Below are 112,048 nucleotides of genomic sequence, written 5' to 3'. Positions count from 1 at the left end.
GGTGAGGCTGCCGGTGTCGTATTGCGTGAGGAAATTCCTCAGATCATCTTCGGTGATATCAGTATAAACTGCCAATTTAAAATCTCTTGATGAAGGATGGAATAAGAATCTGGGGGAATGGCAGATGCAAGGTGAGAACCGCTCACCTCGTCGTCACCCTGTTCTAGGCACCGGCGGCGGTCTTCGGCGGCAGCGCATTGCTGGCATTGCCATTAACGAAAGCCATGTCGTCAGTCGTCAGCTCGATGCTGCGCAGCTCGCGGTTGACGAGGAAATGTTCCGTTTCCTCAACCGTCACGGCAAGATCGAGCGTGGTGTCGAAGCGCGCCTTGAAGGCCTCGATGATTTCATCGACGATAACCTCAGGTGCGGATGCGCCAGCCGAAAGACCAACAGTGCGGATATCGCCGATCGTGTCCCAGTCGATTTCCGCCGCCCGCTGCACCAGCACGGAGTGCTTTGCCCCGGCCCGCAGCGCCACTTCCACCAGCCGCTTGGAGTTGGAGGAATTGGGTGCACCGACAACGATGAACAGGTCGCAGCCGGGTGCCGCCTGTTTCACTGCATCCTGGCGGTTGGTGGTTGCGTAACAGATGCTATCGGCGGCGGGCGCCTGAATGGCAGGGAAACGTTCCTGCAAACGGGCAATGACGCCGGCGGTATCATCCACCGACAACGTCGTCTGGGTGACGAAACCAAGATTTTCGCGGTCCACGGGTTCATATGTGCCAGCGTCTTCCACCGTTTCGACCAGCGAGACCGTACCTTCGGGAAGCTGGCCCATGGTGCCGATGACCTCGGGGTGACCCGCATGGCCGATCAGCACCACATGGCGGCCAAGGCGCTGGTGGCGCATGGCCTGCTTGTGAACCTTGGAGACCAGCGGGCATGTGGCGTCGAGATAAAACAGGTTGCGCGCCTGCGCATCTTCAGGCACGGATTTCGGCACCCCATGGGCGGAAAACACCACCGGCTGTTCGCGATGTTCGGCAGGGATTTCATGCAGTTCCTCGACGAAAACCGCACCCTTGGCTTCCAGCCCTTCCACCACATAACGGTTATGCACGATTTCGTGGCGGACATAGACCGGCGCACCATAGGCCTTCAGCGCCAGCACGACGATCTGGATCGCCCTGTCCACGCCCGCGCAAAAGCCGCGCGGTCCGCACAGCCTTATCGTCAAAGGGGGTTTGGAAACGGCGATGTTCATTCGTGCTCCTTGGCCTGCTTCTTGGCGTGCTCCATGCCTTGCCCGATAGCCTGCCCCTTGCCGGGCGGGGCGCGCGTTATTCGTCGCGCGCCTTATGGTTCCGGAAATAGGCAAAACCAACGACGATGACAAGGGCCAGCGCCAAGCCATACCACGTTATCGCATATTGCAGGTGATTGTTGGGCAAATCTATCAGCGTCACTCCGCCCTGCGGCCAGCCGCCGGGGTTCGGTGTATTGTCGGCATCCACGAAAAGGTTGACCAGCCGATTGGAGGGGATATCGACGCTCGAGGCCATCACCGCCAGATCCTTCCAGTAGAAGATGTTCTTGGCGATGTCATTATCCGGCAGCAGTGAAGAGGGCTTTGCGACAAGCGGTGCGCGTGCCAGCCCTGTTATTGCGATCTCGCCGGTTACCTGTCCTTCGGTCCGTTTGGCCTGTTCCTTCATCTCGAAGGGCGCGAAGCCGCGATTGACGAAAAGGATGCGGCCATCGGCAAGCGTGAGCGGCGTATAGATGTAATAACCGGTTCGGCCCTGATGCGTGGCGAAGAAATGGCGCTCGCGGGCGTGATCGAAAGTGCCTGACAGCCTGACCTTGCGATATTCGATATCGCCGCCGCTTTTCGCCATTGCTTCGATATCGGCAAGCGGAACCGGGCTCGCGCTCAGCCGCTCCTCGATATCGGCCATCAGCGCCTCTTTCCAGTAAAGCCGCTTCACCTGCCAGGTACCGAGACCGAGAAGAATGGCTAGCGCCAGCAGCACCAGCGGCGCGGCGAACCAGACCCGTCTTTCCGCCGCCTTCATGTGGGAAACCTCATTCACGATCAAGCCTGCCTTCGCTCGCATTGTTGCGATATTGCAGCGCAATCATGATCCCCTTCAGCTTGCGCAGCAGCACGAGCGAGACAATCACCGTAAACGGCAACCAGAGCATGACATGCACCCAGACGGGTGGCGCAAAACGCTGGTCGAACCAGAGCGCCAGCCCGACAACCAGAAAACCGACGATCAGCATGACGAAGACCGCCGGACCATCACCCGCATCGGCAAAACCATAGTCCAGCCCGCAGGCGCTGCAGGCCGGTTTCGGCGTCAGGAAACCGTCAAACAGCCGGCCGTTACCGCAACGCGGGCAGCAGCCTTTCAAGCCCACCTTGATGGGATCAACAGGCGCGAAATTGCCGTTTGATGGTTCGGACATGATGACCTCCCGCGAAGTTGCCTAACCCCTCCTCCGTCATCCTCGGGCTTGACCCGGGGACCCACGATTTCAGCGGGCTATGGATCCTCGGGTCAAGCCCGAGGATGACGTCAAATCTCTTGGAAGCTTGCCTCAAAACCCGGGCACTTGTTTGTTGCTCGACGGCGCCGCGACTTTCTTCTCCCCGCCGGGGAGAAGGTGGCCCGAAGGGTCGGATGAGGGGGCAAGCTCTCCGGATATCTCCACCCCCGCCCCCTCATCCCGCTGCCGCGGACTTCTCCCCGGCGGGGAGAAGAAACAAGTGGGACCCATCCCCTCACACGCAATGCCTTGCTCCGGGCGAGGCCCTATCCGGCGTCGTTTACCCGTGAACCGGCGCGCCCCAGCCACCCCAGATGTAGATGGCGAAGAACAGGAACAGCCAGACGACGTCAACGAAGTGCCAGTACCAGGCAGCCGCCTCGAAGCCGAAATGCTGCTTGGGCGTGAAACCGCCGGCAATGGCGCGGAACAGGCAGACCAGAAGGAAGACCGTGCCGACAAAGACGTGGAAACCGTGGAAACCGGTGGCCATGAAGAAGGTCGCGCCATAGATCGAGTTCTTGAAATCGAACGGCGCGTGAATGTATTCGTAAACCTGCACGGTGGAGAACAACACGCCGAGCGCCACGGTGAGCGCGAGGCCGCTGATCAGGCCCTTGCGGTCATTATGCAGCAGCGCATGGTGCGCCCAGGTGACGCATGTGCCCGACAGAAGCAGGATGACGGTGTTGTAGAGCGGCAGATGCCAGGGATCGATGACCTCGATGCCCTTGGGCGGCCATTGACCGCCGGTATATTCAAGGCGGGACGCCTGAATGGCTTCGTGCGGGAACAGGCTCGCATCGAAATAGGCCCAGAACCACGCGACGAAGAACATCACTTCCGAAGCGATGAACATGATCATGCCGTAACGCAGATGCAGCGACACGACGCGGGTATGGCTGCCCTCATTGGCTTCCTTGATCGTATCCGCCCACCACGCATACATGGTGTAAAGCACGATGACGAGGCCGATATAGAAAAGCCAGGGGTTGGCGAGTTCCGCACCGAACAGCTTGAAGGAGCCACCCGACAGGTAGCGCATGTAACAGACGCCACCAAAGGTCAGGATGAAGGCGCCGATCGAGGCCAGAAGCGGCCAGGGGCTTGGGTCTATGATGTGGTAATCGTGGTTCTTCTGATGCGTATCTGCCATTGCGACAATCCCCTGGTATCTCTTCCCTGATCCGGCCTCAAGAAGGCCAGATCACCTCTCACAATTTGCTTTCGCCAGATTCAGTCTTTACCGGCAAGGACGCAACCGGTTTTTCGGTTTTGGCCGGATAAAACGTATAGGACAGCGTCAAAGTATGAATGCTCTTGGTTTCGCGCGCCGTGGCGATGTCAGGATCGACGAAAAAGACCACCGGCATTTCCAGTGTTTCGCCCGGCTGCAGCGTCGTTTCGGTGAAGCAGAAACACTCCACCTTGTTGAAATAGGCGCCCGCCTCCATCGGCGTGACATTGAAGACCGCCGTTCCCGTGGTCGCCACGGGTGAGCGGTTCGTCGCCTTGAAGGTGACCTGCACCGTTTCGCCGATCTTCGGCGTGACCTTCCTGTCGACCGGCTGGAAATCCCAATTAAGGCCGTTCGACGTGTTGGCGTCGAAGGTGACGTTGATGGTCTTGTCGAGGATGACGTCGGAATATTGCTCGACGCGCTGGGTCGTGCCGTTATAGCCGGTGACGCGGCAGAACAGCGTATAAAGGGGCACGGCGGCATAGGCCATGCCGATCATGCCGCAGAAAAACACGAGACAGAGTACGAGAATGGAGCGGTTGCTCACACGCTGCTTACCGGTCTCCGCCGTCTGCGCTTCCATATTTGCCATGTTCTCCTCCTCCTCTCCTCCAGTCAGATCGTCAATGTGAGCCGATCTTGATGATGGTGATGATGTAGAACAGCACCACCAGACCGGCGAGCAGGACGCCGAGCGCGATATTGCGCCCACGTCTCGATTTTTTCTGCGCCGCGCTCAGTTCCACCGTTTCCATCACAGAACTCCCGAAATCACGGCCTTCAGGGCCGGAGCGAAATGATCGGCCAGAAGGCCGGAAAAGATGGCGAAGAGGTAAAGCACCGAATAGGCGAACATCTTCTTGGCGGGCAGCATCTTCTCGTCACCCTCAGGCATGCGCCGGACATCGAGCGAACAGTAGATGAAGATCGCACTCAGCACGGCCGCGAAAATGCCGTAACCGCCGCTCGCCAGACCCGTGAAATACGGCGCGACGGCCGCGGCCGCCGTCAGCACGGCGTAAACGATCATCTGGTTCTTGGTGGAGCGTTCGCCGGCCACATTCGGCATCATCGGAATGCCGACGGAGCCGTAATCACGCATCTTGAACAGCGCCAGCGCCCAGAAATGCGCCGGCGTCCATAAAAAGATGATGAGGAACAGGATGATACTATCAAGCGAAACGCCGCCGGTGACACAGGCCCAGCCGAGCATGGGCGGGAAAGCGCCGGCAGCACCGCCGATGACGATGTTCTGCGGCGTCGAGCGCTTCAGCCACATCGTATAAACGACGGCGTAAAAAAAGATGGTGAAGGCGAGCAGACCGGCGGAGAACCAGTTGACCGCAAGGCCGAGGATGACCACCGAAAAGGCCGACAGCGTCAGCCCGAAGGCCAAGGCCTCACGCGGTGCGATACGGCCCGAAGGGATCGGCCGCTTTGCGGTGCGGCTCATCACGGCGTCGATATCGGCATCGTACCACATGTTGAGCGCGCCGGACGCGCCGGCGCCGACGGCGATGCAGAGAATGGCGATGAGCCCAAGCACCGGGTTGATTTCACCCGGCGCCAGCACGAGGCCCGCAAAGGCCGTGAAGACGACGAGCGACATGACGCGCGGTTTCAGCAATTCGAAATAATCGCGCGCGCCGGCTTCCGAGAGTTCGGAGCTTTCAACACCCAGCATGTCGCGATTGTCGATAACGGTCATTTCCTGTCCTGTTTTCCTTCAGATGCCACTTGCCGCGACATCCCTTGCACCGGCCCGAAAACGAATGTGATTTCCGGCATGCGCGATGCGTCAATTCATTGGGTCCGAACGTTTCGGCATGGGCCGCATCGGCCAAAACCGATGTCATTCGCCCGGCCTGTCGCCGCGCCCCCCCCGCCACTCGTCTGCGCCTGCTCATTCATAAAGGCCAAACTTGGCATTTATCACATCCGGGCATGTATCATGTCGGACGACAAGCTTCGCTTGGACAAAATGTCACGCAGCGGCGGACCTCCCGCCTTTGGAAACGGCACGGGCGCAACCACGCCGTCCCCTTTTTTCAGCAACCGGAATGCGCGAGCAGCGCCCGCGCTTTCCGGTCCGGCATTCAGCGAATGCGCGGAAGCTGTTCCCACTGGTGGTAAGGCGGCGGTGAAGACAGCTGCCATTCGAGCGTCGTTGCACCCTCACCCCAGGGATTGTTGCCGGCGATCCGCTTCTTGGCGAAGGCTTCCCAGACGCCGAAGAGGAAGATGCCAACAGCAACGGCCGAGATATAGGAGCCGTAAGAAGACACCAGGTTCCAGCCGGCATAGGCATCGGGATAATCGATGTAGCGGCGCGGCATGCCGGCGAGGCCGAGGAAGTGCTGCGGGAAGAAAATCAGGTTCACGCCGACGAACATGACCCAGAAATGCAGCTTGCCGATGAACTCGCTATACATGTAGCCGGTGATCTTCGGGAACCAGTAATACCAGCCGGCAAAGATCGCGAAGACCGCGCCGAGCGACAGCACGTAGTGGAAGTGGGCCACCACGTAATAGGTGTCATGCAGCGAGCGGTCGAGACCGGCATTGGCGAGCTGCACGCCGGTAACGCCACCGACCGTGAACAGGAAGATGAAGCCGATCGCCCAGATCATCGGTGTCGAGAAGGTCAGCGAACCGCCCCACATGGTCGCGATCCACGAGAAGATCTTGATACCTGTCGGCACCGCGATGACCATGGTGGCGAACACGAAATAACGCTGTGCTTCGAGCGACAGGCCGACCGTATACATGTGGTGCGCCCAGACGATGAAGCCGACCGCGCCGATGGCGACCATGGCATAGGCCATGCCGAGATAACCGAAGACCGGCTTCTTGGAGAAGGTGGAAATGATGTGGCTGATGATGCCGAAGCCGGGCAGGATCAGGATGTACACTTCCGGATGGCCGAAGAACCAGAACAGGTGCTGGTAGAGGATCGGATCACCGCCGCCTTCCGGCGAGAAGAACGCCGTGCCGAAGTTACGGTCGGTCAGAAGCATGGTGATGCCACCCGCCAGAACCGGCAGCGACAGCAGGAGCAGGAATGCGGTGACGAGAACCGACCAGGCAAACAGCGGCATCTTGTGCAGCGTCATGCCCGGGGCGCGCATGTTGAGAATGGTGGTGATGAAGTTGATGGCGCCAAGGATGGAGGACGCGCCGGCGACGTGCAGCGAGAAGATCGCCAGATCCACCGCCGGTCCCGGCATGCCGCTGGTCGATAGCGGCGGATACATGGTCCAGCCGCCGCCCACACCATAAGCACCCGCCGGACCTTCGACGAAGAGCGACAGGAGCAGCAGGATGAAGGCCGGAACGATCAGCCAGAAGGAAATATTGTTGAGGCGCGGGAAAGCCATGTCAGGAGCGCCGATCATGATCGGGATCATCCAGTTGGCAAAACCGCCGATCATCGCAGGCATGACCATGAAGAAGATCATGATGAGCGCATGCGCCGTGGTGAACACGTTGAACATGTGCTTGCCGCCGTCGATGGCGGCGTCGCCCTCGAAGCCGTAAACCATGGAAGCCAGACCGTGGAAGATCTGGATGCCCGGCTCCTGCAGCTCCATGCGCATGACGACCGAAAGCCCGCCGCCGATGATACCAGCCATGATCGCGAAGATCAGGTAGAGCGTGCCGATGTCCTTATGGTTGGTGGACAGGAACCAGCGGGCGAAAAAGCCCGGCTTATGGGAATGATCATGCGAATGATCGTCATGCGCATGCGCGTCTTGACCATGCGAGTGATGATCGTCGTGTGCGGAAGGTCCAGCCATTGTCGTCACTCCAGTCGTCAGTTGGTTTCGTTGGCGGCAACGTCGACCGTGCGCGGAGCGCCGTCGACGGAGGCCATCAGCGCCCGGTTCGCGCCGTTCAGATCTGAAGCGGCGGCGGCGTGCCAGGCGTTGTACTGCTGTTCGGAAACCACCCGAATGGCGATGGGCATGAAGGCGTGGTCCTTGCCGCAAAGCTCGGAACACTGGCCGTAATAAAGGCCTTCCTTCTCCGGCTTGAACCATGTTTCGTTGAGGCGACCCGGAACGGCATCGATCTTGACGCCGAAAGCGGGCATGGCGAAGGCGTGGATGACATCGGTCGGAGCCGCCGTCACCAGAAGGCGAACGGTCTTGCCGACCGGAACGACCATTTCATTGTCTACCGCGAGAAGACGCGGATAGCGGGCCTTGTCCTCCTTGCCCGCAGCAGCGCGATCCTGCTCCTTCAGCAGATAGCTGTCGAAGGAGAGCGGCTCGGCGCCCTCGGCGGCGGCATATTCATAGCTCCACAGCCATTGCGTGGCGGTCGCCTTCAGCGTCAGGTCCGGGTTTTCCGGCTGGGTCAGCTGCGCGTTCAGAAGATTGAACGAAGGGAAAGCAAGGAACAGGAGAATGAGCACCGGCGCCAGCGTCCAAACCACCTCGATCGCCGTGTTATGGCTGGTCTTGGACGCTACCGGATTTTTCGCGGCGCGGAATTTCAGGGCAACGATGATGAGCAGCGCAAGAACGAAAAGCGTAACCGGAACAATGAACCAAAGCGTATATTGTTCGAACCAGCGTATTTCGTGCATGATCGGCGTGGCGGCCTCCTGCATGCCCATTTGCCAATGCACCGGCTGATCGGCGTGGGCGCCGACAGCCGTGAGCAGACAGGTCATCCCCGCCAATGCTGCGTAAATCCTATTCCTCACGGTACCCTCTCCCTCACGCGTCTGATCTAGATCAATCACAGACGCAGAATCCATGCTAATGGTACTAACTTCAAACCACAGTTTGTCCTCTGCCGCAATATGCGTCGGGACACGGATGTCAGCCAATTTTGCCATTGGTCAATTGGCGGTCGACTTTCCCGCACTCCGCACCCGAATGGATAGGCCGCGACCGCTTTCAAACAGTCAAAATGCGGCACAGGCCCTTCTTTCAGAGGGTTTTGCGGCCTGCCAGCGCGGGCCGGACGCGGCGTGGCGGACGGAGAAATTACGGACATAAACAAAGCAGAAAGGTCCTATTTCCGCCCAACTCCGCTGGAATTGAGGTTCCAAGGCTTTTTTTTCCGGATTATGGCGTCAAAATAGCCGCACTGATTCGAATCCCAGAGGTATCCATGCGTCTTTCCCCGCTCGCGCGCACTTTTCTTGCCGCCGCCGGTCTTGCCATCATCGCCCCCGCCGCTGCGGCGCTGGCGCAACAGCAGCCGCCCGGCACGCCGAAGTCGACGCATGGCGCATGGTCTGTCATCTGCGACAAACCGGCGGGTGCGTCGGAAGAACAATGCGCCCTGATGCAGAACGTGATTGCCGACGACCGCCCGGAAGTGGGGCTTTCGGTGGTGGTGCTGAAGACCGCCGACCGCAAGTCGCGCATCCTGCGTATCCTCGCGCCGCTCGGCGTTCTCCTGAAGGACGGCATGGAGCTTTATATCGACAACAATAATATCGGCCGCGCCTATTTCACCCGCTGCTTCTCCGAAGGCTGCTATGTGGAAGTGGATATTGACGATGAGCTGCTGAAGGTTCTGCGCGCCGGCAAGGCCGCCGTTTTTGCGCTGCGTGAATCCGTCGATCAGGACCGTGTCGGCATTCCGATCGAGCTGACCGGCTTTGCCGAAGGCTACGACGCGCTGCCGTAACGCCTCGTCGTCAACGGGCAGCCTTGCGTCTGCCCGCTCCAGTGCCTAAATCGGTCATTGAACGATAATGACTGGAGCCTCCCATGACCGACGATCTTGTAAAACTCTTCGATTGCGATGAAACGCAATTGCGCAAGCTCGTCGGAGAGGCGCTTGCCGGCGCTGACGATGGCGAGCTGTTCATCGAACATGCCCAGGCCGAATCGCTAACCTTCGACAATGGCCGGCTCAAGGGCGGCTCCTTCAACACCGATCAGGGTTTTGGCCTGCGCGCCGTTGCCGGCGAGACGGTGGGTTACGCCCATGCCGGCGAGCTTTCGCAAGGTGCGCTGAAGCGCGCTTCGGATGCAGTCGGCGCTGTCACCCGCGGTTATTCCGGCTCCTATGCCGCCGCGCCCCAGCGCACCAACAAGAAACTTTACGGCGACGAAAACCCGATCGGCAGCCCGAGCTTTGAAGAGAAGGTGAAACTTCTCACCGATATCGACGCCTATCTGCGCGACAAGGACGAAAACGTCCGGCAGGTGACGGCGACGATTTCCGCCAGCTGGCAGGTGGTGGACATACTGCGCGCCGATGGTCATCGCGTCAGCGACATCAGGCCCATGACCCGCATCAACATTTCCGTGGTGGCGGGTGACGGCGACCGGCAGGAAAGCGGCTCCTACGGCATCGGCGGCCGCGTCGGTTTTGGCGATTTCATTACCACGGAAAGCTGGCAGCGCGGTGCGGATGAAGCGTTGCGCCAGGCGCTCGTCAACCTGACCGCCATCGATGCACCGGCCGGCACCATGGATGTGGTGCTCGGCTCCGGCTGGCCGGGCGTGATGCTGCATGAGGCGGTCGGTCACGGTCTGGAAGGCGATTTCAACCGCAAGAAGACATCGGCCTTTGCCGGCCTGATGGGCGAGATGGTGGCCGCCCCCGGCGTGACTGTCGTGGATGACGGCACCATCGACAGCCGTCGCGGCTCACTCACCATCGACGACGAGGGTACGCCTTCCGCTTATAATGTGCTGATCGAGAACGGCAGGCTGGTGGGCTATATGCAGGACCGCCAGAATGCCCGGCTGATGGGCGCAAAGGCCACCGGTAATGGTCGCCGGCAGGGTTATTCGCATGTGCCGATGCCACGCATGACCAATACCTACATGCTATCAGGCGACAAGACGCCCGAGGAGATCATCTCCTCCGTCAGACAAGGCATCTATGCCGTTTCCTTCGGTGGCGGACAGGTGGATATCACCTCAGGCAAATTCGTGTTCGGCTGCACCGAGGCCTACCTCATCGAAAACGGCAGGATCGGCGCGCCGGTAAAGGGCGCCATGCTGATCGGCAACGGACCGGACGCGATGAAGCGCGTATCGATGATCGGCAATGATTCCAAACTCGATACGGGCATCGGTAATTGCGGCAAGGCCGGGCAATGGGTGCCGGTCGGTGTTGGGCAGCCGCATCTGCGCATGGACCAGATCACCGTGGGCGGTACGAAAGCGTAAGGAATTCGGAGTTTGGATCACTACGGTCTGTCCCAAATTCCGTCATACCGGCCCTGAGCCGGTATCCAGCCAACGCGCGTCTGCGCGGCGAGAAGAGTCTTGTCAGCCCAGGGACTTGGGCTAGCTGGATGCCGGATCCAGTCTGGCATGACGGCAGAGAGAGTTGCGGTCACGCGAAACGTTGAGCCTGCCGCATCAATCCCAGCCCATAACATCGCACATGGCTGCCATGATGAGGTTTCCTCTGGCACCTCGCCGAGAAGACGATAAGATCACCCTCACGGCAGGCCCTCCTCCAAACGCCGGGCCTGCGCGGCATAAGGAGACCATGACCATCATACGCAATGCCCTCGTCCCGGAACTTGCCGTCACGGATTGGCTGAAAAGCCGCGCCTTTTATTGCGACCTGATCGGTTTTCATGTGGTTTATGAGCGCCCCGAAGAGGGCTTCGCCTATCTTGCGCTCGATGAGGCACAGGTCATGATCGACCAGATCGGCGCGACCCGGACCTTCGTGGCTGACAATGCCGCGCTTGAGTTTCCGCTGGGCCGCGGCATGAACCTGCAACTCGCCGTCCCTTCCCTGCAACCCATTCTCACGCGGCTGGAACGCTCTTCGATCGACCTCGTTCTGGCGCCGGAAGAGAAGTGGTACAGGCGCGGGACGGTCGAGGTTGGCAACCGGCAATTCATCGTCGCCGATCCGGACGGTTATCTGATCCGCCCATTCGAGAGCTTGGGCGAGCGCCCCTTCCGGTTCGGTTGAGCCCATGCTGCCCTTTCGCCCGCATGCTGTTGTTTTCGACATGGACGGATTGCTGATTGAAAGCGAGGTGCTTTATCGCGATTCATTTCTGGCGGCTTCTGCGGAAGGCGGCCATGGAATGCAGGTCGAGACCTATCAGAAGGTCTGCGGCAGTCCGTGGGATGTCATAACCGGCACCATCTTTGCCGACTATGGCGCGGATTTTCCCATAGACGCTTTTCGCGACGCATGGCTCCGGCATCTCGGTGTGATGATGGCGGAGGGTGTGGCGCTGAAACCCGGCGTCGCCGAAATCCTCGATCTCCTCGACCGGCTGGATATCCGCCGCGCCATCGCGACATCTTCGCAGCACACATCGGTCACCCGCCACCTCGGCCCTTACGACCTTCTCAGGCGCTTCGACACCATCGTGGCGCGCGGCGATTATACCGAACCGAAACCCGCGCCCATGCCCTATCTCACTGCCGCAAAGCGCCTCGGCCTCGATCCTGGCCGCTGCCTTGCACTGGAAGATTCCTATTCCGGCGTCCGCTCGGCCTCTTCGGCTGGCATGATGACAATCATGGTACCGGATGTCGCGCCGCCGACCGAGGAAATGCGGGAGAAGTGCGTTGCCGTCATGGGTGATTTGCATGCGGTGGCTAGTCTGTTGCTGCAGGTCGCGTAAGGCAAGGAAACGCAGGGAGAACCCGGTAAAACGCTCCCTGTCACGCCACTATATGATATCGTCTATGCCGACCCGCTGAAGCCGCTTACGACTCTCCGTCGACACCAGCCTTACTTCCGGATTCTCCTCCACCGCTCGTCCGTACCAATATTTGGCGGCGTGCAGATCCCCAAGCTTTTCGTAGCACTCGCCGAGCTTTTCTCCCAAATAACCAGCATCCAGAGACGGATCTCCATCGGCCATAAATAAATATATTTTTATGGCGTCTGCGATGTTACCGGAACCGAACAACTCTTTTGCACGCTGCTCTAGACGGTTAAAATCGAACATCGGCATTTCCCCGTACTACTTCATCCATCAGATGAAATTGGCCATTGTTTTTTTGATACATGATTTTCATGTACGCGTTTTATAGAGCAAGCAGCGCTGGAGAGAAAAACCCAATCATGCTCGCCTCGGCTGCCATCCTCGCAACGGTCATATTACTCGCTCTCGCAGGGTTTCAGTTGGCGCTTGTGGCTGGTGTACCTCTCGGGCATTTCGCGTGGGGCGGCCAGCAGAGGGTGTTGCCGGTCATCCTGCGGATATCCAGCTTGTTCGCCATCTTGATGTATGCGCTTATCGCGTCGATTTTGCTGCAAAAGGCGGCTCTTTTCTCCTTTTGGCCTGAATCATGGATTGGCATCGGCATCTGGATCATGACGGGATATCTAGCGCTTGGCATACCGCTAAACGCCATGTCCCGCAGCCGTCCCGAACAGCTGGTGATGACGCCAGCGACTACCATTCTTACAATTCTGTTTTTGATCGTCGCGCTGTCGTAATCGCAGTGACCTCACGCAGCAGTCAGCCCATCGACCTGAAACGCCACTTACGCTCGATCGCTCCTTCAATATCGAGACCGTTATAATGGGCCAGCAACAGCACATGGCCGAGGAGATCGGCTGTTTCGTCGGCCAGATCCCCCTTCATCTCCTCTTTGCTCCTGCCCTTGATGCGCGCCCGCCCTGTCAGCCGGTTCCAGGCCTGCGTCACCTCGCCAACCTCTTCCTGAAGCTTCAGCATGTACCAGTCCGGGTCGCGGAATATTCCGTTTTCAGCGGCATATTTTTGCGAGGCCTCTTCAAACCGGCGCATCATGTCAGCAAGCATTTGTTCATCCTTTGTTCGTGCGTTACAACTCTAACCACGATTCTCCGGCCGCGTCGATCCGAAAGGATGTTTCGCGACCTTGAACGGAAATATCCGCGACAGATGCCCGCCATCGCGATAGGAACAGTCATTCGAAACAGTGCCGTCACCCATGCCTTATCTCGATTTTTTCTCATCGCTCATCACCGCCCATAGCCCGACGCTGCTGGCGATGTTTGCGGGCGCGGCTTTTCTTGCCGGTCTTGCCCGTGGCTTTTCCGGCTTCGGCGCGGCACTCATCTTCATTCCGCTTGCCAGCGCCATCGTCGGGCCACGCATCGCGTCAGCGGTTCTGCTGGTGGTGGACGGCGTCTTGACGCTCGGCATGATACCGCCTGCCTTTCGCATGGCGGACCGGCGCGAGGTCTTCACCATGGCGGCAGGCGCACTTGTCGGCGTCCCGCTTGGAACCCTGCTGCTTTCCCATGGCGATCCGCTGACCCTGCGCTGGATCATCTCCACCGTGGTCGTCGTGCTGTTATTGTTTCTGCTTTCCGGCTGGCGTTACAGCGGACGGCCAAAGACGCCTCTGACCCTGTTTACCGGGTTTCTGGCCGGGCTGTTTTCCGGCGCTGCGCAATTGGGCGGGCCGCCCGTGGTCGCCTATTGGCTTGGCGGGGCGCTTAAAGGTGCCTTCGTGCGCGCCAATGTCATTCTTTATTTCGCGGTTTCGACCGTGATTTCCACGGCAAGCTATTTTTTCGGTGGTCTTTTCACCGCCGATGTCTTCGTCTTTTTCCTGCTGGCCCTGCCGTTTTACGGGGCGGGCCTTTACGTCGGCGCGCGCCTGCACGGATTTGCCGATGAAGCGGCGTTCCGGCGCATCTGCTACGGCCTTATCGCCATTTCCGCCGTCATCGGCCTGCCGCTGTTCGATTCGCTGTTGAAATAGGCAGGCCGCACCGGCCTGCCTTTGCCGTCTTCAAGGATACATACGAACCTTGGACCACGGCGCATCCGGCGTCTCGCGGCGGAATTCGACGCGGTCGTGCAGGCGGAATTTGCGGTCGTGCCAGAATTCGATGCTGACCGGGCGAATGCGGAAACCGGACCAGTGGGCCGGGCGCGGAATATCGCCGATGGCATATTTCGCGGTATATTCGGCCACCGCCTTCTCCAGCGCGAAACGGCCTTCCAGAGGCCGTGACTGTTTGGACGCCCAGGCGCCGATGCGGCTGCCGCGCGGGCGGGAGGCGTAATAAGCATCCGCCTCAGCGTCCGTCACGATCTCCACCTCGCCGCGCAGGCGCACCTGCCGTCGCAAGCTTTTCCAGTGGAAACACATGGCCGCTTTTTTCTGGCCGAGGATTTCGCGGCCCTTCTGGCTTTCGAAATTCGTGTAGAAAACGAAACCGCGATCATCGACGTCTTTCAACAGCACCATGCGCACGTTCGGCAGGCCGTTTTCATCGACGGTGGCGAGTGCAACCGCGTTCGGATCGTTGACTTCGGAAGCCGTCGCATCCTTCAGCCATTCGGCAAAAAGCGTGAACGGTTCATTTTCTTCCGTGAAGTCACTGGATGTTAACCCCATTTCCGACATATTGACTAAAATGCTCCCGAGCTGATTTGGACCCCAGAGATGATTTCTGGCGAAAGATGGTGACCGTCATAGCAAAGTCGAACAGTCGAACAAAGGGCCTCCTTTCGTCGATCGCGGAAGTTTCCGCCGTCGTGTCAATGCTCGTGGTGCTGAGCGGTTGTGTCAGCCTCGATCTGTTCGGCGGCGACAAGGTCGACCGCTCGCTCTCCACGGCCTCGGTTCCCAACCAGCAGAATAACGGCCAGCAGACCGATGATGCGACCATCCGCAATGCGGTAACATCGGCCGATCTTGCCAAACTTGCCGACCAGCCGCTGCCCTGGGCCAATGCCGCAACCGGCAGCGCCGGCGTGGTTACCGCCATTCACGAAGACAAATCCAGCGGTTTCGTCTGCCGCGATTTCAGGACGACGCGCCACTCCTTCGAAGGCGTGGCCGCTTACTCCGGACAGGCCTGCCTGTCGGAAACCGGCGAGTGGTTGATGACCCGCTTCGAGCAGAAATAATCTATTTACCTTGGCGCATGGAATAAGGCCGGCCACCACGCGCCGCGCGTCCTGCGTAAAGGAGTGATTAGCAACTTATTGCAACAGTCGACGTTGATTAAACCGAGGGCGTGTACGCGAATGATCGCGGGCATCCCTTTTCGGAGGGGTTAGTTTCAGGATTGCGCCATGAACGGCGGCAGACTGAGCCAACGTAACTGGTGTTTCGCATGCGCGATCCATATTCGATCCTCGGCGTGAAACGTGACGCCCGCCATGAGGAAATCAAGGCTGCCTGGCGCACGAAGGCGAAAACCGTCCATCCGGACGCCAATCGCGACGATCCCGATGCTTCGGCGCGATTCGCCGAAATCGGGCAGGCTTACGACCTTTTGAAAGACCCCAAAAAGCGCGATCTTTACGATCAGGCCCGGCAGGCGGCTGAGAAGAAGAAGCGTGGCGAAACCATCATGCAACAGCGGGAGGCGGCGCGTGAGGCTGCCGAACGTGCCAGGGCAGCTGAGAAGCTGATGGAGGAACTGGCCCGCGCCGATGCCCGCAACCGGGCGCAGACCGGCCAGAAAACCGACGGGAAAACTGAAACGGCCGAGGATATCGTCGAGCGTATTTTCGGGGCCGATGCGCAGAACGACCCCAAGGTGCAACAGGCGGCGGAAGCGGCCAAGGCTGCGGCCAGCGGCACGAAAAGCGACATTCCGGGAACGGGTGAAACGGCACAATCGGCCACCGTTGACGACAAATCCGCACCCTCCTCGCTTGCCGGCAATCTTTTCAGCGCCCTCGTGCGCCGGTTCCGCACGCCGCAGCCGGTTCCGGAAAAGGCACCTGATATTACGGCCGAAGCCACCATCACCGTTGCCGATCTTCTGGAGCGCAAATGGGTGACCATCGGGCTTGCCGAAGAGCGGGAAGCCCGTTTCCAGCTGGAACCCGGCATGACCGACGGCCATGTGGTGAGGTTAAAGGGACAGGGGCTGAAACTTCCCGGCATGGCACGCGGCGATCTTGCCGTGACCTTGCTTGCCGCACGCGACGACGCCTTTTCAGTGCGCGGCTTCGATATTCACACGACTTTGCCGATCTCGCTTGGTGATGCGGTTCTGGGCTGCGAAACGAAAGTCCGCACCCCGCTTGGCGAGGAAAATCTCAGCATCCCGGCATGGTCCGGCTCGGACCGCGTGCTGCGGCTTGCCGGCAAGGGCCTTGCCGATGGCAAGGGTGAATATGGCGATCTCGTCATCGAATTGCGTATCGTTCTGCTCGAAAAGCCGGATGAAAAGGTGACTGACCTCATGCGCCACATGCGCGAAGGCCTCTATTTGTGAAAGTTTTGCGAATAGCCGGGACAACGCACCCTTTGTTACGCTCCCTAACAGTTGATGATCTTTGACAATCTTGAACAGGATTGCAGCCTATGCCATAGGCAGGATCAATCGAAAGTATCAGGGAGCATAAAATGGCTCAGGCATCCGGCCTCATGGCTGGCAAACGCGGCCTCATCATGGGCGTCGCCAATAATCGTTCAATCGCTTGGGGCATTGCCAAGGCTTGCGCGGACGCAGGCGCGGAACTCGCACTCACCTGGCAGGGCGATGCGCTGAAGAAGCGCGTCGAGCCGCTCGCGCAGGAACTCGGCGCCTTCATGGCTGGCCACTGTGACGTGACGGACCTCGAGACGATCGATGCCGTTTTTGCTTCGCTGGAAAAACACTGGGGCAAGATCGACTTCGTTGTGCACGCCATTGCGTTTTCCGACAAGGACGAGCTGACGGGTCGTTACCTCGACACCAGCCGCGACAATTTCAACCGCACCATGGATATTTCCGTCTTTTCGCTGGCCGCTGTCGCCAAGCGTGCGGAGCCTATCATGAATGATGGCGGCTCGATCATCACACTCACCTATTACGGTGCCGAGAAGGTCATGCCGAACTATAACGTCATGGGTGTGGCCAAGGCCGCTCTTGAGGCCAGCGTGCGTTATCTCGCCGTCGATCTCGGCAATCGCGGCATCCGCGTCAACGCCGTTTCCGCCGGCCCGATCAAGACGCTTGCCGCTTCCGGCATCGGCGATTTCCGCTACATCCTGAAGTGGAACGAATATAATGCGCCGCTGAAGCGCACCGTTTCCATCGAGGAAGTCGGCAAGTCGGCGCTTTACCTGCTATCGGACCTTTCGACCGCCGTGACAGGTGAAATCCACCATGTCGATTCCGGTTACCACACCATCGGCATGAAGGCGGTGGATGCGCCTGATATTTCGGTGGTGAAGGACTGATCGCCACTGGAATTAGAGCGGGATTTCTGGCGAAAACCACGCATGTTTTTCGCCATCCCGCTCCGGCAATGCTTGAAACAGGGGTATCGTCTTGCTCGTTTATGTGATCCGTCACGGACAAACGGACTGGAATGCGATACGCCGGCTTCAGGGCCAGAAAGACATTCCGCTCAACGATTTCGGCCGCCAGCAGGCGGTCGGCAATGGCAGGCTTCTGGCGCGCCTGCTGGGAGAACAGGCCACGGATTTCGATTACGTGGCAAGCCCGCTCGGGCGCACGCGCGAGACCATGGAACTGATGCGCGGCGCGATGGGTCTAGACCCCCTTGCCTACCGCACCGATGACCGCCTGATCGAAGTCTCCTTCGGCGACTGGGAGGGGCAGACCCTGCCGGAACTCAAAAAGGAGTTTCCCGACCGGGTGAAGGCGCGCAAGGCCAACAAGTGGGATTTCATTCCCCCCGGCCAGGACGCCGAAAGCTATGAAATCCTCTCCTGGCGCATCGGCGCATGGCTTTCCTCCGTCGAGGTGCCGACGATATGCGTCTGCCATGGTGGCGTCATCCGCTCGATTTTCCGGCTGGTATCAGGCATGGATAAGGACGAGGCGTCGCGGACGCAGATCCCGCAGGACCAGATCTTGAAGGTCGAGATCGACGGGAATAGTGCGGAGTGGATTTCGTAAGGAAAGCGCAAAAAGTGCCGACAGCGCACAAACCTGTTCGTTGCCTTCCTCGCCTTGAGGCTGTCGTATATGCGCGGCATTGCGGTTTGTTTCTTCTCCCCACCGGGGAGAAGTGTGGCCCGAAGGGTCGGATGAGGGGGCAACGCCGGCGATAAACCGCACCCTCGCCCCCTCATCCCGCTGCCGCGGACTTCTCCCCCTCGGGGAGAAGAAACAAGAGGCACCCGCTTGTTTCACAACGGAGGTTTTGGCGTAAGGGGCTGAGTAAGAGGCGACTGCTTACTCAACGACCTGAAGATCGTCGACCACGCGTTTCCCATCCACTTCCGTGTAGAAAACCACGACCTTCACGCCCGCCTTCAGGCCTTCAAAGTTGAATTCTTCCGGCACGCGATAGGTCTTGCCGTCGTTGAGCGTAATGCTCAGCCCATTCGCATCGATCTTGCTGATCGTGCCTTCCACATCGACGCTCTGGGCGAAGCTGTTGATGGGCATCAGCAGGTTGGCGGTGGCCAGAAGGGCGGCAATCATCATACGCATCGATCTAGCTTTCGTGGATTTGCGTGAAAACCTTACATGCATGAAGAATTGCCTTTCGAATGTGGCGGAAATTGCCCGCAACCATGACATTTTCGGCCCAATTGATGAACGGATTTGGGATCGTGTTCAAGCCGTTAGTGATTTTTACACCGCATTTCGCGGCAATATTGGAAAACTGCGGATTAACGTGGAAAACGACGGCGCTTTTACATTTGCGTCATTTCGAAAAACATCTCCGCCCGGTGCGAATCGCCGCCGCCACCCTCATTGACATGCCTACCATAGGGTTGAAGGCAGAGGGCTGCCGTAGCGCGCACCGCACTTATCCGGCCGCTGAGAAAGAAAGGCTTTTGCCTTGTCCGGATTTACACTAAGACAAATCCGCTTGTTTTAAACGGCGCTACCCGCAGGCGCCCTGCATTCCGGTCTTGAGAACTATGTCGCATAACAGCTTCGGTCATCTATTTCGCGTTACCACCTGGGGAGAAAGCCATGGGCCGTCACTTGGCTGCGTGGTGGATGGCTGCCCGCCCGGCCTTCGCTTCACGCTTGCCGAGGTGCAGCACTGGATGGACAAGCGCAAACCCGGCCAGAGCCGTTTCGTCACCCAGCGTCGCGAAGACGACCTCGTCAAGGTTCTCTCCGGCGTGATGCTGGATGACGACGGCGAGACAATGATAACGACGGGCACGCCGATTTCCATGCTGATCGAAAACACCGACCAGCGCTCCAAGGATTACGGCGAGATCGCCAAACGGTTCCGTCCCGGCCATGCGGATTTCACCTATGACCTGAAATACGGCATTCGCGACTATCGCGGCGGCGGACGCTCCTCCGCGCGTGAGACGGCGGCGCGTGTCGCCGCCGGTGCGATTGCCCGCAAGGTGGTGCCTGATCTCAATGTGCGCGGTGCGCTGGTGCAGATCGGCAAACACAGGATCAATCGCGACAACTGGGATTGGGATCAGGTCGACCAGAACCCGTTCTTCTGCCCCGATGCCGCCATGGTACCGGTGTGGGAAGAGTATCTCGATGGCATCCGCAAGGCCGGCTCCTCCATCGGGGCCGTCGTCGAAGTGGTGGCGGAAGGCGTTCCGGCCGGCATCGGCGCGCCGATCTACGCCAAGCTCGATCAGGATATCGCCTCCAGCCTGATGTCGATCAACGCCGTCAAGGGCGTGGAGATCGGCGAAGGTTTCGCCTCCGCCGAGCTTTCTGGCGAGGAAAATGCCGACCAGATGCGCATGGGCAATGATGGCAAGCCGATCTTCCTCTCCAACCATGCCGGCGGCATTCTCGGCGGCATCGCGACCGGTGAGCCAGTCATCGCCCGCTTCGCCATCAAGCCGACCTCCTCCATTCTGACGGAGCGCCTGTCCATCGATACCGACGGCAACAATGTCGATGTGCGCACCAAGGGCCGTCACGATCCCTGCGTCGGCATCCGCGCCGTGCCGATCGGCGAGGCGATGGTGGCCTGCACCGTTGCCGACCATTATCTGAGGGACCGCGGCCAGACCGGCCGGCTTTAGCGGACCGAAAAGTGTGAAGCGGTTTTCGGACAATCCGCTAAAGAAACAAAAAGAGCAACGAACCGTTGCTCTGAAGTGAGGGGATATCGCCATGGCCTATGACCAGAAACGCGTTGTCGACGCCATCCGCGCTTTCGAAGCCGGGGAAATCGTTGTCGTGACCGATGATGACGACCGTGAGAACGAAGGCGATCTGATCATTTCGGCGGTTCACTGCACGCCCGAGAAAATGGCGCTGATCGTGCGCCATACCTCCGGCATCGTCTGCGCGCCCATGCCGCGCGAGGAGGCCAAACGGCTGAACCTCAACGCCATGGTGGCGGAAAATGACAGCGCCCATACGACGGCCTTCACCGTCAGCGTCGATTTCAAGCACGGCACCACGACGGGCATTTCCGCCGACGACCGCACCCTGACGGTGCGCAACCTTGCCAACCCCAATGTCGGCGCTGCCGATTTCACCCGGCCGGGCCATATCTTCCCGCTGATTTCCCGCGAGGGCGGCGTCTTGATGCGCTCCGGCCATACCGAAGCGGCGGTCGATCTCTGCCGGCTCGCCGGCCTGCCGCCCATCGGCGTCATCAGCGAGCTGGTGAATGACGACGGCAGCGTGATGCGCGGCCCGCAGGTTCTGGATTTCGCCGACACGCACGGCATGAAACACGTTTCCGTCGCCGATCTCATCGCCTATCGCCAGCGCAAGGAAACGCTGGTGGAAATGGAATCCTCCTTCACCATCGAGACGCCCTTCGGGCCGGCCAAGGCGCAGACCTATTCCCTGCCCTGGGATCCAATGCAGCACATGGCGGTGATTTTCGGTGACATCAGGGACGGCGTCGACATTCCTGTCCGCCTTCACCCGGAAAACGTCGCCGACGACGTGTTCGGCGACCGCCAGCCGGTGCGGCATTACATGCAGAAAATCGCCGAAGAAGGCCGCGGCGTCATCGTCTATCTGCGTGAAGGCTCGGTCGGCGTCGGCCAGGTAGCCGGACGTCGCAAGGCGCGCGACCCGGACGAGGCGCATGCGCAGGCCCGTTCGCGCGAAAACGAATGGCTGGAAATCGGTCTCGGCGCGCAGATCCTGAAAGATCTCGGCATCAGCTCCATCAAGCTGCTGACCACCCGCGAACGGCATTATGTCGGGCTTGAAGGCTTCGGCATCCAGATTTCGGCGACGGATATCTGCTGATTTCGGGGTTTGCCTTGGTTTTTCAGGGCAATTGTGAAGCGAGCGGGTGCCCCTTGTTTCTTCTCCCCGAGGGGGAGAAGTCCGCGGCAGCGGGATGAGGGGGGCGCCCTCGCCGGATTGCGGAGAGCTTGCCCCCTCATCCGACCCTTCGGGCCACCTTCTCCCCGGCGGGGAGAAGAAACAAGCGGCGACGCCGTGTGAAAAAGCGGCATCACGGATCGGTAACGTTGCGCCCGGTGACCTATCCTGAATCATCCGTGCGAAAAACCTCAGTTTTCCTCCCGCCATCCCTCCAGGTAGTTCACGCTCTCCACCCCGGTAAACTTCGCCAGCCTCACCAGTTCCGCATCAAGCTTCTCCAGCCGTCCGGCTGAGGCGCGCACGCCGGGTTCCAGCCACAGGCGCCGAACATCCAGCGTGCTGCGCTTGCGATCCGCCTTCATGTCGATGCGTCCAATCACGCGGTCGCCCTCCAGAAGCGGGAAGACATAATAGCCATATTGCCGTTTCGGCTCGGGCACGAAGACCTCGATGCGGTAATAAAAGCCGAACAGCCGCTCCGTGCGGTTTCGGTCACGCAACAGCGGATCGAAGGGGCTGAGGACGCGGACGCGGGATGAGGGTTCCGGCACGTCGGTCAGGTCGGCGGTGAAATCGGCAAAGGCATAGGACGGGCGGGCAGTGTCGCCATCGCTTGCAAGAAGCGAAACCTCGCAGAGTTCTTCGCGATGGCTTTTGACCCAGTCCCTCGCCTCCTGCGGGGTGACGAGATCGAAAAAGGCGGCGATTTCGCCATGGGTGGCGAAACCCAGCCGCTTCAGCGCCTGCCGACAGGCCCAGTCGACGAATTCCGCATGCTCCACCTCGGTTTCGTGGTGTTCACCGGGAATGACCCGTTCGGCGAGGTCATAGACCTTCTGGAAATTCACCCGACCGGCAATAGCGAGCTTGCCGGTGTGCCAGAGATATTCGAGCGCGGTCTTGGAGGGATGCCAGTTCCACCAGCCGCCGGACTGGTGCCCCTCCTCCTTCAGCTCCCGCGCCAGAACCGGGCCGGTTGCGGCGATGCGCTCCAGCGTTTCACCGAAAGCGGCATCGAAGCCTTCACCGTGCCATTTGCGCCAGCGCTCCTGAATGATCGGCTCGCGGCGGCGGAAGCGGTGTTTCCAATAGGGATAAAATTCCGTCGGCACGATGGAAGCATCATGTGTCCAGTGCTCGAAAAGCGCGCGGTCCTTTTCCAGCAGCGTCGTCAGATGGTCACGCCTGTAGGTCTGGTTGCGGGAGAAGATGATCTGGTGGTGGGCGCGCTCCACCGTGCCGATGCTGTCCACCTGCACAAACCCGATATCGGTGATGAGCTGCAGCAGCCCATCCTTGGAAAGCGCCTTGCCGGGCGGCGAGGAAAGCCCTTGCCGCGCCAGAAAAATTCGTCTTGCCGCTTCGTTTGAAACCTTGATCACCATGGCGCAGAAGGTATGACGGCTTTTTCAGGATTGCAATGTTCTTTTTTTGTTCCTTGTTTCACTTCTGTTGATGACGGGGTATAGAACCGGAAAACGAGCGCGAGGATGTAAGTTTGGAAATCCGTTTCGACGCCGCCGGTGTCGCTTTCGAGGGTCGGCAGGCCCTGCAGCCGCTGTCTGTGACATTGACGGAACGGCGTATCGGCGTGATCGGCCTCAATGGTTCTGGCAAGACCACCTTTGCGCGGCTGATCAACGGGCTGAACAAGCCAAGCGAAGGCAAGGTTTCGGTGAACGGCCTCGACACCGTGAGCGACGCCAAGGCGGTCTTGCAGGCGGTCGGCTTCATCTTCCAGAATCCGCAGAACCAGATCATCCTGCCGATCATACGCGACGATGTCGCCTTCGGTCTCAAGCGACTGGGTCTCGCCAAGGCTGAAACTGAAAACCGGGTGAAGGCCGTTCTTGCCCGGCTCGGCATTTCCCATCTTGAAGAGAGACGCGCGCATGAGCTTTCCGGCGGGGAGCTGCAGCTTGCGGCGCTGGCCGCCCTTCTCGTCACCGATCCGCAAATCCTCATCCTCGACGAGCCGACCAACCAGCTTGATCTCAAAAACCGGGCTGTCGTGGAAAAGACCATGGCGGCGCTTTCGCAGTCGCTCATCGTCATTACCCATGATCTGCCGTTGCTTGAAGCCTTCGACCGGGTGCTGGTTTTCCACGGCGGCGCGTTGATTGCCGATGCCGCCCCCGAAGAAGCGGTGGCGCGCTATCTGGAGGTGGCATCGCGATGAAATCGCTGCATGTCGAAGGCACCGGCTGGCTCTACCGCGTCTCGCCGCGCATCAAGCTTCTGGCGCTCATGGGTTTCAGCATCGCATTGTTCCTCACGCGCGATCTGCTGGTTCTGGGATGCGCCGTGGTTCTCGCCGCCGTCATCCTGCGCGAGACGCGACTGCCCTTCAAGGAGATCGGCCTGCGGCTGCGGCCGGTGATGCTGACCATTCTCCTCGTCGCCGCCTTCAGCTACCTGCTGCTTCCGGCGCATGATGCGACCGTCAATCTTTTGCGGCTGACGGCGCTCGCGCTTCTCGCCACCGCCGTCACCATCACCGTCAGCATCTCGCAATTCATGGATGAGATCAGGCTTGCCGCCGCCCCGCTTGAAAGGCTGGGGCTGGTGAAGGCTGCCGATATAGGGCTCGCAGTCGGGCTGGTGGTGCGGTTCGTGCCCGAGATCGTCAACCGTTACCATGCGGTGCGTGATGCGCACCGGGCGCGCGGCCTGCCGGTGCGCATGACAACCATCATCGTGCCGCTCGTGATTATGACGTTGAAGGATGCCGATGCCATTGCCGACGCCATTGACGCGCGCGGTTTCAGAGGCCAAAGCTTGGCGCCAGACAACCATCCGGAGTTTTGAGCGCCATGACGACCCGCGACCTCGTGCTGATTTCGCTGTTTTCCGCCATTATCATCGCACTCGGGCTTCTGCCGCCGATCACGCTCGGCTTCATCCCCGTGCCGATCACCGCGCAGTCGCTCGGCGTCATGCTGGCCGGTGTCGTGCTGGGCGCGAAACGCGGCACACTCGCGGTTCTGCTGACGATCCTGATTGCCGCCATCGGCCTGCCGGTCCTGTCAGGCGGACGCGGCGGCCTTTCGATCTTCACCACACCGACCACGGGCTTCCTGATCGGCTGGATCGCAGCGGTTTTCGTCACCGGTTATCTCTCGGAAAAATTCGTCAATCGCGGCCAGTCCGCTCTGACACAGGGCATCGGTTTCTTCGTCGCCAGCCTGATCGGCGGCGTGGTCGTGCTTTATGCTTTCGGTATCACCTATCTGGCGCTGGTCGTCGGGCTTGGTTTCGAAAAGGCCTTCATGGGTTCGCTCGCCTTCATTCCGGGCGATGCGCTGAAGGCCGTGCTTGCCGCACTTGCCGGCCGCGCCGTGATGGCCGGTTATCCGCTTCTGCCGCAGCGCGCCTGAGTTAGCTTTCTCCAGGAGGAAAAGAATGGCGACGCGTTTATACGAACATCCGATCTTCCTGGAGCATATCACGCCCGAAGGCCACCCCGAGCGGCCGGATCGTCTACGGTCGCTGAACATCGCGCTCGAACACCCGAATTTCGAGCGGCTGGAACGGAAGGAAGCCCCGCAGGCGAATGAGGATGCGGTGCTGCTGGCGCATCCGGAAGAACATCTGCTTGCCGTCATGCGCCAGATCCCGCAAGAGGATGGCGAGATCAATCGCATCGAGGCGGATACCTATGCCTCACCGAAAAGCCTGCAGGCGGCGCTGACCGGCATCGGCGCAGCCATGGCGGCGGTGGACGACGTGTTTACCGGTGCGGCCGACAATGTCTTCGTCGCCGCCCGCCCGCCAGGCCACCATGCGGAAACCGCAAAGGCCATGGGCTTCTGTCTTTTCAACAATGTGGCCATCGCCGCCCGCCATGCTCAGAAAAAACATGGCGCAGAGCGCATCGCCATCATCGACTGGGATGTGCATCACGGCAACGGCACGCAGGACATCTTCTGGAACGACACGTCAGTGCTGTTCTGTTCCACCCACCAGATGCCGCTTTACCCGTGGAGCGGCGATAAAAACGAAACCGGCGTGAAGAACAATATCGTCAACGCGCCGCTTTCGCCCAACACCGGCAGCGAGTATTTCCGCGAGGCCTTCAAGTCGCGCGTGCTGTCGGCGATCGCCGATTTTTCGCCCGATCTCATCCTCATCTCCGCCGGTTTCGACGCGCATCACCGCGATCCGCTGGCGCAGATCAATCTGGTGGGTGAGGATTTCGACTGGGCAACGGGCCGGCTTCTGGAAATGGCCGACAAATACGCCTCGAACCGGGTCGTCAGCCTGCTTGAAGGCGGTTATGATCTGGAAGGGCTGGCAGAATCGGCAGCCATGCATATTTTGAGAATGATGAAGGGTTGAACATGACGGAAAATGCCAACACAGCCGATGTCAGCGGTTATTCCTTCGAAAAAGCCGTCGCCGAGCTGGAAAGCATTGTCGCACGCCTGGAACGCGGAGACGTGGCGCTGGACGAATCAATCGCCATCTATGAGCGCGGCGAGGCCCTGAAAAAGCACTGCGAGACGCTGCTGAGTGCCGCTGAAAAGCGAATCGAGAAGATTCGCCTCGATCGTGCGGGCAAGCCGCAGGGCGTGGAGCCGCTCGACGGGGAGTGACTGCGTTTAGCGGGAGCGTTTGGACGTGATTCGATAAAGTAGCCACCTCCCGATTCAAATACTCGACGTCATCCTCGGGCTTGTCCCGAGGATCTGCAATGCATTGATTTTATTGACGTGTTTAGATCCTCGGGACAAGCCCGAGGATGACGGAGGAGAGGTTTGAAAACTTTCCCCGGCAGTAAGGTGTTCTCACAATGTCGTGTTAACAAGGATCGTTGACGCTGCGTTCGATATCGCGATGCTCCCCTCCCCCTCGGTTATGCTAAACTCCCGCCAGACGATACGAGGAGCTTGCCATGTCCTTTTTTCCCGGTAACGATCCCGTCGCGGGTGATGCTTTTGCCTGCGACGCCATCGAGAACCTTATCATTCCCCGCACCAGCGATATTGGCGGCTTTGCGGTGCGCCGCGCGCTGCCGACCCGGCAGCGGCGTCTCGTCGGCCCCTTCATCTTTTTCGACCGTATGGGCCCGGCAATCCTGAAGGCCGGTGAGGCGCTGGACGTCAAACCGCATCCGCATATCGGGCTTTCCACCGTCACCTATCTGTTCGACGGCGAAATCAAGCATCGCGACAGTCTCGGCACAGAGCTTGTCATCCGCCCCGGCGATATCAACCTGATGACGGCCGGGCGCGGCATCGTGCATTCGGAACGCACGCCGGAAAACCTGCGCGGCCATCCGCTTTCCATGTCCGGCCTGCAGACATGGCTTGCCCTGCCGGACCATATGGAAGAAATCGACCCCGCCTTTGCCCATACTGCAAAGGAAGATATGCCGCTGATCGATATCAAGGGCGCTACCGGCCGGGTGGTGATCGGCGAATTCGAAGGCCTCACCTCCCCGGTTTCGGCCTTTACCGATACGCTTTATGTCGACCTGACGCTGGAGCCGGGAGTAAAATTCCCCTTCTCCGCCGATCATGAAGAGCGGGCGATCTATATTCTGTCCGGTTCGCTGGATGTGGCGGGTGATATCTTCGCCGCCGACCAGTTGCTCGTCTTCCGGCCCGGCGACGACATCACGTTGCAGGCCGGCAGCAATGGCTGTCACATCATGATCTTTGGCGGGGCGGCGCTCAATCAGCGCCGCTACATCTGGTGGAACTTCGTTTCGTCATCAAAAGAACGCATAGAGCAGGCCAAACAGGAGTGGAGAACCGGACGCTTCGACATCGTTCCCGGCGACGAAGAAGAGTTTGTCCCTTTGCCGGAAGGTTGAAATTCTATAGAAGTGTACGACATGCAGGGCTGAACCGTCGGCTTTCACCATGAAAGCCGCTCTGGCGCGCCCTGCTGACGACAAGAAAAGGCCGAACGATTGACCGGAATGCCACAGACACCACTGCTCGACCGGGTGAATTTCCCTTCCGATCTCAAGGAGATCGACGATCGCGACCTGCCGGAACTGGCACGGGAACTGCGCGACGAGATGATTGACGCGGTGTCGAAGACCGGTGGCCATCTGGGTGCCGGCCTTGGCGTGGTGGAATTGACGATTGCCATTCACAAGGTCTTCAACACGCCTGAAGACCGGCTGATCTTCGATGTCGGCCACCAATGTTATCCGCACAAGATCCTCACCGGCCGGCGCGAGCGCATTCGCACGCTGCGCCAGGAAGGCGGGCTTTCCGGTTTTACCCGGCGGGCCGAAAGCGACTATGACGATTTCGGCGCCGGCCATTCCTCCACCTCCATTTCCGCCGGCCTCGGCATGGCGGTGGCAGCGGGTCTGGATGGCAGCGACCGCAAGGTTATCGCCGTCATCGGCGACGGCTCGATGTCTGCCGGCATGGCGTTTGAGGCGCTGAACAATGCCGGCGCGCTCGATGCGCGGCTGATCGTCATCCTCAATGACAACGACATGTCGATTGCGCCGCCGACGGGCGCGATGAGCGCCTATCTCGCCCGCCTTGCCTCCGGCCGCACCTATATGGGTTTCCGCGATTTCGGCAAGAAGCTGACGGCCTATCTCGGCAAGACCATCGACCGCGCCATTACCCGCGCCGTGACCCATGCGCGCGGTTACGTGACCGGCGGCACGCTGTTCGAGGAGCTTGGCTTTTATCACATCGGCCCGATCGACGGCCATTCCTTCGATCACCTCTTGCCGGTGCTGCGCAATGTGCGCGACAACCAGAAAGGCCCTGTCCTCATCCATGTGGTGACGCAGAAGGGCAAGGGTTATGCGCCGGCAGAAGCCGCAGCCGACAAATATCACGGCGTCAACAAGTTCGACGTCATCACCGGCGCGCAGGCGAAAGCCAAGCCGAATGCGCCGAGCTATACCAGCGTCTTTGCCGAAGCCCTGATCCAGGAAGCGACGCTCGACGAAAAGATCATCGGTGTGACGGCCGCCATGCCGAACGGCACGGGCCTAGACAAGATGGCCGAGCTTTTCCCATCCCGCACCTTCGATGTCGGCATTGCCGAACAGCACGCCGTCACCTTCGCGGCCGGGCTTGCGGCTGATGGTTACAAGCCGTTCTGCGCGCTTTACTCCACCTTCCTGCAACGTGGTTACGACCAGCTGGTGCATGATGTGGCGATCCAGAGCCTGCCCGTGCGTTTCCCCATCGACCGCGCCGGGTTTGTCGGTGCTGATGGACCGACCCATGCCGGCTCCTTCGATACGACGTTCCTCGCCACCCTGCCCGGCATGGTGGTGATGGCGGCCTCGGATGAAGCTGAGCTGAAACATATGGTGCGCACGGCAGCGGCCTATGATGAAGGCCCGATTTCCTTCCGTTACCCGCGCGGCGAAGGCGTGGGCGTCGAGATGCCGGCACGTGGTGAGATTCTTCAGATCGGCAAGGGCCGCATCATCAAGGAAGGCACCAAGGTTGCGCTGCTCTCCTTCGGCACGCGGCTGGCGGAATGCCTTGCGGCCGCCGAAGACCTCGATGCGGCCGGCCTTTCCACCACGGTTGCCGATGCGCGCTTCGCCAAGCCGCTCGATCTCGATCTCATCCGCCAGCTTGCGGCGCACCACGAGGTTCTGGTGACGATTGAAGAAGGCTCCGTCGGCGGCTTTGGCGCGCATGTTCTCCATTTCATGGCGAGCGCCGGCCTGCTCGACCACGGCCCGAAGGTCCGGACGCTGACCCTGCCCGACCAGTGGGTGGAGCAGGCGAAGCCCGAGACCATGTATGCCAATGCCGGCCTCGACCGGGCCGGCATCGTGTCCACCGTGTTCCATGCGCTTGGCCAGCGTCAGGCCGGCGTCGGTTTCGCCGGCTGACACGATTGCCGGGACAGGAGGCGGGACGATCCCGCCTCTTTCTCAGGATGCAGCGCCGTCGAGAAAACCGACGACATTTTCGATCCGTCCCTCAGCATTCAGGCTGACGACATCGGTTCCGCCCGCGACATCGTCTCCATCAGGCGAAACGAGACGCCATGAAAAACGGGTGAAGTTGCCGTGGCCATCCGGGGTGCCGGCAAGAACGAAGCGATATCCTGGAAATTTCTGCCGCGCCGCCTCGATCATTGCGGCGATCCCCTGTCGCCCTTCGCCCTGCATCAAAGGATCGATGTAGCGTGCCGTTTCCGCCCAAGCCTTGCCTATAAGGTGCTTGCGGCGTTCATCGTCCTCTTCGTTCCAGAGCGTGAGATAGGTTTCGGCGATTGCGAGATGCTGCGTCATGATTGTGCTCCTTCTGGTTGACGGCCAGAGCATGCCGGGGGCTGTGACGCGGGACAATTACCTCAGAGGTAATCGCATTGCCGATATCTTCTGCTAGGCTACGGGCATGACACATCATCGAGACCATGTCGGCCAGGTGCTGAAGGAATGGCGCGCGCGCCGCAGATTGAGCCAGCTTGATCTGGCATCCGATGCCGAGATATCGGCACGTCATTTGAGCTTCGTGGAAAGCGGGCGATCCTCGCCCAGCCGCGAAATGCTGGCGAGGCTGGCGGAGCAGCTTTCCATGCCCGCCCGTGCCACCAACCGGCTGATGCTGGCGGCGGGTTATGCGCCTGTTCATTCCGAACGGTCGCTCGACGCACCCGACATGGCCGCGGCCCGGCAGGCCGTCGAAACCGTGGTGCAGGGCCACATGCCCTTCCCCGCGCTTGCCGTCGACCGGCACTGGAACGTCATTCTCGCCAATGATGCGATTACATCGCTTCTGGCCGGTGTTTCCGAAGAGCTGCTTCGCCCGCCGCTTAACGCCTTGAGGCTGAGCCTGCATCCGGAGGGCTTGAGTTCCCGCATCGTCAACCTCGCCGAATGGCGGCATCACCTGCTGGAGCGTCTGCGCCGTCAGGTCGAGGAAACGGGAGACGAGGCGCTTCGCCGCTTGCATGCCGAGCTTTCGGCCTATCCCGCACCGAAGGCTTCGCCCCATGCTGCCGGAGCCGACCCGCTGGCCATACCATTGCAACTGCGCGATCCGGCATCGGGCGCCGTTCTGAGCTTCATTTCCACCACCACGGTTTTCGGAACCGCGACCGATGTCACGCTGTCCGAACTGGTGCTGGAATGTTTCTACCCCGCCGATGCGGCAACCCGCGCCGCCCTAATGCCAGGCACAAAGGAGTAAGACCCGTGCACACCACCTATCTCATCGGCTTTCAGGTCCGTGACGGCCAGCGCGAGCGCTTTCTCGAATTGCTGAATGCGCTGCTCGACGCCATGCGGCACGAAAAGACCTTCGTGAACGCCACCCTGCATCGGGATGGCGAAAACGACAACCGCTTCCTGCTGCACGAGACCTGGAGCGACCATCAGGACGTCATCGATGTCCAGATTCACCGCCCCTATCGTCAGGCATGGCACGATGCCCTGCCCGAGCTTCTGGAGGCCCCACGGGATATCTCCGTCTGGCATCCCATACGGGTGGATCACATCTGACGGGATGAGAGGCGAGGTCCTTTCGAAGATCTCGACACCGCCTAAACGAGCGAATGCCCCGCATTTGTCAGAAGATGGGATGCTTTCCCAATATCTTTCGACTTCACCAGCAGGTGGTCTCCGTCAAACGTCGAGACCACGAATATTCCTATTTCATTGGCCGATAAGGGTTCAATCACTGACAGGACGATACCCGTCTCATCAAAGGCAAATGGACCCTGAAACTTGAAACAGGCCCAACCGGCATCAACCTGCGCATCCTGCGGGATACGCTCCTGTCGGCAGACGACAGAAAGTTCGTCATCAGTCCGGCTGATGCTGACAAACCCGCCGCCATCGGCCCATGCAGGAATGGCTGCATCCGCGTGAAGCCTGGCCACGCCGTAGGCCCCATCCAATAGTTTTAACGTTACGCGCGCTGCCATGCAGTTGTTACCTTCCCAAAAAAGCAGTGACCTCTTGTCAAAGCCGAATGGCCGTCTCCTCTTTCGCCGTCTTGATGACGACCATGGTGAAAAAGCGTGCGACATTGTGCTGGTCACGGAACAGCCTGTCGCACAGGGCGTCGAATTCTTCCATGTCGCGCAGGCGCAGCATCAGCACGACATCGCTTGCGCCTGTCACGGCATAGGCGTGCGACACGGCCTCTTCGGCACTGGCAACATCCAGAAAGCGGCGCATATGCTGCTCGCCATGCAGTTTCAGCTCCACCGTCACAAGAGCCTTGATCACACGCCCGGCCTTTGCGGGATTGAGGATCGCGACGATGCGGTCGATCACGCCCGATTTGCGTAATCTTTGCAGGCGGCGCAGGCAGCTGGAAGGAGACAGCCCAACCTCATCGGCCATATCTACATTGGTGCGCGACGCATCGCCCTGCAAAAGGTTCAGAAGTTTCCGGTCGATCCGATCCATGCCGGCAGCATATCTCCCGCAAACATATTTGCAATAAAATTGCACAAAGATGCAATCTTTGACCACAAATGCGAATGGGTTCAGCCTAGTGGATGGGGACAACCTTCGAGGAGCCTCACATGCCCATTTTCGTCACCATCTGGCAGAAAACCCGGGAAACGCTTGATATCTACTGGGTACTGGTGCGGATCACCGTTCCGATTGCCATCCTCACCGAGCTTTTGTCGAGAATGGGTGCGATCGAGGCTGTGGCGCCGGCCTTCGCGCCTGTCATGAACCTCGTAGGACTGCCGCCGGAGCTCGGTCTCGCCTGGTTGACAGCGATGCTCGTCGGCATTTGGGGCGCCGTTCCGCTTATCTTCACGCTTGTTCCCGCATCTTCGCTCAGTGTCGCGGATATCACGGTCTTTTCGGCGCTTATCCTTTTCGCGCACGGCCTGCCCATCGAGCAGAAGATCATCGAAAAGGCAGGGCCCGGCATGCTCGTCACCACGGCGCTGCGTATCGGGGGAGGATTGCTCTACGCCTTTGTTCTGCATCAGGTTCTGGAAGCGACGGGGTGGTTGTCTGCGCCGGTGAACCCCGCCTGGATTGCCATGAGCGCCACGCCGGAGTGGGCGGAGTATTTCCTGGGTCTCGGTAAAACCATGATCTGGATGTTTGTCATCCTTCTTGTGCTGTCACTCGGCCTCGAAATCCTCAGACTGACCGGGCTTCTGGCACTGATGATGAAGGCGCTTTCGCCCCTGCTGCGGCTTGCCGGCATTCGCGGCGAGGCCGAACATCTCACCGCCATCGGGTTGTTTCTGGGGATTTCCTACGGCGCCGGTTTTCTCATTCGCGAAGCGCAATCCGGGGCGATCTCGCCGCGTCAGGTCTTCCTGTCCTGCGTATTCATGGGTTTTGCTCACAGCGTGATCGAAGACACCCTTGTGGTGATGTCGCTCGGGGCCGATGTTTACGGCGTTCTGGTCGGGCGGCTTGTTTTCGCCATCGCAGCAACCGCCGCTATTGCCGCCCTGCTTCACCGCCTGTCCGACGAGGTATTTTTCCAGCGGATGTTCAGGCTACAGGGCACGTGGGCGGATCAACGTCTGGCTTTACCGATTGCACACTGCCGATCTCATCTGAAAAGCAAATGCAAAAAGGGGGCCTCACGGCCCCCGATTTTTGCATCCAATTCGAAAAATCCGGCTCAGAACTCTGTCCAGTCCTGGTCCTTCGCGGCAGGTGCTTCGGCAGCGCCGCCGAAGGCGCGGGCGAGGCTCTGGCCCAGCGCCCGGGCCGGTGAGGCCACAGGCCTTGCCGTTGCGGAGGCCGATTTTACCGGAGCCTTGCGGACCGGTGCGGCAGGTGCCGGCTGGAAGGCAGGCTTGGCCGAAGACTGGCGCGGTGCAGAATATCCACCGGCACTCGCAACGGCAGCGCGTGCGCCGCCCACCCGGAACTGGCCGAGCAGGCTGTTCAGCGCTTCCGCTTCGCGGGCGAGCGAATGGCTGGCGGCGGTCTGCTGTTCCACCATGGCGGCATTCTGCTGCGTGCCCTGGTCCATGGTGTTTACGGCCGTGTTGATCTCCTGCAGGCCGGTCGCCTGTTCGCGCGACGCGACGACGATGGCGCTGACATGGGCGTTGATCTCTTCGACTTCCGAAACGATGAGTTCCAGCGCCTTGCCGGTCTCGTCGACGAGGCTTACACCATTTTCCACCTGCCGGCTGGAAGCGCTGATCAGCGTCTTGATTTCCTTGGCGGCATTTGCAGAACGCTGGGCGAGTTCGCGGACTTCCTGCGCGACGACCGCAAAGCCCTTGCCGGCATCACCGGCGCGAGCGGCCTCCACGCCGGCATTCAGCGCCAAAAGGTTGGTCTGGAAGGCAATATCATCGATGACGCCGATGATGTTGCCGATTTCACCCGAGGATTTTTCGATCTCGCGCATGGCGGCGACCGCCTTGCGGACCACGGTGCCTGATTTTTCCGCGCCGGTGCGGGCACGCTGGACCAGATTGCCGGCGTCTTCCGCGCCGCGCGCACTGTCACGCACGGTGGTGGTGACTTCTTCCAGTGCGGCAGCGGTTTCTTCGATGGAGGCAGCCTGCTGTTCGGTGCGGCGCGACAGGTCGTCGGCAGCCGAGAGCATTTCCGAAGCGCCGGCATTGATCGCGGCGGCGTTCTCGCCGACCGTGCGCAGGGCCTGCTGGAGCTTTTCGACGGCGCTGTTGAAATTCACACGAACCGGATCAATGGCGGGCGCAAAAGGCGTTTCAATGCGATAGGAAAGATCGCCATCCGCGAGAGCGGCAAGGCCCTTGCCAAGCTCGGCGCTGGCAAAAGCGCTGGCGGCTTCGTCCTTGGCCCTTTCTTCCTCGTTGCGGCGGCGTTCAGTCTCCGTCGCGGAACGCATGCGATCGGTCTCACCGGCAAGGCGGGATTTTTCCAGCCCGGCTTCCTTGAAGACCAGAACGGCCTTCGCCATCTTGCCGACTTCGTCTCCACGATCCGTGGCCGGAACTTCCGTCTCCAGATCGCCATCGGCAAGCCGGCTCATTGCCGCCGTCATGCCGACGATCGGCGTGACGATCGAGCGCGACAGCGCCCAGATGAGGGCAACGGCCAGAAGACCGGCAACAGCACCGCCGCCCAGAAGCGCATATTTCAGGTTCAGCGCTGCTGCCTGCTGTTCAGCCGCATAGGCGGTGGACAGGCCGTTCAGCTGTTCCTTGATCTTGGCGGCAGAGGCGCGGAAGCCGTCAAGCTGGCCCTTGGCCTGATTGCGGCCGATCTCGATGATTTCGGAAATCGGCGCTTCCGTGGTCTTGCGGGCAGCGATCTGCGGTTCCGCCAGTTCCTTGAAGAATACGGTGGCGGATTTCTGCATGTCATCGATGGAATTCAGGACATCCGGCTGGCCGGCTGCAAGTGTGCGGGCTTCGTCCAGCTTCTTCAGCATGATGTCGCGCTGGGCGAAAACGTCATTATAGGTGCTGTCGCTGCGAAACAGCAGGAAGCCGCGCTGGTTGACGGCCTGTTCCAGCATGGCGGCCGTCGCGCCGTCCACCGCCTGGATGATATCCTTGGTCCGGTTGTTGTCGATTGTGACACGCTCGCTCCCCAGCGTCTGCCAGAATACGACCGCGGAGGCGAGCAGGCACACGCTCATCAAGGCACAGAAGGTAGCTATGAGCTTCAGGTTGATAGGGAGATTTTTCAGCGACATCGCAAACTCTCTCGGCGACCCGATGCCTCGAAGCCAGCGTCTGCGCTGCAACGGTCGCAATTTTGTGGATAGGAGGAGATGCCGTCATGGCAGGTTCCGGTGGCCGCACGGGCCTTGGGCACAAAGTGCAATACAAGCCTTTATATTGGATTAATCGAACATTCTGACTTTGCGGTGCAACACAAACATGGTCGGGAGCAGCGGCATTCAGGGCCGTTTCAGCGATAAATCGCTTGCATCGGCGGGGTTTGGCGGTCATTGAACGGGACCATGTCCAAAACATCTGAAAATGAACGGCTTGACCAGCTTCTTGTGTCGCTCGGCCACTTTGCCAGCCGCTCGCGTGCGCGCGACGCGGTTTCACGCGGCACCGTGAGCGTGAACGGTAAAATCGTCACCAAACCGAGCCAGACCGTCGCTGCAAACGTCAAGATCACGATCACCGATCCGGCGCAGGCTTACGTCTCGCGCGCTGCACTCAAACTTGCGGCCGCGCTTGATTATTTCAAGCTCGATCCGAAAGGCCTTGAGTGTCTTGATGTCGGCGCATCCACTGGCGGTTTCACCGAGGTTCTGCTTCATCGCGGCGCAAAACATGTCGTCGCCATTGATGTCGGCCACGGGCAGATTCATCCAAGGATCGAGAACGATCCGCGCGTGACCAGCCTGGAGGGGCTGAATGCGCGTTTCCTCACCACCGAAGATATCGATGACCGGCCCATTGGCTTCATCGTTTCCGACGTGTCCTTCATTTCGCTGAAGCTTGCGCTTGCCCCGGCCCTTGAGCTTGCTGCGCCGGGTGCTCTGGCGGTTCTGCTGGTCAAACCGCAATTCGAGGCGGGGCGCGATGCCATCAGCAAGGCCGGGCTTCTGAAGGAGCCGGAAACCGCACCCGCAGTTGCCGCCGAGCTGGAACGCTGGCTCGTCGAAGACATGGGCTGGAAAAGCCTCGGGCTTATTCCCTCGCCGATTTCCGGCGGCGACGGCAATATCGAATTTCTCCTCGGAGGCGAAAAGCCATGAGCACACAGACCGTCACCATCAAGAGCCTCGGTGCACAGGGCGACGGCATCGCGCACTGTCCCGACGGCCCGGTCTATGTGCCCTTCGCCCTGCCCGGCGAGACGGTGGCCATTGCCAAAGTGAAGGATCACGGCACGGTCATGTCGATTGCGGAAGCTTCGGCGGACCGCCGCGAACCCGCCTGCCGCCACTTCGGTCCTGAAGGCATCAACGGCACCTGCGGCGGCTGTTCGCTGCAGCATCTGGCCGACCAGCCCTACCACGCCTTCAAGCGGGAGCTGGTGGTTTCGGCGCTGAAATCGAAGGGCCTGACGCCTGATGTGGACGATCTCGTCATCTGTCGCCCCGGCGAGCGCCGCCGCGCGGTGTTTGCCGCCCGCAGGACGGAAAAGGGCCTGCTGCTGGGCTTCAGCCAGGCGAGCAGCCATCACATCGTCGCCATCGAGGAATGTCCCGTCACCTCGCCCGGCATTGTCTCGCGCCTCGACGCCATCCGCGCCATCGGGCTTTCGATGACGGCGAATGCCGAGCCGTTCCGCATGACCGTTCTCGAAACGCTTTCCGGTCTGGATATTTCCGTCGAGGGTATCAAGTCGGTCAACGACAAGCAGCGGCGGATGCTGACGGAAACAGTGCTTGCCATGCGTGGCATCGCCCGTGTCTCGCTTTCAGGTGAAATCCTGATCGAACCGCAAAAACCGATCATCGAATTCGGCGGCGTTCCGGTCTCACCGCCCGCCGGCGGTTTCACGCAGGCGACGAAACAGGCCGAGGACGCCATGGCGGAACTGGTGCTTGCCCATATCGGCAAATCCAAGCGCATTGCCGACCTGTTCTGCGGTTCCGGCACATTTGCGCTCAGACTGGCGCGCATTGGCAAGGTGCATGCGGTGGAGGCCGAAGACAAGGCGTTGAAGGCCTTGGATTTCGCTGCCCGCAATACGCAGGGCCTGAAACCGGTCAGCGTCGAAAAACGCGATCTTTTCCGCCGGCCGTTGATGACCAGCGAATTGAAGAATTACGATGCCGTCGTGTTCGATCCGCCGCGCGCCGGGGCGGAAGTCCAGTGCAAGGAACTGGCCCGCAGCACGGTGAAAAAAATCGTTGCTGTCAGCTGCAATCCGCTGACGCTGGCGCGCGATCTCGCGCTTCTGGTTGAGGGCGGCTATCGCGTCACCCGCGTCACACCGGTCGACCAGTTCCTGTGGTCGCCGCATGTGGAAGCGGTGGCGGTTCTGGAGAAATAAGCAATCGGGGCGGAGAGCCGCTCACACGAAGCTGACGCAACGATCCCATATGCCCGCAATCACCACTGCCCTCATCCTGTGCTTGTCACAGGAATCCAGCCGACGCGCGTCTGCGCGGCGAGAGAAGTCCTTTCAGCCCAAAGACTTGGGCTGGCTGGATTCCTGTGACAAGCACAGGAATGAGGGCCGAGGGTGACTCTTACCAGGCCGTATCGACCGTGCCGTTGCCCACCACGCCCGAGCAGCGGCACGAACCACCGACGCGGCCCCGTTCCAGCGGGCAGATATAGGGGCGGCGGCGATTGGCGCTTTCCGGCGGGGTGATGACGCAGACGAAACGCGCGCGGCGCTGGTGACTGCGGCTGTTGCCGGAATTATAGTCCGGGCTATCGTCATCGCTTGACTGCGCCAGAATGACGTTGCTGCTCGAAACCGGCAAGCGTGTGATCGCTGCTGCCTCCGCAACAGTTGCGGCGGAGAGAAAGACGGACAGGGCGAAAACGAGGTAACGCATGCGGGTGGCCTTCGGACGGAGAGTTTGTGAGATCCGTTTCTGCCGGACCGGTTTGGTGGACGATATATAATCCGTATTTAAAAGCACAGAGGCTTCCAAATTCCACGATGCCGCTCGTTTCTTCTCCCCGCCGGGAGAAGGTGGCCCGAAGGGTCGGATGAAGGGGCGACGGTAGAGATTTACGGGGAGCTTGCTCCCTCATCCCGCTGCCGAGGACTTCTCCCCGGCGGGGAGAAGAAACAAGCGGCGGGCTTCCCGATTCCCGCACTCAGCGGCGCATGAATGCCTCGAAGGCGGCGCGGGCTTCGGCACTTTGCAATTGCGCGATGAAATAGCGGGCTTCTTCGTCGATGCGGGCCAGCACATCTTCCGGCTTGCCACGAACCAGATCGCGGGCGATCTTCAACGCCTGTTGCGGCTTGGAGGCGAGCCGCGTCGCGAGCGCCAGCGTTTCAGTTTCCACATGTTCAGGGGAAACGACTTTCCAGATCATCCCGGCCTGCAACGCCTGTTCGGCGGAAAAGCCCTCGCCCATGGCAAGCAGCGCAAAGGCGCGCTGGTGGCCGATGAGTTTTGGCGCAAGCAGGCTGGAAGCGGCCTCCGGCACCAGCGCCAGATCCACGAATGGCGTCTTGAACAGGCTGCGATTGGAAGCAACGGTCAGATCACAATGCAGGTTCAGCGTCGTGCCGATGCCGATGGCCAGCCCATCAACGCCCGAAACCAGCGGTTTTTCGAACGTCGCCAGCGCCTTCAGAAGATCGAGCACCGCAAGCTTACCCTTTGCGCCCGACATGGCGAAGGCAAGGAAATCGGCCATGTCGTTGCCGGCGGAGAAGCAGCCTTCCGTGCCGAGAAAGGCAACGACGCGGATGTCCGGGTCGGCATTGGCGGCGTGCAGAGCTTCGGCCATGCGCAGATACATGGCATCGGTGATGGCGTTTTTCTTTTCCGGCCGGTTGAAACGGATGGTCAGCACCTCAGGCGCATGGCCGATCCGTTCGACAAGAATATGTTCGTCCGACATCTGCAGCTCCTCAAGCCAATACGGTGCGGGCGGCGGCAAGGCTTGCCGCGCCACCGATAACGCGATCCTTCAGCGCCGCCGTTTCCGCCAGCAGGTTTTCCGCCGCAAAACGGCAAAGTGCGGCGCGATGTGCGCCCCTGCCATCATCGACGGTGGCCAATACGCCCTTGGCGAGATAGGCGCCGGTAAGCGCCAGACCGAAGAGACGCTGATAGGGCGTCGCGCCGGCGAGTGCGGTTTCGGTTTCGCCCGCCTTGATGCGGTCCAGCAGCCACTCGGTCGTCGTTTCCAGATCGTTGAGGCTGGCTTCGAGATAACGGCCCGTCTCGCCGAGATCGTCACGGTTCGAAGCGGCTGTCCGGGCGGCGATCTCACGCAGTTCGGCGATGAAACCGCGCACCTGCGCGCCATCGGAAAGCGGCAGCTTGCGCAACACCAGATCGATGGCCTGAATGCCGTTGGTGCCTTCGTAGATCGGGGCGATGCGGGCATCACGCAGATAACGCGCAGCCCCCGTCTCCTCGATGAAGCCCATGCCGCCATGCACTTGAATGCCCATGGAGGCGACATCCACACCGGCATCGGTGGAGAAGGACTTGGCGATCGGGGTGAGCAGAGCAGCGCGCTCCTGCCAGTGGGAACGCTGCGGCCCGTCTTCGCTCGCATGCGCCATGTCTATGGCATGGGCGCAGCTGAAGGAAATCGCCCGCGACCCCTGCGTCAGCGCCTTCATCGTCAGCAGCGTTCTGGCAATGTCAGGATGTTCGATGATCGGGCTCATGCCGGAGCCCTGCCAGCCGGGCGCCTTGCCCTGCGTGCGCTCCTTCGCGTATTCGATTGCCTTCTGGGTCGCCGCCTCGCAGATCGCCACGCCCTGCATGCCGACGGCAAGGCGGGCATTGTTCATCATCGTGAACATGCAGGCGAGGCCCTTGTTCTCCTCACCGATCAGCCAGCCGAGAGCGCCCTTCTCTTCCCCGAATTTGCCGTCGCCGAAGATCATCGTGCAGGTGGGCGAGCCGTGAATGCCGAGCTTGTGTTCCAGCGAATGGCAGAAAAGGTCGTTGCGGTTGCCCGGTGCGCCGTTTTCGTCCGGCAGGAATTTGGGCACGAGGAACAGTGAGATGCCGCGTGTTCCGGCCGGCGCATCCGGCAGGCGGGCAAGAACGAGGTGGATGATATTATCAGCCGCGTCATGTTCGCCCCAGGTGATGAAAATCTTCTGCCCGAAGATGCGATAGGTGCCGTCGCCATTGCGCTCGGCCTTAGTCTTCAACACGCCAAGGTCCGAACCCGCATGCGGTTCGGTGAGGTTCATCGTGCCGGTCCATTCGCCGGAGACGAGCTTGGGAAGATAGGCGCGTTTCAGATCATTGCTGCCGTGGGTGACGATGGCTTCCACCGCGCCCATGGTGAGCGTGGGCGCCAGCGCAAAGGCCATGGAGCCGGAGTTCCACATTTCGAGTGCTGCGACATTCAGCATATGCGGCAGGTTCTGGCCGCCAAATTCCTCAGGCGCTGTCAGGCTGTTCCAGCCGGCCTCGGCCCAGCGGCGGTAAAGATCGGCCCAGCCATCCGGCGTCGTCACCTTGCCATCGGCAAGCTTCGCACCCTGGCGGTCGCCGATTTCGGCAAGCGGCGCGACCTCGGCGGTGGCGAACCGGCCGGCTTCCTGGAGAATGGCATCCACCAGATCTTCCCCGAGATCACCCAGCACACCCTTTGCCAGCGCATCTTCAAGACCCGCTACATGTTTGAGTGTAAAGGCGATATCATCCACCGGCGCGCTATACATGCTGCCTCCTCCCGAAGCTTTTGTATCCTGCTACTGCCTTCGGGCTAAATGATTTTTACGTAAACGTCAATTTGAAAATTCCCGTCATTTCAGCGGGATTGTTATAAAACTGTCATATGAATTTGCTCAGCATGCGCTGAAAGGCGCCGTGCCGCCACTGCCGCTCCCACACCAGAACGACGGACGCCTTCCCTCCTCCCATCCAGCCGGTCAGGACTGCCACGATGGATCTCGTAACGCCCAATATTCCCGGCCTTGTCTGGGCCTATCAGTTCCACCCCGGCACAGCGCCGTGCCGCCGGCTGGCGCCCGATGCGCGCTTTCACGAAGTGGCCGAGTGCGAAGGTTTCTTCTGGCTGCATCTCAATCTTGCCGACCAGCGGGTGGCGGCTTTTCTCGAAACCATCGACGGTCTCGATCCAGCGGCGCGGGCAAGCCTCACCACCCATGAGACGCACCCTTCCATCGTGGTCGATGAAAAATCGCTCTATGGCACATTGGTCGATTTCCAGCGGGAATTCGACAAGGAAACGCGCGATTTCGGCTGGCTGCATTTTGCGGTGAGCGATCGTTTCATCATCACCACCCGCCTGCAGCCGCTGCATTCGGTGGACCGATTGAAAGCGGCGGTCGACAAGAATTCCAGCCGCTACCTCACCCCATCGCATGTCTTCGAGGGGCTGGTGGCGGAATTCCAGCGCTCGCTCATCAATCTGGTGATGGAGACGACGGAAGAACTGAACGCCATCGAGGACATGGTCTATGACAGCGAGAACCGCGACGAGCGACGGCGGCTCGCCCCGCTGCGCCGCACGGTGGTTCGCCTGCACCGGCATCTGCGCACCGTGCTGACCCTGATGCGACGCGCTTCGGCCGCCGATGAGGACGAAATGCCTGACGGTTTCGAAGATGTCGCCTCACGCCTGATGGGTCGCCTCGAAGCTGTGGATCACGACGTCTATGCCCTGCAGGAACGCGCAAGGCTGCTGCACGAAGAAATCGATTCCAAACTTTCGTCCGAAACCAACCGGCACCTTTACATCCTGTCGCTGATGACGGCCTTCCTGCTGCCGCCATCGCTGGTGACAGGCTTTTTCGGCATGAATACGGATGAGTTGCCGTTTACAGTTGGCACCGGCGGCACGTTGTCGGCCGGCGTCTTTATCGTGATTTCCGTCGTGCTTGCCTGGTTCGTGCTCAAACGGGCACGGATCCTGTAATAAAAAAGCCGCCCGGTGATGACCGGACGGCTCTGTCAATTTTAGCCTGGCATTCTATCAGCTGTAAGGCGAAGGCCTGCGACGGCGTGAAGCTGGTGAGGAAAACGACAATCGCCGTGGCGACGCTCGTTGTCCGGAAATTCATCATGGTCTTCCTCCGTTGCTCTGGCGCGTTAAACCGCGCCCTTTAACCGCTCTCATCGGAGGTAAGGGTCAGCCCCATGGAACACCCGAAAAGAATTCGATGACGTGCAAACGAGTTTAGGGAAATTTGGTTCCATGACAACCATCCGGTGAAGGATAGGGAAGATGACACGCTATTGGCGTCAGGCTTCCACCTTCACATCGGTCAAGGGCCGTGAACAGCAGGCGAGAATATAACCTTCCTCGATCTCGTCATCGAGAATGCCGCCATTGTGGTTCATCTCCACCTCGCCGGACAGTTTCAGCACCCGGCAGGTGCCGCAGATACCCGATTCGCAGGCCGCGCCGATGCGTACGCCGGCGGCGCGCGCCGTCATCAGAACCGTCTGGCCGGGCTGGCAGGCCATCTCTTTTCCGGAAAGCGTGAAGCCCACCATCGACAGCGCCTCACCGTCCACATCGGTGAGAACGCTCTCGCCGACCGTGACCGGGGCTGCGGGTGAGAAGCTTTCCTGATGGTAACGGCTCATGTCGAAGCCGGACGCGTCGAGCATGGAGCGGACGGCGGCCATGAACGGCTCCGGCCCGCAGCAGAATACGGTGCGCTCCATGAAGTCAGGAGATAGAAGCGCGATCTTGGCCTTGTCGACCATGCCCTTCAGGCCGGACCAGAGATCGGTGCGGCCGCAGTTCTCGACGATGAAACCGAGCGACAGCTTCGGCATGAAGCGGGCGAGATATTCAAGCTCGTGGCGGAAGACGATATCGGACGGCGAGCGCGAGCAGTTGATGAAGGCGATGTCGCTCTGCGGAGCACGGTCGCTCATGTCGCGCACCATCGACATCATCGGCGTGACGCCGGAGCCTGCCGAGATGAACAGATATTTGTCACCGGGGTGGCGCACATAGGAGAAATCACCGAGCGGGCCGAGCGCCCGGATTTTCATGCCGGGCCTCAGATTATCGAACATCCAGCGCGTGCCGATGCTGTTGGCCTGCGCCTTGACCGTGACCGAAAGCGCATAGGGCCGTGACGGGCTGGAGGACAGTGTGTAGGTGCGATAGAGCGGCTCCTTGCCCACCGGCAGTTCCAGCGTGACGAACTGACCCGGCAGATACCGGAACCAGTTCTGATCTTCGGAGCGGAACAGGAATGTCATGACATCCTGTGTTTCGGGCGTCACCGAAATGCACTCCAGCAGCTGGAGCTTGTCGCTCCACGGCTTCATCTCGTCTATGTGCTTGTAGGTCACAACCATATTCATCTTCGCGTTACGCTACTGCCGAAAGCCGGGCCTTGTCGCCGGAAAGCCGGTCGATCATGAAATCGGAATACCAGTTGACGAACTGCATCACACCGCCCTCGTCTTCCATGGAATAAGGGCCGGGCTGGTAAGCAGGCGACCGGATGCCGAAGGCATTTTCTTCGACGATGCGGCGGTCCTGATCGTTGGTTTCGTTCCAGACGTGGGTCAGGTCTTCCAGATCGTAGTCCACGCCTTCCACCGCGTCCTTGTGCACCAGCCATTTGGTGGTGACCATGGTCTCATTGGCATTGAGCGGCAGCACCCGGAAGGAAATGGTGTGGTCGCCGAGGAAGTGGTTCCAGGTCGTCGGATAATGGAACAGCAGCAACGCGCCGATATGGCTGATGCTGACATCCTCGGACAGCGGCCGGCGCACGGCGCGTTTGCCCGACATGGTATAGCTTTCCGCCTCGCCGATCAGCGGCATGCGGGCGACGCGGAACTGGCCCTGCGGATCGATCTTGAAACGGCTCGGCAGGCCGGCGGCCTCGCAGCGCGCCCAGTGACCGCCGATCTCGGGATCGCTGGCGCCGCCATCCGTTCCCGTCACACTCGGGTTTTCGGGGTAAGTGCGGCAAAGTTCCGGGTGGTTGGCGGCGCAATGGTAGCACTCGCGGTTGTTTTCCCAGACCAGCTTCCAGTTGCCCTTTTCGATGATCGTGCTTTCATGCGCGACCTTGGCCTCCCAGATGCGGTGCGGGGCCATGTAGCTTTCGACTTCGGCCCGCATGGGCGCAAAATCCGCCGGCTGGTCGGCAAGGCAGATGAAGACGTAACCGGCAACTGTCTGGCAGGCGACCGGCTTCAGGCCGAATTCCGCCTTGTCGAACTCCTCGCCCATATGACGCGCGAACAGGAGCTTGCCATCCAGATCGTAGGTCCACTGGTGATAGGGACAGACGAGACGGGCGGACTGGCCCTTATGGGCGGAGCAGACGCGGGAACCACGATGGCGACAGGAATTGTGAAGGGCGCGGATCTCGCCGTCGCGTCCACGGACGATGACGACGGAATAGGAACCGACCTGCACGGTGAAATAATTGCCGGATTTGGGCACTTCGCAATCATGGCCGACAAACAGCCAGTCGCGATACCAGATGGTTTCCATATCCAGCTTGAAATAATCCTGGTCCGTGTAGAAGGGCTGTTCCAGGCTGAAGCCCTCGCGGCGGTTCTTCAGCTGGCGCAATACGGTATCACGCAATTCCATGGCCAAATCCTCGATCAAACCGCCCTGCCCGGCACCATTTACCGGGCTGCGGAAGCATGATCACATCTAAACACCGGCGGTCATTTGCAGCAGCACAGACAGCGACATCGGCTTCCGCATTGGCGACAAATTGCGACATCAGCAAATGCCTGCCATAGCCCATTCTGCTGCGAAATCCGGCAGCTACTTGGTGAACAAAACCACGTCGCAATATGACGCATGATATTGCGCGATTGCCTCTCCACCCATCAGAAAACAGGGGGTGCGACGCAACGGAGTATTAACGCGAACTAAATTATCTTGCCGCATCGACAGCAACGAGGGCGTTCCTGGTGGAGAAGGCGACACGCATACGTTATTTCGATGCGGCCAGACATTCGATCATGCCGATACGGTCAAAGACCGCGCATTCGGATTTTCTGCGCACCGGCCGGATCAGCCGTTATGAAGAACGCTGGTTGCCGCGGGAGCGTGTCTATTACAGCCATGAGGAGGTGGCGGCGATGACCGGGCGCAAGCTCGAGGCCGCCGCCGATGCCACCCATAGCCGCCTCAACACCTTTCACCAGTCCATCCGTTTTCCCAAGATGGTCTCCCACCATCTGCTCAACGACCGGCCGCATCTCGGCTATTGTCATGTCACGGCGGCGAAAACCAGTTTCGACGCTGAACGCCACGTGCTGTGGTCCTTCTATTTCGCGAATTTTTTCGCCGAACTGAGCGGTGAAGAGAACTTCTTCGAAAATATCGATGCGCGTTATTCCCGGATGTATTTTGCCGTCGCCATCAATGCGCTTCCCGACAAGGAATTCGCAGTCGATACCTCCTTCCATCGCGGCGGCCTGCTGTTCCAGACCCATGACCCGCGCGTGGCGCTGAAAAATGTGCTGCTGCTCGGCGCGCGCTCGGAGGAGATGCGCAGGATCATCAAGGCGATATAAACGATAGCGCTTTCCATCCCGGCCAGAAATACGCTATTGAGCGCGCTGAAAGGCAGCATCATGGCGCGTCATATCAACATCGAAAATGAGCGGGAAACCGCGTTGCAGGCCGCCGTAGCGGAGCTTGCGGACGGCCAGCCCATCGCCCTGCCGACGGAAACCGTCTATGGCCTTGCCGCCGATGCGACCAATCCGGCGGCCATCACCCGCATTTACGAGACGAAAGGCCGGCCGCAGTTCAATCCGTTGATCTGCCATGTGGCCGATATTGCCATGGCCGAACGTTATGCGGTTTTGGACCCCATTTCGCTGAAGCTTGCGCAGGCCTTCTGGCCCGGCCCGCTGACGCTGGTTCTGCCGCTGAAACCGGAAAGCGGCATTCATTCGCTTGCGACGGCCGGGCTTGATACGGTCGGCATCCGCGTGCCGCAGGGTTTTGCCGGTGATCTGATCCGCCGGTTCGACAGGCCGCTGGCCGCCCCGAGCGCCAATAGTTCCGGCAAGATCAGCCCGACAAGTGCCGCCCATGTGGAGGCCGATCTCGGCCGGAAGATCACTCTCATTCTCGATGGCGGGGCCGCCTCGGTCGGCGTCGAATCCACCATCGTCAAGGTGGAAGAGGATGGTCGCGTACGGCTGCTTCGCCCCGGCGGCATCGTCACCGAGGACATAGAGACCATTGCCGGCCTGCGGCTGGAACGGCCCGAAAAAGCCTCTGCCGCCATTGAAGCGCCCGGAATGCTGGCGTCGCACTATGCGCCCGGTGCATCCGTGCGCCTCGGCGCCACATCTGTTTTGCCGAACGAAGCGCTGATCCGTTTCGGCAGCGTCACCATTAAGGGTGAAGAAGCCGCCCGCGCTGTTTTCGATCTCAGCCCCGCCGGCAATCTTGCCGAGGCCGCCGCCAATCTGTTCGATTATCTCAAAGCCGCCGATGCGACCGGCGCGAACACCATCGCCATCACCGCCATTCCCACACATGGTCTCGGAGAGGCGATCAACGACCGCCTTTCCCGCGCCGCCGCACCGAGAGGCTGACGGCACTTAACCCTTTTTCGCCCATGCTTCAAAAGACAGCGAGACACCCATGACCGCCATCCCCTCCTCCGACATCCTCGACCGCTTCACCGCCATTGTCGGCGAGCAAAATGCGGTGCGCGACCCGGCGGAAATGGCGCTGCGTCTGGTGGAAAATCGCGGGCTTTATCGCGGTGCCTCGCCGCTGCTCATCAAACCCGGTTCGGTCGAAGAAGTTGCCGCCATCCTGAAGCTCGCCAGCGAGACCGGCACACCCATCGTGCCGCAGACCGGCAATACCGGCCTTGTCGGCGGCCAGACACCCCGGGCGGAAGGCACCGACATCATCCTGTCGCTGGAGCGCATGAACCGCATCCGCGATATTGATCCGGTCGCCAATGTCATCGTCGCCGATGCCGGCTGCATTCTCGATGACATCCACAAGGCAGCGGAGACGGTGGAACGGATGTTCCCGCTGTCGCTCGGCTCGCAAGGCTCCTGCCGCATCGGTGGCAATCTCGCCACCAATGCCGGCGGCACGGCTGTTCTCGCCTATGGCAATATGCGCCAGCTCTGCCTCGGGCTTGAGGTCGTCCTGCCAACCGGCGAAATCTGGAACGGGCTGCGCCGGCTGAAAAAAGACAATACGGGTTACGATCTGCGCGATCTCTTCATCGGTTCGGAAGGCACGCTCGGCGTCATCACCGGCGCGGTGCTGAAGCTGTTCCCAAAGCCGCTCGGCCATCAGGTGGCTTTTGCCGGGCTCGGCTCCACCGAAGACGCATTGAAGCTGTTCGAAATGGCCTCGAACCTCTGCGGTACGGCCCTGACCGGTTTCGAACTCATGCCGCACATCGGCGTCGAATTCACTACGAAACATATTCCCGGTGTGCGCGACCCGCTGCAAACGCCGCATGACTGGTACGCGCTCATCGATATCTCCACCTCCGATTCGGCGGAGACAGCCGAGACGATGATGCAATCGCTGCTGGAGCGCGGTTTTGAGGCAGGGTTCGTTCAGGATGCGGTGATCGCGGCGTCAGAAGCCCAGCGACAGGCACTGTGGCACATGCGCGAAAGCATGTCGGATGCGCAAAAGCCGGAAGGTGGCTCGATCAAGCATGACGTTTCCGTTCCGGTCTCGAAAATTCCGGAGTTCATGGCGACCGCGGAAAAGGCGGTGATTGCCGCTATTCCAGGCGCCCGCGTCTGCGCCTTCGGCCATCTTGGCGATGGCAACATCCACTACAATATTTCCCAGCCTGTTGGTGCCGACAAGGCCGAATTTCTTGGTCGCTGGCGAGACATGAACGAGATCGTCCATGGTATCGTGCTGACGCTCGGCGGCTCCATTTCCGCCGAACATGGCATTGGCCAGCTGAAACGCGACGAACTGGCCGCCATTCGGCCCGGCATCGAAATGGACCTGATGCGGCGCATCAAGCACGCCTTTGACCCGGCCGGCATCATGAACCCCGGCAAGGTGCTTGCCGCTGGCTAGGCTGGGCTTTCAGGAAGACTGATGCGGGCGGTTTTGGCCGCCCGCTTTTCGTGACGACAGGACCGGCTCAAACTAACGGGCGCATTCGATCAATTTCTGAAGACCGCCCCAATTGTCGAAATGCGTTTTTCCCATTGCCGCAATTTCAGCCCGCCATTTTTTAGCGTCAACGGTCGGATGAGACGTCTTTCCGGGAAATACCACCGTAATAACCGGGATTGGATCTTTATTTTTGCGTTCGTCGGCAATGCCCGATTTCGCTCTCAGAACGCCACCCTTGTTCACCAAAGGATTGTTGCCGATATCCTGGTGGAAGCGCACGGAGGCCTCACCGAGCTTGCCGCCGTCACCATAAACCCCGTACGCGAAGCGCTTGGTCGCCGGGCGATAGACCACGGCGATATCGCCGTCCTTCACGCCATATTTCCTCACGAAGCTGCTGGACAAAACAACATAGGGAATTTCGGTGGCATCGACCCAATGCCTTTGTGTCCCCGCCGGTCCATCCGGAACCGAAACAGATGTTTCGGTGATAAAAGCCTTGCCGGGCAAGGGATCGCCAGCTTTTTGAATTATCGGCTTATTGTTCTCATCTTTCGAAAAGCCGAAAATCCTGACCTTCGAATAATCACCCGTGGCAACGGCTTTCTTCCAGGCATTCTGGCATTTTTTTTGCCATCCCTTGGGGTCCGTATCGGGTGTTGAACCGACGGCAGTCAGCCCGTCGCAGGTATAAGACAGCCCCTCCCCATTCACGAGATAAGAGTTGGGCGCCCCATCGGCATCAACCTTGAGTTCCTTTGTGGAAAAAACGACACCTCCCGTTCCACACATGGCCTGAGACAAGGCTGTCGTTGGCAGCGCCAATAGTGTGGCAGCGCAAAAGACAGCGTGCATCCTGGAAGAATTCGACCTGAAAAATCCGTATGACATGCAACCCTCCCCTACAAAACATGTATAGGTTGCATTTATTCATGCAGAAGTCGAGTCCAGTCTTATTCAGGGACAGAATCGGGTGTCTCCCCGGCATTTCAGCCCGCTTAAATCTTCAATTCTTCAGAATTACTCTTCCGGAAGCTTCAGGATTGCGGGTTAGCCCGACGGCCGGGCGGTCCAGGCGGGAAGCAGCTCCGCATTCAGGCGGCGCGGCTTTTGCGCATGGACGAACTGCGTCAGGCCCATGCCGGATTTCGCAATCTCCACCGCATGTTTCTTCGGCATCAGGTAACCATATTCCAGCGGCGGCGGACGGCGAATGATTCGGCTGAAGAATGGACGCTTGTGGTAACGGGACGGCGAAAACCGCGCCGGCTCCGCACATATCGTCACATATTCCAATATTTCCTCAATCCAGCCGCTTTGCGGCCGCGCACCTGGCTCCACCAGCAATATCCACTGTCCGCGCGCAGAGCGCATGACGTCTTCAATGTCCCATTGCCCATAAAAGCGGCAGCCGGCGGCATCGGCGACACGCGACGATCCATCGCGCGAACCGTGATCAAGGATCACCACATCGCTTACAAGCCCTTCCACGGCACCGGTTACAAGCGCAGACAAGGTATGCGCCAGCTCCGGTTCCTGATCCCGGCATTCCATTATGACTGTCAACATATGCATAGCTCTAACGCATCGCACAATAAATTGCCACTATGCCCTTCACGGTAAAATCTGCCATTCGCAGTGCGGATCGGCACCCCGCTTCGCGGCGAAATCACTCCCCCAACCTTTCCCTGCCTGGATGTGGACAAACATCAGTTCTGCGTTTTTTGTTCTTGTATTGTTCTCATTTTTGCGTTAGGAATTTAATCATCAAAGAGGTGATGAAAGCCTGTTTGAACGGAAACGGTTTAGGGTGTTTGGCGGGCCTTCAGGCGCGCGGCGCTCGGGAGCATCCAGATGAGAAACCATACGCTTTCGGGGCAGGCTGCCTTCCAGCCGAGCCATATGCCAGATATTGCCAACGAGCTGGCCGATGCATCGGGCCTGCGGATCGAGATCGACCGTCGTCGCGGCCGTGGCGCCGGGATCAATCCGGATGGACGCTTCGAGGCCCTGCAGCGCGAGGTTTTCGACGATGGCTGGCAGACGCTCGAAGACATGCCGGAATTCCGCACCGAGGTGCAGGTGGAAAAGCCGCGCAGCATCATCACCCGCAACGAATCGCCCGATATCCCGTTCGACCGCTCCATCAACCCCTATCGCGGCTGCGAACATGGCTGCATCTATTGTTTCGCAAGGCCTACGCACAGCTATATGGGTCTTTCGGCCGGGCTGGATTTCGAATCAAAGCTGTTTGCCAAGCCGGATGCGGCGAAGCTTCTGGAACGCGAGCTGGCAAAACCGGGTTACAAGCCGCGGGTGATCGCCATCGGCACCAATACCGACCCTTATCAGCCAATCGAGCGTGAATGGCGCATCATGCGGCAGATACTGGAAGTGCTGGCCAAGGCCGACCATCCCGTCGCCATCGTCACCAAATCGGCGCTGATCAAGCGGGATATCGACATTCTGGCGCCCATGGCCAAAAAGGGTCTCGCCAAGGTCGGCATTTCCGTGACGACGCTGGATCGCAAGCTCTCGCGCAACATGGAGCCACGCGCCGCCACGCCGGAGAAGCGTCTGGAAGCGGTCAAGGCGCTGACGGAGGCGGGTATTCCGGTTGCCGTGATGATGGCGCCTGTCATCCCGGCACTCAACGATCATGAAATCGAACGGATTCTGGAAGCCGGCAAGGCAGCCGGTGCGACCGAAGCGTCTTACGTGCTGCTGCGCCTGCCGCTGGAGGTGAGCCCGCTCTTCCGCGACTGGCTGCTGCGCAACTATCCGGACCGCTACCGTCACGTCATGTCACTGGTGCGCTCCATGCGCGACGGCAAGGATTATGATGCGGAGTTCGGAAAACGCATGAAGGGCGCCGGTCCTTACGCCTGGCAGATCGGCAGGCGTTTCGAGATGGCGACGAAGCGGCTTGGCCTCATCCGCCGCGGCATTCATCTGCGCGACGATCTCTTCGTGCCGCCGGGCGGTACGGGGGTGCAGTTGTCGCTGCTTTGAGAAGCAAGGGCAGGAAGTGGCTTGGGGTGATGAATGTCCGAAATACACTCAACGTCATCCTCGGGCTCGACCCGAGGATCCATCGTTCGACGGGTTGTGGATCCTCGGGTCAAGCCCGAGGATGACGTCGAGTTTGAAGGATAGGTCGTCAATAATTTGAGGCTCTGCGAGCTGATAATAGATTGAATCCAAAACGATAAGGAGCAACCACCTCGTCTCGTTGCTCTCGACGAAATGCCCGGCGGGTTTTCCCTGGTCCGCCGGTCATTGCCCCCCGGAACCGCCGCCTCGCGTGCGATCGCTTTTCCTCCGCCGCCCCGCTGGAGGATCGAAGGTCATGATGACCTCAAGGGCATAGTGAGCCACGCCCCCTCGACCCGGCTCACCCTGCCTGTCATCGCCCGCCTCCGGGGGCTTGCAGGAGATCGGGTGTGTGTGCAAGTTTCGCCGCATGAAACGCCGTACACCACCCGATTCTCCTGCCCTCTTCGATCTTGCCGATACCGGCCCGGATTTTTCCTTCGAGCTTGAGGCAAAAAAGAATGGTCTCTGGCCCGTGGCAGGCACGGATGAAGCAGGCCGCGGGCCGCTTGCCGGCCCAGTCGTTGCGGCAGCCGTCATTCTCGATCCGGACAATATTCCCAAGGGTATGGACGATTCCAAAAAGCTGACGAGGCTGAAGCGGGAAAGCCTCTTCGTACAGATCATGGAAACATCGATCGTATCGGTCGCTTCCTCCGGCCCCGGCCTGATCGACAGCATGAATATCCTGCGCGCCAGCCTCGACGCCATGCGCCGCGCCGTGCTCGGCCTCGAAACCTCCCCCGCCCTTGTGCTCGCCGACGGTCGCGACAGGCCGCCCGGCATCACCTGCGAAGCCAGGGCCGTCATCAAGGGCGATTCCCGCTCCCTCTCCATCGCCGCCGCCTCGATCGTCGCCAAGGTGACCCGCGACCGGATGATGGAACGCGCCGGTGCAGTGCATTCGTCCTATGGCTTCGAAGGCCATGCCGGTTACGGCACACCGGCCCATCTTCGCGCCATTGAAAGCCATGGGCCCTGCCCGCTGCACAGGATGAGTTTCCGGCCACTGAAGCGGGATTGATTGCGCCGCCCACTCGTCGTAATCGGACGATTTTTAGCCCCATGGCGCTCCAATACCTTGCGGGTGACGCCCCGTGATAGCTCAACGCCAAGACTTTCGGCGAGCATGCAGACTAGATGACCGCACTGGGGATATCGCAAGTTCTTTCAGAGATCGTAGCGGAAGCCAGTAATACGCTCCAGATCATTGAACAGCTCTCGTGCTGCGACCGGATCATCGGCGTAAGGTGCCGTCGTCGTTTCCTTGGGACTTCCACGTAACTCAAACAGTGCACTTGGGCCATAGTAGCCGCCGGGGCGAGCATTCGGCAGCGTTGCAGCCATTAGGGTCGGCCAGGCGCCATGCGCTGCATCTTGCAGCAATGGATAGGTGAGAATGCCTGCGATCTTCGTACTTAGAGTCGTGGCGGCGAAAAGATTCGTCCGGGCGCCGCCCGGATGGGCTATTGTGGAAAGCAGGCGGTTGCCAGCACGTTTCTGCAGTTCACGGGCAAACAAGATGTTAGCGAGCTTGGTTCTGGCATAGACCTGCATCGGAGCATATTTTGCCTTGGCCTCAAAGTCGGTGATCGGACCGGGCTTGAACATCTTGTGCGTGTTCGACGCGACTGTAACCACGCGGGGGTCGGATGCCTGCAATAGGGAAGGTAGGAGCAGGCCAGTCAGTCTATAGGGCCCCAACACATTAGTTGCGACCTGAAGTTCATGGCCATCAACGCTCATCTCCCGCTTCGGCAAACCCATTACACCCGCATTATTAATCAGCATATCCAGCGCATCCCCATCGGCGAGCCAAGTGTTGGCAAACGCCGTCACGGACGCGGGATCAGACAGATTTAAGATTCCTGTACGAATGTCCGCATGCGGTAAAATCACCCTGATACGACCAGCAGCATCTTCGCCTTTGTCGGCACTGCGGGAGGCAATAGTGACCTGGCTGCCGGCACGTGCCAGTTCCAAGGCGGTGTACCAACCGATACCGCTGTTTGCGCCAGTCACAATAATTCTTTTGCCTTTCTGCGATGGGATTTCCGCAGGTGTCCATTTCGAGGTCATGATTGATAGCCTTCATTTCTCTTGAGTTATCGCCATTCGCAACCTGTACGAATTAACATTATGACGTTTTTTGTATTTTTTGTCAAAATAGATTGATAACTTAAACAACGCAAGCTCGTTACTCGGCTTGATTGACAAAAAACACAAATTTTGTCACGAGACGTTATGGCATCGAAGATCACCCCAGAAGAAGCGGCACAGCGCCGCGACAACATCCTGTTGGCGGCACGTTGGTGCTTCCTGAATTTCGGCTATGCGAAAACCTCACTCGATGACATCGCAAAGCGCGCCAACATCTCGCGGACACTGCTTTACAAAACGTTCACCGACAAAGAAGACATCTACACCGCCGTGTTCCGGCACTGGCTAATATCCCGGCACCCTGCCGCACGCCAGGCAGTAGAGGGTGTGGGGACGCCCCGGGAGCGTCTGTTCGAAGTCTGCCGGATTATGATGATAGAGCCGTGGGCCGACATGATCGGCGCACCTATGGCTGGGGAGTTCTACGCGGTTTGCGAACGCCTCGATCCCGAAATTGACGCCCTCCATCGCATGGTCGCCTTGGAAAGCTTCGAGGCGCTGATAGGTGACGCGACATCGGCGGAGGTCTTCCTTTTCGCCTTGGATGGCCAGATTGGCGACGAGCCGGATGTACCCACACTCCGCGCGCGGATCAAACTGCTCATCGACCGCTTCATCTAGTCCGCCGTTTGTCCGAATGTCCCCTTCTTGGCGAAAAGCGGAAGCGCAATCGAACCCAACCCAGCCGCTGCGGTCGAAGAATACCCCTCGGAAAACTGCCGCATTCCCGATGAACAGACAATGTCATGTCTCGAAGCGGCTTCACCACCTCAAACAAAAACCCCTCACGGCTCACGCCAGAGGGGTTTTTGATAGTCCGATGATGAACTTAGTTCAGCTTCGACTTCACTTCGCCGATCGTGGCGGAGAAAAGCTTGGCCTTTGCGGCGGCAGTCGTCTTTTCGGCAATGAGCTTCTCGGAAGCGGCAATGGCGATATCAACGGCGGCGGCGCGGACGGCGCCGATGGCGTCTTCTTCGGCCTGCTTGATCTTCTGTTCCGAAAGGGCCGTGCGGCGAGCGACGAATTCTTCCGTCTTCTGCTTGGCTTCTTCCGTCAGGGCAGCGGCTTCGCGTTCGGCGGCGGCGACGATGCCGGCGGCTTCGGCTTCGGCTTCCTTGCGCTTGCGCTGATATTCGGCCAGCAGGTGCTGGGCCTCTTCACGCAGGCGCTTGGCTTCGGCCAGCTCGTCCTGAATGTTCTGGGCGCGCTCGTCCAGAGACTTGGAGAGCATGCCCGGAACCTTGAGATAGGCGATCAGGACGAAGAAAAGGACGAGACCGACAAGAGCGAAAAATGATGCATCAAATGCCATGTCAGGCTCCCTTCACGTTCGAAGCGGCGGCAATGGCAGCCTTGACGTCGGTATCCTTGACCTTGGCGCCAACCAGCTGGTCGACGATCGCGGTCGCGGTTTCCTCGGCAATGGCGCCGACATCGGCGAAAGCCTGGTCCCTGATGCCCGCAATGCGCTTTTCGGCGGCAGCAAGCTTTTCAGCAAGTCCTGCCTCGATAGCGGCGCGGTCGGCATCGGCCTTGGCCTTGGCGGCGTCACGTGCCGCGGAGCCGATCGAGCTTGCCTTGGCGCGGGCTGCCGCGAGTTCTTTTTCATAGGTTTCGACGGCTGCGTCGGCTTCGGTTTTCAGCCGTGCCGCTTCGTCGAGATCCTGTGCGATGCGTCCATGACGGTTTTCGAGAATGCCGCCGACGCGCGGAACGATGACCTTCTGCATCAGCAGATAGAAAAGGCCAAACGTGATCGCCAGCCAAAGGACCTGCGATGCATAAGTAGACTGGTCGAACGGCGGGAATACGCCGGAAGCACCTTCGGAACCATGCGCTACACCGGTTTCCGTGTGCGTGGCTTCCGGTTGCGGCTGGCCGACAGCCGGAGTTTCCGTATGCGTTTCACCTACGGTCGGTGCTGACTGGGCATAAGCCTCGGTCACGAACATGCTCACCTCCAGGGGGACTGCAAATGCGAAGGATCACGGCACGCCATCAGCGCGAGCCGTGATCCAGACCTGATGCCGTTATCAGACAGCGAACAGGAGAAGGAGAGCAACGAGCAGCGAGAAGATGCCCAGAGCTTCCGTAACGGCGAAGCCGAATACCAGACGGCCGAACTGGCTGTCGGCAGCAGAGGGGTTGCGCAGTGCGCCGGACAGGTAATCACCGAAGATACGGCCGAGTGCGAGGGACGTACCAGCCATGCCGAGGCATGCGAGACCTGCGCCGATGTACTTTGCTGCTTCCGCTTCCATGTGAGACTCCTTGAGATATTGGTTGTTGCGGCTATTCTTGACACCCGTTACCGGGGCCAGCGACTTTACTTCTCAGTGACCACCATGCACGGCGTCGTTCAGGTACATGCAAGTCAGTACCGCGAACACATAAGCCTGCAGGAAGGCAACGAGAAATTCGAGAGCGGTCATTGCGACCGTCATGATGAGAGGCAGGACAGCGCCGCCGACGCCAAGCGCGCCGAGCGCACCCATGGAGGCGACGAAGCCCGCGAAAACCTTGAGCGTGATGTGGCCGGCCAGCATGTTCGCGAAGAGACGAACGGAAAGGCTGATCGGGCGCGACAGGAACGAGATCATTTCAATCGACGCGACAAGCGGCAAAAGCGCTTTCGGCACACCCGAGGGGGCAAAGATACCGAAGAAATGCAGGCCGTGCTTGTAGAAACCGTAAACGATGACCGTGCCGATGACGAGGCAGGCGAGCGCGAAGGTAACGATGATCTGGCTGGTGACCGTGAAGAAATACGGGAACATGCCGAGAAGGTTTGCCGTCAGCACGAACATGAACAGCGAAAAGACGAAGGGGAAGAACACCATGCCCTTTTTGCCGGCGCCTTCGCGCAGCATGGAGGCGATGAATTCATAGGACATTTCAGCAACGGACTGCATGCGGGTCGGGATCAGACCGCGGTTCGACGTTGCGAAATAAAGGAAACCGGAAGCGGCGGCCACGGTCGCAACCATGAAAAGCGACGCATTGGTGAAGGAAAAATCGACGCCGCCAATTTCGATCGGAATGATCGGCTGCACCAAGAACTGATGGGTCGGATCGTTTGCCACCGGCTGCCCTCTTTACCTGTCGCCGCGCATCGCGGCATCTCAACTGCCAAGAAAAAACAGCTTAAACGCCGCCTTTTCCACCCTCGTCTCGCTTGTCCGCCTTCTCCAGCAACGGCGGCTTGGCCACCGCGCCCGTCGAGCGCAACACATTCAATACGCCTGCGCAGAAACCGAGAAGAAGAAGAACGATCATCCCCCACGGCGTCGTGCCGACAAAATAGTCCAGAAGATAACCCAGCATAGCGCCGACCACGATGGCCGAAATGAACTCCGATGAGAGTTTGACCGCCATCGCAAAACCCTTCCGGGTTTCCGCAGCGTTGGTCTCCGCCCTCACTTCCGCCTCATCCTCCGCTTTCACCTTTGCCAACTCATCAGCAAGGCGTTTGCGACGCTCGTCCAGACTATCGTCACGGTTGCCAGTCATCTTAAAATCCCACCCATTTTCTCCGTTCCAGCCATGCCAGAACCCTTTGGAGTTGTAAACGGTGACGGATTAAGCCTGTTCCAGCCCGCTCTGAAGTCGCGCGCAACATAGTTTTAGGGGCTTCTCTAGTCAAGGCACTGAGGGCGCTTGTTTCAGCACAAATTAATCATTGAAAAACAATAGCTTGATGCCAAATCACTGTTTGGCGGCGATGTTTCGCGAGGGAATCGGCATTTTTGACACGCAAAATGCGACAAATTGGCGGTGGTATCAGCTCCAGCCGCCACCATAGGTACGGTAAAACACGTGCAGACCGATCCGGCCGACCTTTTTCATGGACTTGCCCCAGGCCGGGCGAACATAAACGGCATGATAATGAGTGGCGGAGCCCACTTCGTTCAGCCAGATCTTGCCGGCGGTGGTGGCCATGGCCACTTCGCGCGCCATTTTCCAATGGCGTTCGGAATTCACGCGGTCCTTTATATTGTCGCAGGCGAAGGAAAACTGGCAGCGGTTGCGCCAGTCCTTGTTCTGATAGACCACACCGCAGATGGTTTTCGGATAGGTGGGGTTACGCACACGGTTGAGGATGACCTGCGCCACCGCCGCCTGTCCCTTGACCGATTCTCCGCGCGCCTCGAAATAGATGCCGGATGCCAGGCACTGCTGTTCAGCTGCGGAAAACACCTCGGCCGGCAGCGGGGTCGCCGCCCAGGCGTGGTCTTCCGGGCTGATCTGCGGCACGAAACGGCCGGCCTCGGGCTTTTTGAGAATGGCGTCGAAGGGCGATTCGCGGGCAAAATCGGGGGTGGCCGGCGCGTAGGCCGTGGCGAGAATGTCGGGAGTACGGTTGGTGATGAGTTCCGCCAGCATCGGCGACACGCTCTTGTCCACCACCTTCTTTTCATCGCGGCGGAAATAGAAGGAGGCGAGTTCAACATCCTTGCCGCGTTTGGGCTTCACGAAAGCCGTGCGGTCCTTGCGCTTCAGCGGCTCGATATCCAGCATGCTGGTGCGTTGAAGGACGGAGCCGGCGGTGAAGGCCTTTGGCGGCTGCATGATTTCGGTGGCGACGATGCGGCCTTTCTTGGCGGCGCGGTTGACACGCTCGCTATCCGGCGTCGTCGCCTCGCCCTTCTTGTTGGTGACGAAGGCGACCTTGCTGCCATTCGGCAGGGTCATGCCGCTGCCATGCAGCGCCACCTCGCCTGCCGCATCATTAAAAGTGAGCGAGGCATTGTGCACCGAACCCGCCGGAGAGGCAGTCAGCACCATACGCCATTGCTCGCCGCCATTGTCCAACCCGGCCAAGAGCGAGGCCAGATCTGCACGCGCAGCGAGGGAAGGAAAGACGAGCCAGGCGGCAAGGCCGAAGACGACGGGCGAGGCCCATCTGGAGGTCCATGCCTGAAGGGACGCGGAGGACCGACGACGCATTACACTTTTCGAACGCAAAACCAGCACTCCGAACACCGACAACCATATTTGCTACAGGTGTTGAAGAATCTCTTATTAACCTTGATGCTTGGTTAACGCCGCGAGGGAACGCGGCTTCACGTTAATGTGTAAGCATCTTCTAAAGCGCGTGGCGTGGAGTCGAGTTCGCATTTGCCGATCATAACTGTCCCGCAGGGCATCTCCACATCCGTCATTCCGGCCTTGAGCCGGAATGCAGCCGACACGCGTCGGCGTGGCGTAAAGAATCCTTTCAGCCCAAGGACTTGGGCTGGCTGGATGCCGGCTCAAGGCCGGCATGACGGAAAGAAGGAGGCCGTCCAGCTACATGGAGGGCATGCTCACGTCATCACACGACGACGTGAGAACCCAGTTCCACCACACGGTTGGCCGGAAGGCGGAAATAGTCCGACGGATCGGCCGCGGTTTCGGCAAGGGCGATGAACAGACGGTTCTGCCAGCCTGGCATGCCCGATTTCGGATCCGGCACCAGCTTGCGGCGACCCAGGTAAAATGAGGTCGACATGATGTCGAACTTGTAGCCGGTGCGCCTCAGATAACCCAGCGCCTGGGTGACATTCTGGGTTTCCATGAAGCCGAAATGCAGTTCCACCACCGCGAAACGGTCACTGAGTTTCGTCAGCGTGTACCTGTTTTCCGGGCGGACGCGCGGCTGGTCCTCGGTGCGGATTGTCAGGATGACGTTCTTGTCATGCAGGACGTGGTTGTGTTTGAGATTATGCAGTAGGGCCGCTGGTGCTGCCTCTGGATCGCCAGTCAGGAAAATCGCAGTGCCGGGCACACGCACCGGCGCATGGGCGCTTTCCTTTTCCACCGAGGCGACGAAAGCCTTCAGCGGAACGTCGCTGCGGCGGGTCTTGGCAAAGAGGATTCGCGAGCCGCGCTGCCAGGTGGTCATGATGATGGTGAAGGCGATCGCCAGCAGAACCGGCACGTAGCCGCCGTCGTGAATCTTCAGCAAGTTCGCACCGAGGAAGATCAGCTCCAGCAGCAGAAGCGGCGCCAACACGGCAAGCGCCAGCCAGACAGACCACTGCCAGCGTTTGCGCACGAATTCAAAGAACATCAAGCTGGTGACGACCATCGCACCCGTGACGGAAATACCGTAGGCGGTGGCCAGCGCATCGGAACTCTTGAAGGTGAGCACCAGAGCGACGACGCCGAACAGCAGGATGGTGTTGACGGCCGGCAGGTAGATCTGCCCGGTATTGGTTTCCGAGGTGAAGAGGATTTCCATGCGCGGCAGGTAGCCGAGATGGATGGCCTGACGCACCAGCGAAAACGCGCCTGTTATCACCGCCTGGCTGGCGATGATGGTGGCGGCGGTGGCGAGAATGACGGCAGGCAGGATCGCCCATTGCGGGAACATCAGGTAAAACGGATTGGACATCGCCGCCGGGTCTTTGAGCACCAGCGCGCCCTGCCCGAGATAATTCAGCGTCAGCGCCGGGAACACCAGACAGAACCATGCCCACTGGATGGGGCGGCGGCCGAAATGGCCGAGATCGGCATAAAGCGCTTCGGCACCGGTGATCGTCAGGAACACCGCGCCCAGCACGACGATGCCGTAAAAGCCTTCATTGGCCAGAAACTCCACCGCGTGCCACGGATTGAAGGCAAAGAGAATGCCGAAATCATCCGCGATATGAATGAGGCCGGCGAGACCCATCACAAGGAACCAGACCGCCGTGATCGGCCCGAAGAATTTCGCCACCGTTCCCGTGCCATGCGACTGGATGGCGAAAAGACCAATGAGAATGCAGACGGATATCGGAATAATAAAGTCGTCCATGGCGGGCGTAACGAGTTTCAGGCCCTCCACCGCCGACAGCACCGACAGCGCTGGCGTGATCATCGCATCGCCCAGAAACAGCGCCGCGCCGATGAGGCCGAGCACGATGAGCACGCCGCGGTGGGTACCCGCCGTCTTCATCAGCAGCGCCAGCAGCGAGAGCGTGCCGCCCTCGCCGTCATTGTCGGCGCGCAAAAGCAGCGTGATGTATTTGAAAGTCACGATGATCGTCAAAGCCCAGATCATCAGCGATGTGAGGCCGATGACCTCCTCCCGCGTCACGCCGTCATAGGCGATCGGCCGCAGGGCTTCGCGGAAGGCATAAAGCGGGCTGGTGCCGATATCGCCGTAAACAACGCCGATCGAACCAAGGATGGCGGCGTAAAGCCCCTTGTTCTGATGCTTGTCATCCGCATCCGGTTTCTCGGCAACGTCCTTATCGACGATTTGAGACATGATGATCCTGGCTCCTTAGAGCCAGCCCTTCCAACGAAAAAAGAGAAACGGAATGATTGCGGACATCAGCATGATGACGAGCGCGAGTGGATAACCAAATGTCCAGTTCAACTCCGGCATGAGCTGAAAGTTCATTCCATAAACCGAGGCCACCAGCGTTGGCGGCAGGAACACCACCGAAGCGATGGAGAAAATCTTGATGATGCCGTTCTGTTCGATATTGATGATGCCGAGAGAGGCATCCAGCAGAAATGTCAGATTGCCGGAAACGAAGGCGGCATGTTCGTTCAGCGACTGGATATCGCGGCCGATCGACTTGCCCTGTTCCCGCGCTTCCTTGTCTCCGCGAGCCTGATCGCTGGTGGACAGGAAGGTCTGCAGGCGCGCCAGCGATGCGAGGCTGACGCGGACCTTGGAGATCAGCCGGTGATACGCGGCGATGTTGGTCAGACGGTCTTCGAGATAACGCGGCGCCTTGCGTTTTGAACGTGCCTGGCTGCCGAGAATGTCGGCGGCGAGATTGTCGATGCCGGCAACCGAATTTTCGAGAATTTCAGCCGTGCGGTCGACGATGGTTTCCAGCAGCTTCAGAAGCAGGGCCGTGCCGCTGCGCATTTCGTGCGGCACGCGGGTGATGGCGGCGATGAAGAGGTGGAAGGATTTCGGCTCGGCATAACGGATCGTCACAAGGCGCTTGCCGGCGAGAATGAAGGCGACATCCGTGAGGCGCGGATCGTCCGATTCCGCCTTCCACACCAGAGAGGCAGTCATAAAGACGTTGCCGTCCTCCATATACAGGCGGCTGGAGGGTTCGATATCCTTCAAATCCTCACGGGTGGGCAGATCGAGCCCCAGCAGTTTTTCCACATGCTGCTCTTCCGCCCTGTCGGGATTGACGATGTCGATCCAGACGATGTCGTCGGGAATCTGTCCGGAGCCGTCGTCTGGCGACAGGCTGATCGCCTCGCAATTGGCGCGATAGGCTTTTATCAATCCGCTTCTCCGGTCCACATCGCAAGCTTCAGCCGCAATGCTGCTTAACATATCCTGTTTGCGGTCGGCAAACCTTTGGACGACACTTCAGGGCACGCCGGAACGAGCGGGATTTCATATCTCGCCAGCCCGATGGACCAAGAGCCAAACGGCGCAGGCGTATGCGCCCAAAGCGAGATGCAATCAAGCAATATTTTTTCTCGACAGCATTGCAGGCGAAGCATTTCTCGATATTCACATCCAGAAATATTGCCTGATACTGACGATCAATCTTCTGTTTTAAAAAGATTATTTAATACCGACAGACGCCTTTTCGGTTTATGCCGGAAGCCGTTGCATTATTCGAAAACGATCTTCGGCGCGGCCTTTCTCTCGCCTGCACCGATGCGCGCCCAGACTTTTTCGGCGATATCGCGATAGATCTCTGCCTGCGGTCCATCCGGCTCGGCGGCAACAACCGGGGTCCCGGCATCCGACATTTCGCGGATGGAAATGGTGAGCGGCACTTCGCCGAGGAACGGCACGCCGATCCGCTCGGCTTCGGCCTTTGCCCCGCCATGGCCGAAGATATCGTAACGCGCACCGGTATCCGGCGCGATAAAATAGCTCATATTCTCGATGACGCCGAGCAACGGCACTTCCACCTTGCGGAACATGGTGATGCCCTTGCGCGCATCGATCAGCGCCAGATCCTGCGGCGTGGAGACGATGACGGCGCCGGCAAGCGGCACCTGCTGGGCGATGGTCAGCTGCGCGTCACCCGTGCCGGGCGGCATGTCCAGCACCAGCACGTCGAGTTCGCCCCAGGCAACTTCGCGCAGCATCTGCATCAGGGCGGACTGCACCATCGGCCCGCGCCAGATCATTGCCGCTTCCTCATCCACCAGAAAGCCCATGGACATGACCTTCAGCCCGTAATTTTCCATGGGAAGGATGATGCGGTCTTCCTGCTGCTGCGGGCGGCCGGAAATCTTCAGGAGTTTGGGAAGCGAAGGGCCGTAAATATCGGCATCGAGCATGCCGACCCTGAGGCCGAGCGCCTGAAGACCGAGCGCCAGATTGACAGCGGTCGTGGACTTGCCGACCCCGCCCTTGCCCGAGGCGACGGCGATGATGGCGCCGACACCCGGCACGCCCACCTTGGAGGAGCGCGGCTGTGCAGCCGGGCGGCCGGTTGCTGCGGCGGGGCGCGGCGGCGGTTGCTGCTGGCCGGGCTTGCGATCCGCCGTCAGCGCGACCACGGCGCCAGCAATGCCCGCAACGCCCCTGGCCGCCTTTTCAGCGGCAAGCCGCAGCGGCTCCATCTCGGCGGCCTTGTCGGAGGGAACAGTAATCGAAAAATAGGCCTTCGCGTCGGCGATGAAGATTTCCGAGACCATACCGAGCGCCACGATGCTTTTGCCGCTGCCGGGATAGATGACGGCTTCCAGAGCCTTTTCCACCTGGTTCTTGCTGACGTCTGCCATTGTCTTACTCCGTATACGTGGTCCGGCCGGATATGGGCACTCTTCCGCGCCATCCATAGACAAGCGGGAGCGCTTCGCCAATGCCAAAGCGCAAACAGGAGAGATTAGCGGCGATTCGACACCGCCATTTCAGATTTCGTCGTCCATATCGAGCGTTTCAGGGTCAAAGACCCGGCCGTCAAAAAAACAGTCCGGGCCGAGGACGAGGCCCGTGCGCGACGCGCCGACATGCACCGGTTCCCTGAGCGTGCCTTCGAGTTTCAGGTTGGCGCCTGGCACCGGCACAAAAAGGGGCTTCATCGCCTTACGGAAAATATCCGGCCGATAGCCGTTGCGCGCGGCCTCCACCACGGCCGCGTCGAATCGACATTCGGCGGGAACCTCGCCCCAACGCAACATCTGGCTGAAGAACCAAAGCGCCTGGCTCTGCCACGGAAAATTTGCGGCCTTGGCGCTGGTCACGAAAAACTCCGGATAACGCCGCATATCCCTCTGCGAGGTGGAGATATAGCCCGTCAGCGCCGGCAACAGGAATTCGCCGTTCTCGTCCATATAATGAGGGGCGGCGAGGATGCCCGTCAGTTCCTCGATATTGGCGGAATTGGCGCACCATTCGCCGGCGCGGTAGAGCGCGCGCAACAGCCCTTCCAGCAGGGTGGCGTTCTCCTCAGCCCACTGCCGCTTCACAGACAGTATCTTTTCCGGCGCATTTTGCCAGATCAGCGCCCCGGTGGTGACGATCCGCCCGGCGCCGCCCAACACCACGGCGCTGCCCGCCGGTTCGACGGCACAGAGCGCATCGACCTTGCCGTTTTCCAGCAGGCCGGGCATGGCTTTCGGCAGGGCCTCGACAATTTCCATGTCCCGGCCGAGCAGCACACCGCAGCTTCCGAGCAGATAACGCAACATATAAAACGGCGTGGAAACGATATCCTCGACCGCAAAGACCGGCGGGTTTTTACCTGCCGCGCGGCGCGCCGCGCAGACACGGGCCATGGCTCGCCCGAAGGCCGCAGGGTCCGGAAGCTTCAGACCTTCACGGTAAAGCTCGTCGTAAAATGCGTGCGAAACAGTGGTTGCCGATCCGCCCAGGGAAAGTGTGAAAACGCCGATAATATCGGCCGGCAGCTCATCGAGGCCGACTGCGGAACCGACCGGCACCGGAGCGGGCAGATGGGCGATGCGAACCTCATCCTCGGCAAGCGCAGTTAAAACAGCGCGTGCGGATTGTTTTCGGACGAGTTGCAGTTCTATGCCTTCATCGGCAGCAAAGCCTTTTTCGGCAGCGACTATCAGCACGGCGCAATCGACAGTCGGAGAAAATCCCGCTTTTACCTTATGCCGCTCCGGCAAACGATTTCTCCTTTCCGGTGATTCGAAAGAAGGATCGCCCAGGAAAGGCTTTATCACAATGATAAAATTACGATTTCGCTATTTTATCAAACCGACCCGCAGCGCCTTGGCCACGGCCTGGGTGCGGTTGACCGTGTCGAGTTTTTTCGTCGCGCGGTTGAGGTAATGATTGATCGTATGTTCCGACAACACCATGATTTCAGCGATTTCAGCGCTGGTCTTGCCGGCCGCCGTCCAGTTCAGACAATCGATCTCCCGCTCGCTCAATGTTTCGGGAACCCGGAGATCGAGACGACGGATTTCCGATAGCCGGGCAAACACATGGCTTGAAATGTAAAACAGTTCCGCCAGCCGGCTTGCCGGCAAAATCGTCTTGTTGCCGGAGAACGACACCGCGCCCCTGGTTGTGGTGATGTCGTGAACGGGAAACCATACGGAGTTGATCATCTCAAATCGCTCGAACAGGCCGATCACGTTTTTTTTGGCGATCTGTTCGTTGCCTCCGGCCAGGAAATCCGCGGAGACGGAAAAGGGCACCGTCGATTTTTTCAACTGCGCCATCACCTTGCTGTTCTGCAGCATGCCCTCCTCGTCGTAACGCTGCAGAAGCTCGGCCGGCCAGCTGGTGATGATGGTATATTGCGACAGCTCGCTCGCCATTTCGGATGACAGGTCAAGCACCATAAAGGCCCTGAACTCCCAGGCCTCCGTCAACCGTTTCAAGAACCGGAATATGTCGAATTGCGTGTTCAGACCGGCGATCTCGCGAACGCAATCAACACCAATCGCCTGAACGGCGGCCGTCTCTGTTTTCTGCATGAAAGCTGTTCTTCGAGAATGAGAAATACCGCCGCAAAGGCCACCTTTGCCCGGAAATTGCCGGGGATGTTACTCACCAAAATGATTCATGCAAACAAAAGTTGAAAACTTAATTCAGAATAGTCGAAAATAAGATTTAACTCGCGCAATTCGACGTCAAACCCGTCTCCCCGGTCGCGAAAATCGACGGGGCAGCGCCTGTTTTTCCTCAACCATCCGCAACCGGCGACAGTCGGCAGGCAAGCTCCGCTGAAATTTTATCAGCGGTTTCGCGCACCAGCGGCGCCCATTTGTAAAGCTGTTCCACATCCACCCGATAGGCGGGGCCGGTGACGGAAATCGCCGCATGGAAATTGCGTCCCGGCGCGTGGACCGGCGCAGCGGCGCAATGAATGCCGATCTCGTGTTCCTGAAGGTCGAAACCGTAACCTTGCACGCGAATGGCCGACACATCCCTTATCAGCGCTTCCGGCGTTGCGATCGTGTTTTCCGTAAAGCGTTGGAACTCCAGCCCGGCAGCCAGGTGTGCCAGCGCATCAACAGACAGCAGGGACAGCGCCGCCTTGCCCACGCCCGTGCAATAGGCCGGCGAGGTCTTGCCGACCTGCGAATGCATGCGCAGGGTGTGCCTGCCCTCGATCTTGTCGAGATAGGTGACTTGTCCGCCGTTCAGAACGGCCAGATGTACAGATTCCTGCGTCATTTCCTGCAACGCCGCCAGATGCGGGGCAGCGACACTGCGCAGATCATTGCCGCTCCAGGCTTTCGCCGCAAATTGCAACAACCTCAGGCCGACAGCATAGGTCTGGTCGGGGGCATGGTCGATCAGGCCTTCGGCAAGGAGGTGGGCGAGCTGGCGGTGGACCGTGCCGCGCGGCTGGCCGCAAGCCTCGACCACATCGGTAAAACGCATCGGTTTTTCCGCAAAGGCGATAAGTTCCAGAAGTGAGACCGCCTTTCCCAGCGTGCCGGTCTCACTTTGCGGTTTTCCTGCGCGACCGGGAACGGGGTCATGCAGTTGAGCATTGGGCGTTTTATTATCGGGCATGGCAACATCCACCGTCATCTGCCTTGACATAAGTGTGACGCCAAGAGAATAATTCCATTTAATAAAATCTAGTTCCATATATTGGAACAATCAAGCCCTCATGGATGAGACGATGTCGATGATGCAAGCCCAATTTCCCGACCTCAAGGATGCGGGCGTGCTCATTACCGGTGGCGGCTCCGGCATCGGGGCATCGCTGGTGGAAGCCTTCGCAATGCAGAGGGCGAAGGTCGCCTTCATCGACATCGCCGAGGAGCCGAGCGCCGCCCTCGTCCAGCGGCTCGCAGGAGTGGCTCCCCATCCTGTGCATTTTTTCAAGACAGACTTGAGCGACATTCCCGCCATCGGGCGGACGGTGGATGCGGCGGCCTCCGCCACCGGCGGCATCAAGGTGCTGGTCAACAATGCCGCGTGGGATGACCGCCACGACATAGACACCGTGACGGAGGCCTATTGGGACGCCAATCAGGCCGTCAATCTCAAGCAGATGTTCTTTACCGTTCAAGCCGCGCTGCCCTATCTCAGACAGGCAAAGAATGCATCCATCGTCAATTTTTCATCCATCTCATTTCTGCTGAACATGGGCGAACTGCCCTCCTATGCGGCGGCCAAGGCCGGCATTATCGGACTGACGAAGAGCCTTGCCGGCAGGCTGGGGCCTGACAATATCCGCGTCAACACGCTCCTGCCGGGCATGATCGTCACGGAGCGACAGAAGGAATTGTGGCTGACCGACGAGGGCATCACTGCCACCACGTCGCGGCAATGTCTCAAGCGCACGCTCATCGCCGCCGATCTCGCCGGGCCGAGCCTGTTCCTCGCATCCTCAGCATCAAGCGCCATCACGGCGCAATCCATAATCGTAGACGGAGGCCTCCTATAATGTCCGAACCCGCTTTTATCGCCGTCGACTGGGGCACAACCAGTTTCCGGCTCTGGCTTCTGAGCCGTTCTGGCGCGGTGCTGGCTGAGCGCAGAAGCGCGGAAGGCATGACGACCGCCGCGCGCACCGGTTTTGCCGAGGTGCTGCAATCGCATCTTGATGCCATCGGCGCACCTGACAATCTGCCGGTTCTCGTCTGCGGCATGGCGGGTGCGCGGCAGGGCTGGGTTGAGGCCGGTTATATCGACGTGCCGGCAGCGCTTTCAGCGGTTCTCGACGGCGCGGTTCGGGTGCCGGGTCAGGCGCGGGATGTCCGCATTCTGCCGGGGCTGGCGCAGCGGGATAAAAATGCGCCCGACGTGATGCGCGGTGAAGAAACGCAATTGCTCGGTGCGCTCGCCTCCACTGATGCCAGCGAAAAGCTGGTCTGCATGCCGGGCACACATTCCAAATGGGTGACGGTCAAGGGCGGTGACGTGACCGGCTTTGCCACCTTCATGACCGGCGAACTGTTCGAGGTCATCTCCAAGCAGACGATCCTTTCCCATGCGGTGGCCGAAGCGGACGCTTTTACCGGCGAACACGAGGCCTTCAGGGCCGCCGTGCGCGACATCTACGCCAATCCCCAATTGGCGACCAACCGGCTGTTTACCCTGCGCTCCGGGCAATTGCTGCATGGTCTGACCGCGACCGATGCCAAGGCCAAGCTTTCCGGCATCATGATCGGGCTGGAAATTGCCGGCGCGCATGCCAATGCACGGCGGGACACGCCTGTCGTGCTGATCGGCTCCGGCGCGCTCGGTGCGCTTTACGAAGGCGCCTTCACGGCCCTTGATATCCAATATACGGTCATCGATGCAGACGAGGCCGTGCGGCGCGGATTGCTGGCCGCCGCCAATACCATCTGGTCATAAAAGAAAGACCCACCATGCGTATCCCCTTCCCTGCCATGAAATATCCGCTGATCGCCATCCTGCGTGGTCTGAAACCCGAGGAAACCGAAGGCGTCGTCGGTGCATTGATCGAAACCGGCTTCCGTGCCATCGAAATCCCGCTCAATTCGCCCGATCCGTTCCGCTCGATCGAAATTGCCGCGAAGATGGCGCCTGCCGATTGCCTGATCGGTGCCGGCACGGTGCTGAGCGTAGAAGACGTGGAGGCACTGGATGCCGCCGGCGGCAAGCTGATGGTAAGCCCCAATGCCGATGCCGAGGTGATCATCGCCGCGCGCGTCAAGGGCATGGTAACGATGCCCGGCGTTCTCACGCCTACCGAAGCGCTGGTGGCTGCAAAGGCCGGTGCGACGGGGCTGAAATTCTTTCCCGCCAGCATCATCGGCCCGGCCGGCATAAATGCTATCAGGACGATCCTGCCGAAGGACCTCATCATTGCCGCAGTCGGTGGCGTTTCGGACAGGAATTTCGCCGAATATACCTCTGCCGGCATTACCGCTTTCGGGCTTGGAACCAGCCTCTACAAGCCGGGCATGACGGCGGCCGAGGTGCGCGAGCGTGCTACCGTCACACTTTCGGCCTATGACGCAGCCATCGGAGGATAAGAGCTTGGCGACTGTTTTTCCCTTTGCCGGACATGTGCTTGACGAAACGCCGATGATGCTTGGCGAAGGCCCGACCTTCGACCCTGCGACAGGCACCGCCTGGTGGTTCAACATCATCGAGCGCGAGTTGCACGAGTTGCATTTCGCTTCCGGCCGCAAGACGGTGTACGCCCTGCCCTTCATGGGCAGCGCGCTGGCCAAGATCAGCGACCACAAGCAATTGATCGCCTCCGATGACGGGCTTTTCCTGCGCGACACGGCGACCGGCGTGCTGACATTGCATGCGGAGCTGGAAAAGGACTTGCCGGGCAACCGCTCCAATGACGGGCGCATGCACCCCTCCGGCGCGCTCTGGATCGGCACCATGGGCCGGAAGGCGGAGACAGGCGCCGGCAGCATCTATCACGTCGCCCGGGGAACCGTGACGAAACTGTTTGCCGAAGTCAGCATCCCCAATTCGATCTGCTTCTCCCCCGATGGCGCGACGGGATATTACGTCGATACCAAGGTGAACAAGCTGATGCGGGTGTCGCTCGACGCGGAGACCGGCCTTCCCACTGGCAAGGCCGAGGTATTCATCGATTCCGCTGGCGTCGAAGGCGGCATTGACGGGTCGGTCTGCGATGCCGAAGGGCATATCTGGAATGCCCGCTGGGGTATTGGCGCGGTCGATCACTACGATACGGACGGCAATCACATCGCCCGATATGAGGTGCCGGCGGGACAGACAACCTGCCCGGCCTTCATCGGACCCGACGCGTCGCGCCTTCTCGTCACCTCGGCGCGCGAACATCTCGATGATGACGCCATTGCCGCCAATCCGCAGCATGGGTTGACGTTCGAGCTGGGGGTTGAGGTGAAGGGTCGGTACGAGCCGCTTTACCGGTTGTGAAGCGCGGCGTAGGCCGCCCGCAACAAAACGCGGAGCGCCTTCTGGCAAGGGTTGTTCCCGAAACGACCTCCCTCATTCCTGTGCTTGTCACAGGAATCCAGTCAGCCCAAGTCCTTGAGCTGGAAGGAGTCGTTTCGCCGCGCAGACGCGCGTCGGCTGGATTCTTGTGACAAGCACAGGAATGAGGGCTGGTGAGTTCGACTCCGACCTATGGTCACCCGGTTTTCAGGAAATATCCGACAATATCTCGCGATAATTCTCATGCAGATACCGCTGGGTCGCGGCGGCATCGGCGGGGCGGCCGTAGAAATAGCCCTGCCCCATGGCGCAGCCGAGCGCGCGCAGCTTTTCCTCTTCCACCCGCTCCTCGATCCCTTCGGCCACCACTTCAAGATCAAGTCCGTCACACATGGCGACGATGGCCTTGATGATGTGTTCCGAGGGGCGGTCGCTGCTGATGCGGGAAACGAAGGCGCGGTCGATCTTCACCTTGTCGAAGGTGAAATCACGCAGGCGGCCGAGGCTGGACTGGCCGGTGCCGAAATCATCAAGCGAAATGCGAACGCCGGCACTCTGCAATTCGCTGATGATGCGTTGCGCGGTATCGGCTGACGTCATGACAGCCGTTTCGGTGATTTCAAGCTCCAGGCGGTGCGGATCGAGACCAACGCGGGCAAGGATCGAAAGAATGTTGTCTGCCGTGCTCGGGTCCATCAATTGCGCGGAAGACAGGTTGAAGGACAAAAACAGCTCACGCGGCCAGAACAGGGCGGCTTCCGCCGCCTTTCGCAGCAGTGCTTCCGACAGAGCGTCGATAAAACCCCGTTCTTCGGCAAGCGGCACGAAGACGGCGGGCGAAACAAAGCCGAGATCAGGGTCGTTCCAGCGGGCCAGCGCCTCGAAGCCGATGACCTTCGCCTCTTCCAGCCGGACGATGGGCTGGAAATGCACATCGATCGCATCGGTGATGATGGCGTTTCGCAAGGCCTGTTCCAGCTGGGTGGCGCGCTTCATTTCCTGCGCGATCTCACGCGAATAGACCGTTATCTGGCCACGTCCGCGCCGCTTGGAGCGATAAAGCGCCGTCTCGGCGCTTTTGAGCAGGTCCTCAAAATCATCGCCGGCAAAGGGATAGATGGCAAAACCGAAGGAGGAGGAAAGCCGAACGTTACGATCACCGAGATCGTAAGGGGCCGAGAGCACGTCCTTGATCATGTTGCCGATGCGCTCCGCGCCGGTGCGTTCGAACACGAGCGGCAGCACGAAGGCGAATTCGTCGCCATCATGGCGCGTCACGACCGCGCCATCGGGAATGCAGGCCTTCAGGCGGTGCGCGACCTGACACAGGATTTCATCACCCGCCTGAACACCGAAAAGATCATTGATGGGTTTGAAGCCGTCTATATTGGCGATGCCGACCGTGAAGGGCGCGGGGTCGCTGGAGCGTTCGCTTGCGAGCATGCGGATCTTGTCCCGCAGACGGTAACGGTTGCCGAGCCCCGTCAGAGGGTCGCTGTAAGCCATCGCCTGCAGCTCGTTCTGGCTGACCTGCAACGATTGCGGTTCTGCCCGTTTCATTCCTGCATCTCGTTAATCCTGTGTGAACGCGCTCACAATGCAGGGCAAGTATTAAAAAAACCATAGAGCTGCGAACCAAAAATGCGGCGGCATTTTCGGAAAGTCTGCCGCTCGGGAAAAACGGCCGGGTCGGTGGGCGTTCAGGCCTGCAGCCGCATCGCATCCGCGCCGAAAACACGCAGGAAAACCGCCTCGACCATGTCAGGGCTGACGGGTTTCAGCAGCATGTCGTTCATTCCGGACGCCAGGCATTTGTCGAGATCGCCCTCGAAGGCGTGGGTGATGACCCCGACGATGGGAATGTTCTGGTCCCCCGCCAGTTCACGCATGCGGCGGGCGACCTCGAAACCGTCGATATCGGCGAGTGTCGTATCGAGGAGGACGACGGAAGGCGCCTGCTCCGCAAAAAGCTGCAAGGCTTCCTCGCCCGAGGCGGCGAGCCGCCAGGAAAGCCCGAGACCTTCGAGTATCTGCGAAAAGACGATCTGGTTGACCCGGTTGTCTTCAACGAGAAGTATCTCGCAGACACCATCCGTCTTGAGGATCCTGGGCAGGTCTTCGGTCATGATTTCCCAGTCTTCCTCCGGCGATTTCTCGCTAGGAGACGATTTGAGACCGAGGGCGACGTGATGCAGCAGGGATGCGTCGATTTCCTCTTCCTCGATGGTGACGACTGGCAGGTCATGCGCAGCGGCGATATCGAGACATGTGACGCTCATCTGGGCATCGACGACGACGACATCAATGCCCACGCCGGCGGAGATAGCGATATCGATGAATGCCTGCTGTTCTTCCTCGCTCGTCACCGCCGCATGGTCCATGCCGCCCGCGGTCAACCGGCGGCCGGCGGCTTCGGCAAAACGCCCGCTTTCGGAGACGACCAGCACCGCCTTGCTTTTCAGCAGGTCTTTAGCCGGTGCGTCCCCCTCGTCCTTTCCATAAGTGGAGGCGACGAAAGCGACATGTTCGAGCGAGGGGATGACGGGCCTGCCGCTCGCATCGATGGTGGCAAGCGCGGTGACATCCTCCATCGTCGTCACCAGAAAATGCCGCCCCGGGCGACCCACGCGCTGCTTGCGGGTAATCGTCAGCACTTCCTCGCCGTTTATGCGTCTCACTCTTTCGGGAATGAGGCTCGGCGTGCCGCTGTCCATCACCGCGCGGTCAGCCGCATCGATCTGTGCTGCGACCTTGCGTGAATGCAGATCGAAAACCGTCTTGCCGAGAATGCTCTCCGCGCTGGTTTCAACCATGGTGCAGGCGGATTTGTTCACGGCCGCATAGGCCATGTTGCGGTCCTTGACCAAAACGGGGAATGGCAGATTGTCGAGGATGTCCTCGATCAGCTGCACCCGCTCTAGGTCGATGCGCCACTGTTCTTCCCTTTTCTTCTGTTCGGAAATATCGGCGACGACACTGATGCCGAGCCCGGAAGGCAGGCGGTTCATGACGAAACGCAGAAAGCGCTCGCCCTTCAGCCGTTCGGTCTTTTCCGATCTTTCCTTCCAGTGCAGCGCCAGCCGCTCGCCGATCCATTCGTCCCGCCCGAGCTGGCGGGCATTTGCGGCGAGATTTTCCGTCTCCAGCAGATAACAATCGTAAAGCGCACTCAGATAGTCGCGCAGCCGCGCACCGGGGCCGACAACGGCCTCTTCCAGCGGGAAAAAATTCAACAGTTTCCGGCTTGCGAAAATAATGTGATCGTTACGGTCGTAAACGACGATCGCCGCGCCAAGCGCGTCGCAAAGGGCATCAAGCATCACCGTATGAACGCCCGCGCCAGAGGACGCCAAATCACTCAACTGCAAACTCCCGCCTGTTAATGGGTCAGGCTTATGTTTCTATTGGAATCGTTCAGGGCAGATGCCGGGATGAAACGACAAATTCCGAAAAAGAGACATCAGGGTTCGCCACTTGAAGCAGTCTTGAGGAGAAGATGACGTTCACCCATAATCGACGTCACACACCACCCGGAACGGGGGCCTCTTGCCTGCGGTCATTTCAAGCCGCCCCACCATAATCAAGGCCGATTAAAAGCGGATTAACGCTTAACCCGGCGTTGACGGAAATGATCAAATGCCCGGAAGTCCACAAAACATGTGCAAATTGCCGCAATTGGCGTTTTTTGCTTTCGAAGCCATGACGAATCCGCGAAAATGACGATCATGGCCATCAAGCAGCTTTCAGAAACCCTCATCAACCAGATCGCCGCCGGCGAGGTCATAGAAAGACCGTCCAGCGCCACGAAGGAACTGGTGGAAAATGCCATCGACGCGGGCGCAACCCGGATCGAGATCGCCACGGCGGGCGGTGGCAAGGGGCTGGTGCGGATCACCGATAACGGTTCCGGCATGTCACCCGCCGATCTGGAGCTTGCGGTGAGGCGCCACTGCACGTCAAAAATATCCACGACGCTGGATGACATCCGCACGCTTGGTTTTCGCGGCGAGGCGCTGCCCTCCATCGGTTCGGTCGCCAAGCTTTCGATCACCAGCCGCCAACAGGGCGCGGAACAGGGTTCGGTGATTTCGGTTACCGGCGGCAAGGTTTCGGACGTGCGGCCCGCCGCCTCGAATGCCGGGACCATCGTTGAGGTGCGCGACCTGTTCTTCGCCACACCCGCGCGGCTGAAATTCCTGAAGACGGAACGGGCGGAGGCGGCCGCCATTACCGAAGTCGTCAAGCGGATGGCGATCGCCTTTCCGCATATCCGCTTCGTGCTGTCAGGCACCGACCGTTCGACGCTCGAAATCCCCTCGACCGGCGATGACCACCTTGCCCGCATGGCGCAAATCCTCGGCGCGGAATTCAAGGACAACGCCATAGAGATCGATGCCGGGCGCGAGGACGTGATGCTGACCGGTTTTGCCGGCGTGCCGACCTTCAACCGCGGCAACTCGGCGCATCAATATGTTTTCGTCAACGGCCGCCCGGTGCAGGACAAGCTGCTTTTATCCGCCATTCGCGGCGCCTATGCCGAAACCGTGCCGCATGGGCGATACCCGGTGGCGGTGCTGTCCATCACGCTCGACCCCGCTTTTGTGGATGTGAACGTGCATCCGGCGAAATCCGATGTGCGTTTCCGCGATCCCGGCCTCATTCGCGGGCTGATCGTCGGCGCGATCCGGCAGGCGCTGACGCGCGACGGCGACAGGGCGGCGACGACGGGCGCGAGTCAGATGATGAACGCCTTCCGCCCCGGATACAGCCCGTCCGGTCTGCGGCCTTCTCCCTCCGTGACATGGTCCGCCGCCACCTCGCCCTCACGGCCGCTCGCCGTTTCCGGCGGGTCACAGTTTGCGGAGGCGGTGCAATCGCGCTTTTCCGACATCACCATGCCGACGGCGCGGGCGGAACCACGGGAGGCTTACGAAGCCGCCGCAAATTCCTCGTCCGAACCGGTGCTTTACCCCCTCGGAGCCGCACGGGCGCAGCTGCATGAGAACTACATCATCGCGCAGACGGAAAATGGTCTCGTCATCGTCGATCAACATGCCGCACATGAGCGGCTGGTGTTCGAGGAAATGCGCAATGCACTGCATTCCCGGCGTCCGCCGTCACAGGTTCTGCTGATCCCCGAGATCATCGATCTGCCCGAGGAAGACTGCGACCGGCTGATGGATCATGCCGCCGGTTTCGATGGGCTGGGCCTCGTCATCGAGCGTTTCGGGCCGGGAGCGGTTGCTGTTCGGGAAACACCGGCCATGCTCGGCGAGGTCAATGTGCAGGGGCTGGTGCGCCAGCTTGCCGACGAGATCGCCGAATGGGACGCCGCCTCCACGCTTGCCAACAAGCTGGAATATGTCGCGGCCACCATGGCCTGCCATGGTTCGGTGCGCTCCGGCCGGCGCATGCGGCCGGAGGAGATGAACGCGCTTCTGCGGCAGATGGAAAACACGCCGGGCTCAGGACAATGCAATCACGGCCGCCCGACCTATATCGAACTGAAACTTTCCGATATAGAACGGCTCTTCGGCCGAAGCTGACGTCTTCACCCAGCCGCAAGCGGCCGGGGCTGGCCTTGTGCCGCGCCGAACGATATAAATCCAGGACATTGGAGCATCCGGATTGTTCAGGAAAACGCTACGCCGTTTCGGACTGGGTGCCCTGACAGGACAGAGCAGGAGACGAAAACGGATGAACAGATTTGAGGGAGGCGGCAACCGTCTCGCCGTCATCGAATATCTCGACGGAGACTTCCGGATCGTGCAAACCGGCTCACATGTCGTCTGCGCCATCACCGGAAAGACCATTCCGCTCGATGAATTGCGTTACTGGAGCGTGGCGCGGCAGGAAGCCTATGTGGACGGGGCCGCTTCGCTTGAGGCTGAACGGAAGGCTGGTAGTTTGCCGGCATGAGCCGGAAACGTCGTGCTGAAGCGTTTACGTGTGTTAAGCGGCTTTCTCGGGAGCAGTTGCAGAGGCGGCTGACACCCTCACTCGACGTCATCCTCGGCCTTGTGCCGAGGATCTGCTGATGTCTCATAAATCGATAGGTTGCAGATGCTCGGGACAGGCCCGAGCATGACGGAGGAGAGGTTTCCGGACCTTGCCGACAACCTCCACAATTACGACCGCGCATTTTCCCGCAGCAGGCGGGTGCGGCAATGCTGGATCGCGGCATCGATGATCGTTGAGGCCGCATTGGGGTCATCAAACACCATGTCGATCTCGATAACCTGGCTGTTCCACAGCAGTTCCTCTGCCCGACCGTGATGCCCATTGAGACGCACCGCGTCCTTGGCCGTCGTCACCAGCTGCAAGTTCTCCTTGCCCGCATCCTGCAGGAGATCGGCGACCTCGTCGTCGCTGAAGTGATGATGGTCCGGAAAGGAGCGCTGCTGCACGATGTCACCGCCAAGCGCCTCAACGGTTCGATAAAACTTGGCCGGATCGGCGATGCCGGCATAGGCCAGCACGCGCTTTCCCCTGAACTCCTGCGGTTCCTGCGGCGTGATCGCTGCAACGAAGACGGGTTTGGCGGCCTTTGCCGCCTGTCTCACCAGCGGATCGGCCGCATGGCCGTTGCCGACCTTCAAAAGGCCGCTCATCTGCCGCATCTGATCGGCCAGCGGCGCTCTCACAGGCCCACCCGGCACGAGGTGGCCATTGCCGATGCCACGCACCGTATCGATGACAACAAGCGCATAATCCAGCGTCAGGCGCGCGCTCTGGAAGCCGTCATCCATGATGATGAGATCGACGCCCTCTTTCACCAGCCGATGCGCGCCCTCGACGCGCCTGCGCGAAATCACCGTCACCGCCTCACGCGCCAGCAGCAGCGGCTCATCGCCGACATCGGCGGAGCGGTGATGGTGCGGATCAACAAGGGTGGTGACATCAAGCGTGCCGCCATAACCGCGGCTGAGGAAACCGGGTTTCAGGCCTTTAGCGGTAGCAGCCCGGGCGATTGCCATCGCCGTCGGTGTCTTGCCCGCTCCGCCGACAGTGAAATTGCCGATGCAGATCACCGGGACGGATACGCTTGCCCGCTTTGCCGTCCGCATTCGCCGTCCGGCAACCTTGCCGTAGAGAAGCGAGAAAGGCGACAGGAGCCATGCCTGCCAGCCCGCTTTCTGCCACCAGAATGGCGGCGCTTCAGAAACCATCTATGCCCGCTCCCGGCCGCGTCGCCCACGGCATTCGTTCGGATGTTATACGTCAGGGGTTGTTTGCCAGAAAAAACCATAAATTGCAAAAAAGCTCTCCGTCATTCCGGCCTCGAGCCGGAATCCATCCGGCGCGCGTCTGCGCGGCGAGAAGAGTCTGTTTCAGCCCAAGGACTTGGGCTGGCTGGATTCCGGCTCGAGGCCGGAATGACGGAAGAGATGGGTGGTTCCTTTTTAAACAACCCGTTCCGGCAACAGCGCTTCCAGCGCGGTAATATCATCGAAACAATAATGCGCATCCGCACCGAGGCTTTCGCGTGAGCCGGTTCCCGTCAGAACGGCGATGCGTAAACCCGCACCCGCATTTTTTGCCATATGCAGATCGTGATTATTGTCGCCGACAACAGCCACACGTTCCGGCGGAAATCCGATTGCTTCGCAGAAACCGAGAACCATGCCGGGCTGCGGCTTGGTGCCGTAACCGCTGTCATAACCCGCGACGAAATCGACATCGCTCTCGAAACCGAAGCGGATTGCCGTCTGGCGGATGGAATTTTCATTGTCGCTGGAGGCGATGCCGAGCTTGTAGCCGCGCGCCTTCAGCCGTGCAAAGAACGCCTTGAGATCGGTGACGGGCACGGATTTATCCGCGGCTTCGGTGAAGAGCCGGTCGAGGCGCTGCGTCAGTTCGACAACATCGCAGGGCGAGCCTGCAGCGACCAGACCAGCGGCGATTTCCGCCGTATTGCCGGCGGCGAGCAGGCTGTCCGGCAACACGTGGCCGGTGATCGGGTCCATGCCGCAGGCGGCCAGCAGGCGGTCGGCAAGCGCCGCGTCACCTTTGGCCGCGATCGCCGCAAGTTCGCGGTTTACCGGTCCCCAGCTCGCGTCATAACCTAAAAGCGTACCGTCCTTGTCGAAAAGCACGGCGGCGATCGACTGCGCCGCATCAACTTCGATATCCGCTACCATGAACCGATGGCGCTCCGCGGTTGCAGCTTGGCCGAAACGGTAAGCGGGTTGATATAGGGTTCCAGCGCCTTGACGGTGGAGGACAACGCGCCGCGCATGTCCTGAATGACCCGGTTGCCGGCATCGATCATCTTGTAACGCTCATTGTCGTTGACCAGCAGATAATGCACCGCCTTGGCCAGCATCTCCACATCGCGGATGATGCGACCGCCGCCGGCGCGGATCAGCTTCTGATAGGCCTCGCGAAAATTCTGCACATGCGCGCCCGATAATACGGCGCAGCCCAGCATGGCCGGCTCCAGCGGGTTCTGCCCGCCTTCCGCCGTCAGCGAACGGCCGACGAAGGCAAGTTCGGTCAGCCGCAGGTAAAGCCCCATTTCGCCGATGGAATCGCCGAGGAAAATATCGGTTCACGTCGTTGCGGCTACGGCGCGCCACCGTCAGTCCCATGCCCTTCAGCATGGCTTCCACGTCGTCGCCACGCTCGGGATGGCGCGGCACGATGATGGTCAGTTGCCCGTTGCGCGACTTGATCGCCGCATGCACGGTGGCGGCAGCCTTTTCTTCGCCGTCGAAGGTGGAGATCGCCGCCCATGTCTTGCGATTGCCGACCTGCTTGCGATAGGTCTCCAGCAGCGCCTCGTCACAGGGCGGCGGGTCGGTGTCGCCCTTGAGGTTGCCTGAAATCACCACCGGCCAGGAACCGAGATCACGGAAGCGTTCGGCATCGAGATCGGATTGCGCAACCACCAGCGCCAGCTTGGAAAACAGCGATTCCGCAATATCGTGACGGCTTTTCCAGCGGTCGAAGGACCGGTCGGACAGACGGGCATTGACCCGGATCTGCGGGATGTGCCGGCGCTCCAGCTCCATCATCGTCACCGGCCAGATTTCCGATTCAGCCGTGATGGCGGCATCCGGCGCCCAATAGGTGAGGAAGCGGTTGACCGCGATCTTGATATCGAGCGGCACATATTGGTGGATCACATCGTCACCAAGCCGCGTACGGGTCAGTTCAGCTGACGTGACGGTGCCGGTGGTCAGGAGCACGAAAATGTCGCGTTTGCGGATTTCGCGGATCAGCGGAATGAGGGCAAGCGTTTCGCCCACGCTTGCGGCATGGAACCAGACGAGCGGCCCACGCGGGCGCTCGGCGCTGGCATAACCGAAACGTTCGAAGCGGCGGCGCTTGTCTTCCTTGCCCTTTGCAGCCCGATAGGAAAGATAGGGTCGGGCAAAGGGATAGGCGGCGATACCGGCAATCCGGTAACCCGAAAGAGCGAAACGTGCGATACGGCTGCTCATGACATTCTGCCCTTGATCATTCCGCGCAAAGCCTGCCCCTGTTCTTGTTGTTGTCGCCGCCTACTTCTTCTTAAATTGCGTCATTTTTTATCATCGGAAACGAAAGCGCGATCACATTTTCTCGTGCCGGAACTCCCGGCCTGCGCTGAACGGCAGGAATCACGGAAAGCTCGCCTTCACCCAATAGTATTACAACGCAAGGGCAAAAGGACTCAATTTTTGTCGTCGGGATTGAGAAGACGGTGCATATGCACGATAAAATAACGCATATGGGCATTATCGACCGTCATCTGCGCCTTGGACTTCCATGCCGTGAGGGCAGAAGCATAGTCCGGATAGATGCCGACGATATCGAGCGCATTCAAATCCCGGAACTGAACATCCTGAAGGTTTTCAAGTTCGCCGCCGAAGACGAGGTGCAGCAGCTGTTTCGGTTTGCCGGATTCCGTCATGTCATTATCTCTTTCTTAAACGCTGAGAGAGGCCTTCATCTGCGGGATTTCCGGGCAAACGTCAACCGTCGGAAACGTGTGAAAACGCTTTCAAAAGTGCGGGCAGCGCATAATCTGCTGCGGCGCACAATGCGGGGTGGTTCACCTCACGGCGATTATACATCAGAGGTTTTCCATCGAGGCCGACAAGCTGCCCACCTGCTCTTTCCAGAATGAGGTCGGCAGCGGCCAGATCCCACTCGTGGGAATTGGCCTTGACCAGCGTTCCGTCGATGCGGCCATCCGCCACCATGGCCAGCCGGTAGGCGAGCGAAGGCACGTGCGGAATGCGCTTGACACCGGCGCGCACCTCCTCCGGCAGATAAGCGATCACGTCTTCGGGGGCCGCCAGATGGAAGATGCCGGCATTTTCGCGCGCGACGGAAATGGCCTGCCCGTTCTTCAGCGCCTCGCCGCCTTCAAGCGCCGTGAATTCCTCGGCAAGCGCCGGAGCAACAAGGACCGCAACGACCGGCCGCCCCTCATGCACCACCGCGACGCTGACACACCAGGTATCCCGGCCGCCAATGAAGGCGCGGGTCCCGTCGATGGGATCAACGACGAAAACGGTGGAGCGGGAAAGCCTGTCGGCATCGTCGTCCGTCTCTTCCGAAAGCCAGCCATAATCCGGCCGGGCGGAACGCAGGATGGTTTCGAGAATTTCGTTGGCGGCGTAGTCGGCGGCACTGACCGGCGAAAGCCCGCCATTCTTCCACCAGACCTCGGGGTCCTTGCGGAAGAAACCGAGAGCCGTCTCGCCAGCCTTGCGCGCGGCCTCTAGGACCAGCCGCAAATCGGAGGCCCAGCGGGCCTCAGCCATATCGTTCATTTTGCCGTCTTTTCCGCGCGCCTCAAACGGCGCGCCTGTTTTTCTCTTCGCACTTGCACATAAAGTGCCGGCGAAAACAACCCGCAGGCTGGTTACTTGCCTGCGATCGTCATGCCTTCTATCGCAAGCGTCGATGCGGCAACGCCATATTTGCGGTCGATATCATTGGCCGGCGTGACCCGCATGAACATGTCCTTCAGGTTCGAGGCGATGGTCACCTCGGAAACCGCAAAGGTCTTTTCGCCATTCTCGATCCAGAAACCGCTCGCGCCGCAGCTATATTCACCCGTTATCATGTTGGCACCGTGGCCAATCAGTTCGGTGACGTAAAAGCCTGACCCGACCTGTTTCAGCAAATCCTCCGGCGAAATATCACCCGGTTCCAGCGCCAGATTGGTGGAGGCCGGCGAAACAGAGGTGCCGCCGCGCACGCCGCGGCCGTTGGTTTCAAGGCCAAGCTCCCGCGCTGCCGATGTGGACAGGAACCAGTGTTTCAGCACGCCGTCCTCAATCATCGTCATCTTCTCGCCGCGCACGCCCTCGCCATCGAAGGGACGGGAGGACGGGCCGCGGACGATCTGCGGATCATCGGTCAGATAAAGACCCTTTTTCAGAACCTGCTGGCCCATCTTATCGCGCAGGAAGCTGGTCTTGCGGGCAACCGAGGCGCCGTTGATGGCGCCGGCGATGGCGCCGACGAAACCGCGAGCGATGCGGGGATCGAAAACCACCGTGATGTTGCTGCCGGTATCGACCTGACGGGGGCCGACGCGCCGCACGACTTTTTCACCGGCACGGCGGCCGATTTCTTCGGCGGCATCCAGGTCGGCATAATAAAGGCGGCTGTCGAAATCGTAGTCGCGCTCCATCTTGGTGCCTTCACCGGCGATGACGCTGACGGAGCGGCTGAAGCGGCTGCCCATATAGCTGCCGGAAAAACCGTGCGATGTGGCAAGGACGAGGCCGCCCATGCCGCTCGATGCGCCGGCGCCGGAGGAATTGCTGACACCCTTGATGGCAAGTGCTGCCTCTTCCGAAGCAAGGGCGGCCTCGCGCAGCTGATCGGACGACACCTCGGTGGCGTCAAAAAGTTCGAGATCGTCATAGGAGTTCGCCAACCGTTCTTTGTCCGCAAGGCAGGCAAAGGGGTCTTCCGGCGAGACCTTCGCCATCGCCACCGCCCGCTCAGCCAGCGTCTTCAGATCAAAGCCCGGATTGGCCGAAACGCTTGCCACCCGGCGGCCGACGAAGACGCGCAGGGAAAAATCGTCGCTTTCCGACGATTCGGTGCTCTCCACCTTGCCAAGCCGCACACCGACCGATTGCGAGCGGGAGCGGACGACAACGGCATCCGCCTCATCCGCGCCGGCGGCACGGGCAAGATCGACAAGTTCGCTGGCGCGATCGAGAAGTTTGGAAGAATCTATTTCTGAGGACATGAGTTGGCCTTTCATTCCTGTTCCATTTATTGTGCCAGCAACCCCGCATCAAGGGCGAAACGCCGCTTTCTCAATCGGCAAGGCTTCTGTCGCCACCATATTCGAAAGTCCGCCCGCATGACCGAGCACGACGCTCTCTTTTCCGAACCCTTGCTGCTTCTGGCCGGAGCGGTCGTCGCGGCCTCGGTTTTCCGCAAGCTCGGGCTTGGCACCGTGCTCGGTTATCTGGTCGCCGGTATCATCATCGGGCCGTTCCTGCATCTCGTCACGGATGCGAAGGACATTTTCAATGTCTCGGAACTGGGCGTGGTTTTCCTGCTCTTCATCATCGGTCTGGAACTCAAGCCTTCGCGCATCTGGCAGATGCGCCGCGATATTCTAGGTCTCGGGCTGGCGCAGGTGCTGGTGACCGGCAGCGTGCTCGCCGCGATTGCCTGGTGGGCGGGGCTGATCGACGCGCGCGGCAGCCTTGTCGCCGGTTTCGGCCTTGCGCTTTCCTCCACTGCCTTTGCGCTGCAAATTCTTGAAGACGACGGCGACATGAACACGCGGCACGGCAACCGCTCCTTTTCGATCCTGCTGTTTCAGGATCTCGCCATCGTACCGCTTCTTGCGCTCGTCACCATTCTTTCCAACCGGCCGGATGTGGCGTCGGATTCGATGGTCTACGACCTCGTCGCCTCGGTCGTTGCGGTGGCGGGCATGGTGCTGGCCGGACGCTTCCTGCTGACCCCGATGTTCCAGATCATCGCCCGCACGGGTGCACGCGAAGTCATGATCGCGGCGGCACTCTTCGTCGTCATCGGCGCTGCCGCCATCATGGAGGCTGTCGGGCTTTCCATGGGCATGGGGGCGCTGCTGGCGGGACTGATGCTGTCGGAATCTTCCTACCGGCATGAGCTGGAAGCCGACATCGAACCGTTTCGCGGGCTGTTACTGGCGCTGTTCTTCATGGCTGTCGGCATGTCGCTGCATGTCAAAATCGTCTATGAGCACATCCTCCTCATCCTGATCGCCGTGCCGGCAATGATGGCGGTCAAGGCCGCACTGATCTACAGCCTTTGCCGCATTGCCGGCTCGTCACGATATGCGTCGAGCCGTATCGCACTCCTTCTGGCGCAGGGCGGTGAATTCGGTTTCGTGCTCTTCACCACGGCAGCCGCCTCCGGGCTGTTTCCACAGGCGACCGCCTCGATCCTCGTCGCCGTCGTCACGCTTTCCATGGCGCTGACGCCGCTTCTGGCGGTGATATCGCGCCGGTTGACGGCGGAGGATGCCGCCGAAGACACGCTGGACGAAGATTTCGACGGGGCTGGCGCGGATGTGCTGATGATCGGCTTTTCGCGCTTCGGCCAGATCGCCTCACAGATCCTTCTCGCAGGCGGACGTGACGTCACCGTCATCGACAGTTCCGCCGATCGCGTGCGTCAGGCCGCACGTTTCGGTTTCCGCATCTTTTTCGGCGACGGCACCCGCAAGGATGTGCTGATCGCCGCCGGCATCAAACGGGCCGATCTGGTGGCGGTCTGCACCCATAAAAAGGAAGTCACCGACCGCATCATCGACATGATCCAGTCGGAATTTCCAAGCGTGCGCATCTATGCCCGCTCTTATGATCGCGTGCATTCCCTCGATCTCAGGAAAAAGGGCGTGGAATACGAACTGCGCGAGACGCTGGAATCCGGCCTGCTATTCGGCCGGCGCATTCTGGAGGGGCTGGATATGGATGGCGAGCGGGCGCTGGCGATCTCCGACGATATTCGCGAACGTGACGAGGAGCGGCTCCAGCTGCAGGCCGTGGAAGGCCTCGCCGCCGGCCGGCAGATGCTGCACAACAAGCCGGTGCGCGAGGTGAAACCGGAGCCGCTGATGAAGCCGAAGAACAAGGCGGAGAAGCGGGAGGAGGAAGAAGAGGATATGGAGGACAGTGAGACGGAAGTTTCGCTATAGGCGGCAAGGCGCGCGTTCGAACCAGGAGAGCGCCGCTTGTTTCTTCTCCCCGCCGGGGAGAAGTCCGCGGCAGCGGGATGAGGGGGCAAAGGTCGTGAGATGCGGGGCCGTTGCCCCCTCATCCGACCCTTCGGGCCACCTTCTCCCCCTCGGGGAGAAGAAATCAGTGGCACCCGCTCGTTTCTGGCGAATACTCAGGGGTAGCGCTCAGGCCTCCACGCCCTGCCCGCGATGAAACAGCTCCACCTGCATCTCTATTTGCCGTTTCAGATCGTCCTTGATGCTGGCGGAGGCATTCAGAACCTCCTCGGATTTGAGGAAATCCAGCACGCCGAAACGGTGCACCGGCGGACGCAGGAAGATGTGTGGCGGGCGTAATCTGAGTTTCAGGGCAATCGCCGCCTGCATCATCAGCTGGCTGGCGCCGAACAGGCTGTCCAGACGGTTAGGCATGGTGGTGCCGTCACCTTCCGGGCCGCCGACCACATCGACGCCGATGACGATATCGGCATGATCCAGCAGATGTTCGTAAGGAACGGGATTAAAAATGCCGCCATCGATCATGATGCGGCCATCGATACGCACCGGCATGAACAGCGCCGGAATGGCAGCGGACGCCGCCAGCGCCTGAATGATCTCGCCGCTTTCCACCACCACTTCGGTCTGAGCGTAATAATCTGTCGTTATTACCTTCAGCGGGATCGCAAGCTCCGAAAAATCCTTCGGCAGCGCCTGCGGCATCAGGGCGTGCAGGATGAGTTCGAGATTGAACTGCCCGAGGCGAAAACCATCGACCGCATGGCGCATGGATGCGGGCCCAAGGCTCCAGAGCCGGTTTGCCACCGAGCCCTTCCGTCCCATGAGCTCAAGAGTGTATTCGCGGATTTCCCGGCCGCTCATGCCGGCCGCCATGCCCGCGCCGATTATGGAGCCGATGGAGGAGCCGGACAACGCCACCGGCCGAATGCCGAGTTCGTCGAAGGCCTCGACGACGTTGATGTGGCAGATGCCGCGCGCGCCACCACCGCCGAGCGCCAGTCCGAATGTCGGCTCATGGCCGCCCGCGCCGTCGCCTTCGAGGACATCTTCCCCGGCACGCACGATCGTGAAACTCTCGTTTACACCCTGGTCCATGCGAATACCCAAATTCTTTCCGCAGAAAAAATCCTGCCTATTGCGCAAACAAGACAAGACCGTGGCGTGACGGGAAGGTGTTCCCGTCAGGGCTCATAGCGGTAGAAATGCATTTTCGTGTCGCCGAAGATACGGCTTTCGAGCGGTTTGAACGCCGCATCGACGGTTACCGCAACATCGCCGCGCTCCTCCAGAATGGCAAGCGCGCCGGGCGTCAGCCAGCCGCCGCCATGGGCTGCGGCAAAAGCCTTCTCGCCATGGCCCTGCCCATAGGGCGGATCGGCGAAGAGAAGATCGAAGGGCTCGATATTGTTGACGCCGCCCAGCTTGGTGGCGTCACGCCGCAGGATGCGGGCACGGCCGTGCAGCCCCAGCGCATCGATATTTTCCCAGAGCAGCCCCCTGCCCTCGACGCCATTTTCGACGAAGAGCGCCACACGACAGCCGCGCGACAGAGCTTCCAGCCCCACCGCCCCGGTTCCGGCGAAAACATCCAGAACGCGCGTACCGTCAAGACTTTCCGGATAGGCATGGCTCAGAATGTTGAAGAGGCTTTCCCGCGTCCTGTCGATGGTCGGACGAATGGAATTTGTTTTCGGCGCGGCCAGATTCCGGCCGCGGAACTCACCGCCTACGATCCGCATTACGTGTCATTCCCCTGCCACCAGAAGGTTTGCCACCCGGGCCTTTGCCACCCGGCTTGCCGCCGCCGGGGCTATTGCCACCGGGGCCTTTACCTTTACCCGAAAAACCCGAACGTTCGCCACGCTCGCCCGATTTGCCAAAGGACGGCTTGCCTGATGCGGGCCTGCCGCCCGGCTTTCCGGCCGGCTTGCCGCCACGCGGTTTGTCGCCGAAAGGCCGCTCGCCGCGTGGACGATCCCCCTCTTCGCGGGGCTTGTCACGGAACGGACGTTCGCTGAATGGCTTTTCACCACGCGCGGTACGATCGCCAAAACTCTTCTCGCCACGCGGACGGTCGCTGCGCGGGCGATCACCATCTTCGCGAGGCCGGTCCCTGAACGGACGGTCACCGAAGGGTTTGTCGCCGCGCGCGGGACGATCACCGAAGCTCTTTGCGCCGCTGCGTGCCGGGCGCTCGCCACGCGGGCGGTCGCCGTCTTCGCGGGGGCGATCCCTGAAAGGCCTGTCGCCAAAGGATTTGCCGCCAGAGGGCCGGTCGCCAAAAGATTTGCCGCCGCGTCCACCGCGATCGCCAAAGCTCTTTTCACCGCGCGCCGGGCGCTCGCCGCGGCCGTGGCCACGATCATCCTCGCGGGCGGGTTCAGAGCGGATCCATTCACCCTCTTCATCGGCATGGCGCACGACGCTGCGGCGCGCCTCTTCCTGAGCGGAAGGCTTCTTGAACAGGTTTTCGGCCTCAGCGCGGGCGGACGACTTGCGCTCCTTGCCGTCACGCGTTGGCTTTGCGCCGGGCGCCATCCAGACATTGGCCGTCCGGTTCGTGCCCGCCGGCTGGCGGGGGCTGCGGCGCTCTTCGCCATCATCCTCGCTGCGGCCCTTGCCACCGAATTTCCCGGCGGGCTTTGCGCCAAACTTGCCGGCAGGCTTGTCGCCACGTTTGGTGTCCAGACGTCCGAGCGCCTTTTCGCGGCGGTCTTCCGGCTTTCCGGCTGCCTTGTCGAAACGTGGCCTGCCTTCCGGCGCGTCGCTCTTTGCCCATTCGGACTTGGCGCGCTTGGCTGGCGCTTCGTCCTCGTCATCGACGGATGTATTGTAGATCGGCGCGTCGAAATTGGCGCCGGCCTCTTCGATCAGGCGCGGGCCAAGCTGATCGCGCAGCATGCGGCCGCGCACTTCAAGCACCTTGCCCTCGGGCAGATCGCCAAGCTGGAACGGACCATAGGAGATACGGATCAGGCGGTTGACCTCGAGACCAAGCGCGCCGAGCACGTTCTTGATTTCGCGATTCTTGCCTTCGCGCAGACCCATGGTGATCCAGACATTGTGGCCCTGGGTACGGTCGAGCGTCGCGTCGATCGCGCCGTAAAGCACACCGTCGACGGCGATGCCCTCCTTCAGCTTGTCGAGTGCGGCCTGATCGACCTCACCATGGGCGCGCACGCGGTAACGGCGCAGCCAGCCGGTGGTCGGCAGTTCCAGCACCCGGGAAAGGCCGCCGTCATTGGTCAGCAGCAGCAGGCCTTCGGTGTTGATATCGAGACGGCCGATGGAGAGCACACGCGGCAATTCACCCGGCAGATTGTCGAAAACAGTCGGGCGACCTTCCGGGTCGGAGTTGGTCGTCACCAGGCCGGCGGGCTTGTGGTAAAGCCACAGGCGCGTGCGCTCGGCGCCGCGAATCGGCATGCCGTCCACTTCGATCTTGTCGGAAAGCGTGGCGTTGACCACCGGGCTATCCAGCTTGACGCCGTTCAGGGAGACCCGGCCTTCCATGATCATGCGCTCGACATCGCGGCGCGAAGCGACGCCAGCGCGCGCCATGATCTTGGAAATACGCTCGGGCTTGGTCCCGATGACGGCTTCCTGTGCCGGCGCCGCCTTGGCTTCCACCGGTTTCTTTTCGCGCTCTGCGGCGGGTTTGCCGGGGCCTTTCGGCTTGTTGTCGCGGCTAAATGTCTTGCCGCCGTCACGCTTCGGCTTGTCTTTAAAAGTCATTTGCTGTTTGCCTGTTGTTTGGGCTGTCCTATCAGGTCCAAGCACAAGGGTTAAGAGGAAATTGAAACGCAATGGCCGAAAGGACGCATTTCATGGAACTGGCGCTTTCGGAAGCCCGTGCCGCGGCTGAGCGGCAGGAGGTTCCGATCGGCGCCGTGCTGGTTCTGGACGGCCGGGTCATTGCCAGTTCCGGCAATCGCACCCGTGAATTGAACGATGTGACGGCGCACGCCGAAATCGCCGTGATCCGCATGGCATGCGAGGCGCTGGGACAGGAACGCCTGCCCGGTGCCGATCTCTACGTAACGCTGGAGCCCTGCACCATGTGCGCGGCGGCGATCTCATTTGCTCGCATTCGCCGTCTCTATTACGGCGCGCAGGACCCGAAGGGCGGCGCGGTGGAGAGTGGCGTGCGCTTCTTCAGCCAGCCGACATGCCACCATGCGCCGGATGTCTATTCGGGACTGGCGGAAAGCGAAAGTGCTGACATTCTGCGGCAGTTCTTTCGCGACAAACGTCTCGAGGATTGAGCGGCGAGCGGGAAAGACAAAACTCCCCGCCAGCCATCAGCCGTTTTTTACTGGCCAGTTCTTACTGGAAAGGGTTCCACCAGCTCTTGCCGGTGTTTGCCACGGCCGCTTCTTTCTTGCGGCGCTTTTCCTTCTTCTGTTCCGGCTCGCCAAGATCGGTCAGCTGATCCTGCGGAACGCTGCGATATTCAGCCGGCGGGTCGGTGAGGAACCGGCGCTGGGCGTTGACGACAGAGCCGCCCTGGGCATCGGCCTTGGCCTTGCGGAAGGCTTCCCACTTCTGGCTTTCGGTCATCTGGCCAGCCGTGCCGTTGCCGGCAAGCAGCGGCGAGCGGTAATGCGGGTTGTTCTTGTTGGCATCCGCCTCGTCGCGCAGGCGTTCACGGGTTTCTTCCGGCGATTCGACCCATTGCGGGTTGGATTCGCGGTTCGCCATGTTCTGCTGCGGCGCGGCCAGCTGTTCGGCGCGGGACTGGGCCGGAACGACGAGGCCGGGGCGCGGGCCGTATTTCAGGTTGCGCTTGGTCTGGTCGCCGGTGATCGAGGTCGCGTTGCCGAGATCGTCGACCAGCTGTTCCGCCGCCGTCTTGCCTGTACCATAGGTCGGGCTGGTGCAGGCGCCGAGCAACACGCCTATAGCGGTGATGCCAACAACCGTGCGAAACATGCCCAAACCCTGCGCATTACCCTGCATCATATTCATTGAACCCTTCCAGCCGTCCGTCCCACTTTGCCAGACATCGTCTTTCGGCAGGCAGCAGCCCGCATTGCCGTGCAAATCCGGCCATTTTCAGGCAGGTGTACCGGATGAAGAGGCAAAGCGCAATTCATCCGGTTATTTTCCTCGCGCATCGGCCCCAAACCGGAAGCGGTTTCGCAAGGAACGATGCGCAGCTTGAAATCATGCCAGGGTGGCAAGCTCGCGCAGTGCCGCCGCATCGCGGGCCGATACGTCAGGATATTGCGGATCGGAGCCGACATCGGTGGTGATGCGCCAGGAGCGGGCGCATTTTGCACCTTCCGCCAGCTTCTGTTCGACCACGACCTTCGCCACTTCCGGCAGACGGAAGCCATCGGCCGGGCCTTCATCACCCACCACCGAGATGGCCGAGGTGATGCAGATTTCGGCGAAATCCTGCCCGTTCAGCGCCGCCAGAAGATCGGCATCGGCGATGTGCACGACGGGGGCCGCCTCAAGCGAGGAGCCGATGCGCTTTTCACGGCGCTCGACTTCCAGGGCACCTGTCACGACCGTGCGGACCTTGCGGATCTTGTCCCACTTGGCTTCAAGAGCATCGTTCTTCCATTCCGCCGGGATTGCCGGGAACTGGACAAGATGCACCGATTCCGCATCCGGATAACGCGACAGCCACGCTTCTTCCGTCGTGAAGGGCAGCATCGGCGCCAGCCACGAAACGAGGCAGTCGAACAGTTTCGCGATGACCGACAGCGATGCCCGGCGCTTCAGCGACGACGGCGCGTCGCAATAAAGCGTGTCCTTGCGGATGTCGAAATAGAAGGCGGAAAGCTCGACATTCGAGAAATCCACCAGCGCGCGGGCGATTTTCTTGAACTCGAAACCGTCATAACCTTCGCGCACAACCTTATCCAGATCGGCCAGACGGTGCAGCACCAGCTTTTCCAGCTCGGGCAGATCGTCATAGGCGATCTCCTCGCCCTTATAATGGGCGAGCGTGCCGAGCATCCAGCGGATGGTGTTGCGCAGCTTGCGATAGGCATCGACATTGGTCTGGATGATGGCCTTGCCGAGGCGTTGGTCATCCCAATAATCGGTGGTCATGACCCACAGGCGCAGGATATCGGCACCGGCGTCCTTCATGACTTCCTGTGGCGAGACCACGTTGCCCTTGGACTTGGACATCTTCTCGCCCTTCTCATCCATGGTGAAACCATGGGTGACAACGGCGTTGTAAGGCGCACGGCCGCGCGTCGCGCAGCTTTCGAGCAGCGACGAATGGAACCAGCCGCGATGCTGGTCGGAACCTTCGAGATAGACGTCCGCCGGCCACTTCATGTCCGGGCGGTCTTCCAGCGTGAAGGTATGGGTGCAGCCGCTATCGAACCACACGTCGAGGATATCCATGACCTGCAGCCACTTGTCGTGGTCGTGGTCATTGCCGAGGAAGCGCTGTTTGGCGCCTTCGGCGAACCAGGCGTCAGCACCTTCGGCCTCGAAAGCCTCGAGGATGCGGGCGTTGACGGCCTCATCGACCAGAACCTCGCCCTTCTCATCGGCGAAGACGGCGATCGGCACGCCCCAGCTGCGCTGGCGCGACAGGACCCAGTCGGGCCGGCCTTCGATCATGGCGCGCAGGCGGTTCTGCCCGGAGGCCGGAACGAAGCGGGTCTGGTCGATGGCACTCAAGGAGCGCGAACGCAGCGTCGTGCCGTCGCCCAGTTCCTTGTCCATATAGACGAACCATTGCGGCGTGTTGCGGAAGATGACCGGCTTCTTGGAGCGCCAGCTATGCGGATAGCTGTGCTTCAGACGGCCACGGGCAAACAGGTTATTGGCAGCGATCAGCGCCTTGATGACACGATCATTGGCATCGCCCTTCTTGCCGTTATCGTCCATGACGCGGGCAGCACCACCTTCGGCAGATGGCCCGAAACCGGGAGCGTCTTCGGTGTAGAAACCGTCATCGCCAACCGGGAACGGGATGGCCGACGAAACGCCACGCGCTTCCAGCTCGCGCTGATGCGCGGTCCAGACATCAAAGTCCTCGCGCCCATGGCTTGGCGCGGTGTGCACGAAACCCGTACCGGCATCGTCGGTGACGTGGTCGCCATCGAGAAGCGGAACCGGGAAATCATAGCCGAGCGACGCCAAAGGATGGGCACAGGTGATGGCGGCCAGTTCTTCGGTTTTGACATCGCGAACGAGCTTGAAGGTCAGCTTCGCCTTGGCCGCGGCCTCATCGGCAAGCTTCTTGGCGAAGATCAGCTTTTCACCCGGCTGCGGGCCGAAATCATTCTGCGCGCTTTCGACTTCGAACAGGCCGTATTCGACCCGCGAAGAGAACGCGATGGCGCGGTTGCCGGGGATGGTCCACGGCGTCGTCGTCCAGATGACGACGGAGGTACCGAGCAGGTCCGTCATAGTGGGACCATCACGCAGTACAAATTTCACCGGGAACTTCACCCAGATCATGTCGCTCTCGACATCGGCATATTCGACTTCGGCTTCCGCCAGCGCCGTGCGCTCGACGACCGACCACATGATCGGCTTGGAGCCGCGATAAAGCTGGCCGGTGCGGGCGATTTTCAGCAACTCGCCGGCGATGCGCGCTTCGGCGTGGAAGTTCATCGTCGTATAGGGGTTTTCGAAGTCGCCCTCGATGCCGAGGCGCTTGAACTCTTCCGACTGAACCTTGATCCAGCCGGCCGCGAAGTCACGGCATTCCTTGCGGAATTCGTTGACCGGAACCTCGTCCTTGTTCTTGCCCTTGGCGCGATAGGCTTCCTCGATCTTCCATTCGATCGGCAGGCCATGGCAATCCCAGCCGGGCACGTAATTGGCGTCGTAACCGCGCATCTGGAACGAGCGGGTGATGACGTCTTTCAGGATCTTGTTCAGCGCGTGGCCGATGTGGATGTTGCCGTTGGCATAGGGCGGGCCGTCATGCAGCACGAATTTTTCGCGGCCGGCGGCGGAGGCGCGCAGGCGCTTGTAAAGGCCCATCTCCTGCCAGCGCTTCACCGTTTCCGGTTCTTTTTGCGGCAGGCCGGCGCGCATCGGAAAATCCGTCTGCGGCAGATAGAGGGTGGCGGAATAGTCGAGTTTTTCTGCGGTGTCGCTCATAATCGTACCGTTGTTGCGCGCCGTGTCGGTCGCGCCGTCTCAATTTAAAAACAGGGCAAATACGGAAAGCGCCATGACAAATGTCATGACAAGCGCCAAAATCCCGGACCTTCCGGCTCGTCAGAGCGGGCGGAAAGCCGGGCCAATAATTCGGCCAATCTGAGTTTTAAACATCAACCGGTATTGGGACATGGCGGATTGTTTATGCGGTTTTCCAGTAAAAAGGAAGAGAAAAGCGACAGCAATCGGGGCAGGAATAAGGGGCGGTCGGCCCTTTCAGCTCAAAAGGCGATCTTGGCGTCCAGTTCGCTCAGCGGCCGCACGCCCGACAGCATCGCCCTTGCCTCTTCCTCGTCGCGCCTGATCTGCGCCACCAGCGGTTCGAGACCGTCAAATTTCAGCTCGTCGCGCAGATGCCCGAAGAAGGATACCGAACAGATTTCGCCGTAGAGATCACCCGAAAAATCGAAGACGAATGTTTCAAGCAGTGCCGCGCCGTTTTCCGTGACGGTCGGGCGGTAACCGAAGCTTGCGACGCCATCGCGGATCGAACCATCGGGACGGCGGAACCGCACGGCATAAATGCCCGCCTTCAGTTCCGTCTCGGGTGCCAGCGCCATGTTGGCGGTGGGGTAACCCAGCGTGCGGCCGAGCTTCTTGCCGTCTATGACTTCGCTTTCAACGGTGAAACGATAGCCAAGCAGCCCGGCAGCCCCCGCCACATCGCCCTCGCACAGAAGCGAGCGGATACGGCTGGAGGACACAACATCAGCCCCTTCGTCGCGGAAGGCGTCCACCAGCGTCACGTCGAAATCGTGGCGCTTGCCGGCGGCCATCAGAAATGCCGGACCACCTTCGCGGCCCTTGCCGAAATGGAAATCGAAACCGGTGACGACGGCGCTGGCGCCCAGCCAGTCGACCAGAATGGACTGGACGAATTCTTCCGCCGAGCGCTGCGAGAATTCCCGGTCGAAAGGATATTCGATGACGGAGCGGAAGCCGATGGCCTCGAGAATGCGCGCCTTCAACGGCGCGGGCGTGAGGCGGAAGACCGGCGTATCAGGGCGGAAGACGGAACGGGGGTGTGGTTCGAAGGTCAGTACCAGCGCGGGAACGCCACGGGCTTCCGCCAGCTCCAGTGCCCGGTCCAGCACCGCGCGGTGGCCGCGATGCACGCCGTCGAAATTGCCGATCGCGATGACACCGCCGCGAAGATTGTCCGGCAGCGGTTCCTTTTTTTCATTGCGATGAAAGACGGTCATGGCAGTCGATCCATATTTTACGCCGGCTTAAGCCAGACGTTCTTAGGCAAGGCGGGGCATCCACCAGCCGGGAGCCGCGCCCTGCCCCTTGAGATAGGCGTTGAGAAGTGCCTCGTCCGTCTGGCCATTCAGCGTATATTCGGCGGCGTGAATGCCGCCGCTGATATAAAGAAGGTTGAGGCCGCTCGCAATCGCGCCTTTCACATCCGTCGGCATGCCGTCGCCGATGGCGAGCACGCGATCCCTGGGGAATGCGCCGCGCACGTCTTTCGCCGCAGCAAGGCAGGCTTCATAGATCGGCATGTGCGGCTTGCCGGCAATGCGGACCTCGCCGCCCAACTGCTCATAATAAGCGGCCATGGCGCCGGCGCAGGGAATGATGCGCTCGCCGCGTTCCACCACCAGATCGGGGTTGGCGCAGATCATCGGCGCCTTGCGGACGATGAAGCCCTTGAGCATCTCGGTATAATCCTCCGGCGTTTCCGTCTCGTCATCGAAGAAGCCGGTGCAGACGACGGATTGCGCCTCCGCCTCGCCGACCCGTTCGACATCGAGGCCTTCCAGCAGCGGCAGGTCGCGCTCCGGGCCGAGCAGGAATACTTTTTTCGGGCCTTCTGCAATCAGCCCGCGGGTGACGTCGCCAGAGGTGATGATGCGGTCATAGGCTTCGTCCGGAACGCCGAGAACACGAAGCTGGTCGATGACGCCGGGAGCGGGGCGCGGCGAGTTGGTGATAAGCACCACGGTCTTGCCGGCCTTGCGCGCTTCCTGCAGCGCAACCGCTGCATCAGGGAAGGCGTTGACCCCGTTGTGCAGCACGCCCCAGACATCCGAGAGAATAACGTCGAACCCATCAGTGATTTCGCCGAGGGTGAGAATGCGATGGGCCATGAGAATGCTTTCCGGATGCGAGAAAAGGGTGTGCGTGACATCGCAAAGCGTAACGCCGATGGCAAGGAAAAAAGCGGCGCCGAGCCTGCCTGCGATCCACCCGCCACTGTGCGGACATAAAACCCCGCTAGGCCCGAAACGATGAGGAGTTGCCAAAAGGGTTGGTTTTCACCCGTCGGTCAGCGCATGGGAAATTTCTGTCATGGAACGCTGATAACCATAAGCCATGAAATTTTTCCGACAGGCCGTTCTTGACTCAGGCAGAAGGCCTCCTTATCTCGGCTTCGCTGGCACTCAAACAAGAAGAGTGCTAACACCCATCACGCGAGCCTCTGAAGGTTCGTGAAGTCATTTGATCGAGGGATTAGGCAATGACAAGCACCAATTTCCGCCCGCTTCACGATCGCGTCGTCGTTCGTCGCGTTGAATCCGAAGCCAAGACCAAGGGCGGCATCATCATTCCCGATACCGCCAAGGAAAAGCCGCAGGAAGGCGAAATCGTCGCCGTCGGTTCCGGCGCACGCGATGAGTCCGGCAAGGTCGTCGCTCTCGACGTCAAGGCTGGCGACCGCGTTCTGTTCGGCAAGTGGTCGGGCACCGAAGTCAAGCTCAACGGCGAAGACCTTCTGATCATGAAGGAAGCCGACATCATGGGCATCATCGGCTGATTTAGCCGAACCCGTCCTTCCTTAAATTTCAAGCCGGACCCGTTTCCGGCCATTCGAAACCAGGAGTTTTGAACATGGCAGCCAAAGAAGTAAAATTCGGCCGCACAGCGCGCGAAAAGATGCTCAAGGGCGTCGACGTTCTTGCTGATGCAGTGAAGGTAACCCTCGGCCCGAAGGGTCGTAACGTCGTTATCGACAAGTCCTTCGGCGCTCCGCGCATCACCAAGGACGGCGTTTCCGTCGCCAAGGAAATCGAACTGGAAGACAAGTTCGAGAACATGGGCGCACAGCTCGTTCGCGAAGTTGCCTCCAAGACCAACGACATCGCCGGTGACGGCACCACCACCGCAACGGTTCTGGCCCAGGCCATCGTTCGCGAAGGCGCCAAGGCAGTTGCTGCCGGCATGAACCCGATGGACCTGAAGCGCGGCATCGATCTTGCTGTTGCAGAAGTCGTCAAGGACCTTCAGGCCAAGGCCAAGAAGATCAACACTTCGGAAGAAGTTGCACAGGTCGGCACGATCTCTGCAAACGGCGAGCGTCAGATCGGCCTCGACATTGCTGAAGCAATGCAGAAGGTTGGCAACGAAGGCGTTATCACCGTCGAAGAAGCCAAGACCGCTGAAACCGAACTCGAAGTCGTCGAAGGCATGCAGTTCGACCGCGGCTACCTGTCGCCCTACTTCGTGACCAACCCGGAAAAGATGGTTGCGGACCTCGAAGACGCATACATCCTCCTGCACGAAAAGAAGCTTTCGAACCTCCAGGCCATGCTGCCGGTTCTCGAAGCTGTCGTTCAGACCGGGAAGCCGCTCGTCATCATCGCTGAAGACGTCGAAGGCGAAGCTCTTGCAACGCTCGTCGTCAACAAGCTGCGTGGCGGCCTCAAGATCGCTGCCGTCAAGGCTCCGGGCTTCGGCGACCGCCGCAAGGCCATGCTGGAAGACATCGCCATCCTGACCGGTGGTACCGTTATTTCTGAAGACCTCGGCATCAAGCTCGAAAACGTTACCCTCGACATGCTCGGCAAGTCGAAGAAGGTTTCGATCTCCAAGGAAAACACCACGATCGTTGACGGCGCCGGCCAGAAGTCCGACATCGAAGGCCGTGTTGCCCAGATCAAGGCCCAGATCGAAGAAACCACTTCCGACTACGACCGCGAGAAGCTGCAGGAACGTCTTGCAAAGCTCGCTGGCGGCGTTGCCGTTATCCGCGTTGGCGGTTCGACGGAAGTCGAAGTGAAGGAAAAGAAGGACCGCATCGACGACGCTCTCAACGCGACGCGCGCTGCCGTTCAGGAAGGCATCGTACCGGGCGGCGGCGTTGCCCTGTTGCGTTCTTCCACGAAGATCTCCGCCAAGGGCGAGAACGACGACCAGGAAGCCGGCATCAACATCGTGCGCAAGGCTCTGCAGGCTCTGGTTCGCCAGATCGCAGAAAACGCAGGTGACGAAGCTTCCATCGTTGTCGGCAAGATCCTCGACAAGAACGAAGACAACTACGGCTACAACGCCCAGACCGGCGAATATGGCGACCTGATCCAGCTCGGCATCGTCGACCCGGTCAAGGTTGTTCGCACGGCTCTGCAGAACGCAGCTTCGGTTGCTTCCCTGCTGATCACCACCGAAGCCATGATCGCCGAACTTCCGAAGAAGGAAGCTGCGATGCCGGCAATGCCGGGCGGCGGCATGGGCGGCATGGACTTCTAATCAGTCCTGTCACCGGAATTAAGAAAGGGCGGTCTTCGGATCGCCCTTTTTCGTTGCCGCCCATGCCTTTTTCTGGTCCGGCGTCACAAGCGCGCCGGACGGGCGGCATGGACTTCCAATCAGTCCTGTCACCGGAATTAAGAAAGGGCGGTCTTCGGATCGCCCTTTTTCGTTGCCGCCCATGCCTTTTTGCTGGTCCGGCGTCACAAGCGCGCCGGACGGGCGGCATGGACTTCCAATCAGTCCTGCCACCGGAATTAAGAAAGGGCGGTCTTCGGATCGCCCTTTTTCGTTGCCGCCCATGCCTTTTTGCTGGTCCGGCGTCACAAGCGCGCCGGACGGGCGGCATGGACTTCCAATCACTCCTGTCACCGGAATTAAGAAAGGGCGGTCTTCGGATCGCCCTTTTTCGTTGCCGCCCATGCCTTTTTGCTGGTCCGGCGTCACAAGCGCGCCGGACGGGCGGCATGGACTTCCAATCACTCCTGTCACCGGAATTAAGAAAGGGCGGTCTTCGGATCGCTCTCTTCTGTTGAAATTTCGCAGGAAAGACTGCAATGCAAGATGGCAGGACATCTTCTCGCGCGGGAAACCGGGCACAGGCTCAAGATATTGTCTCTTTTTGAGACAGCGGCAAATTTAGCCGGCTTGTTTTCGATGACCTATGCAATAATCGGACATCAAGACAGGCGAATCACCACTGCCGACGGGCGGGATTTCCGCCTTATCAAGCTTATAAGTGCGACATTTAGTTGTCTTTTTTCATATATTTCGCGATTACGATGAAGGAATACATAATATTTTTGATTTTCTCACTGAGTGGTTGTTGTAGGCGGAAGAAAATAAACTATAAGTCACCCCCCATAAGGGTGCCGCGACTGGACGCAAGCATTGAAGGGGTTTCAATGCCTGGCAAATACGTCCGACTGCGGATGGCGGTGAAAATTCGACCTGGCGGCGAAGCTTGAAAGAGCGGCGCTGGCACGATGTTCATGCGGGGGCGCGATTTGTTCGAAATATCAAGACGCAACGATGCTCTGCCTATGGCTGCATCAACCATGCCCGATCCGCGAACCCTGTCGCATTTCTTTATTTCGGAAGAATGGAACAGCGATCTTTCGAGCGGGGTCATTCGGCTTGGCGAACACGCCTCTTTCATGCACGGCCTGCCGCCAGGTGAATGCGGGCTGCTCAGCCTGATCCGCTGCTATGATCGCGGCGACCATGCCCGTGTGCTGGAACTCTTCGAACAGGCCTCCACCGCAGCCTCGCGTTTCTGTTTTTCGACCGGCGTCTCCATCTTGCCGGCAATGCGGCAACCGGTCATCTGCATGGGTGAATCCTCCGGTTTCGACGAGGGCCAGCAGGGTCATATTTCCGGGCTGTTTCTGTTTCCGCGTTTCGAAGATATTCGCTTCGCCGCCTAAGCATCAACGTCAATTGAAGGAGCTTCGTTCACAAAATGAAGACAATTTGTCTCCTATTGTTCATCTTTATTGGCGGATGAATTTCGGCCATTGATATTTCCAGACATTGCCTTGCAGCTAACCGGCGAAACGCCGATCATCTACCGGAGATATCCATGTCCAGCAGCCAGAACGTTCTCGTTCTCATCGCCCGCATTCTGCTTTCCTTCATCTTCATCTCGTCGGGCTTCGGCAAGCTCGTCGATCCGGCCGGCACGGCCGGCATGATCACGGGCGCCGGCCTGCCCGCCGCAACCGCGCTTGCCTATCTCGCAGGCCTGTTCGAACTCGTTGCCGGTCTTGCCATTCTCGCTGGTTTCCAGACCAAAATCGCTGCCTGGGCGCTTGCCGTCTTCTGCGTCTTCACCGGTCTGGTGTTCCACAGCGGCACCGTTGCCGTTCCCGGCTGGCCTGAGCCGGCTCTTGGCTGGATCAACACGCTGAACGGCATCATGATGGTGAAGAACATCACCCTTGCCGGCGCATACATCCTGCTAGCCGCCTTCGGCCCCGGCGCCTATTCCGCCGACGCCAGGCGCGGCACGGCTGTGGCCCACGCATAAGCCAAATAGGCCCACCAGAAAAAAAAGCCGCCGGATCGCTCCGGCGGCTTTTTTATTTTACGTGGTCAGACCGCAGCCCTTATGCGCGAGGCGATTTCCTGAACCGCCGCATCGCCTTCATGCTCCGGCTTGCGGGCACGCACGAAGCAGGCTTCCGAACGGACGATGATGCCGTCGGAGAGGATTTTCAGGTGGTTGGCCTTCAGCGTCGAGCCGGTCGAGGTGATATCGACGATGATATCCGCCTGCCCTGCCGCCGGCGCACCCTCGGTCGCGCCAAGGCTTTCGACGATGCGATAAAGCTGAATGCCGTGCTGGCGCGAAAAGAACTGCTGTGTCAGCCGCCAATATTTGGTGGCGATGGCGAGCCTGCGGCCATGACGGGCGCGGAACTCCGAGGCAACATCGCCGAGATCGGCCATACTGTCCACATCCAGCCAGATTTCCGGCACGGCGACGACGACGTCGGCGTGGCCGAAACCGAGGCGGGCGCAGAATTCCACCTGCGCATCGGCATTGGTCAGTCCCTCGCGCACGAGGTCCTCTCCCGTCACGCCGAAATCCACGGTGCCAGCGCCGATCTCGCGGGCGATTTCGGAGGCCGAGAGATAGGCGATCTCGATATCGTCACGCCCTTCGATGCGGCCGCGATAGGAGCGGTCATTGCCGACAGCCGCGACTTTCAGCCCGGCGCGCTCCAGAACGGCGGAGGCGTCTTCCTTCATCCGGCCCTTGGAGGGCAATGCGATGGTGATCATGGCTTGTCGCTCCCGCGCACCGCTTCGATGCGATCCAGCCAGAGCGAGAAGCCCACGGCCGGGATTTTTTCCTGTGCGCCGAGCAGGGTCAGCAACCGGTCGAAACGGCCACCACCGGCCAGAACGCTGTCTCCGCCCGCTTCCACCACCTCGAAGACAAGGCCGGTATAATAATCGAGCGGGCGACCGAAAGCCGCGCCATAGGTGACGGTTTCGAGATCGACACCGGCATTGGCAAGCGCCGCGACACGTTTGTCGAAGGCCGAAAGCGCGCCATCCAGTTTCAGCTTCGCCTTTGCGGCAAAATCCGCCAGAACCTGCGAGGCCTGGGGCAAAGGCGCCTTCAGGGCCAGGAACTGCTTGAGCAGCGCGAAGCTTTCATCCGGCAGGCGCGTGGCGGCAAGCGCCAGTTTTTCCCGCAGGCGGCGGGCGATTTCCTGCGGCGAGCGGCTGGCATTGGTGGAATAGCCGGTTTCCTGCATCACCGTATCGAGATAATCGACCAGCACCGCCTCATCGCCCGTCGCCAGAAGACCGGCGACCCGGGCGTCAAGCCCGGTCATCGGCTTGGGATGCACAAGGCTTTCCAACAACGCTTCGAGCTGCGCCATATCGCCGAAGGCCTGCACCAGCCGCTTCTGCCAGCCAAGCGGCAGGCCGAGGGCGGCAACCACCGCTTCGAACACCTGCTGATCCCCCAGCGTGACGGCGAGCGAACGGCCGGGCAGCAGGCGCTGCAAAATTCCGGTGGCGTCAATGACAGCGCGGGCATCGGCGGCGGCGATATCGGTATCGCCTAGGTCCTCGATACCGGCCTGATAAAACTCGTTCGCGCCCTCACGGCGCTGGCGGAACACTTCGCCGAGATAGGAATAACGCTTCGGCGTGCCGGTCGCCGTTTCGATATGGCGAAGGCAGACGGGAATGGTGAATTCGGGGCGCAGGCAGAGGCTTGTCCCCGTTTCGCTTTCCGTCATGAAGATACGGCGGCGCAAATCCTCGCCGGCCATATCCAGAAACGGTTCGGCGGGCTGGATGACCGGCGTGTTCACACGGCTCGTGCGGCGTGCGGCGAATTCTTCCAGTAGCTCTCCGGAAAATTCCGGCATGTCGATCAGGGGCATGGAACATTTCCTGTACAGGCGGCGCGATACCCCCCTCTGCCCTGCCGGGCATCTCCCCCACAAGGGGGGAGATCAGCAAGGCGGATAACCGCCGCTCTATTCTCAAGCATCGAGATGGCCGAAACGTCGCCGCAGATCGATCTCCCTCCTTGTGGGGGAGATGCCCGGCAGGGCAGAGGGGGGTAAGCGACGCGCACCACGTTACTTTCCTTGCGCCTGCAGCGTATCTTCGGCGGCGCGGCGAACGTCCTCTGCCTGGTGCTCCAGAATCTCGCGAACCTTCGCCACCAGATCCGCTTCCAGTACGGTGACCTGCGCCACACGCGCCTCGCGCCAGCTGGCATTGTCCTCGATCTCGCCGGACAGGCGCTTGCCTTCGATCAGATCCTTGATCTGCACCACACCTTCGACACGCTCGTCACCGCCCTGGATGATGGCGATGGGGGAGCCGAGGCGGTCGGCATATTTCAGCTGATTGCCGAATTTCTTCCAGTTACCCTGATACATTTCGGCGCGGATGCCCTCGGCGCGCAACGCCTGCGTGAATGTCTGGTAACGGCCCATGCTTTGCACATCACCGTCCATGACGGTGATGAGAACGGGGGCAAGCGGCTTCATCTGACCGAGCTTGCCGAGGTTCTTCAGTGCCGTCATCAGGCGCGAGACGCCGATGGAGAAGCCGGTGGCCGGAACCGGCTGGCCCATGAAGCGCGAAACGAGGCCATCATAACGCCCGCCGCCACCGACAGAGCCGAATACGACCTTTTCGCCCTTTTCATTGGTGACATCGAAGGTCAGCTCGGCCTCATAGACCGGGCCGGTATAATATTCGAGACCGCGAACAACCGAGGGGTCGATCTTGATACGTGTCGAATCGTAGCCGGCACTGGAGACCAGAGCGCCGATGATGTTCAGCTCATCAACGCCTTCCTCGCCTTTCGAGGTGCCCGCTACCAGTTTGGCGAGATCATCGGCACTTGCCGCATAATCCTTGATGCCGACGAAAAACAGCACCTTTTCAATCTGCTCCTCGCCAAGACCAGCGCCCTTGGTGAAATCACCGGACTCATCCTTGCGGCCGGGGCCGAGCAGCATCTTCACGCCTTCCGGGCCGAACTTGTCGAGCTTGTCGATGGCGCGCAGCACGTTGAGGCGGCGGCCGGCATTCTCCTCGCCGCCGAGACCGATGGCTTCCATGACGCCATCGAGCACCTTGCGATTGTTGACGCGAATGACATAGTCGCCACGCGCAATACCGAGCGCTTCCAGCGTATCGGCCATCATCATGCACATTTCGGCATCCGCCTGCACGCCGGCAGCGCCCACCGTATCGGCATCGAACTGCATGAACTGCCGGAAACGGCCGGGGCCGGGCTTTTCATTGCGGAACACATAACCGGCGCGATAGGTGCGGTATGGCAGCTGGATTTCATTGAAGTTTTCCGCCACATGACGGGCGAGCGGCGCGGTGAGATCGTAGCGCAGGCTCATCCACTGGTCGTCGTCATCCTGAAGCGAAAACACGCCTTCGTTCGGACGGTCGCTGTCCGGCAGGAACTTGCCGAGCGCATCGGTATATTCGAACTGCGGCGTTTCGATCGGATCGAAACCGTAAAGCTCGTATACCTTGCGGATCTTGTCGATCATCTCGTTGGTGGCATGGATATCGGCAGCCGAGCGGTCCACGAAGCCACGCGGCAGGCGGGCTTTCAGTTTCTGAGGCTTTTTTGCTTTTTCGCTCATGATGCCGATCCGATATTTTCCTGAAATTATGCCGGTGTATTAGAGGATGAAGCCCTGTGCGGCAAGCCGCAAAGGCTCCGGTTTTACTGGCAGCACGGGGCAAGCGGTGCTATATGGGATGCATGTATCCCATTTTAGTCGGAAAGGACGCAAGCCATGAGCAAACAGACGGCCATTCGACTGCCGGATGAGACCTATGAGCGGCTGAAAGCGCTTTCCGAGCGCACCGGCCGCACCTCCGCCTATTATATCCGCGAGGCGATCGAGAAGCATATCGAGGATATGGAAGATCTCTATCTTGCCGAAGAGGCGACGCGGCGGCGGATCGCAAACAATGAGCGCACCTATACTCTGGAAGAAGTGATGCGCAATCTTGACCTGGAAAATTGAGTTTCAGCACCGCGCCGTCAAGCAGCTTGCAAAGCTGTCCAAGCAAGATGCGAACCGCATCGTTTCGTTTCTCGCAGATCGAGTGGTCCAAGACGAAAATCCTCGCAGGACCGGCACCGCCCTGCAAGGCTCGGAACTCGGAAGTTTCTGGCGCTACCGGGTGGGCGACTACCGCATTATCTGCGATATACAGGACCACAAGCTGGTCGTGCTGGTGGTCGAAATCGGCCATCGCCGTGAAATCTACCGTTAGGCATTCATGATCCTCGAAGCCCTGCAATATGCCGCCACCCGCACGGTGACGCCGAAAGAATTCCGCCCGCATATCCGCTATTCCGTCAACCTGTGGGCACGCGCCAACCGCTGCGCCAAGGCATGGGCGGAGCATGAAAACAACAGCCGGCAATTCGTGCTGCAATCGGCCAGAAAGCTGAAGCAGCGGCGGACGGCAGTGGTGCTGGGATCGGGCCTGTTGCGCGATGTGCCCTATGATGCGCTGGTGGCTATGTTCGATACCGTCGTTCTGGTTGATCTGGTGCATCTTGCCAGCCTGCAGGCGAAGCTGCGCCTCAATGCCAAAAAGAATGTCCGCATCGCCAACCGCGATCTTTCCGGCTTTGACGAAATCCTTGCCGGGAAAGAAGCAGAACCGCTCGATTTCCTGCGGCGGGTGCCCTATCTCGATCTCGTCGTTTCGGCCAATCTCCTGTCGCAGATCGGTACCGGCGCGTACCACCGCCTGGAGCGGGAGAAGATCACGAATGCGCCGGATGATCTGCTGCCGAAACTCATTCAGACGCATGTCGATGCGCTGGCCGGGCTTCCCTGCAAAGCCTGCCTGGTAACGGACACGTCCTTCGATGTCATCGGCAAGGATGGCAGCCAGCAGCAGCACGAGGATTTACTGCACGGCATCCAGATTTCCTCGCCCACCGCCGCGTGGGAATGGCCGCTTGCCCCCCTTGGAGAGGAAAGCAGGGATTATCGTATCGTACATCACGTCATCGCGCGTGAACTGACCTGAGCGTCATGCTTATTCCACAATTTTCGCGGTAAATTCGCGTCATGCGCCTGATGATCCGCACTTTGATGTTCCTTGCCTGCCTGCTTTACGGTGCAATGCCGGCGCAGATGGCGATGAGCATGCCGATGGACGCGGGCATGGCTGTTTCGCCGCAATCCGCGATGAGCCATGAAAATGGCCATTCAAACCATGCCGGAGATCGGGACACCGGTGCCGAGACCCATTTGCAAGATACAGCCAAAGCCCATAAATCGGGCATGGGCGATTGTTGCCCACATGGCGATGACGCCGCGCATCCCGGATCCTGCGCTGCCTGCCTGATCGTGGTTCCCCAAACGATCTTCGCCGATGCCGGCCGGATGATCTTCGCCTACCCCAAGCCGCAGCGTGGCATTCTCTTCAACGGCAAGGCTTTCGCCCCGCCGCTGCCGCCTCCCCGCGCCTGACGCCAGATTTTTCCACTCAATCCATCGAAAAATCCGTCAGACACAGGAAGGATAATCCATGTCTATCAAGACCATCACACTCGCCGCCGTTTTCGTAACCGCTTTCGCCATGCCCCTTTTCGCCCAGGAAGCGGGCGGCCATTCCGGGCACACCATGTCCAAGGGTGCCGCAAGCGAAACCGATTCCACCAAGGCTTTCATGGAAGCCAGCAAAAAGATGCATGGCGATATGGCCATCGATTATAGCGGCGATGCCGATGTCGATTTCGTGCGCGGCATGATCCCGCATCATCAGGGCGCGATCGATATGGCCAAGGTCCAACTCGAATATGGCAAAGACCCGGAAATCCGCAAGCTGGCAGAAGAGGTCATCAAGGCGCAGGAAGGCGAAATCGCCATGATGGAGGCCTGGCTGAAATCCAAGGGCAAGTGATTGCTTTTGTGGAAGGGGAGCGCCGGCTGCGGCGCTCTTCCGGCGACTTTGCGGCATGTTTCTTCTCCACGCCGGGGAGAAGGTTGCCCGAAGGGTCGGATGAGGGGGCAACGTTGCCGGATTTCGGAGAGCTCGCCCCCTCATCCCGCTGCCGCGACCTTCTCCCCGGCGGGGAGAAGAAGCAAGCGGAAGCCTATCGCTTCATCGGCGACGCTATGGCGCAAGGGTGAGACAATGTCGGATGCCTGGACTTGTCTGGCGCCTCACCAGCGCCAAACATCCTACACCCCCGCAAGACCGGCCTTGTAGTCCTCCGATGCCGCACGGCTAAGGCGTTCCAGCTCCATGGCCGCCCGGCTGGTGTGGCGTTCCTTGTGGCGCAAAAGGGCGAAGTTGCGGGCGGGCAGATCAATGCCGGCGCGGACGAGCAACCCTTGCCGCAGAAAGAGGGATGCCACCGAGGCTGAAACTGCCGTCGCAGCGCCGCCGGAGCGTGCCGCCATCACCACCGCCTCGTTGGACGGCAGTTCCAGCATGACGGAAAGCTCGCCGGGATCCACTCCCATCTGCCGCACCGCCGCCTCGAAGGCGGAACGGGTGCCGGAGCCCTGCTCGCGCAGGACCCATGAGGTGCCATAGAGCATATCGAGCGCGGTGAGATAACGGCCATCGGCGAATGGGTGGGCCGAACCGGTGACGACCAGCAGCTTGTCCGACACGACGGGCTGCACCATCAATGCCGGCTCATCGATCCTGCCTTCGATGAAACCGACCTCCGCCAGACCGTCCAGCACTGCCTGCGTGACAGTCTTGGTATTGCCGATATCGAGCCGGACGGTCACGCCGGGATAAAGCTTTTTGAATTGCATCAGGATCGGCGGCAGCCAGTAGCTTGCAATGGTCTGGCTGGCGCAGACGGTGATTTCGCCGCGCGTCAGCCCACCCATTTCAGAAAGAATCAATTCGGCATTGCGCACACGCGCCAAGGTCGCCTTTGCTTCGCCCAGAAATACCCGGCCGCTTTCGGTCAGTTCGATGTTGCGGCCGACACGATGAAACAGCTCGACATTATAAAAGGCCTCGAGATTCTTGATGGCGGAGCTGACGGCGGAAGCTGTCAGACCGATGGCTTCGGCGGCCCTCGTCAGATGCTCCCGTTCGGCGACGGCGATGAAGATGCGGAGTTGTTCAAAGGTCATGATGCTTCATTCGATTTTATCGAATGATATATGCCATATTATTTGATAGAATAAAACAGGCGGCTACGGCATTGTCTGGCCATGGCACAGCATCGCACCCTCACCTATCCCTTTCAGTTTTCCCTTCGCTGGCTCACCCCGCTTCTGCCGGGCATCCTGCTCTGCGCCGCCGTCAGCTGCGCCGCCATTCTGGCCGAGCGCTTTCAGGTGCGGCTTGCCGGCCATGCATGGCTTGGCGACCTCGTGCTTGCCATTCTGATCGGCACGATCCTACGGTCGCTGGTGTCGCTGCCGGCTGTCGCTTCGGCCGGCATCAAATTCAGCGCCAAGACCCTGCTCGAAATCGCCGTGGCGCTTCTCGGTGCGTCCCTCAGCCTTGCCATTCTCAAGGGTGCCGGCGGGCTGCTGATCGGCGGCATCGCACTGATCGTCGCATTGTCGCTAATCGTCAGCTATGCCGCCGGGCGGATGCTGGGGCTGCCGCCCAAGCTTGCAACGCTGATTGCCTGCGGCAATTCCATCTGCGGCAACTCCGCCATTGCGGCCGCTGCGCCCGCCATTGGCGCCAAGCCGGAAGATGTTGCCGCCTCGATTGCCTTCACCGCGGTTCTCGGCGTCGCCGCCGTGCTTTTGATGCCGTTCCTGCCGCAGCTCCTCGGCCTCGACGCCACTCAATATGGCATCTTCGCTGGTCTCACTGTCTATGCCGTGCCGCAGGTTCTGGCCGCCACCGCGCCGCTTGGAGCCGTGGCCGTACAGACCGGCACCATCGTCAAGCTCATCCGTGTGCTGATGCTGGGGCCTGTGATCGCCACGCTTTCCGTCATCCATGGCCAGTCCGGCAAGGGACGTCTGAAGTTGCAGCAGATGGTTCCGTGGTTCATCATCGGCTTTGTGCTGATGATCATGGCCCGCTCATTCGACCTCATCCCCGAAGTTCTACTTTCCCCCGTCGCCTCGCTGTCCAATATCCTCACCATCATGTCGATGGCGGCGCTGGGGCTTTCGGTCGATATTCGCAGCCTACGCCATGCCGGTGGCAAGGTCATTCTCGCCGCCAGCCTGTCGCTGGTGCTGCTGGGTGTTCTGAGTTTCGGCCTGATCGTGCTGACACAGGCGGCCTGAAGGCGCGCCGTTATGTCCCTGTGCTGACCGTCAACGTGTAATGCGCGCCGAGGCCACGGCGTGGCGACCCCAGAATGAGTGTCGGGCGGATCAGCCATTCGGTATCCGCCTTCGGCGTCAGCGTCGCGACCTTGCCGCCGGAATCGCTGAAGAAGATCGCATCCTCATCCGGCGTCGAAAAATCGAAGACCGCCATCAGGACGAATTCGCTGGAGGCGGCAAGTTCGATCTTCACCGTCTGCCCGGCCTTCACTTTCAGGCGGTAGACATCACCACGCCCGCGCCGGGTCCAGCCATCCAGCTTCAGCGGTCCGGCAGGCGGCAGGGCCACTTGCTTCAGCGTTTCGCCGTCATCGAGCCAGATGCCATCGACATTGCGGCTTTCCGCGAATGACGGATGCGGCACGGCGGCCACAGTCATAGTGAAAGCCAGAAGAAGGGAAGTTGCCTTCATGGACGTATGAACTCCCGCCGCATGACCTCGATCGGCTGGCGGCAATGGCAGCCTTCGATATGGTCATTGACCATACCCATGGCCTGCATGAATGCATAGACGGTCGTCGGGCCGACGAAACTCCAGCCCCGCTTCTTCAGATCCTTCGAAAGACGGATGGAGGCGGCGCTGGTGGGGTTGGCCCTTAACGTCGCATAGTCCAGCCTTTGCGGCCTTTCTGCGGCAGCGGGTTCGAAACCCCAGAAATATCGGGCGAGCGAGCCGAATTCGTCTCGCAGTTCCAAAGCGCGGCGGGCATTGTTGATGGTCGAAACAATCTTGCCGCGATGACGGATGATGCCCTTGTCCACAACGCAGCGCTCAATATCGGCATCGCCGAACTCCGCCACCTTTTCGAATTCGAAGTTGGCGAAGGCAAGCCGGAAAGCTTCGCGCTTGCGCAGAACCGTCAGCCAGGAAAGGCCGGACTGGAACCCTTCCAGGCAGATCTTCTCGAACAGCCGGCGATCGTCGGTGACGGGATAACCCCATTCCTCATCGTGATAACGGCTGTAATCCTCCAGCCCCTGCTGCCAGAAACACCGCACACGGCCATCCGCACCGGTTTCAAGTCCCGCCTCGCTCATTCCGCAACAACCCTTTTCCGCTCCCGCGCGTAACCGTTGGAAGCTGCGCACTTACCACTCATTCACCACGTTTCAAAACCGGGCGCTAACCTTAAATCCAGCTTTCCCTAATCAAGGGCTTTTTAATGAACAGCCATTTACGATTCGCTGGCGTCGAGGTGCGAACGTGTCCGGCAATGCGGGACAATATTCCCCGCCATTTCCATTGTTGCGGCATACCGCAGAGAGAGTCCACTCGATGACGATGAAGTCCGTTTTTCTGGCGCTGAGCCTCGTTTCCACCCTCACTGTCCCGGCCGCCATGGCCAATGAGCGTTATCGCGAGCGCCCGCCGATCGTCGTCAGCCCGGACCTTTCCGCCCCATGGGTCACGCAGCTGGGTGGCCGTGGCAATGTGCGCCCGGTGGTTTATCCGCGCGCGCCTGCCGCACGCCAGCCATTCTTCCAGCAGCGTCAGGCCGCCATGCCGCAGCGCCCCAGCTCCGGCGTCACATCGCAGCGCCCGGCACGGGTGCAGAATGCCGCCGTGCGACCCAACGCGCCGGTGCGCACGCAGATCGCGCCGCAATTCCTGCCGCAGATCGTCACCTATCAGACCAATGAAAAACCCGGCACCATCGTCATCGATACGCCGAACCGCTTTCTCTTTCTCGTGCTCGCCGATGGCAAGGCACGGCGTTATGGCGTCGGTGTCGGCAAACCCGGCTTCGAATGGGCCGGGACACACAAGGTGACCCGCAAGGCCGAATGGCCGAGCTGGACCCCGCCGAAGGAAATGATCAGCCGCGAGGCGGCGAAGGGACATTACCTGCCGGCCTTCATGGAAGGCGGGCCGGCCAACCCGATGGGCGCGCGCGCCATGTATCTCGGTTCCACGCTTTACCGCATCCACGGCACCAACCAGCCATGGACGATCGGCAGCAACAATTCCTCCGGCTGCATCCGCATGCGCAACGAGGATGTCACCGATCTTTATGAGCGCGTAAACGTTGGAACGCGGGTCATTGTGATATGACGGCAACGGTTGCGCCATTCCGGCCTCTGCAGGGCCGGCGTGGCGGCGTATCCGCTTGAATTGCCGCCTTTCAGCGGTACACTCCAGCCCAATTCAATCGAACGAAGCATTCCACGAGACTTGGCGGGGGACGCCAGGCGCCGGACCTCTCTCAGGGGGATGACGGAACGGCCTTAAAACGGGTGGTCAACTGACCGCCCGTTTTTCGTTTCTGTCATTCAAATGTTATCAAAAAACGGTTTGGTGGATTTCTGATATCAACTTGGATTCTCTCCATGCCGCGCCATGCTTCTTTTGTCTGCGCCCTGCTCCTCAGCGGCGTTTCCTTCTCTGCCGCGATTGCAGGTGAATTTGAAATTTCCGGTTATGGCGGCTGGCAAAGCGCCCCTCATAGCGATGTGACGGTTTCCGACGGACCGGACTTCCGGGCCGGATGGGAAGGCAAATCATTTTCCAGCCCTCCCTATTGGGGCGTGCGCGGCACCTACTGGTTCGAAGAGGGCCGGCTCAACAATTTTGGTATCTCGCTCGATTTCACCCATGACAAGGTCTATGCCGACGACCAGACGCTTGCACGCTCCGGCTGGTCGCATTTCGAATTCACCGACGGCCTGAACCTTCTGACGCTGAACGCGCTCTACCGCTTTCCGCTCGAATCCCTGCCGATCACCCCTTATGTGGGCGCCGGCGTCGGCATCAACGTGCCGCATGTGGAGGTGAACCGTCCGTCGGGTAAAACCTTCGAATACCAGTTCGGTGGCGCCACCCTGCAGGCACAGGCCGGCCTCAGCTACCGCATCACGGACAACTGGTCGACCTTCGTGGAATATAAGGGCACCTATTCCTTTATCGACGTCGATATCGACAATGGCGCATCGTTAAAGACCGATATCATCACCAATGCGGTGAATTTCGGCGTGGCGTATAAGTTCTAAAACATGTGGTGCAAAGCCTGCCGGGTGGAAGACGCTCTCTTTTTCCGTCATTTCGGCCGTGACGTTAAATAGGAACGCTAACCGAGCCAATCGCACTTACGTCATCCTCGGGCTTGTCCCGAGGATCTGCCAACGTGTTGATTTTATTCGACGTGATTAGATCCTCGGGACAAGCCCGAGGATGACGCAGAGAGGTCTATGCCCGTCACCACCGACTTTCCGACGGCGGACGCGTGCATGAAAATCTGAACCGGACAATAGTGGTCATGGCCGCCGTGACGGAGAGACGCGAGCGGGAGAGCTGTCTCGTGTCGTGCGAAATCGGAATACCTCCAGACTCTAGATTCGTTTATCTTTTCGGGAAAACCGGGTTCCACTTTTCCCTGGCAGACTTTAAACCGAGAGCCGCGCCGGTTTCGGCCCACCATAGGCCCAGTCCAAGAGCTCCACGGTGTGCAGGATCGGCATATCAGTGCCGGTTCCGATCTGCGTGATGCAGCCAATATTGCCGGTGGCGATGACATCCGCCCTTGTGGCTTCGATATTCTTGACCTTGCGCGCCTTGAGCTTGGCGGAAATTTCCGGCTGCAGAATATTGTAGGTTCCGGCCGAGCCACAGCAGAGGTGCCCTTCCGCCGGATCGCGCACGGTAAAACCCGCCGCCTTCAGCAGCTGTTTCGGGGCGAGCGTGATTTTCTGGCCGTGCTGCATGGAGCAGGCGGAATGATAAGCGACCGTCAGGCCCTGGCTTGGCTTTTGCGGCAGATCGAGGGTGGCGAGATATTCGGTGATATCCTTTGCAAGCGCCGAGACCCGCGCGGCTTTTTCCGCATAGGCCGGATCAAGCCGCAGCATATGACCATAATCCTTGATGGTGGTGCCGCAGCCGGAAGCGGTGATGATGATGGCGTCGAGGCCGTCATTCTCCATCTCCCGTGTCCAGACATCGACATTGCGCCGGGCCGAGGCGAGCGCCTCTTCCTCCCGCCCCATGTGATGCACCAGAGACCCGCAGCAACCCTCCCCCTTTGGCACCACGACCTCGATGCCGAGCCGCGCAAGCAGGCGCAGCGTCGCCTCGTTGATACCAGGGTCGAGCACTGGCTGGGCGCAGCCGGTGAGAATGGCGACACGCCCGCGTTTTTCGCCTTCGGCAGGCCGGTCACCCGGACGGGCGGAAGCGGAGGCTGCAGGCACGGCGGCGGGCGCAAGAGCGAGCATGGATTGCAGCGGTTTCAGCGCCGGAACCCTGGCAAGCAGGCCGGAGAAGGGCCGCGCCAGCCGTGCCAGTTGCAGGGCCAGCCGGAAACGGGCGGGATGGGGCAGGACGGCAACCAGAAGATTGCGGAACAGCCGATCCATGAAGGGGCGTTTATATGTCTGTTCTATATGGGCGCGGGCATGATCGACCAGATGCATGTAATCCACGCCGGAGGGACAGGTGGTGGTGCAGGCAAGGCAGGAGAGACAGCGGTCGATATGGGTGACGACCTCACGGTCGGCCGGGCGACTGTTTTCCAGCATATCCTTGATGAGGTAGATGCGGCCGCGCGGGCTGTCCAGCTCGTTGCCAAGCGTGACATAGGTGGGACAGGTGGCGGTGCAGAAACCGCAATGCACACATTTGCGCAGGATTTTTTCGGATTCCGCCACATGCGGATCGGTCAGCTGCTCGGGCGTGAAGGATGTTTGCATGGTTCAGACGGCCCTTTCCATCGCTGCGGCCATCTTGCCGGGATTGAAGATGCCCGCCGGATCGAGCTTCTCCCTGATACGCGCAGAAAGCAGCGCTTCCGCCGCCGGGCGCGGTTCGAAGGCAGCGACAGTGGCGCGCGCCGCATCACTTGCCCTCACCAAAGTTGCGTGGCCGCCGCCGAGTGCCCGGATTGCGCCGCGCAGCAAATCCGCCTCGGGGTCGGCCTCCATCTGCATCCAGACAAGGCCGCCCTGCCAGTCGTAAAAGGCGTCAATGCCTG

General features: G+C 60.2%; 113 protein-coding genes and 2 pseudogenes (2 of these 115 only partly in view). 52 read left to right on the top strand and 63 right to left on the bottom strand.

Going from position 1 to position 112,048, the window contains the following annotated elements; genetic code table 11:
- The 10 genes from AKG12_RS02080 to coxB form a co-directional block, all read right to left on the bottom strand.
- On the bottom strand, window positions 1–75 hold the 5' portion of the coding sequence (locus AKG12_RS02080) for a homoserine kinase (RefSeq protein ID WP_052817427.1). Its footprint begins 894 nt before the window's first position; only the first 75 of its 969 coding nucleotides appear in the window; the start codon lies at window positions 73–75; its stop codon lies off the left edge, out of view.
- 88 nt (window positions 76–163) lie between these two features.
- The gene (gene ispH / locus AKG12_RS02075) at window positions 164–1,210 is read right to left on the bottom strand and encodes a 4-hydroxy-3-methylbut-2-enyl diphosphate reductase (protein WP_046798511.1); all 1,047 of its coding nucleotides are present in this window, start codon (window positions 1,208–1,210) and stop codon (window positions 164–166) included.
- Between the two features lie 76 nt (window positions 1,211–1,286).
- A complete protein-coding gene (locus AKG12_RS02070; protein WP_052817426.1) occupies window positions 1,287–2,021 on the bottom strand; it encodes an SURF1 family protein in 735 nt (244 codons plus the stop codon).
- Window positions 2,022–2,031: 10 nt separating this feature from the next.
- Window positions 2,032–2,418 (bottom strand): DUF983 domain-containing protein, encoded by a 387-nt coding sequence (locus AKG12_RS02065; RefSeq protein ID WP_052817424.1) that lies wholly within the window; start codon window positions 2,416–2,418, stop codon window positions 2,032–2,034.
- 361 nt (window positions 2,419–2,779) lie between these two features.
- Window positions 2,780–3,655, bottom strand: a complete 876-nt coding sequence (locus AKG12_RS02060) for a cytochrome c oxidase subunit 3 (RefSeq protein WP_046798508.1) — start codon at window positions 3,653–3,655, stop codon at window positions 2,780–2,782.
- A gap of 58 nt (window positions 3,656–3,713) precedes the next feature.
- Window positions 3,714–4,331, bottom strand: a complete 618-nt coding sequence (locus AKG12_RS02055) for a cytochrome c oxidase assembly protein (RefSeq protein ID WP_052817422.1) — start codon at window positions 4,329–4,331, stop codon at window positions 3,714–3,716.
- Window positions 4,332–4,362: 31 nt separating this feature from the next.
- Complete coding sequence (locus tag AKG12_RS30945; RefSeq protein WP_003521105.1) at window positions 4,363–4,494, bottom strand: cytochrome c oxidase system small membrane protein; 132 nt, start codon at window positions 4,492–4,494, stop codon at window positions 4,363–4,365.
- Entirely contained in the window at window positions 4,494–5,447 is a 954-nt protein-coding gene (locus tag AKG12_RS02045) for a heme o synthase (protein ID WP_046798506.1), read from the bottom strand. Before AKG12_RS02045 ends, AKG12_RS30945 begins: the two co-directional genes overlap by 1 nt.
- A gap of 388 nt (window positions 5,448–5,835) precedes the next feature.
- Window positions 5,836–7,536, bottom strand: a complete 1,701-nt coding sequence (gene ctaD, locus AKG12_RS02040) for a cytochrome c oxidase subunit I (RefSeq protein ID WP_046798505.1) — start codon at window positions 7,534–7,536, stop codon at window positions 5,836–5,838.
- A 17-nt stretch (window positions 7,537–7,553) separates the two neighbouring features.
- A complete protein-coding gene (coxB, locus tag AKG12_RS02035) occupies window positions 7,554–8,417 on the bottom strand; it encodes a cytochrome c oxidase subunit II (RefSeq protein ID WP_046798504.1) in 864 nt (287 codons plus the stop codon).
- 446 nt (window positions 8,418–8,863) lie between these two features.
- On the opposite strand from coxB, the gene AKG12_RS02030 reads away from it, so the two are divergent.
- The 4 genes from AKG12_RS02030 to AKG12_RS02015 all read left to right on the top strand — a co-directional run bounded on the left by AKG12_RS02030 (window position 8,864) and on the right by AKG12_RS02015 (window position 12,320).
- Window positions 8,864–9,388, top strand: a complete 525-nt coding sequence (locus tag AKG12_RS02030; protein ID WP_003494243.1) for an invasion associated locus B family protein — start codon at window positions 8,864–8,866, stop codon at window positions 9,386–9,388.
- 83 nt (window positions 9,389–9,471) lie between these two features.
- Window positions 9,472–10,887, top strand: coding sequence for a metalloprotease TldD (tldD, locus tag AKG12_RS02025; protein ID WP_046798503.1), 1,416 nt, complete (start codon window positions 9,472–9,474; stop codon window positions 10,885–10,887).
- Window positions 10,888–11,215: 328 nt separating this feature from the next.
- Window positions 11,216–11,653: a bleomycin resistance protein gene (locus AKG12_RS02020; protein WP_046798502.1), complete on the top strand. Its 438-nt coding sequence runs from the start codon at window positions 11,216–11,218 to the stop codon at window positions 11,651–11,653.
- A 4-nt stretch (window positions 11,654–11,657) separates the two neighbouring features.
- Window positions 11,658–12,320 carry an HAD family hydrolase gene (locus AKG12_RS02015; RefSeq protein ID WP_052817420.1) on the top strand — a complete coding sequence of 221 codons (663 nt, stop codon included), beginning with the start codon at window positions 11,658–11,660 and terminating at the stop codon, window positions 12,318–12,320.
- Between the two features lie 48 nt (window positions 12,321–12,368).
- Here the strand turns inward: AKG12_RS02015 and AKG12_RS02010 are convergent, their stop codons facing one another.
- Window positions 12,369–12,650, bottom strand: coding sequence for a tetratricopeptide repeat protein (locus AKG12_RS02010; RefSeq protein WP_285277715.1), 282 nt, complete (start codon window positions 12,648–12,650; stop codon window positions 12,369–12,371).
- Between the two features lie 68 nt (window positions 12,651–12,718).
- Here AKG12_RS02010 and AKG12_RS02005 point away from each other — a divergent pair, with 68 nt between their 5' ends.
- Window positions 12,719–13,144 (top strand): hypothetical protein, encoded by a 426-nt coding sequence (locus tag AKG12_RS02005; RefSeq protein ID WP_285277714.1) that lies wholly within the window; start codon window positions 12,719–12,721, stop codon window positions 13,142–13,144.
- 22 nt (window positions 13,145–13,166) lie between these two features.
- Here the strand turns inward: AKG12_RS02005 and AKG12_RS02000 are convergent, their stop codons facing one another.
- Entirely contained in the window at window positions 13,167–13,472 is a 306-nt protein-coding gene (locus tag AKG12_RS02000) for a pyrophosphohydrolase domain-containing protein (protein WP_046798499.1), read from the bottom strand.
- Window positions 13,473–13,623: 151 nt separating this feature from the next.
- On the opposite strand from AKG12_RS02000, the gene AKG12_RS01995 reads away from it, so the two are divergent.
- Window positions 13,624–14,403, top strand: a complete 780-nt coding sequence (locus AKG12_RS01995) for a sulfite exporter TauE/SafE family protein (protein ID WP_046798498.1) — start codon at window positions 13,624–13,626, stop codon at window positions 14,401–14,403.
- A 30-nt stretch (window positions 14,404–14,433) separates the two neighbouring features.
- On the opposite strand, the gene pdxH is transcribed toward AKG12_RS01995, so the two are convergent.
- Window positions 14,434–15,054 (bottom strand): pyridoxamine 5'-phosphate oxidase, encoded by a 621-nt coding sequence (gene pdxH / locus AKG12_RS01990; protein ID WP_046798497.1) that lies wholly within the window; start codon window positions 15,052–15,054, stop codon window positions 14,434–14,436.
- 56 nt (window positions 15,055–15,110) lie between these two features.
- Here pdxH and AKG12_RS01985 point away from each other — a divergent pair, with 56 nt between their 5' ends.
- From AKG12_RS01985 to AKG12_RS01970, 4 genes are all read left to right on the top strand, one after another.
- Window positions 15,111–15,560 carry an RT0821/Lpp0805 family surface protein gene (locus AKG12_RS01985; protein ID WP_082178655.1) on the top strand — a complete coding sequence of 150 codons (450 nt, stop codon included), beginning with the start codon at window positions 15,111–15,113 and terminating at the stop codon, window positions 15,558–15,560.
- A 209-nt stretch (window positions 15,561–15,769) separates the two neighbouring features.
- A complete protein-coding gene (locus AKG12_RS01980; RefSeq protein WP_052817416.1) occupies window positions 15,770–16,885 on the top strand; it encodes a DnaJ C-terminal domain-containing protein in 1,116 nt (371 codons plus the stop codon).
- 131 nt (window positions 16,886–17,016) lie between these two features.
- Window positions 17,017–17,835, top strand: a complete 819-nt coding sequence (fabI, locus tag AKG12_RS01975; RefSeq protein WP_046798494.1) for an enoyl-ACP reductase FabI — start codon at window positions 17,017–17,019, stop codon at window positions 17,833–17,835.
- Window positions 17,836–17,926: 91 nt separating this feature from the next.
- Window positions 17,927–18,520 (top strand): histidine phosphatase family protein, encoded by a 594-nt coding sequence (locus tag AKG12_RS01970; RefSeq protein WP_046798493.1) that lies wholly within the window; start codon window positions 17,927–17,929, stop codon window positions 18,518–18,520.
- A 279-nt stretch (window positions 18,521–18,799) separates the two neighbouring features.
- Here AKG12_RS01970 and AKG12_RS01965 read toward each other — a convergent pair whose 3' ends face one another.
- The gene (locus tag AKG12_RS01965; protein ID WP_006309807.1) at window positions 18,800–19,060 is read right to left on the bottom strand and encodes a DUF1344 domain-containing protein; all 261 of its coding nucleotides are present in this window, start codon (window positions 19,058–19,060) and stop codon (window positions 18,800–18,802) included.
- A gap of 83 nt (window positions 19,061–19,143) precedes the next feature.
- Here AKG12_RS01965 and AKG12_RS30620 point away from each other — a divergent pair, with 83 nt between their 5' ends.
- The 3 genes from AKG12_RS30620 to ribB all read left to right on the top strand — a co-directional run bounded on the left by AKG12_RS30620 (window position 19,144) and on the right by ribB (window position 21,784).
- The gene (locus tag AKG12_RS30620) at window positions 19,144–19,434 is read left to right on the top strand and encodes a hypothetical protein (RefSeq protein WP_197283289.1); all 291 of its coding nucleotides are present in this window, start codon (window positions 19,144–19,146) and stop codon (window positions 19,432–19,434) included.
- Window positions 19,435–19,497: 63 nt separating this feature from the next.
- Window positions 19,498–20,592 (top strand): chorismate synthase, encoded by a 1,095-nt coding sequence (aroC, locus tag AKG12_RS01955; protein WP_052817412.1) that lies wholly within the window; start codon window positions 19,498–19,500, stop codon window positions 20,590–20,592.
- A gap of 91 nt (window positions 20,593–20,683) precedes the next feature.
- Window positions 20,684–21,784, top strand: a complete 1,101-nt coding sequence (ribB, locus tag AKG12_RS01950; RefSeq protein WP_052817410.1) for a 3,4-dihydroxy-2-butanone-4-phosphate synthase — start codon at window positions 20,684–20,686, stop codon at window positions 21,782–21,784.
- A 269-nt stretch (window positions 21,785–22,053) separates the two neighbouring features.
- Here ribB and AKG12_RS01945 read toward each other — a convergent pair whose 3' ends face one another.
- Window positions 22,054–23,250 carry a winged helix-turn-helix domain-containing protein gene (locus tag AKG12_RS01945; RefSeq protein WP_052817408.1) on the bottom strand — a complete coding sequence of 399 codons (1,197 nt, stop codon included), beginning with the start codon at window positions 23,248–23,250 and terminating at the stop codon, window positions 22,054–22,056.
- 113 nt (window positions 23,251–23,363) lie between these two features.
- On the opposite strand from AKG12_RS01945, the gene AKG12_RS01940 reads away from it, so the two are divergent.
- The 7 genes from AKG12_RS01940 (at window position 23,364) to dxs (ending at window position 29,702) form a co-directional block, all read left to right on the top strand.
- Window positions 23,364–24,044 (top strand): energy-coupling factor ABC transporter ATP-binding protein, encoded by a 681-nt coding sequence (locus AKG12_RS01940; RefSeq protein WP_052817406.1) that lies wholly within the window; start codon window positions 23,364–23,366, stop codon window positions 24,042–24,044.
- A complete protein-coding gene (locus AKG12_RS01935) occupies window positions 24,041–24,673 on the top strand; it encodes an energy-coupling factor transporter transmembrane component T family protein (RefSeq protein WP_052817404.1) in 633 nt (210 codons plus the stop codon). Before AKG12_RS01940 ends, AKG12_RS01935 begins: the two co-directional genes overlap by 4 nt.
- 5 nt (window positions 24,674–24,678) lie before the next feature.
- Window positions 24,679–25,242: a biotin transporter BioY gene (locus tag AKG12_RS01930; protein WP_052817401.1), complete on the top strand. Its 564-nt coding sequence runs from the start codon at window positions 24,679–24,681 to the stop codon at window positions 25,240–25,242.
- Between the two features lie 25 nt (window positions 25,243–25,267).
- Window positions 25,268–26,203 carry a histone deacetylase family protein gene (locus tag AKG12_RS01925; protein ID WP_052817398.1) on the top strand — a complete coding sequence of 312 codons (936 nt, stop codon included), beginning with the start codon at window positions 25,268–25,270 and terminating at the stop codon, window positions 26,201–26,203.
- A gap of 2 nt (window positions 26,204–26,205) precedes the next feature.
- A complete protein-coding gene (locus AKG12_RS01920) occupies window positions 26,206–26,460 on the top strand; it encodes an exodeoxyribonuclease VII small subunit (protein ID WP_052817396.1) in 255 nt (84 codons plus the stop codon).
- Window positions 26,461–26,759: 299 nt separating this feature from the next.
- On the top strand, window positions 26,760–27,683 hold the full coding sequence (locus AKG12_RS01915) for a pirin family protein (RefSeq protein WP_052817394.1): 924 nt from the start codon (window positions 26,760–26,762) through the stop codon (window positions 27,681–27,683).
- Between the two features lie 99 nt (window positions 27,684–27,782).
- A complete protein-coding gene (dxs, locus tag AKG12_RS01910) occupies window positions 27,783–29,702 on the top strand; it encodes a 1-deoxy-D-xylulose-5-phosphate synthase (protein ID WP_052817393.1) in 1,920 nt (639 codons plus the stop codon).
- 42 nt (window positions 29,703–29,744) lie between these two features.
- Here dxs and AKG12_RS01905 read toward each other — a convergent pair whose 3' ends face one another.
- Window positions 29,745–30,107 carry a nuclear transport factor 2 family protein gene (locus AKG12_RS01905; protein WP_052817391.1) on the bottom strand — a complete coding sequence of 121 codons (363 nt, stop codon included), beginning with the start codon at window positions 30,105–30,107 and terminating at the stop codon, window positions 29,745–29,747.
- Between the two features lie 106 nt (window positions 30,108–30,213).
- On the opposite strand from AKG12_RS01905, the gene AKG12_RS01900 reads away from it, so the two are divergent.
- Both AKG12_RS01900 and AKG12_RS01895 read left to right on the top strand, forming a co-directional pair.
- On the top strand, window positions 30,214–31,008 hold the full coding sequence (locus AKG12_RS01900; protein ID WP_052817390.1) for a helix-turn-helix domain-containing protein: 795 nt from the start codon (window positions 30,214–30,216) through the stop codon (window positions 31,006–31,008).
- Between the two features lie 5 nt (window positions 31,009–31,013).
- On the top strand, window positions 31,014–31,319 hold the full coding sequence (locus AKG12_RS01895; RefSeq protein WP_046798480.1) for a putative quinol monooxygenase: 306 nt from the start codon (window positions 31,014–31,016) through the stop codon (window positions 31,317–31,319).
- A 41-nt stretch (window positions 31,320–31,360) separates the two neighbouring features.
- On the opposite strand, the gene AKG12_RS01890 is transcribed toward AKG12_RS01895, so the two are convergent.
- Both AKG12_RS01890 and AKG12_RS01885 read right to left on the bottom strand, forming a co-directional pair.
- Complete coding sequence (locus tag AKG12_RS01890) at window positions 31,361–31,744, bottom strand: ACT domain-containing protein (RefSeq protein WP_052817388.1); 384 nt, start codon at window positions 31,742–31,744, stop codon at window positions 31,361–31,363.
- A 37-nt stretch (window positions 31,745–31,781) separates the two neighbouring features.
- Window positions 31,782–32,234, bottom strand: a complete 453-nt coding sequence (locus AKG12_RS01885) for an Lrp/AsnC family transcriptional regulator (protein ID WP_046798478.1) — start codon at window positions 32,232–32,234, stop codon at window positions 31,782–31,784.
- Window positions 32,235–32,353: 119 nt separating this feature from the next.
- Between AKG12_RS01885 and AKG12_RS30940 the strand changes: the two are divergent.
- Window positions 32,354–33,313 (top strand): annotated as a pseudogene (locus tag AKG12_RS30940) (nucleoside recognition domain-containing protein); the annotation flags it as partial.
- Window positions 33,314–33,429: 116 nt separating this feature from the next.
- Here the strand turns inward: AKG12_RS30940 and AKG12_RS01875 are convergent.
- A complete protein-coding gene (locus AKG12_RS01875; protein WP_046798476.1) occupies window positions 33,430–35,451 on the bottom strand; it encodes a methyl-accepting chemotaxis protein in 2,022 nt (673 codons plus the stop codon).
- A 270-nt stretch (window positions 35,452–35,721) separates the two neighbouring features.
- Between AKG12_RS01875 and AKG12_RS01870 the strand changes: the two genes are divergently transcribed.
- A complete protein-coding gene (locus AKG12_RS01870; RefSeq protein ID WP_052817386.1) occupies window positions 35,722–36,474 on the top strand; it encodes a TlyA family RNA methyltransferase in 753 nt (250 codons plus the stop codon).
- Entirely contained in the window at window positions 36,471–37,721 is a 1,251-nt protein-coding gene (locus AKG12_RS01865) for a class I SAM-dependent RNA methyltransferase (protein WP_052817384.1), read from the top strand. The genes AKG12_RS01870 and AKG12_RS01865 overlap by 4 nt, the downstream gene beginning before the upstream one ends.
- A 199-nt stretch (window positions 37,722–37,920) precedes the next feature.
- On the opposite strand, the gene AKG12_RS01860 is transcribed toward AKG12_RS01865, so the two are convergent.
- From AKG12_RS01860 to AKG12_RS01850, 3 genes are all read right to left on the bottom strand, one after another.
- Window positions 37,921–38,235 (bottom strand): hypothetical protein, encoded by a 315-nt coding sequence (locus tag AKG12_RS01860; RefSeq protein ID WP_052817863.1) that lies wholly within the window; start codon window positions 38,233–38,235, stop codon window positions 37,921–37,923.
- A gap of 268 nt (window positions 38,236–38,503) precedes the next feature.
- The gene (locus AKG12_RS01855) at window positions 38,504–39,262 is read right to left on the bottom strand and encodes a crotonase/enoyl-CoA hydratase family protein (protein WP_052817382.1); all 759 of its coding nucleotides are present in this window, start codon (window positions 39,260–39,262) and stop codon (window positions 38,504–38,506) included.
- 10 nt (window positions 39,263–39,272) lie between these two features.
- On the bottom strand, window positions 39,273–41,057 hold the full coding sequence (locus AKG12_RS01850) for an acyl-CoA dehydrogenase family protein (protein WP_052817380.1): 1,785 nt from the start codon (window positions 41,055–41,057) through the stop codon (window positions 39,273–39,275).
- A gap of 224 nt (window positions 41,058–41,281) precedes the next feature.
- Between AKG12_RS01850 and AKG12_RS01845 the strand changes: the two genes are divergently transcribed.
- Entirely contained in the window at window positions 41,282–42,277 is a 996-nt protein-coding gene (locus AKG12_RS01845) for a transporter (RefSeq protein WP_046798471.1), read from the top strand.
- A gap of 326 nt (window positions 42,278–42,603) precedes the next feature.
- Here AKG12_RS01845 and AKG12_RS01840 read toward each other — a convergent pair whose 3' ends face one another.
- Both AKG12_RS01840 and AKG12_RS01835 read right to left on the bottom strand, forming a co-directional pair.
- A complete protein-coding gene (locus tag AKG12_RS01840) occupies window positions 42,604–43,686 on the bottom strand; it encodes an FAD-binding oxidoreductase (RefSeq protein ID WP_046800721.1) in 1,083 nt (360 codons plus the stop codon).
- A 7-nt stretch (window positions 43,687–43,693) separates the two neighbouring features.
- Entirely contained in the window at window positions 43,694–44,938 is a 1,245-nt protein-coding gene (locus AKG12_RS01835) for an aromatic ring-hydroxylating oxygenase subunit alpha (RefSeq protein ID WP_052817861.1), read from the bottom strand.
- Between the two features lie 332 nt (window positions 44,939–45,270).
- Between AKG12_RS01835 and AKG12_RS01830 the strand changes: the two genes are divergently transcribed.
- The 3 genes from AKG12_RS01830 to AKG12_RS01820 are packed head-to-tail and all read left to right on the top strand — an operon-like array spanning window position 45,271 to window position 48,397.
- Complete coding sequence (locus tag AKG12_RS01830; RefSeq protein WP_162249027.1) at window positions 45,271–45,879, top strand: DUF6656 family protein; 609 nt, start codon at window positions 45,271–45,273, stop codon at window positions 45,877–45,879.
- Window positions 45,880–45,939: 60 nt separating this feature from the next.
- Window positions 45,940–46,917 carry an L-threonylcarbamoyladenylate synthase gene (locus AKG12_RS01825; RefSeq protein WP_052817378.1) on the top strand — a complete coding sequence of 326 codons (978 nt, stop codon included), beginning with the start codon at window positions 45,940–45,942 and terminating at the stop codon, window positions 46,915–46,917.
- Between the two features lie 49 nt (window positions 46,918–46,966).
- Window positions 46,967–48,397, top strand: a complete 1,431-nt coding sequence (locus AKG12_RS01820) for an FAD-binding oxidoreductase (protein ID WP_052817376.1) — start codon at window positions 46,967–46,969, stop codon at window positions 48,395–48,397.
- Window positions 48,398–48,469: 72 nt separating this feature from the next.
- Here the strand turns inward: AKG12_RS01820 and AKG12_RS01815 are convergent, their stop codons facing one another.
- Both AKG12_RS01815 and AKG12_RS01810 read right to left on the bottom strand, forming a co-directional pair.
- Complete coding sequence (locus AKG12_RS01815) at window positions 48,470–49,330, bottom strand: glycoside hydrolase family 75 protein (RefSeq protein WP_082178654.1); 861 nt, start codon at window positions 49,328–49,330, stop codon at window positions 48,470–48,472.
- Between the two features lie 159 nt (window positions 49,331–49,489).
- The gene (locus AKG12_RS01810; protein ID WP_052817859.1) at window positions 49,490–50,008 is read right to left on the bottom strand and encodes a glycosyltransferase family 2 protein; all 519 of its coding nucleotides are present in this window, start codon (window positions 50,006–50,008) and stop codon (window positions 49,490–49,492) included.
- Window positions 50,009–50,293: 285 nt separating this feature from the next.
- Between AKG12_RS01810 and AKG12_RS01805 the strand changes: the two genes are divergently transcribed.
- Both AKG12_RS01805 and rnhB read left to right on the top strand, forming a co-directional pair.
- On the top strand, window positions 50,294–51,451 hold the full coding sequence (locus AKG12_RS01805) for a PA0069 family radical SAM protein (protein ID WP_052817372.1): 1,158 nt from the start codon (window positions 50,294–50,296) through the stop codon (window positions 51,449–51,451).
- 451 nt (window positions 51,452–51,902) lie between these two features.
- On the top strand, window positions 51,903–52,556 hold the full coding sequence (rnhB, locus tag AKG12_RS01800) for a ribonuclease HII (protein WP_052817370.1): 654 nt from the start codon (window positions 51,903–51,905) through the stop codon (window positions 52,554–52,556).
- A 146-nt stretch (window positions 52,557–52,702) separates the two neighbouring features.
- Here rnhB and AKG12_RS01795 read toward each other — a convergent pair whose 3' ends face one another.
- Window positions 52,703–53,611 carry an SDR family NAD(P)-dependent oxidoreductase gene (locus tag AKG12_RS01795; protein ID WP_052817368.1) on the bottom strand — a complete coding sequence of 303 codons (909 nt, stop codon included), beginning with the start codon at window positions 53,609–53,611 and terminating at the stop codon, window positions 52,703–52,705.
- 165 nt (window positions 53,612–53,776) lie between these two features.
- On the opposite strand from AKG12_RS01795, the gene AKG12_RS01790 reads away from it, so the two are divergent.
- On the top strand, window positions 53,777–54,313 hold the full coding sequence (locus AKG12_RS01790) for a TetR/AcrR family transcriptional regulator (RefSeq protein WP_046800715.1): 537 nt from the start codon (window positions 53,777–53,779) through the stop codon (window positions 54,311–54,313).
- A 208-nt stretch (window positions 54,314–54,521) separates the two neighbouring features.
- Here AKG12_RS01790 and AKG12_RS01785 read toward each other — a convergent pair whose 3' ends face one another.
- From AKG12_RS01785 to AKG12_RS01725, 12 genes are all read right to left on the bottom strand, one after another.
- Complete coding sequence (locus tag AKG12_RS01785) at window positions 54,522–55,007, bottom strand: F0F1 ATP synthase subunit B (protein WP_046800714.1); 486 nt, start codon at window positions 55,005–55,007, stop codon at window positions 54,522–54,524.
- 1 nt (window position 55,008) lies between these two features.
- Complete coding sequence (locus AKG12_RS01780) at window positions 55,009–55,647, bottom strand: F0F1 ATP synthase subunit B (protein WP_046800713.1); 639 nt, start codon at window positions 55,645–55,647, stop codon at window positions 55,009–55,011.
- An 81-nt stretch (window positions 55,648–55,728) separates the two neighbouring features.
- Complete coding sequence (locus tag AKG12_RS01775) at window positions 55,729–55,956, bottom strand: F0F1 ATP synthase subunit C (protein WP_003494147.1); 228 nt, start codon at window positions 55,954–55,956, stop codon at window positions 55,729–55,731.
- Window positions 55,957–56,028: 72 nt separating this feature from the next.
- On the bottom strand, window positions 56,029–56,778 hold the full coding sequence (locus AKG12_RS01770) for a F0F1 ATP synthase subunit A (RefSeq protein ID WP_006309767.1): 750 nt from the start codon (window positions 56,776–56,778) through the stop codon (window positions 56,029–56,031).
- Window positions 56,779–56,839: 61 nt separating this feature from the next.
- On the bottom strand, window positions 56,840–57,205 hold the full coding sequence (locus AKG12_RS01765; RefSeq protein WP_046800712.1) for an AtpZ/AtpI family protein: 366 nt from the start codon (window positions 57,203–57,205) through the stop codon (window positions 56,840–56,842).
- Window positions 57,206–57,475: 270 nt separating this feature from the next.
- Complete coding sequence (locus AKG12_RS01760) at window positions 57,476–58,642, bottom strand: cell wall hydrolase (RefSeq protein ID WP_052817366.1); 1,167 nt, start codon at window positions 58,640–58,642, stop codon at window positions 57,476–57,478.
- A gap of 367 nt (window positions 58,643–59,009) precedes the next feature.
- Window positions 59,010–60,929, bottom strand: a complete 1,920-nt coding sequence (locus tag AKG12_RS01755) for a potassium transporter Kup (RefSeq protein ID WP_046800710.1) — start codon at window positions 60,927–60,929, stop codon at window positions 59,010–59,012.
- Window positions 60,930–60,944: 15 nt separating this feature from the next.
- Entirely contained in the window at window positions 60,945–61,922 is a 978-nt protein-coding gene (locus tag AKG12_RS01750; protein WP_046800709.1) for a magnesium transporter CorA family protein, read from the bottom strand.
- 338 nt (window positions 61,923–62,260) lie between these two features.
- On the bottom strand, window positions 62,261–63,388 hold the full coding sequence (locus tag AKG12_RS01740) for an Mrp/NBP35 family ATP-binding protein (RefSeq protein WP_052817363.1): 1,128 nt from the start codon (window positions 63,386–63,388) through the stop codon (window positions 62,261–62,263).
- Between the two features lie 129 nt (window positions 63,389–63,517).
- Window positions 63,518–64,741 carry a CmpA/NrtA family ABC transporter substrate-binding protein gene (locus tag AKG12_RS01735; RefSeq protein WP_052817360.1) on the bottom strand — a complete coding sequence of 408 codons (1,224 nt, stop codon included), beginning with the start codon at window positions 64,739–64,741 and terminating at the stop codon, window positions 63,518–63,520.
- Window positions 64,742–64,819: 78 nt separating this feature from the next.
- A complete protein-coding gene (locus tag AKG12_RS01730) occupies window positions 64,820–65,560 on the bottom strand; it encodes a helix-turn-helix transcriptional regulator (RefSeq protein ID WP_046800706.1) in 741 nt (246 codons plus the stop codon).
- A 208-nt stretch (window positions 65,561–65,768) separates the two neighbouring features.
- Window positions 65,769–66,638 (bottom strand): IclR family transcriptional regulator, encoded by an 870-nt coding sequence (locus tag AKG12_RS01725; RefSeq protein ID WP_052817358.1) that lies wholly within the window; start codon window positions 66,636–66,638, stop codon window positions 65,769–65,771.
- Between the two features lie 70 nt (window positions 66,639–66,708).
- Here AKG12_RS01725 and AKG12_RS01720 point away from each other — a divergent pair, with 70 nt between their 5' ends.
- Genes AKG12_RS01720 through AKG12_RS01705 form a run of 4 tightly spaced genes read left to right on the top strand, consistent with a single transcriptional unit; the run spans window position 66,709 to window position 69,941 of the window.
- Window positions 66,709–67,491 carry an SDR family NAD(P)-dependent oxidoreductase gene (locus AKG12_RS01720; protein ID WP_082178653.1) on the top strand — a complete coding sequence of 261 codons (783 nt, stop codon included), beginning with the start codon at window positions 66,709–66,711 and terminating at the stop codon, window positions 67,489–67,491.
- Window positions 67,491–68,405 carry a 2-dehydro-3-deoxygalactonokinase gene (locus tag AKG12_RS01715; protein WP_052817356.1) on the top strand — a complete coding sequence of 305 codons (915 nt, stop codon included), beginning with the start codon at window positions 67,491–67,493 and terminating at the stop codon, window positions 68,403–68,405. The genes AKG12_RS01720 and AKG12_RS01715 overlap by 1 nt, the downstream gene beginning before the upstream one ends.
- Window positions 68,406–68,419: 14 nt before the next feature.
- Entirely contained in the window at window positions 68,420–69,049 is a 630-nt protein-coding gene (locus AKG12_RS01710; RefSeq protein ID WP_046800703.1) for a 2-dehydro-3-deoxy-6-phosphogalactonate aldolase, read from the top strand.
- Window positions 69,050–69,053: 4 nt separating this feature from the next.
- Entirely contained in the window at window positions 69,054–69,941 is an 888-nt protein-coding gene (locus tag AKG12_RS01705; protein ID WP_046800702.1) for an SMP-30/gluconolactonase/LRE family protein, read from the top strand.
- A 225-nt stretch (window positions 69,942–70,166) separates the two neighbouring features.
- Here AKG12_RS01705 and AKG12_RS01700 read toward each other — a convergent pair whose 3' ends face one another.
- Window positions 70,167–71,519 (bottom strand): putative bifunctional diguanylate cyclase/phosphodiesterase, encoded by a 1,353-nt coding sequence (locus AKG12_RS01700; protein ID WP_046800701.1) that lies wholly within the window; start codon window positions 71,517–71,519, stop codon window positions 70,167–70,169.
- A gap of 140 nt (window positions 71,520–71,659) precedes the next feature.
- Complete coding sequence (locus tag AKG12_RS01695; protein WP_052817354.1) at window positions 71,660–73,279, bottom strand: response regulator; 1,620 nt, start codon at window positions 73,277–73,279, stop codon at window positions 71,660–71,662.
- 405 nt (window positions 73,280–73,684) lie between these two features.
- On the opposite strand from AKG12_RS01695, the gene mutL reads away from it, so the two are divergent.
- Both mutL and AKG12_RS01685 read left to right on the top strand, forming a co-directional pair.
- Window positions 73,685–75,505 (top strand): DNA mismatch repair endonuclease MutL, encoded by a 1,821-nt coding sequence (mutL, locus tag AKG12_RS01690; RefSeq protein ID WP_052817855.1) that lies wholly within the window; start codon window positions 73,685–73,687, stop codon window positions 75,503–75,505.
- Window positions 75,506–75,656: 151 nt separating this feature from the next.
- Window positions 75,657–75,878: a DUF2093 domain-containing protein gene (locus AKG12_RS01685; RefSeq protein ID WP_052817351.1), complete on the top strand. Its 222-nt coding sequence runs from the start codon at window positions 75,657–75,659 to the stop codon at window positions 75,876–75,878.
- A gap of 209 nt (window positions 75,879–76,087) precedes the next feature.
- On the opposite strand, the gene lpxK is transcribed toward AKG12_RS01685, so the two are convergent.
- The 6 genes and pseudogenes from lpxK to AKG12_RS01655 form a co-directional block, all read right to left on the bottom strand.
- Entirely contained in the window at window positions 76,088–77,128 is a 1,041-nt protein-coding gene (lpxK, locus tag AKG12_RS01680) for a tetraacyldisaccharide 4'-kinase (RefSeq protein WP_046800698.1), read from the bottom strand.
- A 234-nt stretch (window positions 77,129–77,362) separates the two neighbouring features.
- Window positions 77,363–78,100 carry an HAD family hydrolase gene (locus AKG12_RS01675; protein ID WP_052817348.1) on the bottom strand — a complete coding sequence of 246 codons (738 nt, stop codon included), beginning with the start codon at window positions 78,098–78,100 and terminating at the stop codon, window positions 77,363–77,365.
- Window positions 78,094–79,405 (bottom strand): annotated as a pseudogene (gene waaA, locus AKG12_RS01670) (lipid IV(A) 3-deoxy-D-manno-octulosonic acid transferase). Before waaA ends, AKG12_RS01675 begins: the two are co-directional and overlap by 7 nt.
- 212 nt (window positions 79,406–79,617) lie before the next feature.
- Window positions 79,618–79,857: a DUF4170 domain-containing protein gene (locus AKG12_RS01665; RefSeq protein ID WP_046800695.1), complete on the bottom strand. Its 240-nt coding sequence runs from the start codon at window positions 79,855–79,857 to the stop codon at window positions 79,618–79,620.
- Window positions 79,858–79,918: 61 nt separating this feature from the next.
- Window positions 79,919–80,725: a 3'(2'),5'-bisphosphate nucleotidase CysQ gene (locus AKG12_RS01660; protein ID WP_046800694.1), complete on the bottom strand. Its 807-nt coding sequence runs from the start codon at window positions 80,723–80,725 to the stop codon at window positions 79,919–79,921.
- 92 nt (window positions 80,726–80,817) lie between these two features.
- Window positions 80,818–82,164: a TldD/PmbA family protein gene (locus AKG12_RS01655; RefSeq protein WP_052817854.1), complete on the bottom strand. Its 1,347-nt coding sequence runs from the start codon at window positions 82,162–82,164 to the stop codon at window positions 80,818–80,820.
- 117 nt (window positions 82,165–82,281) lie between these two features.
- On the opposite strand from AKG12_RS01655, the gene AKG12_RS01650 reads away from it, so the two are divergent.
- Window positions 82,282–84,114, top strand: a complete 1,833-nt coding sequence (locus AKG12_RS01650; protein ID WP_052817346.1) for a monovalent cation:proton antiporter-2 (CPA2) family protein — start codon at window positions 82,282–82,284, stop codon at window positions 84,112–84,114.
- Between the two features lie 207 nt (window positions 84,115–84,321).
- On the opposite strand, the gene AKG12_RS01645 is transcribed toward AKG12_RS01650, so the two are convergent.
- The 3 genes from AKG12_RS01645 to AKG12_RS01635 form a co-directional block, all read right to left on the bottom strand.
- On the bottom strand, window positions 84,322–85,248 hold the full coding sequence (locus AKG12_RS01645) for a patatin-like phospholipase family protein (protein WP_052817344.1): 927 nt from the start codon (window positions 85,246–85,248) through the stop codon (window positions 84,322–84,324).
- A gap of 86 nt (window positions 85,249–85,334) precedes the next feature.
- Window positions 85,335–85,892: a 16S rRNA (guanine(966)-N(2))-methyltransferase RsmD gene (gene rsmD, locus AKG12_RS01640; protein ID WP_046800691.1), complete on the bottom strand. Its 558-nt coding sequence runs from the start codon at window positions 85,890–85,892 to the stop codon at window positions 85,335–85,337.
- A complete protein-coding gene (locus tag AKG12_RS01635) occupies window positions 85,873–87,888 on the bottom strand; it encodes a pseudouridine synthase (RefSeq protein WP_052817341.1) in 2,016 nt (671 codons plus the stop codon). The genes rsmD and AKG12_RS01635 overlap by 20 nt, the downstream gene beginning before the upstream one ends.
- 71 nt (window positions 87,889–87,959) lie before the next feature.
- Between AKG12_RS01635 and AKG12_RS01630 the strand changes: the two genes are divergently transcribed.
- Window positions 87,960–88,418 carry a nucleoside deaminase gene (locus AKG12_RS01630; protein ID WP_052817339.1) on the top strand — a complete coding sequence of 153 codons (459 nt, stop codon included), beginning with the start codon at window positions 87,960–87,962 and terminating at the stop codon, window positions 88,416–88,418.
- Between the two features lie 61 nt (window positions 88,419–88,479).
- Here the strand turns inward: AKG12_RS01630 and AKG12_RS01625 are convergent, their stop codons facing one another.
- The 4 genes from AKG12_RS01625 to AKG12_RS01610 all read right to left on the bottom strand — a co-directional run bounded on the left by AKG12_RS01625 (window position 88,480) and on the right by AKG12_RS01610 (window position 94,394).
- Window positions 88,480–89,121 carry a hypothetical protein gene (locus AKG12_RS01625; protein WP_046800748.1) on the bottom strand — a complete coding sequence of 214 codons (642 nt, stop codon included), beginning with the start codon at window positions 89,119–89,121 and terminating at the stop codon, window positions 88,480–88,482.
- A gap of 198 nt (window positions 89,122–89,319) precedes the next feature.
- Complete coding sequence (gene ileS / locus AKG12_RS01620; protein ID WP_052817336.1) at window positions 89,320–92,241, bottom strand: isoleucine--tRNA ligase; 2,922 nt, start codon at window positions 92,239–92,241, stop codon at window positions 89,320–89,322.
- Window positions 92,242–92,522: 281 nt separating this feature from the next.
- Entirely contained in the window at window positions 92,523–93,503 is a 981-nt protein-coding gene (locus tag AKG12_RS01615) for a bifunctional riboflavin kinase/FAD synthetase (RefSeq protein ID WP_046800687.1), read from the bottom strand.
- Between the two features lie 42 nt (window positions 93,504–93,545).
- A complete protein-coding gene (locus AKG12_RS01610) occupies window positions 93,546–94,394 on the bottom strand; it encodes a TIGR01459 family HAD-type hydrolase (protein ID WP_052817334.1) in 849 nt (282 codons plus the stop codon).
- Window positions 94,395–94,765: 371 nt separating this feature from the next.
- Between AKG12_RS01610 and groES the strand changes: the two genes are divergently transcribed.
- Window positions 94,766–95,062 (top strand): co-chaperone GroES, encoded by a 297-nt coding sequence (gene groES, locus AKG12_RS01605; protein WP_003522946.1) that lies wholly within the window; start codon window positions 94,766–94,768, stop codon window positions 95,060–95,062.
- A gap of 74 nt (window positions 95,063–95,136) precedes the next feature.
- Window positions 95,137–96,771: a chaperonin GroEL gene (gene groL, locus AKG12_RS01600; RefSeq protein WP_046800686.1), complete on the top strand. Its 1,635-nt coding sequence runs from the start codon at window positions 95,137–95,139 to the stop codon at window positions 96,769–96,771.
- A gap of 18 nt (window positions 96,772–96,789) precedes the next feature.
- On the opposite strand, the gene AKG12_RS30605 is transcribed toward groL, so the two are convergent.
- A complete protein-coding gene (locus AKG12_RS30605) occupies window positions 96,790–97,194 on the bottom strand; it encodes a hypothetical protein (RefSeq protein WP_052817332.1) in 405 nt (134 codons plus the stop codon).
- Between the two features lie 569 nt (window positions 97,195–97,763).
- Here AKG12_RS30605 and AKG12_RS01590 point away from each other — a divergent pair.
- Together AKG12_RS01590 and AKG12_RS01585 are read left to right on the top strand one after the other, a co-directional pair.
- On the top strand, window positions 97,764–98,198 hold the full coding sequence (locus tag AKG12_RS01590; protein WP_046800746.1) for a hypothetical protein: 435 nt from the start codon (window positions 97,764–97,766) through the stop codon (window positions 98,196–98,198).
- A gap of 155 nt (window positions 98,199–98,353) precedes the next feature.
- The gene (locus AKG12_RS01585; protein ID WP_052817331.1) at window positions 98,354–98,800 is read left to right on the top strand and encodes a DoxX family protein; all 447 of its coding nucleotides are present in this window, start codon (window positions 98,354–98,356) and stop codon (window positions 98,798–98,800) included.
- A gap of 65 nt (window positions 98,801–98,865) precedes the next feature.
- Here AKG12_RS01585 and hisG read toward each other — a convergent pair whose 3' ends face one another.
- The 3 genes from hisG to hisS all read right to left on the bottom strand — a co-directional run bounded on the left by hisG (window position 98,866) and on the right by hisS (window position 102,425).
- A complete protein-coding gene (gene hisG / locus AKG12_RS01580; protein WP_020812640.1) occupies window positions 98,866–99,558 on the bottom strand; it encodes an ATP phosphoribosyltransferase in 693 nt (230 codons plus the stop codon).
- Entirely contained in the window at window positions 99,555–100,682 is a 1,128-nt protein-coding gene (locus AKG12_RS01575) for an ATP phosphoribosyltransferase regulatory subunit (RefSeq protein ID WP_052817330.1), read from the bottom strand. The genes hisG and AKG12_RS01575 overlap by 4 nt, the downstream gene beginning before the upstream one ends.
- A 201-nt stretch (window positions 100,683–100,883) precedes the next feature.
- The gene (gene hisS, locus AKG12_RS01570; protein ID WP_052817329.1) at window positions 100,884–102,425 is read right to left on the bottom strand and encodes a histidine--tRNA ligase; all 1,542 of its coding nucleotides are present in this window, start codon (window positions 102,423–102,425) and stop codon (window positions 100,884–100,886) included.
- Between the two features lie 156 nt (window positions 102,426–102,581).
- Between hisS and relB the strand changes: the two genes are divergently transcribed.
- The 5 genes from relB to copM all read left to right on the top strand — a co-directional run bounded on the left by relB (window position 102,582) and on the right by copM (window position 104,718).
- Complete coding sequence (relB, locus tag AKG12_RS01565; RefSeq protein WP_004440186.1) at window positions 102,582–102,815, top strand: type II toxin-antitoxin system RelB family antitoxin; 234 nt, start codon at window positions 102,582–102,584, stop codon at window positions 102,813–102,815.
- On the top strand, window positions 102,799–103,068 hold the full coding sequence (locus AKG12_RS01560) for a type II toxin-antitoxin system RelE family toxin (protein ID WP_046800682.1): 270 nt from the start codon (window positions 102,799–102,801) through the stop codon (window positions 103,066–103,068). The genes relB and AKG12_RS01560 overlap by 17 nt, the downstream gene beginning before the upstream one ends.
- 6 nt (window positions 103,069–103,074) lie before the next feature.
- On the top strand, window positions 103,075–103,839 hold the full coding sequence (locus AKG12_RS01555; RefSeq protein ID WP_052817328.1) for a hypothetical protein: 765 nt from the start codon (window positions 103,075–103,077) through the stop codon (window positions 103,837–103,839).
- Between the two features lie 107 nt (window positions 103,840–103,946).
- On the top strand, window positions 103,947–104,285 hold the full coding sequence (locus AKG12_RS01550; protein WP_285277703.1) for a hypothetical protein: 339 nt from the start codon (window positions 103,947–103,949) through the stop codon (window positions 104,283–104,285).
- Between the two features lie 58 nt (window positions 104,286–104,343).
- Entirely contained in the window at window positions 104,344–104,718 is a 375-nt protein-coding gene (copM, locus tag AKG12_RS01545) for a CopM family metallochaperone (RefSeq protein ID WP_052817327.1), read from the top strand.
- Window positions 104,719–104,999: 281 nt separating this feature from the next.
- On the opposite strand, the gene AKG12_RS01535 is transcribed toward copM, so the two are convergent.
- The gene (locus AKG12_RS01535; RefSeq protein ID WP_046800678.1) at window positions 105,000–105,917 is read right to left on the bottom strand and encodes a LysR substrate-binding domain-containing protein; all 918 of its coding nucleotides are present in this window, start codon (window positions 105,915–105,917) and stop codon (window positions 105,000–105,002) included.
- Between the two features lie 81 nt (window positions 105,918–105,998).
- Between AKG12_RS01535 and AKG12_RS01530 the strand changes: the two genes are divergently transcribed.
- Window positions 105,999–107,042 carry a YeiH family protein gene (locus AKG12_RS01530; RefSeq protein WP_052817325.1) on the top strand — a complete coding sequence of 348 codons (1,044 nt, stop codon included), beginning with the start codon at window positions 105,999–106,001 and terminating at the stop codon, window positions 107,040–107,042.
- A gap of 10 nt (window positions 107,043–107,052) precedes the next feature.
- On the opposite strand, the gene AKG12_RS01525 is transcribed toward AKG12_RS01530, so the two are convergent.
- Both AKG12_RS01525 and AKG12_RS01520 read right to left on the bottom strand, forming a co-directional pair.
- The gene (locus AKG12_RS01525) at window positions 107,053–107,496 is read right to left on the bottom strand and encodes a hypothetical protein (RefSeq protein ID WP_046800676.1); all 444 of its coding nucleotides are present in this window, start codon (window positions 107,494–107,496) and stop codon (window positions 107,053–107,055) included.
- Window positions 107,493–108,122 (bottom strand): DNA-3-methyladenine glycosylase I, encoded by a 630-nt coding sequence (locus AKG12_RS01520; protein ID WP_046800675.1) that lies wholly within the window; start codon window positions 108,120–108,122, stop codon window positions 107,493–107,495. Before AKG12_RS01520 ends, AKG12_RS01525 begins: the two co-directional genes overlap by 4 nt.
- 238 nt (window positions 108,123–108,360) lie before the next feature.
- On the opposite strand from AKG12_RS01520, the gene AKG12_RS01515 reads away from it, so the two are divergent.
- Together AKG12_RS01515 and AKG12_RS01510 are read left to right on the top strand one after the other, a co-directional pair.
- Complete coding sequence (locus tag AKG12_RS01515; RefSeq protein ID WP_052817324.1) at window positions 108,361–109,137, top strand: L,D-transpeptidase; 777 nt, start codon at window positions 108,361–108,363, stop codon at window positions 109,135–109,137.
- Window positions 109,138–109,412: 275 nt separating this feature from the next.
- Entirely contained in the window at window positions 109,413–110,072 is a 660-nt protein-coding gene (locus AKG12_RS01510; protein WP_046800673.1) for an outer membrane beta-barrel protein, read from the top strand.
- Window positions 110,073–110,465: 393 nt separating this feature from the next.
- On the opposite strand, the gene glcF is transcribed toward AKG12_RS01510, so the two are convergent.
- Both glcF and glcE read right to left on the bottom strand, forming a co-directional pair.
- Entirely contained in the window at window positions 110,466–111,767 is a 1,302-nt protein-coding gene (gene glcF, locus AKG12_RS01505; protein WP_052817323.1) for a glycolate oxidase subunit GlcF, read from the bottom strand.
- 3 nt (window positions 111,768–111,770) lie between these two features.
- Window positions 111,771–112,048, bottom strand: the 3' portion of a protein-coding gene (gene glcE / locus AKG12_RS01500) for a glycolate oxidase subunit GlcE (protein WP_052817322.1). It continues 937 nt past the right edge of the window; only the last 278 of its 1,215 coding nucleotides appear in the window; the start codon falls outside the window, past its right edge — the gene reads right to left on this strand; the stop codon is at window positions 111,771–111,773.

Source organism: Agrobacterium sp. SUL3, from assembly GCF_001263295.1.
Taxonomy (GTDB): domain Bacteria; phylum Pseudomonadota; class Alphaproteobacteria; order Rhizobiales; family Rhizobiaceae; genus Agrobacterium; species Agrobacterium tomkonis.
This window is presented reverse-complemented; position numbering and strand designations above follow the sequence as displayed.

Bases quoted from the DNA above. Each gene is read 5' to 3' on its own strand.
- coxB (WP_046798504.1), bottom strand. From the start codon at position 8,417: ATGACCTGTCTGCTCACGGCTGTCGGCGCCCACGCCGATCAGCCGGTG.
- fabI (WP_046798494.1), top strand. From the start codon at position 17,017: ATGGCTCAGGCATCCGGCCTCATGGCTGGCAAACGCGGCCTCATCATG.
- AKG12_RS01920 (WP_052817396.1), top strand. From the start codon at position 26,206: ATGACGGAAAATGCCAACACAGCCGATGTCAGCGGTTATTCCTTCGAA.
- AKG12_RS01980 (WP_052817416.1), top strand. From the start codon at position 15,770: ATGCGCGATCCATATTCGATCCTCGGCGTGAAACGTGACGCCCGCCAT.
- AKG12_RS01810 (WP_052817859.1), bottom strand. From the start codon at position 50,008: ATGTTGACAGTCATAATGGAATGCCGGGATCAGGAACCGGAGCTGGCG.
- AKG12_RS01840 (WP_046800721.1), bottom strand. From the start codon at position 43,686: ATGAATATGGTTGTGACCTACAAGCACATAGACGAGATGAAGCCGTGG.
- AKG12_RS01730 (WP_046800706.1), bottom strand. From the start codon at position 65,560: ATGCAGAAAACAGAGACGGCCGCCGTTCAGGCGATTGGTGTTGATTGC.
- AKG12_RS01925 (WP_052817398.1), top strand. From the start codon at position 25,268: ATGGCGACGCGTTTATACGAACATCCGATCTTCCTGGAGCATATCACG.
- AKG12_RS02055 (WP_052817422.1), bottom strand. From the start codon at position 4,331: ATGGCAAATATGGAAGCGCAGACGGCGGAGACCGGTAAGCAGCGTGTG.
- hisS (WP_052817329.1), bottom strand. From the start codon at position 102,425: ATGAGCGAAAAAGCAAAAAAGCCTCAGAAACTGAAAGCCCGCCTGCCG.
- ispH (WP_046798511.1), bottom strand. From the start codon at position 1,210: ATGAACATCGCCGTTTCCAAACCCCCTTTGACGATAAGGCTGTGCGGA.
- AKG12_RS01720 (WP_082178653.1), top strand. From the start codon at position 66,709: ATGGATGAGACGATGTCGATGATGCAAGCCCAATTTCCCGACCTCAAG.
- AKG12_RS01635 (WP_052817341.1), bottom strand. From the start codon at position 87,888: ATGACTTTTAAAGACAAGCCGAAGCGTGACGGCGGCAAGACATTTAGC.
- AKG12_RS02030 (WP_003494243.1), top strand. From the start codon at position 8,864: ATGCGTCTTTCCCCGCTCGCGCGCACTTTTCTTGCCGCCGCCGGTCTT.
- AKG12_RS01725 (WP_052817358.1), bottom strand. From the start codon at position 66,638: ATGTCAAGGCAGATGACGGTGGATGTTGCCATGCCCGATAATAAAACG.
- AKG12_RS01860 (WP_052817863.1), bottom strand. From the start codon at position 38,235: ATGCGTTACCTCGTTTTCGCCCTGTCCGTCTTTCTCTCCGCCGCAACT.
- AKG12_RS01765 (WP_046800712.1), bottom strand. From the start codon at position 57,205: ATGACTGGCAACCGTGACGATAGTCTGGACGAGCGTCGCAAACGCCTT.
- AKG12_RS02010 (WP_285277715.1), bottom strand. From the start codon at position 12,650: ATGTTCGATTTTAACCGTCTAGAGCAGCGTGCAAAAGAGTTGTTCGGT.
- AKG12_RS01685 (WP_052817351.1), top strand. From the start codon at position 75,657: ATGAACAGATTTGAGGGAGGCGGCAACCGTCTCGCCGTCATCGAATAT.
- AKG12_RS01930 (WP_052817401.1), top strand. From the start codon at position 24,679: ATGACGACCCGCGACCTCGTGCTGATTTCGCTGTTTTCCGCCATTATC.
- AKG12_RS01825 (WP_052817378.1), top strand. From the start codon at position 45,940: ATGGCGCGTCATATCAACATCGAAAATGAGCGGGAAACCGCGTTGCAG.
- AKG12_RS01780 (WP_046800713.1), bottom strand. From the start codon at position 55,647: ATGTTCGTGACCGAGGCTTATGCCCAGTCAGCACCGACCGTAGGTGAA.
- glcF (WP_052817323.1), bottom strand. From the start codon at position 111,767: ATGCAAACATCCTTCACGCCCGAGCAGCTGACCGATCCGCATGTGGCG.
- tldD (WP_046798503.1), top strand. From the start codon at position 9,472: ATGACCGACGATCTTGTAAAACTCTTCGATTGCGATGAAACGCAATTG.
- AKG12_RS01820 (WP_052817376.1), top strand. From the start codon at position 46,967: ATGACCGCCATCCCCTCCTCCGACATCCTCGACCGCTTCACCGCCATT.
- AKG12_RS30945 (WP_003521105.1), bottom strand. From the start codon at position 4,494: ATGGAAACGGTGGAACTGAGCGCGGCGCAGAAAAAATCGAGACGTGGG.
- AKG12_RS01710 (WP_046800703.1), top strand. From the start codon at position 68,420: ATGCGTATCCCCTTCCCTGCCATGAAATATCCGCTGATCGCCATCCTG.
- AKG12_RS01700 (WP_046800701.1), bottom strand. From the start codon at position 71,519: ATGAAACGGGCAGAACCGCAATCGTTGCAGGTCAGCCAGAACGAGCTG.
- AKG12_RS01615 (WP_046800687.1), bottom strand. From the start codon at position 93,503: ATGACCGTCTTTCATCGCAATGAAAAAAAGGAACCGCTGCCGGACAAT.
- AKG12_RS01550 (WP_285277703.1), top strand. From the start codon at position 103,947: ATGGCGATGAGCATGCCGATGGACGCGGGCATGGCTGTTTCGCCGCAA.
- AKG12_RS01650 (WP_052817346.1), top strand. From the start codon at position 82,282: ATGACCGAGCACGACGCTCTCTTTTCCGAACCCTTGCTGCTTCTGGCC.
- hisG (WP_020812640.1), bottom strand. From the start codon at position 99,558: ATGATCACCATCGCATTGCCCTCCAAGGGCCGGATGAAGGAAGACGCC.
- AKG12_RS30620 (WP_197283289.1), top strand. From the start codon at position 19,144: ATGACATTTTCGGCCCAATTGATGAACGGATTTGGGATCGTGTTCAAG.
- AKG12_RS02070 (WP_052817426.1), bottom strand. From the start codon at position 2,021: ATGAAGGCGGCGGAAAGACGGGTCTGGTTCGCCGCGCCGCTGGTGCTG.
- AKG12_RS01865 (WP_052817384.1), top strand. From the start codon at position 36,471: ATGAGCACACAGACCGTCACCATCAAGAGCCTCGGTGCACAGGGCGAC.
- AKG12_RS01915 (WP_052817394.1), top strand. From the start codon at position 26,760: ATGTCCTTTTTTCCCGGTAACGATCCCGTCGCGGGTGATGCTTTTGCC.
- ctaD (WP_046798505.1), bottom strand. From the start codon at position 7,536: ATGGCTGGACCTTCCGCACACGACGATCATCACTCGCATGGTCAAGAC.
- AKG12_RS02020 (WP_046798502.1), top strand. From the start codon at position 11,216: ATGACCATCATACGCAATGCCCTCGTCCCGGAACTTGCCGTCACGGAT.
- AKG12_RS01525 (WP_046800676.1), bottom strand. From the start codon at position 107,496: ATGAAGGCAACTTCCCTTCTTCTGGCTTTCACTATGACTGTGGCCGCC.
- AKG12_RS01965 (WP_006309807.1), bottom strand. From the start codon at position 19,060: ATGCGTATGATGATTGCCGCCCTTCTGGCCACCGCCAACCTGCTGATG.
- AKG12_RS01805 (WP_052817372.1), top strand. From the start codon at position 50,294: ATGAGAAACCATACGCTTTCGGGGCAGGCTGCCTTCCAGCCGAGCCAT.
- AKG12_RS01890 (WP_052817388.1), bottom strand. From the start codon at position 31,744: ATGGCAGCGCGCGTAACGTTAAAACTATTGGATGGGGCCTACGGCGTG.
- AKG12_RS02005 (WP_285277714.1), top strand. From the start codon at position 12,719: ATGTACGCGTTTTATAGAGCAAGCAGCGCTGGAGAGAAAAACCCAATC.
- lpxK (WP_046800698.1), bottom strand. From the start codon at position 77,128: ATGGTTTCTGAAGCGCCGCCATTCTGGTGGCAGAAAGCGGGCTGGCAG.
- AKG12_RS01875 (WP_046798476.1), bottom strand. From the start codon at position 35,451: ATGTCGCTGAAAAATCTCCCTATCAACCTGAAGCTCATAGCTACCTTC.
- AKG12_RS01530 (WP_052817325.1), top strand. From the start codon at position 105,999: ATGGCACAGCATCGCACCCTCACCTATCCCTTTCAGTTTTCCCTTCGC.
- AKG12_RS01995 (WP_046798498.1), top strand. From the start codon at position 13,624: ATGCCTTATCTCGATTTTTTCTCATCGCTCATCACCGCCCATAGCCCG.
- AKG12_RS01520 (WP_046800675.1), bottom strand. From the start codon at position 108,122: ATGAGCGAGGCGGGACTTGAAACCGGTGCGGATGGCCGTGTGCGGTGT.
- AKG12_RS01740 (WP_052817363.1), bottom strand. From the start codon at position 63,388: ATGGCAGACGTCAGCAAGAACCAGGTGGAAAAGGCTCTGGAAGCCGTC.
- AKG12_RS02065 (WP_052817424.1), bottom strand. From the start codon at position 2,418: ATGTCCGAACCATCAAACGGCAATTTCGCGCCTGTTGATCCCATCAAG.
- copM (WP_052817327.1), top strand. From the start codon at position 104,344: ATGTCTATCAAGACCATCACACTCGCCGCCGTTTTCGTAACCGCTTTC.
- ribB (WP_052817410.1), top strand. From the start codon at position 20,684: ATGGCCTATGACCAGAAACGCGTTGTCGACGCCATCCGCGCTTTCGAA.
- AKG12_RS01515 (WP_052817324.1), top strand. From the start codon at position 108,361: ATGACGATGAAGTCCGTTTTTCTGGCGCTGAGCCTCGTTTCCACCCTC.
- mutL (WP_052817855.1), top strand. From the start codon at position 73,685: ATGGCCATCAAGCAGCTTTCAGAAACCCTCATCAACCAGATCGCCGCC.
- AKG12_RS01695 (WP_052817354.1), bottom strand. From the start codon at position 73,279: ATGCTTGATGCCCTTTGCGACGCGCTTGGCGCGGCGATCGTCGTTTAC.
- groES (WP_003522946.1), top strand. From the start codon at position 94,766: ATGACAAGCACCAATTTCCGCCCGCTTCACGATCGCGTCGTCGTTCGT.
- groL (WP_046800686.1), top strand. From the start codon at position 95,137: ATGGCAGCCAAAGAAGTAAAATTCGGCCGCACAGCGCGCGAAAAGATG.
- AKG12_RS01760 (WP_052817366.1), bottom strand. From the start codon at position 58,642: ATGCGTCGTCGGTCCTCCGCGTCCCTTCAGGCATGGACCTCCAGATGG.
- rsmD (WP_046800691.1), bottom strand. From the start codon at position 85,892: ATGCGGATCGTAGGCGGTGAGTTCCGCGGCCGGAATCTGGCCGCGCCG.
- aroC (WP_052817412.1), top strand. From the start codon at position 19,498: ATGTCGCATAACAGCTTCGGTCATCTATTTCGCGTTACCACCTGGGGA.
- AKG12_RS01755 (WP_046800710.1), bottom strand. From the start codon at position 60,929: ATGTCTCAAATCGTCGATAAGGACGTTGCCGAGAAACCGGATGCGGAT.
- AKG12_RS01585 (WP_052817331.1), top strand. From the start codon at position 98,354: ATGTCCAGCAGCCAGAACGTTCTCGTTCTCATCGCCCGCATTCTGCTT.
- AKG12_RS01885 (WP_046798478.1), bottom strand. From the start codon at position 32,234: ATGGATCGGATCGACCGGAAACTTCTGAACCTTTTGCAGGGCGATGCG.
- AKG12_RS01945 (WP_052817408.1), bottom strand. From the start codon at position 23,250: ATGGTGATCAAGGTTTCAAACGAAGCGGCAAGACGAATTTTTCTGGCG.
- AKG12_RS02060 (WP_046798508.1), bottom strand. From the start codon at position 3,655: ATGGCAGATACGCATCAGAAGAACCACGATTACCACATCATAGACCCA.
- AKG12_RS01775 (WP_003494147.1), bottom strand. From the start codon at position 55,956: ATGGAAGCGGAAGCAGCAAAGTACATCGGCGCAGGTCTCGCATGCCTC.
- AKG12_RS02045 (WP_046798506.1), bottom strand. From the start codon at position 5,447: ATGACCGTTATCGACAATCGCGACATGCTGGGTGTTGAAAGCTCCGAA.
- rnhB (WP_052817370.1), top strand. From the start codon at position 51,903: ATGAAACGCCGTACACCACCCGATTCTCCTGCCCTCTTCGATCTTGCC.
- AKG12_RS01850 (WP_052817380.1), bottom strand. From the start codon at position 41,057: ATGTATAGCGCGCCGGTGGATGATATCGCCTTTACACTCAAACATGTA.
- AKG12_RS01935 (WP_052817404.1), top strand. From the start codon at position 24,041: ATGAAATCGCTGCATGTCGAAGGCACCGGCTGGCTCTACCGCGTCTCG.
- AKG12_RS01590 (WP_046800746.1), top strand. From the start codon at position 97,764: ATGCGGGGGCGCGATTTGTTCGAAATATCAAGACGCAACGATGCTCTG.
- AKG12_RS01535 (WP_046800678.1), bottom strand. From the start codon at position 105,917: ATGACCTTTGAACAACTCCGCATCTTCATCGCCGTCGCCGAACGGGAG.
- AKG12_RS01645 (WP_052817344.1), bottom strand. From the start codon at position 85,248: ATGGACCAGGGTGTAAACGAGAGTTTCACGATCGTGCGTGCCGGGGAA.
- AKG12_RS01900 (WP_052817390.1), top strand. From the start codon at position 30,214: ATGACACATCATCGAGACCATGTCGGCCAGGTGCTGAAGGAATGGCGC.
- AKG12_RS01790 (WP_046800715.1), top strand. From the start codon at position 53,777: ATGGCATCGAAGATCACCCCAGAAGAAGCGGCACAGCGCCGCGACAAC.
- AKG12_RS01660 (WP_046800694.1), bottom strand. From the start codon at position 80,725: ATGAACGATATGGCTGAGGCCCGCTGGGCCTCCGATTTGCGGCTGGTC.
- AKG12_RS01835 (WP_052817861.1), bottom strand. From the start codon at position 44,938: ATGGAATTGCGTGATACCGTATTGCGCCAGCTGAAGAACCGCCGCGAG.
- AKG12_RS01815 (WP_082178654.1), bottom strand. From the start codon at position 49,330: ATGTCATACGGATTTTTCAGGTCGAATTCTTCCAGGATGCACGCTGTC.
- AKG12_RS01985 (WP_082178655.1), top strand. From the start codon at position 15,111: ATGGTGACCGTCATAGCAAAGTCGAACAGTCGAACAAAGGGCCTCCTT.
- AKG12_RS01510 (WP_046800673.1), top strand. From the start codon at position 109,413: ATGCCGCGCCATGCTTCTTTTGTCTGCGCCCTGCTCCTCAGCGGCGTT.
- AKG12_RS01905 (WP_052817391.1), bottom strand. From the start codon at position 30,107: ATGACGCAGCATCTCGCAATCGCCGAAACCTATCTCACGCTCTGGAAC.
- AKG12_RS01630 (WP_052817339.1), top strand. From the start codon at position 87,960: ATGGCCGAAAGGACGCATTTCATGGAACTGGCGCTTTCGGAAGCCCGT.
- AKG12_RS02015 (WP_052817420.1), top strand. From the start codon at position 11,658: ATGCTGCCCTTTCGCCCGCATGCTGTTGTTTTCGACATGGACGGATTG.
- ileS (WP_052817336.1), bottom strand. From the start codon at position 92,241: ATGAGCGACACCGCAGAAAAACTCGACTATTCCGCCACCCTCTATCTG.
- AKG12_RS01845 (WP_046798471.1), top strand. From the start codon at position 41,282: ATGGATCTCGTAACGCCCAATATTCCCGGCCTTGTCTGGGCCTATCAG.
- AKG12_RS01555 (WP_052817328.1), top strand. From the start codon at position 103,075: ATGATCCTCGAAGCCCTGCAATATGCCGCCACCCGCACGGTGACGCCG.
- AKG12_RS01795 (WP_052817368.1), bottom strand. From the start codon at position 53,611: ATGACCTCGAAATGGACACCTGCGGAAATCCCATCGCAGAAAGGCAAA.
- pdxH (WP_046798497.1), bottom strand. From the start codon at position 15,054: ATGTCGGAAATGGGGTTAACATCCAGTGACTTCACGGAAGAAAATGAA.
- AKG12_RS01655 (WP_052817854.1), bottom strand. From the start codon at position 82,164: ATGTCCTCAGAAATAGATTCTTCCAAACTTCTCGATCGCGCCAGCGAA.
- AKG12_RS01675 (WP_052817348.1), bottom strand. From the start codon at position 78,100: ATGGTAGCGGATATCGAAGTTGATGCGGCGCAGTCGATCGCCGCCGTG.
- AKG12_RS01665 (WP_046800695.1), bottom strand. From the start codon at position 79,857: ATGACGGAATCCGGCAAACCGAAACAGCTGCTGCACCTCGTCTTCGGC.
- AKG12_RS01870 (WP_052817386.1), top strand. From the start codon at position 35,722: ATGTCCAAAACATCTGAAAATGAACGGCTTGACCAGCTTCTTGTGTCG.
- AKG12_RS01855 (WP_052817382.1), bottom strand. From the start codon at position 39,262: ATGTCGGACGAACATATTCTTGTCGAACGGATCGGCCATGCGCCTGAG.
- AKG12_RS30605 (WP_052817332.1), bottom strand. From the start codon at position 97,194: ATGGGCGGCAACGAAAAAGGGCGATCCGAAGACCGCCCTTTCTTAATT.
- AKG12_RS01715 (WP_052817356.1), top strand. From the start codon at position 67,491: ATGTCCGAACCCGCTTTTATCGCCGTCGACTGGGGCACAACCAGTTTC.
- relB (WP_004440186.1), top strand. From the start codon at position 102,582: ATGAGCAAACAGACGGCCATTCGACTGCCGGATGAGACCTATGAGCGG.
- AKG12_RS01785 (WP_046800714.1), bottom strand. From the start codon at position 55,007: ATGGCATTTGATGCATCATTTTTCGCTCTTGTCGGTCTCGTCCTTTTC.
- AKG12_RS01575 (WP_052817330.1), bottom strand. From the start codon at position 100,682: ATGCCCCTGATCGACATGCCGGAATTTTCCGGAGAGCTACTGGAAGAA.
- AKG12_RS01625 (WP_046800748.1), bottom strand. From the start codon at position 89,121: ATGAATATGATGCAGGGTAATGCGCAGGGTTTGGGCATGTTTCGCACG.
- AKG12_RS02000 (WP_046798499.1), bottom strand. From the start codon at position 13,472: ATGCTTGCTGACATGATGCGCCGGTTTGAAGAGGCCTCGCAAAAATAT.
- AKG12_RS01610 (WP_052817334.1), bottom strand. From the start codon at position 94,394: ATGGCCCATCGCATTCTCACCCTCGGCGAAATCACTGATGGGTTCGAC.